This is a genomic window from Desulfosoma sp., assembly GCA_037481875.1.
Taxonomy (GTDB): Bacteria; Desulfobacterota; Syntrophobacteria; order Syntrophobacterales; family DSM-9756; genus Desulfosoma.
This window is the reverse complement of sequence record JBBFKY010000012.1, coordinates 1-107,285: the sequence shown is the minus strand read 5'-3', so window position 1 is coordinate 107,285 and position 107,285 is coordinate 1. Positions and strand designations below refer to the sequence as shown.

The 107,285-nt window shown below is 54.1% G+C and carries 76 protein-coding genes and 1 pseudogene; 43 read left to right on the top strand and 34 right to left on the bottom strand.

What is annotated here, in order from left to right; translation table 11 throughout:
- Positions 1–115: 115 nt before the first annotated feature.
- The 8 genes from WHS46_13710 to sfsA all read right to left on the bottom strand — a co-directional run bounded on the left by WHS46_13710 (position 116) and on the right by sfsA (position 8,602).
- Positions 116–2,011 (bottom strand): amino acid permease, encoded by a 1,896-nt coding sequence (locus WHS46_13710; GenBank protein MEJ5349731.1) that lies wholly within the window; start codon positions 2,009–2,011, stop codon positions 116–118.
- 79 nt (positions 2,012–2,090) lie between these two features.
- Positions 2,091–3,056 (bottom strand): acyltransferase, encoded by a 966-nt coding sequence (locus tag WHS46_13705; GenBank protein ID MEJ5349730.1) that lies wholly within the window; start codon positions 3,054–3,056, stop codon positions 2,091–2,093.
- Between the two features lie 72 nt (positions 3,057–3,128).
- Complete coding sequence (locus WHS46_13700; protein ID MEJ5349729.1) at positions 3,129–3,407, bottom strand: hypothetical protein; 279 nt, start codon at positions 3,405–3,407, stop codon at positions 3,129–3,131.
- A 21-nt stretch (positions 3,408–3,428) separates the two neighbouring features.
- The gene (locus WHS46_13695) at positions 3,429–4,133 is read right to left on the bottom strand and encodes a succinate dehydrogenase iron-sulfur subunit (GenBank protein ID MEJ5349728.1); all 705 of its coding nucleotides are present in this window, start codon (positions 4,131–4,133) and stop codon (positions 3,429–3,431) included.
- Position 4,134: 1 nt separating this feature from the next.
- Positions 4,135–5,871 (bottom strand): succinate dehydrogenase flavoprotein subunit, encoded by a 1,737-nt coding sequence (sdhA, locus tag WHS46_13690; protein ID MEJ5349727.1) that lies wholly within the window; start codon positions 5,869–5,871, stop codon positions 4,135–4,137.
- Positions 5,835–6,476: a dephospho-CoA kinase gene (coaE, locus tag WHS46_13685; GenBank protein ID MEJ5349726.1), complete on the bottom strand. Its 642-nt coding sequence runs from the start codon at positions 6,474–6,476 to the stop codon at positions 5,835–5,837. The genes sdhA and coaE overlap by 37 nt, the downstream gene beginning before the upstream one ends.
- Before the next feature lie 28 nt (positions 6,477–6,504).
- Complete coding sequence (eno, locus tag WHS46_13680) at positions 6,505–7,785, bottom strand: phosphopyruvate hydratase (GenBank protein ID MEJ5349725.1); 1,281 nt, start codon at positions 7,783–7,785, stop codon at positions 6,505–6,507.
- Between the two features lie 79 nt (positions 7,786–7,864).
- Positions 7,865–8,602 carry a DNA/RNA nuclease SfsA gene (gene sfsA / locus WHS46_13675; protein ID MEJ5349724.1) on the bottom strand — a complete coding sequence of 246 codons (738 nt, stop codon included), beginning with the start codon at positions 8,600–8,602 and terminating at the stop codon, positions 7,865–7,867.
- A 174-nt stretch (positions 8,603–8,776) separates the two neighbouring features.
- Between sfsA and WHS46_13670 the strand changes: the two genes are divergently transcribed.
- Genes WHS46_13670 through purB form a run of 3 tightly spaced genes read left to right on the top strand, consistent with a single transcriptional unit; the run spans position 8,777 to position 12,159 of the window.
- Positions 8,777–10,141 (top strand): TrkH family potassium uptake protein, encoded by a 1,365-nt coding sequence (locus WHS46_13670; GenBank protein ID MEJ5349723.1) that lies wholly within the window; start codon positions 8,777–8,779, stop codon positions 10,139–10,141.
- Positions 10,142–10,152: 11 nt separating this feature from the next.
- The gene (locus WHS46_13665; GenBank protein ID MEJ5349722.1) at positions 10,153–10,809 is read left to right on the top strand and encodes a TrkA family potassium uptake protein; all 657 of its coding nucleotides are present in this window, start codon (positions 10,153–10,155) and stop codon (positions 10,807–10,809) included.
- A gap of 51 nt (positions 10,810–10,860) precedes the next feature.
- On the top strand, positions 10,861–12,159 hold the full coding sequence (gene purB, locus WHS46_13660) for an adenylosuccinate lyase (GenBank protein MEJ5349721.1): 1,299 nt from the start codon (positions 10,861–10,863) through the stop codon (positions 12,157–12,159).
- An 80-nt stretch (positions 12,160–12,239) separates the two neighbouring features.
- Here the strand turns inward: purB and WHS46_13655 are convergent, their stop codons facing one another.
- From WHS46_13655 to WHS46_13640, 4 genes are read right to left on the bottom strand one after another with little or no spacing between them, the layout of a single operon-like run.
- A complete protein-coding gene (locus WHS46_13655; protein ID MEJ5349720.1) occupies positions 12,240–13,952 on the bottom strand; it encodes a hypothetical protein in 1,713 nt (570 codons plus the stop codon).
- Between the two features lie 41 nt (positions 13,953–13,993).
- Positions 13,994–15,106 (bottom strand): hypothetical protein, encoded by a 1,113-nt coding sequence (locus WHS46_13650; protein MEJ5349719.1) that lies wholly within the window; start codon positions 15,104–15,106, stop codon positions 13,994–13,996.
- On the bottom strand, positions 15,107–15,970 hold the full coding sequence (locus WHS46_13645) for a 1,4-dihydroxy-6-naphthoate synthase (protein ID MEJ5349718.1): 864 nt from the start codon (positions 15,968–15,970) through the stop codon (positions 15,107–15,109).
- A 10-nt stretch (positions 15,971–15,980) separates the two neighbouring features.
- Positions 15,981–16,838, bottom strand: a complete 858-nt coding sequence (locus WHS46_13640; GenBank protein MEJ5349717.1) for a hypothetical protein — start codon at positions 16,836–16,838, stop codon at positions 15,981–15,983.
- 598 nt (positions 16,839–17,436) lie between these two features.
- On the opposite strand from WHS46_13640, the gene dusB reads away from it, so the two are divergent.
- The 3 genes from dusB to WHS46_13625 are packed head-to-tail and all read left to right on the top strand — an operon-like array spanning position 17,437 to position 21,171.
- Positions 17,437–18,498: a tRNA dihydrouridine synthase DusB gene (gene dusB, locus WHS46_13635; GenBank protein MEJ5349716.1), complete on the top strand. Its 1,062-nt coding sequence runs from the start codon at positions 17,437–17,439 to the stop codon at positions 18,496–18,498.
- Positions 18,495–20,240: a 4-hydroxy-3-methylbut-2-enyl diphosphate reductase gene (gene ispH, locus WHS46_13630; protein MEJ5349715.1), complete on the top strand. Its 1,746-nt coding sequence runs from the start codon at positions 18,495–18,497 to the stop codon at positions 20,238–20,240. Before dusB ends, ispH begins: the two co-directional genes overlap by 4 nt.
- A gap of 16 nt (positions 20,241–20,256) precedes the next feature.
- The gene (locus WHS46_13625) at positions 20,257–21,171 is read left to right on the top strand and encodes a glycosyltransferase (GenBank protein MEJ5349714.1); all 915 of its coding nucleotides are present in this window, start codon (positions 20,257–20,259) and stop codon (positions 21,169–21,171) included.
- Positions 21,172–21,346: 175 nt separating this feature from the next.
- Here the strand turns inward: WHS46_13625 and WHS46_13620 are convergent, their stop codons facing one another.
- Positions 21,347–21,757, bottom strand: a complete 411-nt coding sequence (locus WHS46_13620) for an HIT family protein (GenBank protein ID MEJ5349713.1) — start codon at positions 21,755–21,757, stop codon at positions 21,347–21,349.
- A 248-nt stretch (positions 21,758–22,005) separates the two neighbouring features.
- Between WHS46_13620 and WHS46_13615 the strand changes: the two genes are divergently transcribed.
- The 11 genes and pseudogenes from WHS46_13615 (at position 22,006) to hdrA2 (ending at position 39,172) form a co-directional block, all read left to right on the top strand.
- Positions 22,006–22,350: a YkgJ family cysteine cluster protein gene (locus tag WHS46_13615; protein MEJ5349712.1), complete on the top strand. Its 345-nt coding sequence runs from the start codon at positions 22,006–22,008 to the stop codon at positions 22,348–22,350.
- A 61-nt stretch (positions 22,351–22,411) separates the two neighbouring features.
- Positions 22,412–23,767, top strand: a complete 1,356-nt coding sequence (locus WHS46_13610) for an HlyD family efflux transporter periplasmic adaptor subunit (GenBank protein ID MEJ5349711.1) — start codon at positions 22,412–22,414, stop codon at positions 23,765–23,767.
- Positions 23,764–26,994: an efflux RND transporter permease subunit gene (locus WHS46_13605; GenBank protein MEJ5349710.1), complete on the top strand. Its 3,231-nt coding sequence runs from the start codon at positions 23,764–23,766 to the stop codon at positions 26,992–26,994. The genes WHS46_13610 and WHS46_13605 overlap by 4 nt, the downstream gene beginning before the upstream one ends.
- A gap of 33 nt (positions 26,995–27,027) precedes the next feature.
- Positions 27,028–28,446, top strand: a complete 1,419-nt coding sequence (locus tag WHS46_13600) for a TolC family protein (protein MEJ5349709.1) — start codon at positions 27,028–27,030, stop codon at positions 28,444–28,446.
- A 401-nt stretch (positions 28,447–28,847) separates the two neighbouring features.
- Positions 28,848–29,144, top strand: coding sequence for a 4Fe-4S binding protein (locus WHS46_13595; GenBank protein ID MEJ5349708.1), 297 nt, complete (start codon positions 28,848–28,850; stop codon positions 29,142–29,144).
- 31 nt (positions 29,145–29,175) lie between these two features.
- A complete protein-coding gene (locus tag WHS46_13590; protein ID MEJ5349707.1) occupies positions 29,176–30,321 on the top strand; it encodes a 2-oxoacid:acceptor oxidoreductase subunit alpha in 1,146 nt (381 codons plus the stop codon).
- Positions 30,318–31,160: a 2-oxoacid:ferredoxin oxidoreductase subunit beta gene (locus tag WHS46_13585; protein ID MEJ5349706.1), complete on the top strand. Its 843-nt coding sequence runs from the start codon at positions 30,318–30,320 to the stop codon at positions 31,158–31,160. The genes WHS46_13590 and WHS46_13585 overlap by 4 nt, the downstream gene beginning before the upstream one ends.
- Before the next feature lie 16 nt (positions 31,161–31,176).
- The gene (locus WHS46_13580; protein ID MEJ5349705.1) at positions 31,177–31,779 is read left to right on the top strand and encodes a 2-oxoacid:acceptor oxidoreductase family protein; all 603 of its coding nucleotides are present in this window, start codon (positions 31,177–31,179) and stop codon (positions 31,777–31,779) included.
- Positions 31,776–35,132 carry an FAD-dependent oxidoreductase gene (locus WHS46_13575; GenBank protein MEJ5349704.1) on the top strand — a complete coding sequence of 1,119 codons (3,357 nt, stop codon included), beginning with the start codon at positions 31,776–31,778 and terminating at the stop codon, positions 35,130–35,132. The genes WHS46_13580 and WHS46_13575 overlap by 4 nt, the downstream gene beginning before the upstream one ends.
- A gap of 25 nt (positions 35,133–35,157) precedes the next feature.
- Positions 35,158–36,741 carry a hydrogenase iron-sulfur subunit gene (locus WHS46_13570; GenBank protein MEJ5349703.1) on the top strand — a complete coding sequence of 528 codons (1,584 nt, stop codon included), beginning with the start codon at positions 35,158–35,160 and terminating at the stop codon, positions 36,739–36,741.
- A 16-nt stretch (positions 36,742–36,757) separates the two neighbouring features.
- Positions 36,758–39,172, top strand: a pseudogene (gene hdrA2, locus WHS46_13565) (CoB-CoM heterodisulfide reductase HdrA2).
- 492 nt (positions 39,173–39,664) lie between these two features.
- Here hdrA2 and WHS46_13560 read toward each other — a convergent pair.
- Positions 39,665–40,819: a glycosyltransferase gene (locus WHS46_13560; GenBank protein ID MEJ5349702.1), complete on the bottom strand. Its 1,155-nt coding sequence runs from the start codon at positions 40,817–40,819 to the stop codon at positions 39,665–39,667.
- Between the two features lie 460 nt (positions 40,820–41,279).
- Entirely contained in the window at positions 41,280–41,408 is a 129-nt protein-coding gene (locus WHS46_13555) for a hypothetical protein (GenBank protein ID MEJ5349701.1), read from the bottom strand.
- Positions 41,409–41,921: 513 nt separating this feature from the next.
- Here WHS46_13555 and WHS46_13550 point away from each other — a divergent pair.
- The gene (locus WHS46_13550; protein ID MEJ5349700.1) at positions 41,922–43,217 is read left to right on the top strand and encodes an MFS transporter; all 1,296 of its coding nucleotides are present in this window, start codon (positions 41,922–41,924) and stop codon (positions 43,215–43,217) included.
- Positions 43,218–43,236: 19 nt separating this feature from the next.
- Here the strand turns inward: WHS46_13550 and WHS46_13545 are convergent, their stop codons facing one another.
- The 5 genes from WHS46_13545 to WHS46_13525 form a co-directional block, all read right to left on the bottom strand.
- Positions 43,237–43,704, bottom strand: coding sequence for a hypothetical protein (locus WHS46_13545; GenBank protein ID MEJ5349699.1), 468 nt, complete (start codon positions 43,702–43,704; stop codon positions 43,237–43,239).
- Positions 43,705–43,849: 145 nt separating this feature from the next.
- The gene (locus WHS46_13540; protein ID MEJ5349698.1) at positions 43,850–47,794 is read right to left on the bottom strand and encodes a DUF4157 domain-containing protein; all 3,945 of its coding nucleotides are present in this window, start codon (positions 47,792–47,794) and stop codon (positions 43,850–43,852) included.
- A gap of 288 nt (positions 47,795–48,082) precedes the next feature.
- On the bottom strand, positions 48,083–51,037 hold the full coding sequence (locus WHS46_13535) for a patatin-like protein (GenBank protein MEJ5349697.1): 2,955 nt from the start codon (positions 51,035–51,037) through the stop codon (positions 48,083–48,085).
- A 54-nt stretch (positions 51,038–51,091) separates the two neighbouring features.
- Positions 51,092–51,430 carry a hypothetical protein gene (locus tag WHS46_13530; GenBank protein ID MEJ5349696.1) on the bottom strand — a complete coding sequence of 113 codons (339 nt, stop codon included), beginning with the start codon at positions 51,428–51,430 and terminating at the stop codon, positions 51,092–51,094.
- A 262-nt stretch (positions 51,431–51,692) separates the two neighbouring features.
- Positions 51,693–52,943 (bottom strand): FAD-dependent oxidoreductase, encoded by a 1,251-nt coding sequence (locus WHS46_13525; protein MEJ5349695.1) that lies wholly within the window; start codon positions 52,941–52,943, stop codon positions 51,693–51,695.
- Positions 52,944–53,130: 187 nt separating this feature from the next.
- On the opposite strand from WHS46_13525, the gene WHS46_13520 reads away from it, so the two are divergent.
- The 5 genes from WHS46_13520 (at position 53,131) to WHS46_13500 (ending at position 57,202) form a co-directional block, all read left to right on the top strand.
- Positions 53,131–54,255 carry an alanine dehydrogenase gene (locus WHS46_13520; protein ID MEJ5349694.1) on the top strand — a complete coding sequence of 375 codons (1,125 nt, stop codon included), beginning with the start codon at positions 53,131–53,133 and terminating at the stop codon, positions 54,253–54,255.
- Between the two features lie 129 nt (positions 54,256–54,384).
- The gene (locus WHS46_13515; protein ID MEJ5349693.1) at positions 54,385–55,188 is read left to right on the top strand and encodes an ABC transporter substrate-binding protein; all 804 of its coding nucleotides are present in this window, start codon (positions 54,385–54,387) and stop codon (positions 55,186–55,188) included.
- Positions 55,189–55,195: 7 nt separating this feature from the next.
- Positions 55,196–55,864 carry an amino acid ABC transporter permease gene (locus WHS46_13510; GenBank protein ID MEJ5349692.1) on the top strand — a complete coding sequence of 223 codons (669 nt, stop codon included), beginning with the start codon at positions 55,196–55,198 and terminating at the stop codon, positions 55,862–55,864.
- A gap of 18 nt (positions 55,865–55,882) precedes the next feature.
- A complete protein-coding gene (locus tag WHS46_13505; protein ID MEJ5349691.1) occupies positions 55,883–56,551 on the top strand; it encodes an amino acid ABC transporter permease in 669 nt (222 codons plus the stop codon).
- A gap of 510 nt (positions 56,552–57,061) precedes the next feature.
- Complete coding sequence (locus WHS46_13500; GenBank protein MEJ5349690.1) at positions 57,062–57,202, top strand: hypothetical protein; 141 nt, start codon at positions 57,062–57,064, stop codon at positions 57,200–57,202.
- A 729-nt stretch (positions 57,203–57,931) separates the two neighbouring features.
- Here the strand turns inward: WHS46_13500 and WHS46_13495 are convergent.
- The 4 genes from WHS46_13495 to WHS46_13480 all read right to left on the bottom strand — a co-directional run bounded on the left by WHS46_13495 (position 57,932) and on the right by WHS46_13480 (position 62,642).
- Positions 57,932–59,443: a response regulator gene (locus WHS46_13495; protein MEJ5349689.1), complete on the bottom strand. Its 1,512-nt coding sequence runs from the start codon at positions 59,441–59,443 to the stop codon at positions 57,932–57,934.
- A 16-nt stretch (positions 59,444–59,459) separates the two neighbouring features.
- Positions 59,460–61,391 carry an ATP-binding protein gene (locus WHS46_13490; protein ID MEJ5349688.1) on the bottom strand — a complete coding sequence of 644 codons (1,932 nt, stop codon included), beginning with the start codon at positions 61,389–61,391 and terminating at the stop codon, positions 59,460–59,462.
- 169 nt (positions 61,392–61,560) lie between these two features.
- Positions 61,561–61,965, bottom strand: a complete 405-nt coding sequence (locus tag WHS46_13485) for a response regulator (protein ID MEJ5349687.1) — start codon at positions 61,963–61,965, stop codon at positions 61,561–61,563.
- A gap of 443 nt (positions 61,966–62,408) precedes the next feature.
- On the bottom strand, positions 62,409–62,642 hold the full coding sequence (locus tag WHS46_13480; protein ID MEJ5349686.1) for a hypothetical protein: 234 nt from the start codon (positions 62,640–62,642) through the stop codon (positions 62,409–62,411).
- 868 nt (positions 62,643–63,510) lie between these two features.
- Here WHS46_13480 and WHS46_13475 point away from each other — a divergent pair.
- The 5 genes from WHS46_13475 to WHS46_13455 all read left to right on the top strand — a co-directional run bounded on the left by WHS46_13475 (position 63,511) and on the right by WHS46_13455 (position 72,324).
- Entirely contained in the window at positions 63,511–64,878 is a 1,368-nt protein-coding gene (locus WHS46_13475; protein MEJ5349685.1) for a TolC family protein, read from the top strand.
- A 40-nt stretch (positions 64,879–64,918) separates the two neighbouring features.
- Entirely contained in the window at positions 64,919–65,194 is a 276-nt protein-coding gene (locus WHS46_13470; GenBank protein ID MEJ5349684.1) for a YHS domain-containing protein, read from the top strand.
- Positions 65,195–65,307: 113 nt separating this feature from the next.
- Positions 65,308–67,512 carry an efflux RND transporter periplasmic adaptor subunit gene (locus tag WHS46_13465; protein MEJ5349683.1) on the top strand — a complete coding sequence of 735 codons (2,205 nt, stop codon included), beginning with the start codon at positions 65,308–65,310 and terminating at the stop codon, positions 67,510–67,512.
- A 177-nt stretch (positions 67,513–67,689) separates the two neighbouring features.
- Positions 67,690–71,604, top strand: a complete 3,915-nt coding sequence (locus WHS46_13460) for an efflux RND transporter permease subunit (GenBank protein MEJ5349682.1) — start codon at positions 67,690–67,692, stop codon at positions 71,602–71,604.
- A 438-nt stretch (positions 71,605–72,042) separates the two neighbouring features.
- Positions 72,043–72,324: a hypothetical protein gene (locus tag WHS46_13455; protein ID MEJ5349681.1), complete on the top strand. Its 282-nt coding sequence runs from the start codon at positions 72,043–72,045 to the stop codon at positions 72,322–72,324.
- 141 nt (positions 72,325–72,465) lie between these two features.
- On the opposite strand, the gene hemW is transcribed toward WHS46_13455, so the two are convergent.
- The 4 genes from hemW to WHS46_13435 all read right to left on the bottom strand — a co-directional run bounded on the left by hemW (position 72,466) and on the right by WHS46_13435 (position 77,912).
- Entirely contained in the window at positions 72,466–73,578 is a 1,113-nt protein-coding gene (gene hemW, locus WHS46_13450) for a radical SAM family heme chaperone HemW (protein MEJ5349680.1), read from the bottom strand.
- 16 nt (positions 73,579–73,594) lie between these two features.
- Entirely contained in the window at positions 73,595–75,391 is a 1,797-nt protein-coding gene (gene lepA / locus WHS46_13445) for a translation elongation factor 4 (protein MEJ5349679.1), read from the bottom strand.
- 21 nt (positions 75,392–75,412) lie between these two features.
- Entirely contained in the window at positions 75,413–76,666 is a 1,254-nt protein-coding gene (locus tag WHS46_13440) for a nucleoside transporter C-terminal domain-containing protein (GenBank protein MEJ5349678.1), read from the bottom strand.
- Positions 76,667–77,237: 571 nt separating this feature from the next.
- Positions 77,238–77,912 carry a hypothetical protein gene (locus WHS46_13435; GenBank protein ID MEJ5349677.1) on the bottom strand — a complete coding sequence of 225 codons (675 nt, stop codon included), beginning with the start codon at positions 77,910–77,912 and terminating at the stop codon, positions 77,238–77,240.
- 388 nt (positions 77,913–78,300) lie between these two features.
- Here WHS46_13435 and WHS46_13430 point away from each other — a divergent pair, with 388 nt between their 5' ends.
- From WHS46_13430 to WHS46_13405, 6 genes are all read left to right on the top strand, one after another.
- Positions 78,301–79,137 (top strand): nitroreductase family protein, encoded by an 837-nt coding sequence (locus tag WHS46_13430; GenBank protein ID MEJ5349676.1) that lies wholly within the window; start codon positions 78,301–78,303, stop codon positions 79,135–79,137.
- Positions 79,138–79,556: 419 nt separating this feature from the next.
- Complete coding sequence (locus tag WHS46_13425; protein ID MEJ5349675.1) at positions 79,557–82,598, top strand: FAD-dependent oxidoreductase; 3,042 nt, start codon at positions 79,557–79,559, stop codon at positions 82,596–82,598.
- A 226-nt stretch (positions 82,599–82,824) separates the two neighbouring features.
- Positions 82,825–83,262 carry a hydrogenase iron-sulfur subunit gene (locus WHS46_13420; protein ID MEJ5349674.1) on the top strand — a complete coding sequence of 146 codons (438 nt, stop codon included), beginning with the start codon at positions 82,825–82,827 and terminating at the stop codon, positions 83,260–83,262.
- Between the two features lie 14 nt (positions 83,263–83,276).
- Positions 83,277–84,389, top strand: a complete 1,113-nt coding sequence (locus WHS46_13415; protein MEJ5349673.1) for a Coenzyme F420 hydrogenase/dehydrogenase, beta subunit C-terminal domain — start codon at positions 83,277–83,279, stop codon at positions 84,387–84,389.
- 34 nt (positions 84,390–84,423) lie between these two features.
- Complete coding sequence (locus WHS46_13410; GenBank protein MEJ5349672.1) at positions 84,424–85,362, top strand: methyl viologen-reducing hydrogenase; 939 nt, start codon at positions 84,424–84,426, stop codon at positions 85,360–85,362.
- Between the two features lie 3 nt (positions 85,363–85,365).
- Positions 85,366–86,715, top strand: coding sequence for a Ni/Fe hydrogenase subunit alpha (locus WHS46_13405; protein MEJ5349671.1), 1,350 nt, complete (start codon positions 85,366–85,368; stop codon positions 86,713–86,715).
- Positions 86,716–86,897: 182 nt separating this feature from the next.
- Here WHS46_13405 and WHS46_13400 read toward each other — a convergent pair whose 3' ends face one another.
- Positions 86,898–87,626: a tetratricopeptide repeat protein gene (locus tag WHS46_13400; GenBank protein MEJ5349670.1), complete on the bottom strand. Its 729-nt coding sequence runs from the start codon at positions 87,624–87,626 to the stop codon at positions 86,898–86,900.
- 644 nt (positions 87,627–88,270) lie between these two features.
- On the opposite strand from WHS46_13400, the gene WHS46_13395 reads away from it, so the two are divergent.
- Positions 88,271–89,458: an FprA family A-type flavoprotein gene (locus WHS46_13395; GenBank protein ID MEJ5349669.1), complete on the top strand. Its 1,188-nt coding sequence runs from the start codon at positions 88,271–88,273 to the stop codon at positions 89,456–89,458.
- 186 nt (positions 89,459–89,644) lie between these two features.
- Here the strand turns inward: WHS46_13395 and WHS46_13390 are convergent, their stop codons facing one another.
- On the bottom strand, positions 89,645–90,580 hold the full coding sequence (locus tag WHS46_13390; protein ID MEJ5349668.1) for a radical SAM protein: 936 nt from the start codon (positions 90,578–90,580) through the stop codon (positions 89,645–89,647).
- Between the two features lie 55 nt (positions 90,581–90,635).
- Between WHS46_13390 and WHS46_13385 the strand changes: the two genes are divergently transcribed.
- Complete coding sequence (locus WHS46_13385) at positions 90,636–91,130, top strand: hypothetical protein (protein ID MEJ5349667.1); 495 nt, start codon at positions 90,636–90,638, stop codon at positions 91,128–91,130.
- Here the strand turns inward: WHS46_13385 and WHS46_13380 are convergent.
- The gene (locus tag WHS46_13380; GenBank protein MEJ5349666.1) at positions 91,100–91,642 is read right to left on the bottom strand and encodes a GGDEF domain-containing protein; all 543 of its coding nucleotides are present in this window, start codon (positions 91,640–91,642) and stop codon (positions 91,100–91,102) included. The two genes, WHS46_13385 and WHS46_13380, sit on opposite strands and share 31 nt — an antisense overlap.
- Positions 91,643–92,442: 800 nt before the next feature.
- Between WHS46_13380 and WHS46_13375 the strand changes: the two genes are divergently transcribed.
- Positions 92,443–94,830, top strand: a complete 2,388-nt coding sequence (locus WHS46_13375) for a PAS domain S-box protein (GenBank protein MEJ5349665.1) — start codon at positions 92,443–92,445, stop codon at positions 94,828–94,830.
- Here WHS46_13375 and WHS46_13370 read toward each other — a convergent pair.
- Positions 94,799–95,530, bottom strand: a complete 732-nt coding sequence (locus WHS46_13370) for a DVU0298 family protein (protein MEJ5349664.1) — start codon at positions 95,528–95,530, stop codon at positions 94,799–94,801. The genes WHS46_13375 and WHS46_13370 overlap by 32 nt on opposite strands.
- 975 nt (positions 95,531–96,505) lie before the next feature.
- Between WHS46_13370 and WHS46_13365 the strand changes: the two genes are divergently transcribed.
- The 6 genes from WHS46_13365 to WHS46_13340 all read left to right on the top strand — a co-directional run bounded on the left by WHS46_13365 (position 96,506) and on the right by WHS46_13340 (position 106,448).
- Entirely contained in the window at positions 96,506–98,065 is a 1,560-nt protein-coding gene (locus WHS46_13365; protein MEJ5349663.1) for an ATP-binding protein, read from the top strand.
- 4 nt (positions 98,066–98,069) lie between these two features.
- Positions 98,070–99,524, top strand: coding sequence for a sigma-54 dependent transcriptional regulator (locus WHS46_13360; GenBank protein MEJ5349662.1), 1,455 nt, complete (start codon positions 98,070–98,072; stop codon positions 99,522–99,524).
- Between the two features lie 566 nt (positions 99,525–100,090).
- Positions 100,091–100,465 (top strand): hypothetical protein, encoded by a 375-nt coding sequence (locus tag WHS46_13355; GenBank protein ID MEJ5349661.1) that lies wholly within the window; start codon positions 100,091–100,093, stop codon positions 100,463–100,465.
- A gap of 23 nt (positions 100,466–100,488) precedes the next feature.
- On the top strand, positions 100,489–102,513 hold the full coding sequence (locus WHS46_13350) for a methyl-accepting chemotaxis protein (protein MEJ5349660.1): 2,025 nt from the start codon (positions 100,489–100,491) through the stop codon (positions 102,511–102,513).
- 95 nt (positions 102,514–102,608) lie between these two features.
- Complete coding sequence (locus WHS46_13345) at positions 102,609–103,115, top strand: chemotaxis protein CheW (GenBank protein MEJ5349659.1); 507 nt, start codon at positions 102,609–102,611, stop codon at positions 103,113–103,115.
- 240 nt (positions 103,116–103,355) lie between these two features.
- Positions 103,356–106,448: a PAS domain S-box protein gene (locus WHS46_13340; GenBank protein ID MEJ5349658.1), complete on the top strand. Its 3,093-nt coding sequence runs from the start codon at positions 103,356–103,358 to the stop codon at positions 106,446–106,448.
- Positions 106,449–106,570: 122 nt separating this feature from the next.
- Here the strand turns inward: WHS46_13340 and WHS46_13335 are convergent, their stop codons facing one another.
- Positions 106,571–106,747: a hypothetical protein gene (locus tag WHS46_13335; GenBank protein ID MEJ5349657.1), complete on the bottom strand. Its 177-nt coding sequence runs from the start codon at positions 106,745–106,747 to the stop codon at positions 106,571–106,573.
- A gap of 158 nt (positions 106,748–106,905) precedes the next feature.
- Positions 106,906–107,109 carry a ferredoxin gene (locus WHS46_13330; GenBank protein MEJ5349656.1) on the bottom strand — a complete coding sequence of 68 codons (204 nt, stop codon included), beginning with the start codon at positions 107,107–107,109 and terminating at the stop codon, positions 106,906–106,908.
- Positions 107,110–107,285: the final 176 nt, after the last annotated feature.

Below are 107,285 nucleotides of genomic sequence, written 5' to 3'. Positions count from 1 at the left end.
GACTCAATGACTCAATGACTCAATGACTCAATGACTCAATGACTCAATGACTCAAAAATAACTCCCCCATCACCGCATAGAATCCCCATCCTTCACCGAGGTATCGGCTTTGGGTTCAGGATGGCTTTTTCGGGAGACGGTCCAGTTCCCAAGGACGAGGTTCCAGGGAACAGACGCGGCGGCGATCGGTGAGAACAATCATGTCTTTGAGAGCCTGAGGGGTCCGAGCGTGCTGCCATCGGGTGTCAAACTGAGGGTCCTGGAGCACCTGGGCGAGGGCGGCCACGGCTTTCAGATGAAAATCTTCTTCATCGGCTCCAACCAGAAAAAAGAACATGGCGTGCATGGACGCGTGAGCTTCTGGAAATCTAATGCCCTGTCGGCTGCGCACGAGTATCACGTCAAAGACATCGGGTCGGGCGACAGGAACTTCCGCCACAAGAATCCCGGGAAAGATTTCCACACAGCGCGCAGCGGCCCCATCACCATTGAAGTCCTGAAGCGAAAGGGGCCGTTCCAAGCCTCGAGCCATCATCACTGGATTGAGCTGATGCAGCAGAGCTTCAGGATCACAAGGTTCCGCGATATCGATGACTTCCGCCGCCTCGATCACATGGTCAAAACGGTCTAAACAGAGCTCATCCCTTTCACGAATGATTTCCTTAAGTTCCCGTTCCAGGACGTTTCGCACCACTTTGCGCTCAGAAAGTCTTTCGAGAACGTGCATCAAGGCATATTCACGCTCCTGTTTGAGGCGACCGTAAAACCAGTAAAAAGCCAAGCCTGCCGCCACAAAAGTGAGTCCGATCAAGAGGGTCTGTAATCCGATTTCCGCAAGCAGAAGGAGAACGCCTGCCAGGCTTGCAATCTGCAACCAGGGATAAAAGGGAGCTCGAAACGTGGGTTGATAGTTATGAATGCGGCTCTCTCTGAGAATGATCACACACGCGTTGGCAAGAATCTGGGTGAGAAGGACCACCATGGAGGCCATTTTTACCAGAGGTTCCAAGGGCACAAAAAAAAGGCCAATCAAGAAGGCACCCGTGGTGAGAACAGCCGTGACAGGGGTACCTCTTTTGGAAGACACACGACCGAAGAGGGTCGGTAGCAGTTCGTCCCGGCTGAGACTCAAAAGGTACCTTGACGCTGACAAAATTCCGCCGTTGGCCGTGGTCAGGAAAGCCGTCATGGCCGCTACGGTTAAAGCCGTTTCCCCGGCTTGCCCCATGAAAATCCTTGCGGCATCACTGATGGGTGTCAAGGAATGGGCCAAAGCTTCGGGCTGCAAAAGGCCGCATGTGACAAACACCATCAGGCTATAGACAAAAATCGTGACAGAAACGGCGCTTAAAAGTCCCCAAGGGATGGTTCGGGACGGGTCTTTCACTTCCTCGGCCAAAGCTGAAATTTGCAGGAGTCCTCCATAGGACACAAACACGAAACCGGCCGTGCTCAACACCGCATTCCATCCGTACGGGACAAAGGGCACGTAGTTTTGCAGCCTAAGATAGGGGAGACCTTTGAAGACGAAAAGGGACATGAGACTCAACAAAACGAGCACGAAAACAGTTTGCAGGAGGCTGGATCCCTTTGTGCCCCAAAGATTCAGGGCTGTAAAAAAGATGGCCACACCCACCACCAGAAGACGCGTGTCAAAAGGGAAAAACTTTTCGGTAAAAGCCCAAACCCCCACCAAGGCAAAGGCGCTTTTAAGGGTTTGGGCAAACCAGCTGAGCAATCCCAGGACCGTCCCTATCGCCGGTCCCATAGATCGCGCGATAAAAAAATAATCGCCACCGGCCTTGGGCATGGCCGACACCAATTCAATGGTGCTCAAGGCCGCCGACGTCATCAGGCATCCGGCCAGAAAATAGGAAAGCACCACGGCCGGTCCCGCTTTGGCGTAGGCCACTCCAGGCAAAACGAAGATTCCGGAACTCATCATGGTCCCGACGGCAATGCAAAAGATGTCCAGGACCCCTAGGCGTTTTGCCAAACCGTTTGAGTTCACCGCGAGCTTCGTCCCTCTGACCTTAGAAGGGGGTCTTGACCGGTCCAGAAAGAACCGAGTATGGAGTGCTTCTACGGCATCATGCCCTGGTTCGATCCCAATCCTCACTCGAAGGAAAATAGACAGAACTCTCTTGAACACGAGCCATCTCGCGCCACTCCCGCTTCATGGCTTCGATCTTTCGGTCCTTGGCTTCCCAGAGTTCGTTCAACCAAGCCTGAAAGCGCTTCTGAAAGGCTTTGTCCTGAAAATAGTCGCCCAAAAGCTCTTGACGCACCGGCAGAGTTTCCACATGGACCCAAATTTCCCGGACCTTACCGCACAAAAAACGCCAAAAACTCACGGGACCTTCAGGATACACCAGCGTGACATCCACAATGCCGTGTAACCGTTCCTTCATGGTCGCCAGCACCATGGCCGCCCCCGCTGCCTTAGGGCGTAAAAGATGCGTGTAGGGAGATCCCTTTTCGAGAATCTTGGATGCCGTAGCTCGGGTGCCTTCGGCAAAGTTCATCACCGCAATGGGGACGTGCTTGAACTTTTCGCAGGCTTTAAGGGTTTCGGCGATGTCTCGAGCTCGCACATCCGGCTTTTTTTGAGCCGCCGCACCCGAAGACCTTTTCATAAAGGGGAAATCCAAAGCCCACCAAGCCAAACCCAAAAAGGGAACATAGATCAGTTCCTTTTTCAGGAAAAACTTGAGGAAGGGCAGCCTTCGATGAAAAACCTTTTGAAGCACCACAATGTCGGTCCAGCTCTGATGATTCGCCAAAACCAGGTACCAGCCTTTTTCTTTCAGATCCCGTACGCCTTGAATCTTCCAGCGAATTTTCTTGGTCAAGGCCAAACCCACGTTATTGAGCGCCACCCAGGACTGGGCGATCCTGTTCAAGACTCGATCACACCCTCGCCGCCATTGGGGCAGCGGAATGATCCACTTGAAAAAAGCCGCTATCAGCAAAGGCACAACCCAAAAAAGGGTATTCGCCGAAAGCCACGTGAGTGAAAACAGACCGTTCAACGGACCGGGAAGCCAATGCAACATCTACGTTTCCTTTAAAAGTCTGAATAGGACATGGAAAAGCCTAAGTGCAGGCAAAGGTTGCAACGCGATCCCTTAGCCTGCTTCGGCGATGCTGTAGTTTTCGTCGATGAACCTCTTGATGAACTGAGCAAGTTCCGCCGTGATCAGGGCGCAGCGGTTTCCCGCCATGCATTGCTTCACATCGTCGATGCCCAGTTTAAAAGTGGCGGTTCGTGTGTCTTTTTCCAACTGCACGGCGTAATTGGTGGCACCGATCAATTTGTCCTTTTTCACCATAACACCGATGCCAAACTTGTCGATGTCCGGATAGAGTTCCCTGATTTTCGCTTCTACATCCTTTTGCTGAAACATAACCCGTCTCCTTTCTCTCGATTAACGCAACACCTTTTCGATTTCCCGCTTGATAAAGTTGATGCTCTTGGTCACTGGAATCTCTTTAGGACATACCCTTGTGCATTCAAAATGATTTCGGCACCCCCAAGCTCCGTCATTGGTGTCCAGAGCTCGCAGGCGCTGCTCCTTGTTCTCGTCTCGACTGTCGAAAATGTAACGAAACGCCCACACCAGGGGAGCCGGCCCAAGGAATTGGTCGTTTTCCGCCGTCACAGGGCATGAAGCCACGCAACAGGCACACAGAATGCAACGAATCACATGGTCCAGTTTCTTTCTTTCTTCCGGCGCCTGCAACCTTTCCTTTTCCGGAACGTTGGAACCGCTGAAAAGATAAGGCTGCACCCAACGGACTTTTTCAAAAAAAGGTTCCAAATCCACCACCAAGTCCTTGAGTACCCGAAAAGACGGCAGAGGCTCCACGAGCACCTCGTCGGCTTCGGCCAGATCCTTGACCAGTTTTTGGCACGCCAAGGCACATCGTCCATTGATTCGCACGGCATCCGATCCACACACGCCATGCCCGCACGACATGCGAAAACTCAGGCTTCCATCCTGTTCCCATTTGATGCGGTTCAGGCAATCCAGGATCCGTTCCGTAGGATCCGCCTTCACGCGATAGGTCTGGTAGCGAGCCTCTCGATCCACGGCAGGATCAAACCGAAAAATTCTAAAAGTCAATTCCATGTTAGTAAACCCTCGGCTTGGGTTGAAATCGCGTCACAGAGACAGGTTTTGTGCTGAGACGGATCTTATCCTCGTCCCGAAAAACCAAGGTGTGGTGAAGGAAGTGTTCGTCGTCCCGCTCAGGAAAATCTTCTCGGCTGTGAGCTCCTCGGCTTTCGCGCCGAGAAGCCGCCGAAACCAGAATAACTTCCGCCAAGGTCAGTAGGGATTCCAATTCCAAGGCTTCCATGAGGTCTGAATTGTAAAGATCTCCTCGGTAATCCAGATACACACCGTTTCGGTATTCTTCCTTAAGCCCACGAATGGTCTCCAGGGCCTTTTCAAGGCCGCTTTGGTTTCGGTAGACACCGCAACGTTCCATCATTTCTTGCTGCATGCGTTCTCGAAGCACCGCAGGTCGAACACCACGTGTTCTTTCCTTGAGGCGGGTCAGGCGTTCTCGAACAGGTTCTTCAGCCCCGTTGGGTAAAGGCGAAAGGTCCATGTTCGGGACTTGAAGACACATGTCCTGACCGGCTCGCCGTCCAAAGACCACAAGATCCAACAGGGAGTTGCATCCCAATCGGTTCGCCCCATGCACCGACACACATGCGCATTCTCCGGCAGCATACAGGCCGGGAACAGGTTTCTGCTGAACATCCAACACTCGGCCATACACATCCGTCGGAATCCCTCCCATCATGTAATGGCATGTCGGTTGAACAGGAATAGGAGCTTCCGCCGGATCAATTCCTAGATAGATGCGGACAAAAGAGGAAATATCCGAAAGTCTCTCAGCAAGCCTTTCTTTTCCCAGATGCGTTAAATCCAAATGGACGAAATCACGGCCGTCGATCCCTCGCCCTTCCTGAATCTCACTCATGATGGCCCGGGACACCACATCGCGAGCGGCAAGATCCTTGATGGTCGGGGCGTACCGTTCCATGAAACGTTCCCCGTAACGGTTTCTTAAAATGCCGCCTTCGCCTCGAGCCGCTTCACTGATGAGCACACCCAGGCCGTAAATGCCTGTGGGATGAAACTGCACAAATTCCATGTCCTGCAAAGGAAAACCATGGTTAAAGACTAAAAAGACACCGTCCCCCGTGTTGGCGAAACAGTTGGACGTGGTCTTGAAAACCTTGCCGAAGCCGCCTGTGGCCAGCATAACGGCTTTGGAGCGAAACACATGGAGTTCCCCTGTGGCCCAATCCAGCGCGACGACACCGCAGACGACCCCATCTCGAACCACCAGATCCACGACGGAAAGCTCCGCATACACATGCAAACCCCTCTGAAGGCATTGGCCGTAGAGGGTATCCAGAATGACACGCCCTGTGCGATCCGCCGCATAACACGCACGTTTGACGGGAGCTTCTCCGAAGTTGCGCGTGTGCCCTCCAAAAGCCCTTTGGGCAATAGTCCCGTCAGGGTTTCGGTTGAACGGGACTCCCATGTGTTCCAATTCATAAACGGCGCGAGCTGCATCTTGGGCCAAAACTTCCGCGGCATCTTGATCCGTCAGGTAATCTCCGCCTTTGACGGTATCAAACATGTGCCATTCCCACGAATCCGGCTCTTCATTGCCCAAAGCCGCTGCAATCCCACCTTGGGCGGCACCGGAATGAGATCGTGTGGGAAAAACTTTGCTGATGAGCGCGACATTCAGGCGCCCGGCCGTTTCCACAGCCGCTCTGAGTCCGGCCAGCCCTGAGCCCACAATCACGACATCGTGGATGTGGAAGTGTGTTGCTGACATGAAAGGATCCTTTCCAGAAGGTTCTTCCAAAGCGCGTCCACCTGTCGGCGTGTGTTTTCCAAGTCTCCTGAATTGTCAATCACCACATGAGCCCGTTGCCTTTTCCGATCCATAGGCCACTGCATATTCAAGGTTTTTCGAGCTTCCTCGAGGGAGACGCCGTCACGGCGACATAAACGCCTGATCTGTGTTTCGGGATCCGCATAGACCACGATGACACAGTCAAAGGCTTCATGCATTCCCGCTTCGTAAAGCAAGGGGATGTCGAAAAAGACGAGACGATGGGGCTCTCGAGCGCACCAGTCTCTCCACTCCGCTTCCATGGTTTCCATCACTGCAGGGTGCACAGCGGCATTCACTTGGGCACGGAGATTATCGTCGCAGATAATACGTTCGCGAAGTTTTCTCCTGTGAATTTCTCCCGTGACCTCATCGAAATAGCCGGCATCGAGAAGCGCTCTGAGTTTCTTCCAGGCCGCTTGTCCCGGTTGCACCACCCGGCGGGCTGCTTCATCGGCATCCAAAACGACAGCGCCTTTTTCCCGAAGCATTTGAGCCACCGTGCTTTTACCGGAGGCGATCCCTCCCGTCAGGGCGATGCGCATGGGACAAGGGCACCCGCGGGCAGGGAACTCAGCGTCGAAAGATTTCGATTCCGGCATAACGAGCCGCGTCCCCTAAATCTTCTTGAATACGAAGCAGCTGGTTGTATTTGGCGATACGATCTGTTCGAGACAAGGAGCCCGTCTTGATTTGACCGGTGGAAGCGGCAACGGCCAGATCGGCGATGAAAGTGTCTTCGGTCTCTCCGGATCTGTGCGAGATGACGGCACGATATCCGGCTCGATACGCCATGGAAATGGCCTCAAAGGTTTCGGTCACCGTTCCGATTTGGTTGAGTTTGATCAGGATGGCGTTGGCAATCCCTTCGTCGATGCCTCGAGCGAGAATTTTTGTGTTGGTCACAAAAATATCGTCACCGACGATCTCGATACGGTCCCCGAGCCGACGGGTCATGACTTTCCAGCCGTCCCAATCACTTTCGGCCAAACCATCTTCAATGGATAAGATGGGATAACGCTCCATCCAGCTTTCATAGAGGTCAATGACTTCTTCCGACGATTTTTCCGGTTTCTTTTCAGCTTTCAAAATGTAGCGACCGTTTTCGTAAAATTCGCTGGCCGCGGCATCCAAAGCCATGAAGACATCTTCTCCGGGAGTGTACCCGGCGGCATGAATGGCTTCCATAATGAGTTCCAAGGCTTCTTCATTGGACCGAAGGTTTGGGGCAAATCCGCCTTCATCACCCACCGCTGTGGTATATCCGCGGGACTTGAGGACCTTTTTGAGGTGCTGAAAAACTTCGGCACCCATACGCAAGGCTCCTCGAAAAGTGGGGGCTCCAGCCGGAACAATCATGAACTCTTGAATATCCAAATTGTTGTCCGCATGGGCCCCGCCGTTCAACACATTCATCATGGGTACCGGCAATACGCGAGCGGAGACACCTCCAAGGTATCGGTACAGGGGTAGTTCACATTCTTCGGCGGTCGCCTTGGCAATGGCCATACTGACTGAAAGAATGGCGTTGGCGCCCAGGCGGCTTTTGTTTTCCGTGCCGTCCAAGGCGATCATGAAACGGTCCACCTCCACTTGGTCCTGAGCGTCCATGCCCAGAATTTTGGGGCCGATCTCTTCGTTCACATTCCGAACCGCATTGAGAACCCCTTTTCCCAAATACCTTTTTGGATCGCCGTCACGCAGCTCCAGGGCTTCCCGGGATCCGGTGGAAGCTCCCGACGGCACAGCCGCACGTCCAATGACACCCGACTCTAGAACCACTTCTGTTTCCACCGTGGGATTCCCACGAGAATCCAGAATCTCTCTTGCTCTTACAGAAATAATCTCGCTCATAAAACCCCCCTTTCTTCAGGCGGACACCGTCCTCTCCACGAACCCGCCTCCCTGTGGTTACCGAAACCCTCAACCCTTTTCACTCAAACGGTAAAAGCTTTTCCAAAAAGATCACTTCTGGACTCACTCTGGCACGCACAACACACACGAGAACCCCGTGAGCTCGAGCCCATCGAAATCTTTCCCCGTAGATCGGGTCGATATGATCCGCCGGAGCAAACCGCTCGGCATCCGCTCTTTGAACCACGTAGAGCATGGCAGCGCGGTGCCCTTGGTGTACCTTTTCCACAAGAACCTCAAGATGTTTGGCGCCTCGAGACGTGACAGCATCCGGGAAAAAGGCCGTGCCGTTTTCCACCAAGGTCACATTTTTCACTTCCACCCACAGGGGGCCTGCCGTGGTTTCCACAAGCAGGTCCATGCGACTGTGATTTCCGGCAAAAACTTCGCGACGTATCGAAAGAGCGTCTTGAAAAATGGGCAGGGCCCGTTTTTCGGCGGCCTTAGCCGCCAGATGGTTTGGGACCGAGGTGTTGATGCCGACCCAAACCCCGCGAATCTGGATCATCTCCCAGGTGTAAGCTGTTTTGCGGCCACGACCGGGTGTCGCTCGAGATAAGCGCGCCGCAGCCCCGACTTCCAAACACCCTTTCATAGATCCCGAATTGGGACAATGCACCATTTCCCGACGGCCGTCCTGCATCAGCATTTCCGCCACAAATCTGTTGGGCCGAGCAAGAAAAACGGCGGGGACCAAGCCTGTTTCAGGCCGGCCGTTAAAGGAAAGAGCTACGGATTGCAGAAGGCCGTCGTGCATGATGCGTCCAGGATAAAGTTTCGTACGAGTCGCCAATGACCGCCATAAAGTTTCTTGATTATAGTCACGGAGCCCTCAGAGTCAAACTGAGCGCGGCGGCACAAATGCCTTTTGGACAGCTGCAGCCCTTGTATGCTATAGATGCGCCCGACACAGCAGCTGGGAAAATATTCCATGGGGTCGTATCGAAAAAAGAATCTTCTTCCACCTCCAGTGATGCCCGTTGCGGGTTTTGGCGCCCTTATACTCGTCGGGAGCCTTACCTTGCGCGCTTTGCCCTTGACCAACGGATCCTCCCTGCCCTTTATCGATGCCCTATTTATGGCCACATCAGCCAGCTGCGTGACGGGTCTGACCCTCTACGACGTCGGAAGTCAGTTTAGCCCGTGGGCTCAAGGGACTTTGCTTTTTCTCATTCAAGTGGGCGGGCTCGGTATCATGTTATTGTCCACGGTGCTTCTTATGGCTTTAGGGCAACGAGTCTCTTTTCAGTCCCGATTCCTCATTCAGGACACTTACACCTATGGACCCAGCGCGCATCTAGGAAGTTTCATCGTTCAAGTCATTGTTTTTACCGTAACCATCGAATGCGCTGGAAGCGTTTTGCTTTTCTGCGGTTTTGTCAACCATATGCCCTGGGATCAGGCTGTTTTCCATGCGGTATTTCATAGTGTGAGCGCCTTTTGCAACGCGGGTTTTTCCTTGTTTTCCGATTCTCTGATGGGATACCGGGATTCGCCTTTGGTCATTCTTGTTGTCGCCGGTCTGATTATTCTTGGAGGCATTGGGTTCCTGGTGCTTCATGAAGTCGTTCGAGCCGTTCGCCTTCGAAGACCCTGGAGACGGCTTTCGCTGCATTCAAAGCTCGCCATTTCAAGCACGGTCTTTCTTGCGAGCGCAGGCACCTTTCTGTTTTTGGCCGGCGAATGGAACGCAACCCTGGCGGGACTTCCTTTTTCCACGAAACTTCTGGCTTCCTTTTTTCAATCCATCACGCCGCGGACAGCCGGTTTTAACTCTTTGGATTTCTCCCAAATGAAGGATTTAACCATCTTGGGAACCCTTTTCCTTATGTTTGTCGGAGCCTGTCCTGGGTCCACGGGAGGGGGTGTGAAAACCACCACGGTTGCGGTCCTCCTGGCCATCAGCCGATCACGGCTTCGAGGCAGCCCCTGTGTGTATGCATTCCATAGAAGCTTGTCCGATGAAACGCAACGTCGCGCTTTTTCCGTTTTTGTCTTATCCGCTCTGGTGGTCATTATGGGCACGGCTTTTTTGGCAGGAACAGAACTGGGGCCTTTGAGTATTGAAGAAAGCCGAGGGCGTTTTCTAGAAATTCTTTTTGAAGCCACCTCCGCTTTCGGAACCGTGGGTCTTAGCCTTGGAGCCACAGCACGTCTTACCTTCTGGGGCAAGATGACGGTGATCGGCCTCATGTTCATCGGCCGACTGGGGCCTTTGGTGCTGGCTATGGCCATTCAGCCGAGGAAGCGAGCCAGTTCCTACGAATACGCCGAAGAGCCCGTCATGATTGGATGAAAGGATGGCCCATGCAACGGATCGCCATCATCGGCTTGGGAAATTTTGGATATTACCTCGGCTGTGAACTATCCCGAAAAGGCTTTGATGTGCTGGCTCTGGATATTCGAAAGGACGCCGTCCAACATGCCAAAAATGACCTCGCTGTGGTCGTGACCGCTGACGCCACGCAAAAAGAAAACCTTTTGGATTTAGGTGTCGCCGAAGCCGATGTGGCCGTGGTCACCATCGGCACCAATATGCTGGCGAGCATCCTGACCACTTTTCTTCTGAAAGAAATCGGCGTGCGCCAAGTCTATGCCAAGGCCCTAAGTGAAGAACACGAGAAGATCCTTAAACGCGTTGGAGCCGATTATATCCTGTTCCCCGAAAAGGATATGGCGGTGAGCTTGGCCAGACGCTTGGCCCATCCCAATCTACTGGAATACTTGCCTTTCATCGGGGATCACGGCATCTTCGAAGTGGAAGCCCCGGCTGAATTTCTGGGAAAAACCTTGAAGGAGCTGGATCTGATCAATCGGTTCGGCATTCAAGTCCTGGCGGTGCGGCAAGCAGACGGAAAGAGTCTCACCTTCATTCCCAAAGCCGATTTTATCATACGCACTGGAGATATTCTGATCCTTCTCGCACCCAACCAGGCTATGGATCAGTTCTCTAAGAGAACCTAAGTCGTTGAAATGCAGAATAGCTAACATTATCAAGAAAAGGATGAAAAGCCCATGATTGATCGATACACACGGCCGGAAATGGGCCGTATCTGGACGCAAGAAAACAAATACCGCAAATGGTTGGACGTGGAACTGGCCGTGTGTGAGGCTCGGGCGCAACGCGGCGAAATCCCCGCCTGGGCCATGGAACAGATTCGAGAAAGAGCGACCTTTCGTGTGGAGCGCATTGATGAAATCGAAAAAGAGACCCAACACGATGTCATTGCGTTTCTCACCTGCGTAGCGGAGCATGTGGGACCAGCATCCCGGTTTATTCATGAAGGGCTCACCTCTTCAGATGTGCTGGACACCGCCAACGCCCTGCTCTTTCTGGAAGCTTCCGATCTCCTTCTGGAAGATATGGACCGCCTTCTAGAAGTGCTGAAGCGTCGGTCCTTTGAATTCAAGGACACGGTCATGATGGGCCGATCCCACGGCATTCATGCGGAACCTATCACTTTTGGTCTCAAGTGGGCCTTGTGGTATGCGGAGATGCAAAGAAACCGCCAACGGTTGTTTCGAGCTCGAGAAACCATACGTGTGGGAAAAATTTCCGGGGCCGTCGGCACCTTTGCCAATATCGACCCGGAAATCGAGGTCGATGTCTGCCGAAGATTGGGGTTGGAGCCGGCTTCCATCAGCACTCAGGTGATTCAGCGGGATCGCTACGCCGAATATTTTACAACCTTGGCCATCATCGGATGTTCCGTGGAAAAGATCGCCGTGGAAATCCGGCACCTGCAGCGCACCGAAGTGCGGGAAGCCGAAGAATACTTTGCCCCCGGTCAAAAAGGTTCTTCGGCCATGCCTCACAAACGCAATCCCATCGCTTCGGAAAATCTTTCGGGATTGGCTCGAGTCCTTCGCGGCAACGCCTTGGCCGCCATGGAAAACGTGGCTCTGTGGCATGAACGGGATATCAGCCATTCGTCCGTGGAACGCATTATCGGTCCCGATTCCACCATCCTTTTGGACTATATGCTCAACCGTCTCACCCGTGTCCTGGACAAGCTGGTCGTCTATCCCGAAAAAATGCGGCAAAACATGGAAATCACGGGCGGGTTGCTTTTTTCGCAGCGAGTTCTTTTGGCTCTTGTGGCTAAAGGACTTACCCGTGAAGAAGCTTATCGATTGGTCCAAAGAAATGCCATGAAGGTCTGGCAGGAAGGCGGCCACCTTAAAGACCGATTGCTGTCGGATCCCGAGGTGACAGCCCTTTTAGCGGAAGAAGAGCTGGAAGAACTGTTCGATTTGAAGTACCACCTGAAACATGTGGACACTATTTTTCAGCGCGTTTTCGGGACAAATTAACAGGCCATCACCGCAGGGGCACGGATTTCAAAGAGGGATCATCCTTGAGACTTGCGTGCCTTTGCGGTGCTTTTTGTGGTTTAGAGTTCTCGAGCCAGCATCTGAAGGGTCTGGGCCGCATCGGCCGTGATATGCAGCCTCAGCACTCGGCGTCCGGCTGCCAGTAAGGCTTCTCGATCTCCCAAAGCTTGGGCGGCGATTAAAGTACCGAAAGTGACCCGGTATGCGTCCCGCCCTGGCTCATCGGGAATGGGTATATCCTTTAAAGGTTCGTCCGTAATTTGAATAAAGATGCCTTTTCCGGCATCGCCTTTGTGCAGCTGTCCTGTGGAATGCAGGAACCTGGGCCCGTAGCCTACTGTCACCGCTTTTTTCGTCCGGTCTCGAAGAGCTTTTTGCAGCGCCTGAAGCGCTTGGTTCATCTCTGGTGACGGTGCCACATAGGCGTGCACTGCGATATAGCCTTCAGCCGGAACAGTATCCACAAAAGATTTCAGCACTTCCGTCAACGTGGATCCCTTGGTTTCCCCGATGACCATCACGTTCTGCCATTGAAACGCGACCGGAAGTTGCGGCAAGGACCCTGAAGCCTGAAAGGCGGCAAGCATTTTTTTTGCCTGCACCTTGGCCGATTCCACGTTCGGCTGATCAAAGGGTTGAATTCCGATTAGATGCCCGGCCACCACCGTGGCAAATTCCCAAAGGAAAAACAAGGCACCCACATCCCACGGATCCCGGGCTTTCAGCCGGACATGTGGGAAGACCGCCATCGGAAAGTCCGCCTCAAGAGGCGACGATGGAGCCGAGGAACCGTCAATCTCGACACCTGTGGTGATGAAAAGGCGATCCGAACCGTAAACGTCTCGGGGTCCTAGAGGCTCGTTGACTACCGGCAGAATCCCCTTGCCTTCTTTTCCCGTGCTTTCGGCGATGAGCTGCTCCACCCAATCGCCCAGATTGGCAAAAACAGAATCCATGACCAGGGTGGCTTTATCTCGGCCGTGCCGGGCTCCCACACCCAAAACAGCGCCTAAAATCAGACCTGGATTCCCGTCTAAAAGGCCGGCTTCTTCCTCTCGGCACGCTTCGGCCATGGTTTCGGCACTCCTAAGGATTTTGGCGACATCGATCCCCAAAAGAGCTGCCGGGACCATACCGAACAAGGTCAAAGCCGAATACCGCCCTCCCACATTGGGGTCGTTAAGAAAAATTTTTCGAAAGCCCAGAGATCGTGCCAAAGTTTCTAAGCCGCTCCCAGGATCCGTGATGGCGCAAAAGAGCGCACCGGCATTCCCCGTTCCTATCAATGCCGACACTTCATTGTAGAAGTATTTGAAAAGGGAAAGGGTTTCCACTGTGCCGCCGGACTTTGTAGCCACAATAAAAAGGGTCTTCTTAAAATCTAACGAAGTCCGCACGCGAAGAATCATGTCAGGATGGGTTGTGTCCAAAACGATCAAGGTGGGAAAGCCGTCTCGGGAGGCAAACATTCGGGAAAGGACCTCCGGAGCCAGACTGGATCCTCCCATGCCCAACAGCACCACTTTTTCAACGGGGCTTTGGCGTATTTCACGCACAAAGGCCTCGATCTCTTCCAGCCGGTCTTTCATGTTTCGAGGCGCCTCAAGCCACCCTAATCGGTTGGAAATTTCCTTGGGTTCCGGCTTCCAGACCGTATGATCGCCGCTCCATAGGCGCTGCACAATGCTGTGTTTCTTCATCTCATTCAAAGCATCCTGGACCGGATTGGTCAGGTCCGCCAAGCAAACATCCACAGAAATTGGACTCGGCATGCTTATTCCTCTCGCATTCGGGCTCGATTCTTCCAGTCTTCCTATTCCACATGAACCAGGATCGCGGCCTGCCGAGGTACGGAACCCGTTCCCAAAACTTCCAGGCCCGTTCGATCCAAGGAACGCCACATCTCCTGGTAGGTGACGTTTTCGGGAGCCGTCACAACCACACGGGCTCCATCGGCTCCCAAGGTTTCGTGCCTCAATTGAACCCACAGGGATTTCAAAGACTGCTCCAGCGCATGAGCCGAATCGCTTAGCTCTCGAGACAATTGGGTTTCGGTGGGAGCCATGATAAAAGCTTCAAAAGTTTTTTGAAATTGGTTCCGAGCTTCCAGACCCTGAACCGCTTCGAGCCACTCCGCAAAGGCGATGGGACTCAGAAGGTCCAATCGAGGAAGCGTAAGGATTCGTGTTTCTCCGCGATTCCAAACCTTTCCCTGGCGCTCTCTAGCCGTCTGCAGCGCATCCAAGGCATCCTCCACAACATCACGGCCCAAAGCCGCCAGCACCATGGTTTGCTGTTTCACCCCTATTCGACTGAGCAAGCGAAACCAGAAACCGATCCGTTGGCGCAACAAGTATCCGAAATGTCCCCAGTCGGGACTCAGGGGTGGGTTGGTGGTTTCCAAGGCTCTTTGTAGTTCGGCACTGTCTTCCTCGTCCGCTCCCAATGCCTTGAAGAGCTTTTCCTCCAAGTGACCCACCTGTTTCAGGTCCATGGAAAGTTCCAGCTCACGAATATCCAGTTCCTTGGCCATTTCCAGAAAAACCACGGCTTCCATGAGAAGCCCGTCGGCCGGATCAAATGGCTTCGGGCTCATGCCTCGAAGAACCGACTGAATATGACCTCGGGTCTCGGGAGCCCCTTCACCGGCCCAGTCTCGGCTCAAAACGGCCATGAGTCCGTCTTCGCCCACGCGGGATCCCAGATCCTGATAACCCTTGTAAATGTTGCGTACTCGTTCCCAAAACCCATCATCCTTCACCAACACATGGGACTCACACAGCGGCTCGGCCCATTCGGGCAGATGGACCGTCCCGATGGCTCTCAGGCAATCCAGGCGGCCCCAGAGGGTCAAGAAAGATCGTGCAGCCCCTTCGGGCAAGACACTATGAGGAAAGAGAAAGAGCTGAAACATCTTTTCCTGCATTCAAAGCACCTCGTTTTCGGGTAGGGAATCCGTCCAAAAGAGCGGGACTTTGGGAAGAGACACGCCTGCAAGACGCGCAGCTTCCTGAAGAAGCCCGCGAACGGCCTGTTCTCCTTCCACTCCGACGTCCCGCGTGAAATCGTTGACGAAGGTTTCAATATGGCGCCGTATCACATCAGGAGCCATTTCCTGGGCATGCGCCGTAATGTAAAGCCATAGCTCTTCCGAATGGGCATAAGCCCAATCCAGGGATGCCACGATGGATCGATCGACGGCTTCCGCCGTGGAACGACCAAGGCTACGCCGAATCACGATGCAACCCAAAGGCAGTGGATATCCCGTGTGGGTTTCCCACCAGGCACCAAGATCCAGCACAAGATGCAGGCCTAAGCTTTCATAGGTGAAACGACCTTCATGGATCACAAGACCTGCATCCACTTTTTCGGCCACCACCGCCGGCATAACCTTTTCAAAGGACATTTCGACCCGTTTTCCACGATGCAAACCGGTAAGTTCCAAAAGAAGATTCGCTGTCGTTAAACGACCCGGAATGGCGATAGTCGCGTTCAAGAGATCATTTGCACTCAGAGGCTTTTTGGCCACCACGATGGGGCCGCATCCTCGACCTAGAGCGCCTCCGGCGCGCAGGATCCAATAGTCTTTGAGGCAATGGATCACGGCGTTCAACGAGATTTTGGTGACGTCCAGGACGGCTTCTTTGGCTTTCCGGTTCAGAACTTCCACATCGGCAAGAAAAGGTTGGAACTGCAACCCTTGAGGTCGAACGGCACCCAGAGCAAGACCGCCAAAAATGAAAGTATCGTTCGGGCAGGTGGAATAGCCCAAAGAAAGAAGATCGGCCACAAGCTTTCTCCTACGGGGCCGTTAGCATTTTATGAAGCCAAGTTCCCACCACGGCATGGCAGTGGGCCAGAGCTTCCTCCATGCGCCAACTTCGTTTATCCCGAACGCCGGCCTGGTTGCTGATCCCTCGACATTGCACCACTGGCACGTCATAGCGGCGGCACACCTGCACCACCGCACTTCCCTCCATATCTTCCGCCCAAGCACCGTAACGGACGAAACGTTCTCCGGCAATCCATTCATCGCCGCTGGACATTCCTACCGTAACCGAAGGTCCAAAAGCCACATGAAAAACATCGGGGTTGGATCCCGCGTGAACCGCTTCCTTAAACGTTTCCATGGCATAAGGATGCAGCCTGGGGATTCCCACAGGCGTCGAAGATACAAAATACAAACCGGCTGGGGTGATGTCGGACAGGTGCTTTATAGCCGGATCCTCACTGAGGTCAAAACGCTCATAGACATGCCGCCCCTTTTCTTCAGCCACCGCATAGCCTATGGCTTGCATGGAAGGCTTCCCGTCCCGTTCCCAGACCCCCTCATCGCCCAAAACAACGGTTGTGGAAACCAACACGTCCCCTACTCGGAGTGGGCTTTCTCGGTAAGCCCCGGCACTTCCCACAATCCAGATCATGGCCGGTCGAAACCGATCCACCAAGATGGCCGATCCGGCGGCGGCATTCACTTTACCAATCCCTAGGCACGCCAACCCCAATCGAAGGCGCCCCATAAACCCAAGCCAGACGGGCGCCCACGGCGTAAGCCGTTGCTCCACGGTTTCAAACCATCCTCGTAGGGCTTCCAGTTCCCCGGAAACAGCTCCCAGAATCAAAAGATCCAACGTGTCGAAAGGCCCTTCGGTGCCCATATCCTTTTTCCCATGAACGATATCGTCGGTAAGCTATCAAGGGGTTGAAAGTTCTGTCAATGCGCAGGCAGGTCATGGGATCAATCTCTGACGATCTTCGCCCGCCCTCGGCCTCTATGGACCCAAAAACCGCAGGGATCAGAGTGCATGCTTTTCCACATGCTCATGGACATTCCCGTTTTCGTTTCTATAGGGAGGGACAGCCCCATGTGTCCGTTCGTGTCCCACTGTAGGGGCGAACCTGTGTGTTTTTTTCTACCCGGCTGCAGGAACCAACCCGTATGTCTTTTGATGTCCCACTGGATGGCGGTGCCATGCGTCTGTTCGTGTCCCGGTGGAAGGGTGGACCTGTGTCTTTTGTTATCCCACGGTAGGGGCGGAACGATGTGTCCGCCCCGAAAAGCCTCGCCCGAAGGCGTCGTGGCGCTTTGCCCAGAATCCCCCAATCATTCCAATGAGAACCTTAGGCGGTTTCACCCCTCTATGGGACTTACATTGACTTTCCCTGCCATTCTCCTTATGAAGCACTGGCATTTGGCCAAACATTCCACGAGGGCACGGTTCCTTAGAGCCATGTCCTTGATTCAAGAGAAACTCCATGCAGCATCAGAACGTTCCCCTATGCGGTGCCACGAAAATCGGGACTGTGACCGTGGACCCTCCGGTCGTGATGGCGCCCATGGCCGGGGTGACAGACGGACCATTCCTACGTGTTCTATCGCGCTTCGGAGTCGGAATGGTCACTACGGAAATGATGAGCGCCGAAGGATTTCGGCGTCAGGATCCTTCCGTTGAAAGAATCCTTGCCGTTCCGTCTCGGGTTTCTGTGCCGGTAGCTCTTCAAATTTTCGGCGCCACCCCTGAAGTCATGGCGGAGGCGGCCCGTGCCGCTCAGGATAGAGGGGCCTCCATCGTTGATATCAACGCTGGATGCCCGATAAAAAAGATTGTGCGCCAAGGGGCTGGGGCCGCGTTACTTCGAGACCCGGACCGACTTTTGCGGATCGTGGCAAGTGTCAAACGGGCGGTCTCTATCCCTGTGACGGTGAAAACACGTCTTGGGTGGGATCGAAATGAAATGAACGTGCTTCAGATCAGCAGGCGCCTTCAAGAAGCGGGGGCGGACGCCCTGACGTTGCATGCGCGCACAGCCCGCCAAATCTATACGGGAAGAGCAGACTGGAGCTGGATCGGCAGACTTAAACAGGAACTTTCCATTCCGGTCATCGGAAACGGAGATGTGACCACGCCGTCGGACTTTTTCCGTATGAAACGAGAGACAGGATGCGATGCCGTAATGATCGGTCGAGGCGCCTTGGGAAATCCTTGGCTCTTCTTTGCGATCGCTCAGGAATGCGGCTCTCACGGTATCCAAGGCTCGCGACTCGGTTGGGAAGATTTTCGTCAGACCGTCCATGACCACGTCCGCTTGTTTGCTGAAGAAAAACCCAAAGCCATTGGCGCCCTTCGAAAGCATTTGGTTTGGTATACCAGAGGATGCCCGAACGCTTCCACATGGCGTCGGCGCCTTATGAGCGCGCCTGATTTGGCGAGCCTGCTAAAGCTTTTTGACACCTATGTTTTTGAGCTGAAGGCCTCAAACGCTGATATGCTGACGTGCAAGGTAAAGAATAACGGCAAAGGACAGGAGTGTCCATGAAGGTTATTGTGGCCGAAACGGCCGGATTCTGCCAAGGGGTTCGTGCGGCTTTGGAAATGACCCTGGAAGCTGCCCGATCCCGTGAAAAAGAACCCCTGTGCACCTTCGGCCCTCTCATTCATAACCATCAAGTCCTGGCTATGCTCAAGGAACGAGGGGTGGAAGAAGCGGCATCCGAAGAAGAATGCCGAAATCGATGGGTGATCATTCGCGCCCACGGTATTCCCCCGGATCAACGTCGCCGCCTTAAGGACGTGGCTTTAGGTCTCATCGACGCCACATGCAAACGCGTCGCACGAGTTCAGGCCATCATTCGTAAATACGCGCGCAAAGGCTACCACACCATCATTGTGGGTGATGCGGATCATGCGGAAGTCATCGGGCTCATGGGCTACACCGAAGGTCGCGGCGTCGTGATTCAATCTCCCAACGATCTGGACCGTCTGCCGTCCGATTGGTCCTTGGTTCTTTTAGTGGCACAAACCACTCAAAACGAAGAGGTCTTTCAGGCGATTGAGACGCGGTTTCGAAAGAAGTTTCCTCAAGGGGTTGTGGAAAACACCATCTGCGGGGCCACTCATGAACGCCAAAACGAAGTGCGACGTCTGTGCCGAAAGGTGCAAGCCATGGTTATCGTCGGGGGCAAACACAGCGGCAACACCATTCGCTTGGTGCAGACGGCTCAAGAATGCGGTGTTCCCACGTTCCATGTTGAAACGGATAAGGATTTAGACCCACGAGAACTGTCGCGCTTTCATACGGTGGGAGTTTCGGCGGGAGCCTCCACGCCCAACTGGATGATTCGAAATGTGGTGCGTTTCTTGGAAAGCCTCGAGCCAGACCCGCGCGTCTTACAGAGGGCCGTGTGGCAACATCGCCTAGAAAAATTAGCTTACAACAACATCGCTTCAGCGGCCGCCGCAGGGCTTCTGACTGCTGCGGTTTCCGCCGTGACGAATCTACCCATCGACTTTCTTCACATTTTTATGGCGGCATCCTACGCCTTTGCCATGCACACCCTGAACCGTTACATCGATCGAGAAGCCCTTCAGCTCAATGATCCTCAAAGAGCCGCCTATTACGCCGAAAAAAGGACATTTTTTACGGCTACGGGAATTGCGGCAGCGGCAACAACTTTGGTGTGCGCCGCCGTCCATGGAGTGCTTTCGGCTTTTTTCATGGTTCTTCTCCTCGCTTTTGGGTCTTTGTATGCGGTGCCCATCTTTCAATCTCAATGGGCCCAACAGGCGACCGTGCTGAAGATCAAAGACATTCCAGGATCCAAAACTTTCACCGTGCCCCTGGCTTGGGCCAGCGTCACCGTGTGGCTGCCTCATCTTCAACATATGCGAGAAGATTTCGGACGACTTTTTTACGCTTTTGTGCTGGTCTTTCTTCTCACTCTAGCTCGAACGGCACTTTTGGACAGGCTGGATATTCAAGGGGACCGATTGGTGGGACGTGAAACCGTGGTGGTCCTATGGGGCGAAAATCGAGTCGGCCGATTCATTGTGGGGGTCTTGGTCCTCGTGGCGGCGGCGGCATTATTGGGATGGTTTTGGGGCCTGCTCACCCCTTTTGGGCTTTTTTTTGCCGGAGCCGCCGCCCTTTATGGCGCCTTTTTCCGCTCTTCTCGAGGTCGACGCATCAAGGATGCAGCCTATTTGGAAACCCTCATTGAATCGGTCCTGATCGCCCTCGGACTTTTCGGCTGTTTGTGGATCTGGCTGGGGAGCTTTTGAAATAGAGGTTTTAAGCATGGTGCCGGATTTGGTGAGCGTAATTATTCCCACACGAAATCGCTGCGCCATGGTTCGGCAAGCTGTGGATTCGGTTCTGACACAAAAAGGGGCGAATTTTGAATTGATCGTCGTGGACGATGGATCCGAAGACGAAACGCCGCGTCTTCTCGCTTCTTACGGCACAGCTATCCAGACAGTCCGCCTGGAACATTCGAGGGGCGTCAGCGCCGCCCGTAATGTGGGCATTTCCGCGTCTCAAGGGGAATGGCTGGCTTTCCTCGATTCCGACGATCTTTGGCTTCCGAAAAAACTGCGGGCCCAGTTGGATTTCTTTCGGCAAAACCCAGGTATGCGAATCTGCCAAACCGATGAAATCTGGATGCAGAACGGGCAGCGGCGCAACCCCAAAAAGTACCACGCCAAGCCTTCAGGATGGTGTTTTGAAAGGCTCTTGGAACGTTGCCTCGTAAGCCCTTCGGCGGTCATGTTGCACCGGTCCCTGTTTGACGAAGTCGGCCTTTTTGATGAATCGCTTCCCGCCTGTGAGGACTACGATCTCTGGCTCCGCATCGGGTGCCGTTATCCCATAGGGCTTGTGTCGAAGGCTTTGGTGATCAAGATGGGCGGACACCCAGACCAGCTTTCCGCCACGGTTCCCGCGCTGGATCGTTTTCGCCTTCAAGCCTTGGCAAAGCTCCTCAACACAGCGCCTCTCAACCCCACACAGAAGGCCCAGGTGCTGCATACGCTCCAACGTAAAGCCTCCATTTATGCGACAGGATGTCTGAAACGAGGCAAAACCGCCGAAGCGCACTGGGCCCTCAGCATCGTGAAGTCCTCAATCGTGAAATCGCCTGTGATAGATCATCAATCGTTAATTGAGGGCCAGGGGTCGGTTAAAGATCCTGAGGCCATGAGGCATCCGTTCTAAGCGCAATGAACTTGTAACCTCTCCTTGACAACTTCACAATTTCGCGACGTTACAACCTCACGATTTGCGATTTCCCGATTTCACGATTCTTGGGGGGGAAGGCAACCACGCGCCGACGTGGAGGGGCGGACCGGTGTGTCCGCCCCAAAACCCCCACAAGGGCACCATGTGGGGCTCAAAACGCTTGAAGGATTCTTTGCAGGACAGCTTCCATTTCGCCGGGACCATATTTCTTGGCCGGCCAAGGCACCTTGAAACCGTCCCCGGTCTTTCGCGGCATAAGGTGAAAATGGACGTGAAAGATTTCCTGTCCAGAAATTTCGTAATTGTTCTGAAGAATATTCATGCCTTCGGCATCGGTTCCCTTGAAAACGGCGGTGGCTACCTTTTGCAAAGCCGCACCACAGGCTGCAGCTTCTTGCGGATCCATGTCAAAGAGGGTCTCCGCATGTTTTTTGGGAATAAGTAGGGTGTGGCCGGGCATGAGGGGATTGATATCCAGAAAAGCGAGCACATAGTCATCCTCATAGACCTTGGCGCAGGGAATCTGTCCGGAAACAATGCGGCAAAAAATGCAGTCCGTCATGTTTTCACCTCCGTGCCTTCAACCGGCCGACAAAAACCAAGCCAGCCGGCGAACCAACAAACCAACCGTCCATGCCTCGTGGGCCTTGTTGCCTAAAGCTCTTTCCGGCTCTATAGTCCGTCATGGAAGCCAAGGCCCGTTTAACGCGGACACCATACGACGGCAAGGCTCCACTGTGCAAGCTTGAGCTGAAACCATGCTCTTGAATGGCGAAAAGTGAAAACATCGCGGTACAGAAGGGAAACACCATGACCCTGGACGACCTGTACGCTGTCATTCCCGACATGCAATGCGTTCCCGGATGCACGGATTGCTGCCGCCTTTTCGGCGTCCCTTCCCGAACTTTAGAGGAAGACACCCGAATTCGAAACTTCTTGCGAGCTCAAGGACGTGACATTCTGACGGCACAGGGAACGACCTGTCCTTATCTTTCCGATCAGGGTTGCACCATCTACCCGGTTCGGCCTTTCACTTGTCGGCTCTTTGGAACAACTTCCAACCTGCTTTGTCCTCGAGGAGCTCGCCCGGTGGAATTACTTCATGAGGATCTGGAAGCTGAAATTCAGTATCGTTACCGTCTCCTTTGGCCTTAACCTCGAGGATCCTCGTAGATGATGCTCGATTCATGAACCTGACAGACCGAAAGCTTTGACTATGGATGCTCAAAAAACCATTGTGGGAGATCGCAAAGTTTTGTTTCGAATCACGGTCTGCAGTGCGATTCTCCTGGCCGGCATCGCCGTTATGGCAGCCCTGGCTTCCCTCAAGAAGCCTCCCGCGCAAGCCGAAATTCAAGAACAAGCCTATAAGGTGGAGGTCCTTGAAGCCCATCCCGAGAATGTGCCGGTGGTATTGACCGGTTACGGGGAAGTCCATGCCGTTCGTCATGTCCATGTGGCCTCGGAAGTGGCTGGAACGGTCATTGCCGTGCATCCTCGGCTGCTGGTGGGAGAAGTCATTCCTGAGGGAGAAGTCCTGTTTCAAATCGATCCACGGGATTATCGTTCGGCTCTTGCCGAAGCCGAGGCTTTGGTGTCCCAACTGGAAAGTACGGTGCTGCGTCTGAACAAGGAATGGGGTCTGGAAAAGCGGCGTCTGAGCATTCTCCAACGCAGCCGGGACTTAGCTTGGGCAGAATATCAGAGGCTTAAACAACTTTATGAAGAAAGCCGTGTGGGGACGAAGTCCGGAGTGGAAGCGGCTGAAAAGGCCTACAATCAAGCCCAGGACCAGTTGCAGCTATTGGAACAGAGCCTGGCGGTTTACCCGGTAAGGGTCCGCGAAGCGCAAAGCAGCCTGGAAGCCGCTCGCGCTCAACGCCAAAGGGCCTTGATCCAGTTGGAAAGGTGCACAGTTCGTGCCCCTTTTACAGCACGGATCGCATCCAAATCCATAGAACCGGGACAGTTTCTGAGTCCCGGCACGCTGGCTTTGACCCTTGCCGACGATTCCATTTCGGAAATCCTTGTGCCTCTAGACAGTGATGATGCCCGTCAGTGGCTTATCTTTGATGAAAAGTCTTCCACTACGGAGCTTTCGTGGTTTCAAGGTCTAAAACAAGTGCCATGTCAGGTGCGTTGGGTTGAAGACCCTCAAGGCCACCTTTGGAAAGGGTTCCTTCATCGTGTCGTGGCGTTTGACCGCACCAGCCGAACCCTCACCGTAGCCGTTCGTGTCCCCGGGGAAGAAGCTTCCCGCAAAGGAGCTTCTATACCCTTGGTGGAGGGCATGTTTTGCGTCGTCGACATTCCGGGCCGAACCCTGAACCAGGTGGTCCGGCTCCCTCAATGGGCTGTCACCTATGACAACAAGGTGTACCTGGCCGTCAACCGGCGTCTCAAGACGGTTTCGGTCCGAGTGGCTCGAATTCAGGGGGAAGAAGCTTTTATTTCGGAAGGCATTCACGACGGAGACTGGGTGATCGTCACACGGCTCGTGAACCCTCTTGAAAACATTCTTCTTGATGTGGCCCATTTGGACAAGGAACCCGCAAAGGAATCCAAACCATGAAATCTCTGCTGGCGGCTTTCGCCAGAAACAGGGTCTTTGCCAACATTGTCCTGGTCTTGATCTTTACGGCGGGCATCATGGCCGGCTTTTTTATGCTCAAGGAAAATTTTCCTGAGTTTTCCTTGGACATGATCACCGTGAGTGTGCCTTATCCCGGAGCCGACCCGGAAGAGGTGGAAGAAGGTATCTGCCGTAAGATCGAAGAGGCCCTGGAAGGGGTGGAAGGGATCAAGCAAATCACGACGCAGGCTCAGGAAAATGTGGGAACAGCCACCATCGAGGTCATGGAAAACGCCGACTTGCGCGTGGTGTTGGATCGTGTCAGGGCAAAAATTGACGCCATTTCCACCTTTCCCGTGGATGCCGAACAACCTGTGATCACGGATGTGACCCTAAGAAGTCCCATTGCCTTGGTGTACCTTTCAGGGGACATGAGCGAAGAACGCCTCAAGGAATGGGCCGAACGGGTCAAAGACGAGCTTCAGGCCCTTCCCGAAATCTCTCAGGTGGAAACCTTCGGTATCCGCGATTACGAAATCCATATAGAAGTTTCCGAACCCACCTTACGCCGCTACGGCCTCACCTTCGCTCAGGTGGCGGATGCCGTCCGCCGCAGCAACCTCAACATGGCCGGAGGGACCATTCGCACCGAAGGGGAAGAGATTCGCGTGCGAACCATGGGACGGCGTTACCGAGGCGAAGAACTAGCTTCCCTGGTGCTTCTTGCCACCCCTGACGGCGCCATGATTCCGCTGGGCCGTGTCGCCCGCATCGTGGACGGCTTCACGGAAGATCCCTTAAGAGCCTATGTCAACGGGCAACCGGCCGTGATGCTTATTGTCTTTAAAACATCCCAGGAAGACGCCTTGGCCATTTCCAGAGCCGTGAGCCGTTACGTGGAGCATAAGGCGAAGGAACTTCCGTCTTCTCTGCACATCAAGATTCTCTACGACACCACGGACATGCTGCGAGCCCGTATCAATCTTTTACTCAGAAACGGCCTTTACGGCCTAGCTCTTGTGCTCGTCCTTCTGTGGCTCTTTTTGGATCTTCACCTGGCCTTTTGGGTCGGTTTGGGTATTCCTGTGTCCATTGCCGGGGCTTTGGGCATCATTTGGGGGCTGGGAGGCACCATCAACATGATTTCCCTCTTTGCTCTCATCATGGTCTTGGGCATCGTGGTGGATGATGCCATCGTGGTGGGAGAATCCATTTTCGCCCAGCGACATAACGGAAAGCCGCCGCTAAAAGCCGCCGTGGAAGGGACTGCGGAAGTGGCTTTTCCCATCGTGGCCGCCGTGACCACCACCATCGTGGCCTTTATTCCTCTGGCCTTTGTTGGCGGTATCATGGGAAAATTTATCGCCATTCTTCCCCAGGTGGTCGTGGCCTGCCTGACCATCTCCTTAGTGGAATGCTTAACCTTGCTGCCGGCTCATCTCAACACCCTTCGTGACCCCAATCATCGTGAATCCACCTCTGGAAAGTTTCGATCGTTTTTTGACAGGGTGCAGGAAAAGGTTCAGCGAGGAACGGACGCGTTTATCGAACGAATCTATCTTCCTTCACTGCGGTTTTTCGTTCGATGGCGATACATTGGAATGTGCTCGGCCATTGCGGTGCTTTTGATCAGCATCGGTGTCATTCAAGGGGGCATTGTCAAGTTTGTGGTCTTTACCGAAATCGACGGGTTTGTGCTCAATGCCACCATTGAATTTCCGGAAGGCACCCCGGCGGAAGTGACCCAAGAGGCTGTCACTCGCGTGGAAAACGCCCTGTTGCGCCTGAACGACCGGCTCAAGACCCGCACCGGAAAGCCCATGTTAGTGGATCGCCTGGTGCTGGTAGGCCAAACCCTTGGACAGACGCCCGCCAAAGGTCCCCATTACGGAGCGATTCAAGCCATCCTTCTGGATTCCGAAGAACGGGGTATCCATTCCAAAGACATCATGGTGGCCTGGGAAAAGGAAACAGGGCTTATTCCCGGTATCAAGTCTTTGACTTTTGAGGGGATGGAAGCGGGACCACCGGGAGCGCCTATTGAAGTGTGGATTCAGGGAGAAAACATGGCCCATATCGTGGCCGCTTCCCACGAGCTGATGGAACGGCTTCGACAATTCGATGGGGTTTACCAGATTCGATCCGATTATGCAGCGGGTAAAAGGGAACTTCGACTACGTCTGAAACCCGAAGCCCGCACCTTGGGGCTGACGGTAGACGATTTGGCCCGCCAGATCTACGCAGGCTACTACGGTCAAGAAGCCCTTCGAATTCAACGCGGCCGGGATGATATTCGCGTCAAGGTGAGATACACGGAAGATGAACGTAACGACCTGTCACGACTGGACCAAGTTCGTATCCGCACACCAAACGGAGCCCAAGTGCCGCTACGGTCTGTCGCTTCTTTTGAATATGCGCCAGGATATGCCGTGATCACACGCACCGACGGTATGCGCCGTGTGGCCGTAAGTGCCGCGGTGGACAATGACCGAGCGAATGCCAACGAAATCTTTCAGGACCTTACGGCCAACTTTTTCCCGGCTTTGGAAAAACGCTACCCGGGTCTGCGTCTTGCCCAGCAAGGTGAAAAGAAAAAAATGCGAGAATCCCTTGCCAGCCTTAAAGTGGGCTTTCCTTTGGCGTTGCTCGGCATTTTCATCATTATCGCCACTATTTTTCGATCCTACGTGCAACCCTTAATCATTATGGTGACCATTCCCTTTGGGCTTATCGGCGCCGTCGTGGGCCATCTCCTCATGGGCTTTGATATCTCCATCATGAGCCTCTTCGGCATGGTGGCCCTCACCGGTGTGGTGGTAAACGACGCCATTGTGCTTATCGAACGGGTGAATGAAAACCTTGTGGAAGGCATGCGATTCTTTGAGGCTTTGATGGAAGCGGGCAGGCGCCGTTTTCGAGCAGTCATTCTGACCACGGTAACCACCGTGGGAGGGCTCATGCCCATGATTCTGGAAACGGACTTTCAAGCGCGATTCCTTATTCCCATGGCCGTGACCCTGGCTGCGGGTGTGGCTTTTGCCACCATGCTTACCTTGGTGCTGATTCCATCTCTGCTGGCAATCCTCAATGATGTGCGTTTGTTGTTGTATCGTGCTCGAAAAGGCCGGTGGCCTCAACGTCGAGAAGATGTGGAACCGGCGAGGTTACGCCGCAATAACCACATGGAAACAACTCCTTCCAGCGTCGTGGATTCTCTGGCCGCCTGAAACTTGAAAGAATTTCAAAAAGGAAAGCAAAGCATGCGACACCCACGGATTCATCTTCGGCACAGTCTGGTCCTGCTTTGTTTCTTTCTTGTTCAGCTCCCTGTTGGAATTCCGGCCGAAACATCGGCACCCCTCAAGGAAACCTTCTCGTTTCCGGCTTCCGTTCCACTCCCCGCCGTCTTGGATCTTAAGACCGCTCAGCGTTTGGCTCTGCAGGGAAACCCGTCTCTTGAAGCCGCTCAAGCTCGAGCGGCTCAGGCCCGCGAAAAGGTTCGGCAGGCATGGTCGAGGTATCTACCACGGCTGGAAGGATCGGCCAGCGCCAGCCGTGTCAAGCCGGCCGAAAACCAAGGTCGGGATTTTCCCATTTCCGGCTTTTCTTCCATCACTTCGGGAACAATCCCTACAGCACGGGAAGATGTTTATCGCGCCGGCCTCAATGCCACCCTCACCCTTTTTGACGGCTTCCACAGAGAATTCACTCTGGCCGCGGCCCGCTTCAACGAACAAGGTTCTCAAGCGGCGTATCGGGAAGCACAGCGGGTGCTTTTGAGCGCCGTCGCCGACAGTTATTTTTTGGCCCAACTGGCCCGCCAACGCCGCATCATCGCCCAAGCCGATGAAGCCTTTAACGACCGGCAACTTAAGGACGCCCAAGCTCGAGAAGCTCTAGGAGTGGGTTCCCTAAGCGATGTTCTGAATTTTCAGGTGCAGGCCAATCTGGCTCGAGCACAAAAGATTCAAGCCGACCAAGAAGAACGTGTGGCCCTCACCGGCCTGGCCGCTCTGATGGGACTACCCGAAGGCACCTTGAACGAGCACACTTCTCTCGCTCCTTTGGAAGAACCGGATCCCGCACTGCTCCAAGTCCCATCCGTTCAGGAGGCTCTTGATGATGCCCTCAAATATCGCCCGGACCTGAAACAGGCCCGTTTCGCCCTGAAAGCCGCCCAAGCGCTTGTAAAATCGACACAATCTCGTTTCTCTCCATCACTCAACCTGTTTGGAACCGTGGAAGGATCCCGCACCAACGATGCCTCGATGGAGCAGGACGATTTCGGATCCAGTGTAGGCGTGGCGATGGTGGTGCCTCTTTTTTCCGGAGGTGAAGACTTCTTTAGAGTTCGTGAAGCACAACAATTTCAAAGGGAAGCTCAAAAGGTCTTGCATCAGGTCAGAATCGATGCAGCCAAAGAAGTGCAGGAGGCCGTGGCGCAAATTCTCGGGGCTCAAGAACAATTCCGGCTTCAAAAGGAAAACGCGGCTTTAGTTCAAAAAACACGAGACCTGGTGGAAAAGGAATACGCCGTGGGGCAAGCTTCCCTTGTGCGTCTCACGCAAGCCCAACGAGACCTGGTCCAAGCTCAAAGCCAATTGGCCCAAAGTCGTATCGCCTTGGAAAATGCATGGGTGCGACTGCGCGCCGCCACGGGTCGAATTCTTGAAGATTGAGTCCCTAGACGCGAAGGCAAAGGAAAAGACACTTTGTCACGGGATTTGTGATGAAAACTGTGGTCACCCTCCCTCGAAAGCCGAGGGGGAAATCAGCCATGGGTTCGGAACCCTAGCCTTCCAGGCGTTCAGGTTCCAAGTTTAGGACCCGATCCTCAAAGCACACCTATCGGCTCACGTCTGTCAGAAACCCCAAATCCTCTTATCCCTCCGTCAAAAACCAGGGGGGATAAGGTGTAGTTAAGAAGGATTCACAAAAAATTTCTTGACAGCATGGGCGGCTCTGTTTTCTAGTGCCTGACCTAGGCGCTTTGGGTCCAGGTTTTATCAGTATCCAGAGCCCAATAAACCATGAGGGAAAAAAAGACAGGGGCAACTCATCAGCCGTTGAGGGTCTTTTTATGAAATTCTGGCGAACCCCTTTGGACGTGGATGAGATTCAAATCTCTCGGGGTCTGGTGGTCATCATCGAGGATCGGTGCAAGGGATGCGGTTACTGCATCGCCTTTTGTCCTCGGGATGTTTTGCAGGAATCCAAGCGTTTTAACGCCAAGGGGTATCACCCTCCGGAAGTGAAGCATCCGGAAGCCTGCGTCAATTGTCATTATTGCGAAATCATTTGTCCGGATCTGGCCATTTTTTCCGTGGAAATGCCACCTGAATCTTCAAGCATGAACGGCTTTGCCGCAAATTCTTGAGCCGGGTCTTCAACGACGTGGAGGTCCAAGCATGAAACCAGCGGTCTGGACCGGCGAACATTTCATCACAGGAGATGTCGCCTGTGCCGAAGGGGCCTTGGCGGCGGGATGCCGTTTTTTTGCCGGTTATCCCATCACACCGGCCACGGAAATTGCCGAGCATATGTCCCATCGGTTGCCTGATGTGGGCGGCACCTATATTCAGATGGAAGACGAAATCGCGGCCATGGCCGCCGTGTTGGGGGCTTCCTGTGCCGGAGTCAAGAGCATGACGGCCACTTCAGGGCCTGGATTCAGTTTGATGATGGAAAACATCGGCCTGGGTATTTGTACGGAAACCCCCTGTGTGGTGGTCAATGTGCAAAGGGCCGGACCTTCCACAGGTCTTCCCACGCTCGGCGCTCAAGGGGACATGATGCAGGCACGCTGGGGTTCCCACGGGCATTACGAAATCATCGCCCTGGCTCCGGTATCCCCGCAGGAAATGTTTTACCACACCATCACGGCGTTCAATTTGAGCGAAAAATATCGGCTTCCGGTCCTCATCATGGCCGATGAGGTTGTCGGGCATTTGAGCGAAAAGGTTGTCATTCCTGAAGCTTCCGCTATTCGAACGGTGTCTCGGCGTCAGCCCAAGGGACGCAAGGACCGTTACAAGCCTTTTTGTCCAGGTCCAGACGGCGTCGCTCCCATGGCCCATGCCGGAGACGGGTACCGGATTCACGTGACGGGGCTGACCCACGATGAACGAGGCTATCCTGTAATGACGGCCGAATGCCACGCCGCCATGGTGGATCGCCTCATCGGAAAAATTCGCCGCAATCTCAAAGACATTCTCCGTACGGAATCGTATCGTTTGGATGACGCCGAGGTGGCTCTGGTTTCTTACGGCGTCTCTTGCCGAAGCAGCTTGGCGGCGGTAGATGAAGCCCGTGCCCAGGGTATCAAGGCAGGGTTGCTTCGCCTGATCACCGTCTGGCCTTTTCCCGAAGAAACGGTCGAGGAACTGTCGCGGCGCATGAAAGCTCTGGTGACGGTGGAAATCAATCTCGGGCAAATCCATCTGGAAGTGGAACGATGCGCCAAGGGTCGAGTCCCTTGCCATATGGTAGGGCATGCCGGCGGCAGCGTCATTCCTCCAGAACAGATCGTTCAGGCCATAAAGGATATTCGATGAAAAAATCCAAGGCCTCTTTGAACCATCCTTTAGATCCTTTGGTGCGCACGGATCGCGTGCCGCATATTTGGTGTCCCGGATGCGGCATCGGCACGGCCTTTTCGGCCTGCTTGATGGCACTGACCCACAGCGGTCTGAATCTGGACAAGACCGTGATGGTATCCGGAATCGGGTGTTCCGGTCGCGCGGCTGGGTACGCCAGGTTGGATTCTTATCACACCACGCATGGTCGAGCCATTCCCTTTGCCACGGGTATGAAACTGGCCAGGCCGGAACTGCAGGTCATTGTCTTTAGCGGTGATGGAGACCTGTTTGCCATCGGCGGCAATCACATCATTCATGCCGCCCGCCGTAACATCGATCTTGTGGTGCTGTGCGTGAACAATCTCAATTACGGCATGACCGGAGGCCAGGTAGCCGCCACCACGCCTCCTTTGGCCAAAACCACCACGACTCCTCGAGGCAATCCCGAACGGCCCTTCAATCTGCCTCTTCTGGTCTATGCCGCCGGAGCCACCTATGTGGCTCGCTGGACCATTTTGCACACCCGGGATCTCACCCAATCCATTCAAGAAGCTCTTCATCACAAAGGCTTTGCCTTCATTGAGGTCTTAGCCCCGTGCCCCACGGGTTACGGTCGTCGCAACAAGGAACGCCCTTTGGACACTCTGAAGATCTACCAGAACAGAACCATCGTGAAAAACGGAGCCAACCCCGCCGAAGCGACCATGGATTTTGAACGCGGCATTGTTTTGGGCAAATTTGTCGAGGAACAACGCCCCACCTGCATTGAAATGTACGATCGAACATGCCGTCTGATAGATGCGGCAACCCATTAAAAAAGGATGGCCTCTCATGAAAGCCGGTGCCGTGCAGGGCATGCACAAGGAAATTCTTTTTACCGGATTTGGCGGACAGGGCATCGTGTTGGCCGGGATGATCGTCGGGCGTGCCGCGAGTCTGGGTGATCGTCGTGAAAGCACCTTGACCCAATCTTACGGGCCTGAAGCTCGAGGCGGTGCCTGCAGCGCTCAGGTCATCATCGCCGATAAACCCATTCACTACCCTTACGTTCGACGTCCGGACATTCTCGTGTGCCTGTCCCAGGGAGGCTACGACAAATACATCGCCATGCTCAAACCCGACGGGCTTTTGCTGCTGGACCAGGACCTGGTACGCTCTCATGGGGAACGAGGCGAAAACCTTTTCGCCATTCCCGCCACACGCTTTGCCGAAGAATTGGGCCGGCGCATGATGGCCAACATTGTCATGGTGGGTTTCTTTACGGCCGTCTCCCAGGCCGTTTCACCGGAAGCTGCACGCACTACGGTGCAGGATGTGGTTCCCAAAGGGACCGAAAAGATGAACCTGGCTGCTTTTGACAAGGGCTATGAGTACGGACTGGCCGTCCTCAAAGGGCGGCGCAAGAAAGAGTCCGGGGAGAAAGACGTGGCATGAAGGAAAGCGCCAAGGACCGACTGCACAAGGTGCTGGTGATCGGAGCCAATCCGGCCGGGCTTGCCGCAGCCAACAAGTTGGGTGAAATGGGTGTGCCCGTGACGCTGGTGGATCCAGACCCGGATCTCAATGCCAAACTGGCCCGCGACGTGTGGCGACTGCCTTCAGGGCTTCCTTTAAATTTCGCTCATCGTCCCGGTTTGCTTCGTATTTTGAGAAATCCTCAGATTCGATGCCTGCTTCCAGCTCAGGTCACATCCATCAAGCACTCGTCCCAAGGATTCTCGGCACGTCTTCTTGTCCAACCTACCTACGTGAATGAGGACCGGTGCACACTGTGCGGCCGATGTCTGGAAACATGCCCTGTGACAGATGCCGACGGCAACAAACCGGTGCATCTGGACAGTCGTTACATGCTTCCTGGAAGAGCGGTCATCGACAAACGCCGGCGTCCTCTATGCCAGGAAGCCTGCCCCTTGAACGTGAACGTTCAAGGGTATCTCGCTTTGACCCGTGCAGGTCTTTATGCGGAAGCCTTGGAACTTATTCGGCGGGACAATGTGCTGCCTGCCATATGTGGTCGTGTCTGCACGCACCCGTGTGAAGCCGCCTGCCGTCGATCGGACCTGGACGGAGCTGTGGCCATCAAGGACATCAAACGTTTTCTTGCGGATGAAGCGCCATCGGTTTCCACTGCCCACACGGCCCCTCGCAGGCCCGAAAAAATCGCCGTTATCGGGTCCGGCCCGGCCGGATTGGCCGCCGCGGCGGATCTGGCTCGATGGGGCTACACCGTGACCATCTTTGAAAAAGAAGCCCAGCTGGGTGGATTGCTTCGTTACGGCATTGGGCCTCATCGCCTGCCTCGGGACGTTTTGGATCGAGAAATTCAATGGATTCAATCCCTCGGGGTGCGCATGATCACCTCCCATGCCGTGGATCTGAGCCGACTGGACACATTGTCTCAAGACTATGACGCTGTGATCGTGGCCGTAGGCACCTGGAAAGACCGTTCGCTTGGAGTTCCGGGCGAAGACCTTGACGGGGTGCATGGGTGCGTCGAGTTTTTGTCCTCGGTGCATCGAGGCGAGGTTTCCCATCTGCCGGAAGATGTGGTGGTTATCGGAGACGGGAACGCCGCCTTTGATCTGGCTCGAGTGCTGGTGCGCCTTAAGGCTCGAGTGACCCTTCTGTCCTGGTTTCCCAAAGATCTGATTCCGGCGGATCCCGAGGAAGTCAAGGAAGCTCGTCTGGAAGGTGTTCGGGTGATCGACCGCACACGGGTGACGGCTTTTCTTGGAGAAAACGGTCGATTGACGCATCTGCGCTGTGTGGAAACCATTCCCGGTCCTCCCGATGCCAAGGGAATCCCGTGGCCGGTGACCAAGCCCGGAGCCCAACCCTTCCTTAGGCCGTGCCGTCGTGCCTTTGTGGCTATCGGGCAGCAACCCGATGCCACTGTTTTCGGGGTTCCGGCTCCGGCCCTTGCCGTGAACGCCCAGGGACTTCTCATCGTCGATACCCAGGGAGGCACATCCCGTGCCGGTATCTATGCCGCAGGGGATGTGGTCTCGGGACCTTCTTCGGTGGTCCAGGCGATGGCGTCGGGACGGCGGGCTGCTTTGGCCGTTCATAGAACTTTGTCCTGCGAAGACGTGAAACCCGTCTCCATTCGCCCTGAAAATCGAGAACTTCGACCCATTCCCGAAAACCTTGTGTTTCGTGGACGACCGGCTTCCGCCCATGTGGACCCATCGCGCCGCACCTGTGATTTCAGCGAAGTCTGCTTGGGGCTTTCCGAGGTTCAGGTGCATTCGGAAGCTGAACGCTGTCTGCAATGCGGTGTCTGTGCCGAATGCCTCCAGTGCCTTGAAGTCTGTAACGGCTGTGGCGCCGTCAATCATGGGCAGGTGGTTCAGGAAGTGGTCGAACAGGCCGGTGTGGTCATCTTGGCGGACCCCAATCTGGCTCCATCCATTCGCGGTGAAGATGTGCTCAGGGCCTACAGCCCCAAGGGATTTGGCCGAGAAGACGTGTATGCCATGATGCTGCGGGGTTTCGCCGCAGCTGGAGAAGCCATGGTGCTTCTCGGAGAGAACGCCCAACGCATGAAAGGCCATGGCTTGTCTTTTGTCCCACCGGATCCTCCCTTGGCCTCGCAGGTGCGTATTGGTGTCTTTGTCTGCCGCTGCAACGATTCCCTAGGCTGGTCCGAGGCCATGACAGACTATGTGACGTCCTTGCGGGATCGGCCCGATATAGTGCACGCGGAAGTGCTCCCTTCCGCCTGCAACCCTGAAAAAACTCGATATCTTGTGCAAACCATTCGAGAAAAGGGACTGACACGTGTGGTCCTGGCCTCTTGTGTGTGTTGCCCTCTGGATTTTGTGTGCAGCGCCTGCACGGATCAGCGCAGCCGATTGAAGTCAGCTCTTTTTAACGCCACCGGAATCAGCCGAGCCATGGTGGAAACCTGTAACCTGCGCGGAGAAGCTCTTCGGTTTTTGGCCCAGGGACAAGACATCGCCTTTGAACGTTTCAAGGGGCTTCTGGAACGATCCATCGGGCGAACACGAAAATTGAAGCCCATGCCCGCGCCGGCCCGACCTTATAATTTCACCACAGCCGTTATCGGCTCATCGTCCGCGGCCTTAAAAAGTGCTTTGACTTTGACCCAATGCGGCATGGATGTTTTGCTTTTCACCGGAACTCAAGAAGAAGCCGACGAAGAAGCCATGCCGAACCATCCCAATGTTCAAGTGTTTCGGAACGCGGACATCAGGGGACTCAAAGGCACGGTCGGCTCTTTTCACATCATGGCCTTCATCGACGGTGTTCCGCAGGTGTTTCATGCCGGAGCGGTCATTTTGGGAGAAAGATCTCGTCGTCGCATCCCTTATGTCCCTTACGAAAATCTGCCGCCACGCCCCGTGGAATGGACCATGCAACGGCGGGGGGTTCCTGGAGTGCCCTTTTTCTATCCCGGAGCCACATCGGTTCCCGGACTCTTTTTGGCCAACCCGCCCGGGATTCCCATTTCCCAAAGGATTAAAGGGGCGGCAGCGGCGGTTTTGGCGGCGGCCGTGATGCCACGGCGCCCACGTCACAGCAAAGGTTATACAGTGACCATCGATGCGTCTCGATGCCGCGGATGCGGCCGATGCGCCGAAGTGTGTCCGCACCATGCCGTCAGTATTTATCAAAACGAATGGGGATACGGCACCGCCTCGGTGGATGAAGCCCTCTGTAAAGGATGCGGCAACTGCATCGCCATGTGCCCGTCCAACGCCGCCGACAGTCCGTATCGGGATCGGACCGTTTTGGAACAGATGATTCAGGAAATTCTGGCATGAGCCACTGAGGTCATGGATATCCATCATGAATAAACTCCATGTGGTCTTGTTCTTGTGTAACTGGGGACCTCACGCCGCCTTTCAGACCCTTCAGGACCGAAAGGATGCGATCCCCGAAGAAATCCGTATGGTCCGCGTGCCCTGCAGCGGTCGTGTCACTCGAGCTCTGATCCTCAAATGCTTTGAAATGGGTGCCGACGGCGTGCTTTTGGCCGGATGCGAAACCGGATCCTGCCGATACGGCATGGGAAGTTCGGCGGCCTTGTCCCGCATCAAGTATATGCGGAATGTTTTGAAGATGCTTGGTCTTGGGGAAGATCGACTGCGATGGGGCGGGTTTCTCCCCGACGACGCTTCCAATATGCTGGCTTTTTTGGAAGGATTTTGCCGAGATCTTCGTGCTTTGGGAAAAACACCGATCCTTTCTAAAACTTTGGGGCAGAAACCCCAGGTTTCAGAAACGGCCGTAGCATCGCTTTTGACAAGGCATGATATCTATGCCTGCCAGGATTGCGGCAAATGCTCTTCCGCCTGTCCTTTGACCTTAACCGGCAAAACGTTTTCACCGCGCGGCATGGCCACGCATTTGATGACCGGCGCCTTGGAGGCCCCGGAAGTGCTCAGTGGTCTTTGGAGCTGCATCACCTGTGGCCTTTGCGACGATCGTTGCCCGTCCGGAGTGCATTTTCCGGACTTTATTCGCGATCTTCGATCCCTCTATGGTTCCGGAAATGATTCGCTCCCCTTGGCGCACGGCGGATTTTTTCAGTCCTTGATGCGTACCATGACCTCCCCGGATCTTCAGCCGCAACGGTGGGATGATCTAGAAGCCGGCATTGAGGTGGATTCGGAAAGTCCGGTGTTGTTCTTTGGAGGATGCGCTCCCTATTTTGACACGTATTTCACGCGGTTTCCGGAAGTGCGTACCAATGTCGTTCTTCAGGATGCCCTGCGTCTTTTGAACTTTTTCGACATCCGTCCCCGGGTTCTTCCCCACGAACGTTGTTGTGGGCATGATCTGCTCTGGTCGGGAGATCGGGAAAACTTCTTGAAACTGGCACGCCTCAATACCGAAGCCTTTCACGCCGCCGGGATTCGGGAAATCATCACGGCTTGTCCTGAATGTTACCATACCCTGGCCCACCACTATCCAGAACACGGCCTGAATCTTCCGTGTCGCGTGAGGCACATCCTTGAAGTGGCCGAAGAACATATTGCCAAAGGGGCCATCGGATTCAAGGATTTCAACCGAAAAGTCACCTTTCAGGATCCCTGCCGGCTCAGTCGTTTGGAAAAGAAAGCGGACCTTCCACGTAAACTTCTGGAACGCCTGGCCCTCGCCGGCTTTAAGGAAATGGCGGATCAAGGGCAGTCGGCCCTGTGCTGCGGTAATTGCGCCTGGACCGGGTGCGACCGCCACACCAAGGCACTGCAGCTCAAGCGCTTACGCCAGGCTAAAGATACAGGCAGTGATCTTCTGGTGACAGCCTGCCCGAAATGCCAGATTCATCTTCGATGTGCCATGGAAGATCCCTTTCATGGAAAAGAACTCAGCATGGAAATGATGGATCTCACCTCGCTTCTGGCGAAAACGATTCAATGGGAATGACAAGGAGAAGAACCCCATGGATGCCTCCGGCTTTTTGTCCACACCGCCTCGAGTCGGCGTCTATGTATGCCATTGCGGGTTAAACATCGCGAAGGTCGTAGATTGCAGCGCCGTCGCTCGCAATGTTCAGGATATGGAAGACGTGGTGGTGGCTCGAGAAGTCCCTTACGCCTGTTCCGAACCCGGCCAACAGGTCATCAAACAGGACATCGAAAGCCTCGGGCTCAATCGTGTGGTGGTGGCTTCCTGTTCCCCTCGACTGCATGAAACCACCTTTCGTCAGATGATGCGGGATGCCGGGCTCAATCCTTTTCTGTTGGAAATGGCGAACCTTCGAGAACAGTGCAGCTGGGTGCACATGCACGACCCTCAAGCCGCCACCGCAAAAGCCACAGACCTGGCCCGTATGGCCGTCTCCCGCGTGCGTCACCTTTATCCGCTGCATCCTCAGCGTGTGCCCCTCACAAAAAAAACCCTTGTCATCGGAGGCGGTGTGGCGGGCATTCAGGCGGCCCTGGATCTTGCCGACAGCGGCTTTGACGTCGTTTTGGTGGAAAAAAGGCCGAGCATCGGCGGCATGATGGCGCAGTTGGACAAGACCTTTCCAACCATGGACTGTTCCATCTGAATTCTCGGGCCGAAAATGGCAGATGCCGGTCGGCATCCTCGCATCACCCTTTTGACCCTGAGTGAAGTCACCGATATTTCGGGTTATGTTGGAAATTTTCGAGTGAAAATTCTTAAGAAGGCCCGTTACGTGGATGAAAAGGCGTGCACAGCCTGCGGGGAATGTGCTCGAGTCTGCCCGGTGGTGCGTCCGGACGAATTCAATCAGGGCCTCTCATCCCGAAAAGCCATCTATTCCCCGTTTCCGCAGGCGGTCCCTTCAGCGTATGTGCTCAACGCTCACGAATGCCTTGGGCACAATCCGGCGGTATGCGCCAAATGTGTTGCCGTGTGCGAAAAGGGCTGCATTCATTTCGATATGTCCGACCAAGAAATCGAAGTCACCGTCGGAACCGTTGTGGTCGCCATCGGCATGGAAAGTTATGATCCCACGGAACTGGATGAATACGGATACACCCGCTTTCCCAATGTGCTTACCAGTCTGGAATTGGAACGCCTCATCAATGCGGCGGGGCCGACCAAAGGACACGTAATCCGCCTCTCGGACCGCAAGCCTCCACGTTCCATAGGCTTCGTTCAATGCGTCGGATCCCGGTCCGCTCGAAAAGGCCACGGTTATTGTTCCAACGTGTGTTGCATGAATACCATCAAGAGCACTTTGGTGCTTAAGGAACATGATCCTGCATTGGACGTTAAGGTATTTTACATCGATATTCGAGCCTTTGGAAAAGGGTTTGAAGATTTGTACACGCGCAGTCGACGCATGGGTGTCCGTTATATTCGAGGACTTCCCGGCACGGTGGAAGAACGCCCTGACGGAGGGTTACGGGTCGCCGTGGAAAATGCGGCCACCGGGCGTTTGGAATTTCATGATCTGGACATGCTCGTTTTGGCCGTCGGCATGCAACCCTCGGAAAGCACGCGAAAGATTCAAGAAATGCTCGGCTTGCAGCTCACCCCCGACGGTTTCTTTCTCGAGGCCCATCCCAAACTGCAACCGGTCGATGCCGCCACACGAGGCATCTTCTTTGCCGGGTGCGCCGAAGGTCCCAAAGACATCAAGGACAGTGTGACGCAGGCTTCCGCGGCGGCGGCTCGAGCCATGCGCCTCATGCAATGGGGGGAAATCCTTACCGATCCCATTACCGCCGAAGTGGTTACGGAACACTGTATCTCCTGCGGACGATGCGCCCAAGTGTGCCCCTACAATGCCATTGCCGTTGACAAGAAAAAGAAAACGGCGGCTGTGGTCACGGCGGCGGCCTGTGCCGGATGCGGAACATGCGCCGCGGAATGTCCCACAAACGCCATCGTCATGAACCATTTCACCGACGCTCAGATTGTGGGGCAGATCGAAACCCTGCTGGCTGAAAAACCCCACGAAAAGATTCTGACCTTTGCATGTAACTGGTGTTCCTATGCTGGAGCCGACAATGCGGGCGTGTCCCGACTACAGTATCCACCCAACGCTCGGCTCATTCGAACCATGTGTTCTGGAAGGGTAGCCGAATCCTTTATTTGGCATGCGTTCCGTCAAGGAGCCCCGGTGGTTTTGGTAAGCGGCTGCCACATCGGGGACTGCCACTACATCAACGCCAATCATTGGACGGAAAAGCGCATTGAAAAGGTAAGAAAGAAAATGGAAAAGCTGGGTCTTCGCCCGGAAAGACTGCAGTTGGCGTGGGTGAGTGCTGCGGAAGCGGTGCGCTTTGCCGGCATCATGAACGACATGGAACGGCTTCGGCAAAGCGTCACCGAGGAAGAAATCGCCGAAACCGTGCGTATTCTCACGGAAAAAAGCCAGGGAACCCAAACACAGGCAGCGCATACCGAAACGGCATCACCGTCGACGTTCGATGTTCCCCCCACTCCGTGAAGACTTTACGCGGAAAAGCGAGGAGGCTAGAAGGCTGTCCGAAAACTCGCAAGAGCAAGGTCTCTTGCCGTCTCAAGGTAGTGGCGAGGCGGCGCCTCGCCCCTGCGAGCCTGAAACTGCGTCTTTTCCCGAAAGGGCCGGCCTTCGGCCCACCGTTTGTGGGGGCGAGCCGCTGCACGCCCAAGGAGAAGTTCACGATCATTCCTGAAGGGGCGGACCGATGTGTCGGCCCTTCAGGCATTGAGGCACGTCAATCTGTTGGGGCGCAGTAAATCCCAGCTGACCGTTTCCGGATCAGATCTTTTCCATCACCCCCGTTGAGGCGGGCTTTCTCAAGCTCATTCTGCACAAGAATCACGGCGGATCATCCATGCAATTGGGGGAATTCAAAGCCTATACGCCCAAACGATGACGTCCTTCTTACATGCAGGAGGCATAAATCGAGGCAAGGCGGTCGGCGACGCTGCGAATATGAAACTGGGCCGGAAAACCCGCGGACATGCGGCAGCGAAGCGCTTTTAAAGAAGAAGGATCTCTGCACAAAGTTAAAAGGATTCCACCGAGTGCTTCCACATTCCCGGCTGGCACAAGAAAGCCGCTGGAAGCGGAGCGTACCACCCAGCCGACACCGGATTCGGGAAGGTCGCTGGCAACAACGGGAACACCGTAGCGCAGGGCCTCTAAAAGGACCACACCAAAGGCCTCTGTTTTCTCCAGAGACGGAAGGCACAGCACGTCGGCCGTGGCCAAGAGCGCCCAGAGGTCCTCATCGGCGAGAAAGCCCGCCAGAGTCACGCGCTGTTTCAGGCCCAGTGAGGCGATGAGTTGTTCAAGAACTGAACGACGCTCGCCGGTTCCTGCGATGATCACTCGGCAACCGGGGACTCTGGCAACGGCCCGGACCAGCACTTCATGTCCCTTATAGTAGCTGAGGCGGCCGATGGAAAGCACTCGAAGAAGTCTCTGCGGCCCCCAGAGCGATTGAGCCCTGTCGATGGGCAGTCGGTCAAGAGACGGCAGTCTTTCCGGATCGATTCCCAGAGGAACCACATGGCATTTGGCATGGTGGGCGCGTAAAGGATCACTGTGAGCCAGGTAGGTTGGGGACGTGGCGATGATGGCTTTAGCCCGTCGAAGCAGGCTCTGTTCCAAGGGCCGATACAAACGGTAAAGAACGACCAGACGTCGGTCGATTTGAGAAGGCACAACATCGGAATGCCAATGCACCACCCAGGGAAGATCCCGTGCCTCCTGTAAAACCAGGCACCAAAATGCGCTGGTGTTGGGAAGATGCAAATGCATAACACAGGGTTTTTCCAGACGAAGAATGTTACGAAGAGCCCAAGGAAAGCCGGGGCTTATCGGTGCATGCACGACTTCTCCAAAGGACCGCGTAAGGCGAACGAAAGGCGAAAGGTTTTCATTCGAACGGCCATGGGCCAGGACCACAGGCCGCCATTCCCCCGATGCCGCTTGGGTCTTCACCAAATCGGCCAGAAAGTTCTCCATGCCTCCCTTAAAAGGAGGAAAATACTTACCCACGTGAAGAACAGTGAACTCCTTCTTCGTCACCACCCCTTGCCCTTTCCCATTTCGGCCTTAGTCCACAAGGGTTGTTTCTACAGGCTTTTCAGAGGCCCGTAGTCCGGTTTCTGCACTTTACCCGGCTCGTCTTTTCTCAACAAGCCCGCAGCCAAGGAACAGGACAACCCTTCTCCCTTCTAGGTATGGACTGCGCTCAGAAAAATGATGATCTCGCCATCGCTAGGATATATCATCAGGAGACCCGAAAACCTCTAAAATCAAACCAACGACAAGGACGGCGTCGTTCCCCGAAATTTTGGGGCGGTTCCATGGGTCCTCCTTACAGGGATTTACCCCGTGGGCAAATACCTCGGTTCGCCCCTACAGGTTTTTGGGGTAAAATGGACACAACCTTGTGTCACCGGGGAAACACTTGGTCCAGTTTCTTAGCTTCTTGATCATGGACTACAATTCGGGACAACCTAGAGCGGGCCATTTGAAAAACCGTCGGCTAGATCACTACAGGCGTCAGTTGTTCGAGAAGATCGTCGTAGGTGGCGGCTTGAGAAGGTGCTTCCATCGAAACATCGAAGTGCTCATAGCTGGGATTATAATAACAACCGTCTTTTTTGACTTTCACTCATCCGATCTGGATCCGGCACGATACACAGGACTTGTTCGCCTCTTTGAAGCCCCTCGCGTATAAAAGATCGGGCCAGATGATCACGATCCTTTTCGCTGGCATAGCATGCGCAAAAATGCCTTGAGAGATGCTTTAGCTCAAATGGGTTTTTCATCATGGCAGGCCCTTCCTTGAGACGATCTCATTTGTGACGCATTCTATCACACTCGAAAAGAAAGTCACTATTTTTCTCTTGATACCAATGGCTTTTCGCCTAGGGCTCTGCCACAGCATGAACGCGTTGTAGCCCTCGTTCGGCCAAGGTCATGAAAAGGCCTGTTTGCCGGGTACGCAATGAATCAAGGTACCTGATAGAGGGTGTTTGAAGGAGGGTGTGGACGCCAAGCTCTTGACGGCGCCGGCGCTTGTGTTAGGCTGCAGCGTCTTTCATTTTATCCGGGCCATGCGCTGAGCGTATCCTATGGGGCGTTTGCATCATGGAACCTGCAAAGGATCGGTGGAGAAACTTTTGTGGCACAGCAAGAGTGTAAACAGCTCCTTCGGTACCGGTGGCTTATCTTCGCCACGCTCGCTTTCGCTTATCTCTTCGTGTATTTTCATCGGCTCAGCCTTTCCGTGGTCGCCGAGGAACTGGCGAAAGAATTCAGCACTTCCGCGGGAACATTGGGATTTTTAGGTTCGATTTATTTTTACTGTTATGCCTTTATGCAGTTTCCAGCAGGGCTTTTGTCCGATTCCATCGGGCCTCGCAAGGCGGTCAGCGCCTTTAGTGTCTTGGCAGCGATAGGAAGCTTTCTTTTCGGTCTCGCTCCCGATTTAAGATCAGCCTTTGCCGGTCGATTCCTTGTAGGTCTCGGCGCTGCCATGGTTTTCATCCCCACCATGAAAATTCTGTCTCAGTGGTTTCGCCCGAGAGAATTCGCTTTTGTCTCCGGTCTGCTCAACGCCGTGGGCGGTCTGGGCATTCTGGCCGCCACGTGGCTTCTGGCTCGACTCACCACCGCCTTTGGCTGGCGCTTTTCCTTCGAACTCATCGGGGCAGTGACTTTGGGGATCGCCGCTTTGGTTTGGGCTGTGGTTCGAGATCGACCGGAAGCCAAAGGATGGGCTCCTCTTGTCGCGACCTCGCAGGTTTCGAACACACCGCAAGGCTCTTCACAGGCAACGTCCCTTCGAGAAGGCATCAGCCACGTTTTGGCTTCTCCCCAGTTTTGGCTCTTTTCTCTCTGGTCCTTTGTCAATTACGGCATTTTTTTCGGTTTCGGCGCCTTGTGGAGCGGGCCGTATCTGATGCATGTCTACAGCATGAGTCGAGAACAGGCGGGCTCGGTTCTGAGCCTCATTGCATGGGGTATGATCTTTGGCAGTCCTGTTTTGGGTTTCCTTTCGGACCGTGTTTTTCGAAGCCGCAAAAAACCTCTTATAGCCTGCGCTCTGGCCATGACTCTGGAACTCGGCTTTCTGCGGCTCTTTCCGTCCGGGCTGCCCACCTGGGCCCTGATGCTGTTCTTCCTGCTTTTTTCCATCAGCTCCTCGTCCACCGTGGTCATCGCCTTTACCGCCGTCAAGGAGCTCTTCCCCATTCAAATCGCCGGTACGGCCCTAGGATCGCTTAACCTTTTCCCTTTTCTCGGGGGCGCTGTGGCGATGCCTCTTCTCGGCTGGATACTGGACCTTCAGACCGGAACGTCTAAAGGCTTCGGCTATTCCCTGGAAGCCTACTCGGTGCTTCTCTCCTGCCTTTTCTTTGCCTCTCTGCTCGTGCTCGCCTGCACTTTCTTCATGCGAGAAACCTATCAGGACTAAAGACGGCGCCACTCAGTCTTCACACACATCGCAAAAACTCCGCACGTAAGTTCGGAATTGCGGCGACTATATATATATCCATCCTGATCCCTTGAAACCCGACTTTTTCTAATGGATGCTTCAGCAACGCGACACTCCGCAAAGCGTGTAGGATGGGTACCAGCAGGCTGTTTTGAGCCTTGGCTTTGATAAGTTCGCCAAGCTTGTCCTCCTCAATATCTTGAACCCGCCCCGAAATTCTTATCTCCGCCTCCGGCAACAATCCTACATTGAGTTTCACCAGCTCAATGGAAAGACCCAGTGAATTTATGGTAGGAAGAACATCCTTAAAAGCCTCAATAAATTGGTTTAGTTTCTCTAGGAATTGGCCGATCTTCTCCAATGTGCCCTCAACTATACCTGTAGCTGACTTTGCAAGACCATTCGCCGTGCTTGCCAGAACCTCGGGGCATTCTTTCTTTGCCTTCTCTCGAATTCCTTCCAACATACCCTCCTCCTTTGACATTTATATGTTGCTATTTAAATAGTTACAACACCATTGATTTCAAACGGATGAGCCATTACTTTTCTCGCACAAACATATTGCTCTCGAAATCATTTGGGAAAAGGATCGAATGCTCTGGAAAAGAAGTTCAATGTACAGAAGGGCGGGTCATGGTGGGCGATCGTCCGGTTTCCGGCTCGGTGGTCTCTCCGCGCGGCATGATCACGTGGCGTCGAAGCACAACGGACGTAGCCCGAGCCACGTTGGCTTTTTGGGCGTTGAGCATGCGCACGGATCTTTCGACGGTTTCCAGAACACTTGTTCTGTTCATCCCTGGAACCGGACTGGCCAAGTGGTGTTCCGCGTTGGCTCGAGTGGCGCGAATCAAATCGTCGATCGCTTCATCCAGTTGTGCTTGAGCACGTTGAACCAAATGACCGGCGCGATCCACCACACCTTGGGAATCCCGGCGCGCCGCTTGCAAAAGGGACCAGGTATCTTCATAGAGAGACCTAGCCGATCGAATTCGGGCCAGGTCGGTGCCGTTGGCTCCCGCTGCTACCAGCAGGCGGTCACAGTACTTCATCAGGTCTTTTGCGGTGCCCGCTCCAAAGCCTTCCCGAGCCGCCGCGTTGGCCACATGGGACACCATGGCCAGATCATCCAGGAAAGACATGTAATTCATGGCCGGGGAAAGGGGCCTAAAGGGGCCTGAGCGAATTCCAGCCACATTGTCTCGGCGCGTCACGTGCCGTGCCGCCCCACCAGGGCTCATGTAAGCCCCCTCCCCAGCGGCATTGAGACGTGCTTGGATTCTTGCCATTTCTTCCGCCAACGCCGCTTTTCTGACCGGATCCGTTTCCAGTTCAAAGCGGCTGTGAAGATCGTCCATCTGGAGTTCCAGGCGACGCCGGAGAGTAGGATCGGAGGCAAGCCTCTGCAATTCGTCCAACCGCTCCCTGACCCGGGCGACGGGAACGTTCATCTCTTGAGCGTATCGTTCCACGCGTTCCACAGCTTCGCGCGAAGGATCTTCTCGAAGTATTCGAGCCAGGGTATTGAGTTCCGTTTCACGAACCATTCGCTGCTCTATTTCCCTGGCAGCTGTCCCAGGAAGGTCTGCAAAGAAGTGAAGCCGTCTCGGGTCAGCGAAGACGTCGGCATGGAGCAGTCTCCGCCATTGTGGCCCGTAGTGTCTTTCCAAGGTTGCCAGGGCGTAGTTGCGATAGAAGGTTGCGTCGCGTCCTAGGAAGCTCACGTCCACATCGCTTGTCATGGCTTTTGTGCCGGTGCGTTGCATCTGAGGCCGCCCCAGGGTTCTTCCCGTAAAACCAGAACCCATTTGGCTCAACGCCTGATGCATTTCCCGCTCCAGAAGATCGAACTGTCGAGTGCGCCAGGCTTGCATGCGCGTCATAAGTTGTCGACCCTGATCCCCTCCCCGCCCCAAGGCCTGGGCCACCTCCAACCATTGACCTCCATGCAGATGCACCAAAGCCCCAGCGTTTCCACCCATCTCATCCAACTGGCACGCCACACGAGCCGTGTATTCCTGCACAGCCTCCCCGCTTCCGCTCAATGCACGCCGCAAAAGACTTGTGTTTTCTAACACCTCTGCCGCCAACTCAGGCCGGACAAGAGTCGGAAAATGACGAGCCACACTATTAGGATCTCGGATCAACTCCCGCGATAAACGGTTTTGAATTTCCGGAGCGGCGTTTTCAAAGACTTCCGCGGCAGCCCGACGACCTCCCGCCCTTCCTGCCCGTTTAATGGCATCCCCCAGCAGGGGGACAAATCCTATCAAAGCCAGCACGGTCTGAAGCTTGCCATCACGTCCTCCGGTTTCCCACATGCGATAAATGCCTGCCGCCACGTCTCGGGCGTCGGCGATTTGGCCCACAATGGGAATACATCCAATGAGAATCTGACCGATGGTCGCGGAAGTGGAGGGCTCCCTGTACCAGTCCCCAAAGATGGCCCCTACAGCAAATTCCTCCGTTGCATTGAGACCCGTGGTGTATTCTTGATGACGCCATCCTTGCGTTGTATCTTCAAGCCAGGCACCATCGGAGGTGAGAATCTGATGCACCTGCACCTGGGTCCCGCGCCGCTGAATGTAGCCGTAGCGATCGTGCCGAGGACTGGTGAGGTCCCTCAAGTGCACTTCAGGATTCAGGGCATAGATATGGAGCCAATGATCGGGTGCCTCCAGAACAATGCGAGCACATCGCAGGCGAAACAAATCTCCCAGCATTTCATGACGGCCCCGCCCATCGTTGACGTAGCCTTCCCGCCGGCCAATCTCGGATCCCACCCGCACTGTAGTATTCCATAGCCGTCCTTCGATTTCGCCCACGACACGCCCTGTGGCATCGTAAAACATGCCGCCCATCTGGCGCCTAAGTTCCAGCATTTCTTCACTGATTTCTATCATGCCTTGCAGCAAGGCCCGTTGGGATTCCAGGTTAAAGTCTTGAATGGTCATAAGGTCCATGAAACGGACTCGACCGTTTTGATGAGGAATTCGCCAGCGGCTTGGCCCCCAAAGGTAAATAAGCAACGGTTGGGGCGGGTACTCGTCGGGGATCGTCAGAATCATGGGATAGGTGATAAGTCGGCGGTAAAGACGCTGCCTGAAAAGATGCACCTGTGGCGGATCGTCCCGTTCCGCCGTAACCACATCATCGGCCAGGAGCCGATCGGCGGGAACCGACAGGTATTGGTTTGCACGGACAGTGTCCCACTGCAGACGAGAGCGCTCTTCGAGCCTTTCGCGACGTCTTACATCCACGGAAAGTATGGATCCGCGAAGGGGCTCCTGGAGTCGGCTTAATCGCTCCAGTTCCCGTCGAGCATCAAGGACGGCTTGAATTTGGCGCACCTGATTGGGTGAAAGAACCGTCGTCAAGTGGGAGAAGTCGCGCTCCAGCACTTCCTGAGCGTCCAGTCTCGGCACATCGGACCGCACGCCTCGCATGCGTCCTGTATCCCTTAGAATTCTGGTCGCTTTCAACCGGCCGGAACAACAATGGTTTCCTTTCGAAAGTGGAGTCTTTCCTTCATGAGTCGGCACCGGATCGTCCAGGTTCAGGGACTGAGCCATCCGTTCGGCCTGCCGTTCAAGGGGATCTTCTCGAGGGATCAGGATCGGTTCTTCCCTTTGGGACTGGGCCGAGGTAACCCCTGATTCCGGTTGCAACGTGTGAACCACCTCGTGAGCAATTAGCCTTCGGCCTTCGGAACTTCGCGGATTGTAGGCGCCTTGACGAAAAAAGATATCGGTTCCCCAGCTAAAGGCTTTGGCTCTCAAGGACCTGGACAGCGCATGGGATGCGGCGTCTTCGTTGATCCTTATGGCGGAAAGGTCCACTCCCAGCTCTTGTTCCATTCGGGTTCGAACTTCGGCGTCCAAAAGCGAGCCCTGGCCTCGAGATCGTTCAAGATGCGCCGCCATACCAAAAACAGGTTTCTCTAGGCCGCTGCCTGGATCTTCCTTTCGTTGCACCGGCGCAAAAGACTCCGGAGACGGCGGCCCCCCGATGGCTTGAGGAGTCCCTGAACCAAAGCCCCATTCGGGTGGAAGCAGGGATCCGATGTCCAGGTGAACTCCGAACATCACACTGTTGTCACCTGTATACATCTCTACATGGAGCCAATCGAGGCCGGGAATGGGAAGAGGACGTCCGTTGAGAAGCGGAAGAATGCTTCTTCTGGCTGAAGGACTGGGGACAATGCCAGCCAAAAGGCTTGCCCCAATGACTGAAAAAGAGCTGACCAGGAGGCCGCGTTCTAAAGGTTCGGCCCGGCTCCAGACATGTCGTGCTTCGTCCCGAGCCTGTTCCTGAAGGCGCCGAAGCATTTCGGCCACCGGTTCCGTCGCGGCCAAGGCTCGTGCCACATCTCCTAAAGTAGCTTCTCGAGGAGGGGAGGGACTCCGGGTCGAAACCGAGGTGGATGCCGGTTCCGTCGACTGAGCCATCGGCTCGGAGGGAAGCCACGGGGCTGTTCCCACACGTACAGCCGCTTCCAGTATCCGGCTCTGCAAGAAGAAGGGACCAAGCGGGTTGCCAAGATCTGTTCGATCCACCATTGGATATCTGGATCCAGGCGCCACTCCAGGGGATCCAGGCCAAAGCTTAGACGGGGACCCGTGAATAGGGACGACTCTCCCAGTCTAAGGCGCGGAACGTAGGATGGGGTGGAAACAGTCTCCTGGCCGTTGTCCGGCGATCGCTGCATCGCAAGGCTCAAGGTGTCCCGAGAACTCATGCGAGTCTTTAGACGTGAGAATGTTGGCTTCTCAGCCGCTTCTTGGCTTTTCTTCTTGACCTAGATCAAGGTGATCATGCAGGCCCCTTCCTGGAATTCAAGGATCTCTTCACTTCTTTTCAGGTCTTAACCATACCGTGACGGCCATGACGGCCAAAGCCGCAACCATGGGCACCACAAACCACAGGTTTCCAGAGAAAAGCCCGGTGGCTCCACAGGCCAGTAAAGCCGCCACACTCCCCACGACCAGAATGGGAAAGGAGCCGGGCTGCCTCCTTTGGGTTCGTACCAGGTAATAGATAAAAGCGATGGGAGTCCGCAGGATCCAGCGTGGCATTCGGCGTGAAAAGAAATTGGACAAGTCCTTGTGTCCCTCCAGGGCCGTTTGGAACATGCCCCAAACCAGCAGGTACAACTGACAGGCGTATTCCGTAAGAATGTTTGCGGGCACAGCGCCTTTGGGTCCGACCACCGTCTGGGATCCCAGTGCTTTTTCTTGAAAGTCCAATCCGCAGTCTTTGACGGCGCTTCGGGCCTGGGCGCCTCTTTCTCGGGCTCGAAGTGCCACGGCTGTTTCTCCGCTTTCAGGTCCCACGCCAACATTATCAGAAATTGTTCCGAAAACGATTTCCTGGAAATACACATCCTCGTAAAGGGTCCCCAGGTCCTCGCACACGGCTTGGTATTGGGCTGCCAAGATGAACTGATCCCTAAATTCGGAAAGCTTTCCAAGCCAGTATTGCCGTTCAGGACCGTCTTGAGAGGAAGATTCTGAAGGCCGCATATCCATAAGATCGCGCCATGATCGAAGCAGGGCTTTTTTCTGGGATAAAGGACAATCGGGAAAATAGGCATCCAGGGATTCCATGGTGATCCCATCGGGCAGACTCCAACGACGATGCCACAGCCTGTCTTGAGCGTCTCGGTCCATAAGGCTTCGAACAATCTGGCAGATGCCGTCGATTCGTCCCCACAGGATGTCGTTGGTTCTCCAGTCCCTTCGGAAAAAGGCTGCGAAATGGGCCAGGTCATCTCCCGTCACTTTGAGTGCCGGCGGCAGGGCACTCAAGCCCGTCTGGGCATCTCGAGGACTGATCCGAACATACTTGATTTCGTCAAGTTCATGAATACCGGCTGCAAATTCTAGGGGAAAGAAAGCTTCATCCAGGATGATGAAGTCCTCAATGGGATTTTGTGCTTCCGCCACGGAACGCGTCAGCTGCTGAAGAACCTCATGAACCATTGACAGAATGGTCTTGGAAGAGGCTCGAGAAAGAGATCGACCTACCAGGCGATTCGGGTCAAGATCCGTGCTCCATCGCCAGGCCCGCGAGGAGGTTTCCGTAAGCACGGAAGACCGAAAAGGGCCCGTGTCGCGGTCTTGAAGTCGGTGTGGCAAGGATCCCTCCCTGGAAACTGTGGTGTTTTCGGTTAGCTTTCTTACCAACGCATCCCAAACGGTGTTTTCCGGTTCCAAAAAGGTGACCAAGGCTTCCAAGAGGAGTTCCGGAGTCAAGCCTTTGCCGCCGTCCGTGCGTTCAAAGAGGTTGTCTCGAACAAGAGCCAGACCATTTCGAATCACCTTGAGGGTTTTGATAATCCTTCCTGTGGCTTCTACGGCATTCAAGAGGTTGATTCGGTCGGAGTCTTTGGCCTTTTCCAACCGACCGTAAAGATCGTAAAGGACATGGAAGGCACATCGCCTATGCCATTCCACGTCGTAAGGGTGGAGCCAATCCATCCAGGGGTCTTGTCCTTCTAAGATTTTTTCTTTGGTCTCGGTCAGGTTCAACAGCTTTTCGCGAAGCGAATGAAAAAGAGCTTGTCTCACAGGGTCGGTGATTTCCGTCTTGGCCGAAGGGGGATCGTCGGAATCCGACACCATGAGCGTGCAAAGGCAGTCGATACGCACCCTGCGGTAAATCTGTGCGTTAGGTCCGCATCCACCGGCCTCGGCATCGGGTGTCGCACCTCCAGCCCGCATGGAAGTGAGGTAGTTTTGTTTAATGCGCTTGAGCCAACGGATTCTGGCGTTGTGCGCCTTGAGTTTTTCCAGGTCTTCGCCGATGCTTTCATGGGATGGTATGGTACTCAAGGATGCCACGGCGACCCGAAAGGGGTTTTGAAGGCGTTTGGACTCGTCGTCGGTCAAGGGTGTGAAATGTTCCGGATCCGGTTCCACGTAAAAGAGTCGCCGTTCCACCAGTTTATGGGGCATGCGGTAGAAAATGGCTTCGAGAGCGGGCCCGAAGGGTTTGTTGTCCAGCACGCCGCCGTCTACGTACACATGGTGTGCCGGTCGCGTGCCACTGGTCCTTTCCAAAGCCTCTTTGACCTTTTCCCTTCGGTCTTGGGGTAGTTGTTCCAGCGAAAAGGGTGGAAAAGCCACGGGAAAAGAGGAGGTGATTCGTGCGATAGAAGCCAGAACACATGCTTGGAGCGATCGGGTGTGCTCGGATTTGGAATCCACGTGCCCCAACCCCAGAATTTTTCGCCCCGGTCGATGTTTCAGATGAAAGACAACCCGATGGGTCTTGTCTTCAACACGGGTGCCCAAAGAATCCCAAGAACAGGTCAAAATACCTTCCAGGTTCGTTCCTGTAATGAAAACGTCTATCTCTCCGGGGGTGAAGTCCTGTGTGGAACTTGGCGTGAGAAGGCTAAGAAAGGCCTCTTCCAGACGGTCCTGATAATATCCTTCTCCGTCCAAAGGTGACACGGCAGGACGGGAGGAGGACACAGGGCGAAGAAGTTTCCCGAGGTCTCCATGTTTTCTCCACAGATCCGCCGTTTTGGTAAAATCGCCATCGGATTCAAGGGCTGCGGCAAGAAACAGCCCATTAATGCCGCCTGCCGATGTTCCAGCCACCACGTCCACCACGGCATTGGCATTCAGGATTTCCAAAAGAAGCTTAAATGGACCGTTTTCTTTCACAAGGTCATAAAAAGCTCGAGTCACCCCGTTTTCATAGACGGCCAGGGAAACGCCCCCGTAGAGCACCAAGGCGATGCGTATTTCCCTTTCGCGTTCTTTGCTGGATGGGGACGTCGTGGACTCATCCATAAATGCACCTCCTTTTCCCGAGAACATGAAAAGACGTGCGAATCGACTGAAAATTCAAGAAGCGGCAAGCAGTCCAGCCGGCATCTGCCGTCCCATTTTGGCGTATTCCAGCCTGAGGCCTTCGATCACATCCTTGCTCGGCACCCGCCGTCCTGCCTCGAGAGCGCAAACGGCCGCCGTCAGCACAGTATTTCGAATATGACCGCAACAGACGTCCGCATGGACGGCCAGAAGATTCATTTCCCCCGGCTGCAGGCCATGGTCGTCACCCAGGTGAAATTCCCACAACGCACGCCTCTCTTCCGGCCCCGGCGCGGGAAACTCCACCACCAGATCGATACGGCATCTGAAGGAAGCATCCATACGGACACGACTTTTGCCCGTAAGAAGCACGATACCTCAATCATTTTCCAAGCGCTGCAACAAGATATGCCTCGGAAATATTTTTTCTAAATCCTTCAGAATAGGTCCTAAGGTGTCGAATATAAGACCTACCGTGGAATGAGCTGATTCCATGTGCGGTTGTCGGTGGTGAAACCGATCGGTGTGTCTTCGAAAAGGTCAGTGGACTTGCACGACCCACCCAACGGATAAGGGCTACTCAACTTCGACTACGACCATCCCTGCCGTCTTCACACAAGCCGAATCCAATGATTTATCGGTCAGGATTCAGAGCCTTGAGCAGATGCGGGTCTTGTTCCGTGCCGCTCACGATATGGGCCACCATGAAGCCGGTCACAGGTCCGAGAAAGATGCCTTTGGTGGCGTGCCCCGTGGCCACCACCACATTGTGGGGCCGCTTCAGCCGTCCGATCATAGGCAAGCCGTCCGGTGTGCAAGGACGAAATCCACGCCAGACTTCCTTGACTTTGAGAGGGGCCAGTCCCGGCAAGGTTCTCAGGAAGTCGCGTTCCATGGCATCGATGCGTCGAGCCGAAAGGGCATCGTCAAGGCCGGACAATTCCAAAACTCCCGCAAGCCGCAGGGTATCGGCAAACGGGGTGACGGCCACGCGTGCCTCTTCCAAAAGAAGAGGCAAGGACAAGGTCCCTTCGGGCTTTTCGTAAGTGATACTGAACCCCTTGGCGGCTTCCACAGGAAGAGGATGCCCTACCGTGGCGGCCACACGTCCCGTCCAGGCTCCGGCCGTCAAGACAAACTGGTCGGCCTTGATAGGCCCCCTGGTGGTCTTGAGCTCCCTTACCGCCGAACCCGAAAACGACGCCCCGTAAACCTCTGTTTCTTCCAGAATGCGTCCTTGACCGTGGCGGACTTGGTTTCCTAACCAAGAGACGAAAGCCGCCGGATTCAAACGGCCGTCAGGTTCCTGCAAGACACCTCCGATAATGGATCTTCCCACGGCAGGAACCCTTTCCCGAACCTCTCGAGCCTCCAGCACACGGGCCGGGCGGCCGACTCGGGACAGTTCTTCCGCATCCCTGGCCGCCGCCATGAAGGCTTCCTGGGTTTCATAAAGGCACAAAAGCCCGTCTCGAGCGTATTCGTACGCCGATGCGGCAGATCGAGCCAAGGCGTCGTGAAGTTCCAGACTTCGGTCCGCCAGTTCCCGGTAGACTCCGACGGCATAGTGCACATGGGCTTGCGTGCTGTGACGTAAAAACCGACCGAGCCATAGCAGGCGCCGGGGATTCGGAGAGAGGCTGATGGAAAAAGGGCCAGTGGGATGGAGCAGGTGACGTAAACCTTCCTTGACGTTTCCCGGAGAACACAGGGGTTGAAGATGGCTTGGAACAATCAGGCCCGCATTGCCGTAAGAACTTCCCGCGGGCAACCGCCCCTTTTCGAGTACCGTCACGCTCGCACCCTCCCTTACGAGATAGTAGGCGGTCATAAGACCCATCACACCACCCCCCACAATCACCACATCAGATTTTTGCGTCGCCATATTTTCAACCTCTTCCAGTCACGGCCCAATGCCTTCATCCTTTCCTTGAAAAATGTATAGTGCCAGTATGATAAGAGCTTGTCGATCTTATCTTGCCTCAAAAACGCACCACAGAGACACGAAGGCCACGGAGTTCTCTGTAGACTCTGCGCCTCTGTGGTGAAAACAGTGAAAAAAGGAGAGCGCCATGCATCTGGGAATTCCTAAGGAAGTCAAGCCACAGGAGTATCGGGTGGCGGTGGTGCCGGAAAACGTTTCGGAACTGGTCCAAGCCGGCCATCAGGTGACGGTCCAGTGCGGCGCCGGCGAGGGCGCCGGGTTCTCGGACGAAACCTACCGAAAAGCCGGAGCGCACCTGGTGGAAACGGCGGCGGAGGTAAGTCAAGCGGCGGATCTTGTGGTCAAGGTCAAGGAGCCGGTGGAAGAAGAGTTCGGCATCTTTCGAACCGGGCAAATCCTTTTTTGCTTTCTTCACAGCGAAACACGACCTAAGCTCGTGGATATGCTTCTGGAAAAGCGACTGACGGCCATTGCCTTTGAAAACGTGCGGGAACCGGACGGGTCCTTTCCGCTGCTTCGTCCCATGAGCATTATCGCCGGGCAGCAGGCGGTCTTGCAGGGCATGCAGTTTCTGTGGAACCATCGAGGCGGTGTGGGCAAAAGCCTTGTGGCTTATCCCGGCCTGGAAACACCCGTGGTCGTGGTTTTAGGGGCCGGCGAAGCAGGCCGACAGGCGGCTCGAGTAGCTTCGGCTTTGGGATGCCGCGTGCATGTCTTTGAGATCAACCAACGGAGCATCCGATTCTTTTCGGAAAATGCTCCTTCAAATGTTCATCTTCACAATCCGAACGTGGTGGACCTGGCCCCCTATGTCATGACAGCGGACATGGTTATCAACACGGCCACCGTCCCTCCTCAAAGTGATCGTCATCTCATTGACCGAAATCTGCTGCGGCGCATGAAAAAGGGCAGCATCATCGTGGATGTGACGGCCAATCTTCGAGGAGCGGTGGAAACTATCGATCGTTACACCACTCACACCGATCCTGTCTGGGAAGTGGACGGAATCCTTCATTATGCGGTGACCAATATTCCGGGAACGGTGGCTCAGACGGCTTCCCAGGCTTTGGCGTTGGAGGTTTTTCCGTACTTGAGGGTCCTTGCGGATCATGGTATTCCTGAAGCGTTTCGGCGCCACCCGTCCTTATTAGAAGGCGTTACTGCCATAAACGGGCTGCTCACCTGGCACGAGGCAGGCACGTTTCAGAAGCGTCCTTGGATGCCTCCGCAAGAGGCCTTGAATCGGCTCTAGACTCGAGCGTCCTAAACCCGTTCGCGTCTGGAAACGGGCTCGGTTCAAGTGCAGAAACGATCTTGCCAAAGGAGGCCGGTGCCTGAAGCCGGCCGGATCATGACCTAAAACCATAATAAGGAGGCAATCATGAAACGATGGGCGACAGGGCTGTGGACCTTGGGCTTGGTGGCGGCGTTTTTTTGCGGACTGATCCCCTCCGCGGCGGCCGACACTCTTCAAGAGATCATTCAACGTGGTGAGCTTCGCGTCGCGGTCCAGACACAAGGACCTCCTTTCAGTTTCGTGGATAAAAACGGTGTCCGCACAGGCAGTTCCGTGGAATTCTGCAAGCTTATGGCCCAGGAAATGGGAGTTAAGGTGACTTTCCTGGACTATGACTGGGACGGCCTTATTCCAGCGCTGCTTTCTAAAAAGGCCGATCTTTTGGCCGCCGACATGACGGCCACCCTGAAGCGGGCTCTCAAGGTCTCCTTTACCGATCCTTTCTACTACACCGGAGCGGTGGTGTTTGCCAAAAAAGGAAGCGCTTTCAAAAGCATCGAAGATTGTAACAAGGAAAACGTGACCATCGCGGTGCTTTTGGGAAGCACGGGGGAAGCGGAAGCCAAACGCTTCTTTCCCAAAGCCAACATTAAATCTTACAAGGGCGGAGGCCCGCTGCTCATCAATGCCGTTCTGGCAGGACATGCCGATATCGGCGTGAACGACGAAACCGCCGTGGTGGGTCAGATGCAGGAATTTCCTCCCGACAGCATCGAAATCCTTCCCATTCGACTTTCCAAGGAACCCTTGGCCTTTGCAGTACGCCCGGAAGACACCCACCTGCTGCAATGGATTAACCTCTTCTTTCAGTGGATTCGAGAAGACGGCCGCTATGACGCCAATATCAACTACTGGGTGAAATCCTTGGATTGGAAGAAGGACCACTGAGGCGCATATGCTGGAAGCCTTTAACTTTCGAGTGCTGCTTGATTATATGCCGCTCTTTTTGAAGGGACTGTGGGCCACGGCGTGGCTTTCGGTCCTTTCCCTTGTGGGTGCCTTGTTGGTAGGCATTCTGGCCTGCGGCGCTCGATTGTCACGGCTTCGCCTTCTTTCGATGGCAGTGGGAGCCTACATCGAAACCATTCGTGCCACACCTCTTTTGGCACAACTTTACTTCTTCTATTTCGGGCTGCCGAGCCTCGGGATTCGGCTGCCCGAACACCAAACAGGCATTCTGGCCCTTTCGCTCAACAGTGGAGCGTATATGGCTGAAATCATTCGAGCTGGAGTGCTTTCGGTGTCTTGGGGACAAATCGAAGCCGGGATGGCCTATGGGCTCACCTATCTGCAACGCATGCGCTATATCGTGCTACCTCAGGCTCTGGGTATCACGATTCCGCCGCTTCTCGGCCAGGCGATTGTGCTTGTCAAAGACAGCGCTCTTTTGTCTCTCATCTCCGTTTTTGAACTCACTCGAGCCGGCCAGATCATCACCTCCGAGCGGTTTATGCCCGCCGAAGGCTTTTTTACCACGGCCCTGCTGTATCTGCTGATTTACTATGCACTTAAAACCTTTTCGACTTGGTGGCAAAAGAGGCTCATCTTCGTTCAACCGGCATAGGGGCGATCATCCACGACCATGTGGCTCTACTACCTCAAGCAGCTTATGGAGAGCTTTCCCTTTTTCCTAAAGGGCCTTTGGATGACCGTGGCTGTTTCCGGCCTGAGCCTTCTCATGGGCACGGTCATCGGAGGGGCGGCGGGTGTGGTTCGAGCCTCGCGAGTGCCGGTTTTAGGAAAATTCCTGTTCGCCTACGTTGATTTCATGCGAGGCACCCCCTTTCTGGTGCAGGTTTTTATCATCTTTTTTATCTTGCCCGAATGGGGGCTTCACCTGGACGCCTTTACGGCTGCTGTGGTGAGCCTGACCCTTTACGCAGGGGCTTATATTTGCGAGATCGTAGCCGGTGGCATCACCGCCGTGCCTTCAGGTCAGTCGGAAGCGGCCAAAGCTTCGGGGTTGAACTGGTTTCAACGCATGCGCTACGTGATTTTGCCTCAGGCCATGAAAACCATTTTACCGCCTTTGGTGGGCCAATACGTGCTGCTTATCAAGGATTCATCGGTGGTTTCCGTGATCGGGGTCACCGATGTCACCCGTGTTGGCTGGTTCACTGTCCAACGTATTCCGGAAGGGCTCATGGTCTTTGGTTTGGTAGGGCTTTTGTATTTCGCTGTCTGTTACCCATTGATTCATCTGGCCAACCATCTGGAAAAAAAGCTTCGATCTGACTTCGGAGGGCTCTAAAGCTTTTCGAGAGGCGGACACGGACTTTTAGACGCGCGGTTTCCTTAGGCACAGCCACCATTTGTTAACCCATCTGTTTCATCATTGCCCCAAGATTCGAGTGGGAACCAATCCAAAACCACAACTGATCTTGGAGGCCCTTATCTTATAATGCCCAAATAATCCATTGCTGGAGTTTTCTGCTCGGCCGCCAACTTGCTTTCGCAAAGCGACAAAACTTGACAGTCCACATCGGCAGCAGGCTTCGGTCCGCCTTTACGAAACCTCTCTGTTGACGCGGGCTTGGGGCGGACACATGGCTCCGCCCCGACAAGGCCTTATACTCTCCGTTTCACATTTTTAGCCATTACGCCATAGGCTGTTCAACCTGTGCATCAGCAGCGCCTCATGCGCGCAGCCCGTCGCTTTTTCTGAGCCTGATTGATCGGTCCTTAAAGGGACCGAAAACCAGCGCGGTCCTGGCCCTACACGGACGCCAAGCCCGATTTTGACAAGGAACATCCAAGCTTCGTGTACACCATAGCCGACGACTACGAAGCCATCATCTACTTCTGCCATGATCCCTTGGTAACCAACCCCAGCGGTGCCGACGTTCCAGCCGGCGTCAAAAAGTATCTGGCCGCGGGCATTCCATCCATGTTCGGTTTCTGAGGATTTCCTTCCTTCAACTTCATAAGACAGAAAACCTCAAGGAGATGTGTCTTCATCGAAATCGGCTTTGGTCAGGTTTACCTCTACAAACATAAGGTTTGTTTCAGCACACTCGATATGGAGGGGATTCTGAACAGCAGGGCCAACTTAAAAGTCATGAAGGATGAGGCCACAGCAATCGTCCCCTTGAAGGCCGTGCACAAATCCATAGCCCCCACGGCATTCTGGTCAGGTCAGGAAAACCAGCCGAATTCTTCAGGGGAAACGTTGTTGAAGAGCCCAGACGGATGAGCGAGAGTGAGATTCAGGACATCCCTTATTGGATTCAACGGATTCCATGGATCCCCGGTCTTGGACCTGGACCGGGTGAGCACCAAGGTTGGTGCTGAGCCCACGGTAGAGTCCTTCACCCATCACCCCAAGATTGCCAACGAAGCCGAGGTTTCTTTTCCTTGAATCGAAACCAGGGCCTTCAAAAATGCCAAAGGCTCGAATGGTGCTGCAAAGACGGAATAGTTTTTCAAACAAATCGAGAAAATGGGCTCAAATTCGAGATTTTTTCCCTTCGATCAGAGAGATCCGCTCCTCCTCTTGAGTAATGGGCCGTACTCGCAAAAAGGATCGTGTGCCAGGCTTTTCACCTCCAGGGAACTGCCGCGGCGGTTCTGCGATCGTCATTTCTCTAGACACACCGGAGCACTGGGCAGGGAAGGGCCTAGGTACTTATGTTTATTCCCCTGTGGGAAGAGGAAAACGCAAGTTAAAGGTGGTGCCATGACCCGGCGTGGTATGAAAATCCACCACGCCTCCCAGTTCGTGAACGATCTTCTGCACGATAGCCAGCCCTAAGCCTGTGCCTCGAGCCCCCTTGGTCGTGAACAGAGGGCGAAAAATTTTTTCCTGCACCTCGATGGGAATTCCTCGTCCCGTATCCTCCACCTCCACACAAATCCAACGGTTCTCTTGAATAAGAGTTCTCACGGTGACGCGCTTTTCGACACTCTCTTCACCAAAGGATTCCAGGGCATTGGTGATGAGGTTCAACACACAGGAATGAAAGGCCTCCGAATCCCCAAAAATGAAAGGAAGCTCACGGGCAAGCTCCCGCTGCAAAAGAATGCCTTCCCCCTGCGCCTGCTTTTCGAGGGATTGCAGCACATCTTTGATTATATCATTGATCGATATGGCTTCCCGGCGCCGGCTTTTCCCACGCGCATAATCCAGCATTTCCAGGCTCAGGCGTGCGATGCGCTCTATGTTCTTTCGCACCATGTGCCAGCCCTTTTCCAACCGCTCCCGTTCGCCATGACTCAGAGCCTTCTCTACCATGTAGGCGCCAAGCTTCATGCCATAAAGAATGTTTTTCACACCGTGAGCCACTTCCGCCATGGCTTCGCCCATGGCCGCCAGCCGGGTTTGTTCAAGCAAACGGGCTTGAAGCTCTTTGACCTCAGTCAAGTCCTTGAAATAACCGACGGTCCCTACTTCTTCGCCGTCTTCATAAAGAAGCGCCGCCGAAAGAAGAATGGGCACAAGACGCCCGTCCTTGGTTCTTGCCGTGGTTTCATAATTAACCAGATAACCCGGTCCTCCGTATTCTTGAGAATAAATCAATTTTTTGACACGGCGCGCCTCGCCTTCGGGATAGAGAGATGTGACTTTGAGTCCGCAGATCGCCTCTTCTCGACTGTACCCGTAGATGCGCGACGCCCCCTCATTGAAAAGAATGATGTTGCCTTCCCGGTCGTTGGCAATGATGCCGTCCATGGATGTATGAATAAGACGGTGTTCAAAGTCGTAGCGTTTGCGAATCTCATCGGTGGCTTGTTTAAGCATGCATTCCAAGTTTTCCGTGTATTCTCGAAGTTTTTCTCGCATCCAAATCTTTTGCTTTGCACGCCGCAACGCAACACTCAAGGCCTGATCGCTGATGGGCTTGTTGATGAAATCCGAGGCATCCAGCTGCAGTGCTTGGATAGCCAACTCCAGCTGGCCGTGTCCTGTGATCATGATGACTTCAATGTCGGGATTCAGGTGTTTGATGCGCCGCAAGAGCTCAATACCATCCATCCCCGGCATCTTGATGTCGGTGAGGACGATATGGGGCGAATGGTTTTTGCAGATCTCCATGGCGCTGAAGCCGTCTTCCGCGCACACAACTTCATAGCCGTCGCTTTGCAGCGTCAATGACAGCAAATCCCGCGTGCTTTCCTCATCGTCCACCACCAAAATCCTCTGCATCGACCACTCCGCCCTTTCACGAAGAAACGGCCCGCCATCCCGCCCAAGCTCCCGCTTCTCGGTATGCAGGAAAGATCAGACGAAAGGTTGTTCCTCGTCCCTCTTCACTCTCCACTTCGATGCTGCCTCCGCATTCCTTGACAATGCCGTAACTGATGGAAAGCCCAAGACCCGTACCTCGGCCGACTTCCTTGGTGGTAAAGAAAGGCTCAAAGATACGATCTCGAATTGTTTCTGGAATGCCTATGCCCGTATCCCGAATCGTCACGATCACATGATCTCCTTCTAGAGCACTTCGTATGTGCAGAACCATTTCCTCGTTCTTCACTTCACTTCTTTCTCTTTTTTCTTCCATGGCGTCCCGAGCGTTCATCACCAGATTAAGAAACACCTGTTCCAAACGGTTGGAGACACCCAAGACAGGAGGAAGCCCTTCCGCCAAATCCAACTCCACGTGGATCTGGCGCAAACGAAGTTGTTGCCCAAGCACCGTGAAGACGTCTTGAATAGGACGGTTGATATCCACGGGTTCCATTTCAAAGGCATCGGTTTTGCGACCGAATTCCCGCAAATGATTGATAATTCCAGAAGCCCGCTCCACTTGTTCCACCATCTGCGCAGCGACTCTGGCCATGGTTTCCCCGTCGATGGGCTCCGAACGGCGCACTTTCTTGAGGAAAAACTCACACCCGATGCGAATGGCGTTCAAGGGCTGGTTCAGCTCATGAGCCACACCCGCGGACATTTCACCCAGGGTGGCCATCTTGGCGGCCTGAATCAGCTGGGCTTCGGTTTGCACGCGATCCGTAATATCAGCGATATTGGCGATAATAACATCCCGGCCGAGATGTAACCGAGGGCAGGAATGAATGTTCACATATAGATGATCCCCGCTCTTTCGTCGGTGCCGCACTCGAGGAAGAAAGATACAAGCTCGAGTCGCCAATTCTCGAATCTTTTGAGCATCCTTTTCATCGGCCAAATCCAAAAAAGACATGGCCAGGAACTCTTCCTGCGTGTACCCGTATGTTTCCACGGCTCGAATGTTCACATCCAAAATACGAAAGCTTTCCAGGTCCAACACGAAAATCGGATTGGGATCATTTTCAAACAGGGAACGGTACTTGGCCTCTGAATCCCGTAGCTCTCTTTCAGAAACCCGCAGTCGTTCCGTCATGATGTTGAAAGCCTTGGCCAAGGCCCCGATTTCATCGTTGGAATGGACCACGATGGGCGTGGAGAGGTCCCCCGAGCCTACGCGCTCGATCCCTTGCAAAAGGTGGTGCAAGGGACGGTTGAGAAAGCGGTGAATGAGCACCACAATAACGGCGGCAATGGCTACGACGGCGCAACAGGCCAGAAGAAGCATGTGGGTGCGCATACGTTCTAGGGCTCGGTCCATGCCCTCCAAACTCACGTCGATATCCAAAACCCCAAGCACTTTTTGATCCGGAGGATGCACGTGGCAGGATCCACTGAAACAATCTGGCTCATTGTAAATGGGATTGATCATGCCCAGCACACGATAGCCGGCTTCGGATTGAAAAATACGGATCCTTTTGGAAGTGTCCAGCCGCTCAAAAGGCTCCTCTCTCGTGTGGCACGCATAGCATTGTTCCGCTGACTTGTCCAAATAGGTGCCCATTTCCGCCTTGTCCGAAGAGTAGATGATTTGACCCATGGCATTGAAGATGCGCACTTTTTCAATCCTCTCGTGCCCTCCAATGGTATCGATGGCACGATGCAATCGCTCTGGCTGATACTGCAGCATGTCGTAGCGCAAAGACCGACTCACGAGTTCGCTGGCCAAATGGACGCTTCGCACCATTTCGTCGAGAGTTTCACGGCTTTGTGTTTGCAGCGTTCCGAAGAAAAACACCACCAACACAACCGCCGTGACGGCTCCAACAACAAAGATAAGTTTGAAGCCAAGGGATCGGTACCACATGGGTCGTCACCTTTGAGGCTCAAAACCATGCTGTCGACAAGGGACACAAGGACTCGAAAGCTCACGCGAAAGAAACAGCGGGACAAAGAAGCAGCCTATCTCAGGGGGAAACGAGGCTCCTGGGAATGAACCGCAGCGTCATGAACCCATTCACGAAGTCCTCAATTCTTTAGGCTTTTCGACGTGACACGAGACTTTCCACGTTCCGCAACAAGTCTTCGGGATCCACAGGCTTTTCCATAAAGACATCCGCCGCGATCCAGTCGAGGTCCTCTTCTACCGAACGTTGGTATCCCTTTTCCGAAGCCGGTCTGCCGGAAACAATGAGAATCGGAAGGCCGTAAGGTCCTTCTTTTTTCTTTATTTTTGCGGCAAAATCCAAACCTTCCTGCATGGTGGCCATCATGATATCCAGGATAAGGAGATCCGGCTTGCTTTCTTGCAAAAGGGCCTCGCCCCGAACCGTGTCCGTGGCCGTCAGCACCTCGTAGCCGTTGTCCGTGAGTATGGCTTCCATAGCCTGACAAATTTCAGGATCATCGTCAATGACCAGGATTCTTTTGGCGCTGCCCATGTCGCCCTCCTTTGTTCTCTCTCCCCCGTATGTCAGTATGACGCCCTCGGCCGAAGAAGCTCTTACGGATTATTTTCATCATATCCATGTCCTTCAGGCAAGAGCGGCCGCAAAAAAGATCCCTGTGCCGGGGACGGTCTAATCTTTTAAGCTTCGTTTCTTTTCTTCCAGTTCCCGATGGATGGCTTTCAAAGCCCTCAGTGGCCTGCCAGGGCGCATTTTCCACCCATATGCCTCTCCCATCCTGCATTTCCTAAAAGACGGAAACCCCTTGAGCCCAACGATTCAGGGTCTCTTCAGGAATCCAAGGCTCTTGAGCCCCCTCTTCTTGCATGGCTGGAAGATAATCAGGCTTGCCATTTCGAAACTCCAGCGCCACTGTTTCCAGGGGAACCGCTCCCTCATGGCCTCGTTCCTAGGACAAGGCCTCTTTCAGGGATGATTCAAAAAGGTTCATGGCCTCTTGAAAGGCTTTTTTGTATTCGGGGGCTTTGAAACAGGATGTGCTTCTTTTCCTTTTCTTCCATGATCAACAACTGTTCCACCATAACCTTGGCAATGTCCAAAAGTCGGTGATGTTTATTGACGATTTCGTTCGAAATCTCCATGAGCCGCAGTGTGTTGTCATAAAGAAGTCCGATGGTAGCGAGGAAATGGCCACTAAGAAAAGCTGCCACACAAGGATCTTTCCCAAAATGCCCCGACTTCTGTCCACTTTCACCCTCCTACAATTGGATATTCACCACAATGGCATGAAAAGATTTTCCAGGCAATGGCTTCATAGGGCTCCGAGCTTGCCCTAGCTTAGAACACGAAAAGGAATAACCTGTAGCACGCAATCTATGGACCGTAAAGGGTCACCGAGCATGGATCACCGAGAGACTGTGGTCAAAAGGTCTAGACCATGAGTGTCCGAAAGGAGAACCTGCTCGAACAGGAGCACAGGTCTTGAAGCGTGACGGTGTAATTCGTACGACCAAGCTTTCCGAGGATTCACGTTCTTGGAATCTGACGCAAGGTGTCATTGGTGCGATGTGTTGCCAAAGACCAGAACAATATTGTTGCCTGTGGCCCAGTGGCGACAGCTTTGAGCAGCCTTTTTGATTCTTGTAGGATCTTGCAATTGTAGGCTCACGCCCTATGCTATAGGTTCATGGGTAGAATGATTTGCGAATGGAGGTCACTGGCCGGCCCACTGAAAGCCGCACCACATTTATAGAGACCCATCAGCTGGCCACAATCATCGATTTCGACAAAATCTTGGTTTTGTCGAACGGGCTGGTAGTGGAATCGGGTCGGCATGAACACCTGATTCGAACCGTAGGAGCTTACCGGCGCTCGGGAAAGTGCAACAGGTATTCGAGGACATTTCTCGGATTTTCGGGATGAGGTGATCCAGTGCTCCCGGGGGATTCCTTACCAGACCCCCCCGGTTCATGGTACGAAACCACACGGCATCAAGTGAGGACGTGCATGAAGGGACCTGAACGAAACCAGCGTCAAGTCCGATTGTGGCTTATAGGCGCAATATGGGGCTTCGCCCTCGTGACAATAACACTTGCCGGTTGCACGGGGTCCGGACGTGGGCCTAAGCTTACCGGCGGTTGGAGCGACATCATCCAACTGGAAGCCGGCCAGACCCAGGAATTGGGTCTTTCGGAAGAAGAAAAGCCCCTTCCGGACCAACCCACGCTTCAAGACTACCTTGTCTACGCCGCGCTCCATAACCCAGGTTTACGATCCGCCTTTGAAGACTGGAAGGCGGCGCTGTGGAAGATTCCACAGGTGCGAAGTCTGCCCGATCCCCACTTTACCTATGCCTATATGGTGGAAAGGGTGGAAACACAAGTGGAGCCTCAAAGCCAGAAATTTGCTCTGGCCCAGACTTTTCCATGGCTGAGCAAATTGGAACTCCAAGAAGATATGGCCACTCGAGAGGCCGAGGCCAAGAGGGCTCTCTATGAGGCAGCTAAATGGGAATTGTTTGAAAGGGTGAAAAAAACCTATTTCGAATATGCCTATCTCCGCCAGGCCGTGGTGGTCATGCAGGAAAATATTCGGCTACTAAAGCAGTTGGAGCGGGTCGTCCAAACCCAGTATGCTGCCTCTCTCACTCCTTACGGAACGCTTGTGCGACTCCAGGCTGAGTTGGCTCGCTTGGAGGATCGTCTGAAAACGCTCGAGGATATGCGCCATCCCACGTCTGAAGAACTCAACGCGGCTATCAGTCGTCCCAAAGACCTTGTGCTTCCCTGGCCGGATCCAGTGCGATTGGGCCCTGTTTCTTTCACGGACGCAGAGATCCGTGGCTGGCTTCTGAAAGACAACCCGGAGCTGAAAGCGCTCAAACATCTTGTGGGTAAAGAATTATCCGGCGAGGCTCTGGCCCGCACGAACTACTATCCGGACGTAACCGTCAGCCTGGAGCTGGAGGCGCTGAATAAGGACGAAGGCATGAACGGAGCGGACAGCGGTAAGTACCCGGTCACTGTAGAGGTTTCCATCAACCTGCCCATCTGGTGGAACAAGTACGACGCGAGCGTGCGGGAGGCTCGACACCGAAGATTAGCTGTCGCAAAAACCATGGAAGAAAAACAAAACGAATTGAACGCCCGACTCGCCATGGTGCTCTACCAGCTGCGGGATGCACAACGGCGTGTCGACCTCTACAAAAACAGTCTGATTCCCAAAGCGCAACAGGCGCTTCGGGTGAGTCTGCAGGATTTCGAGGCGGGTTTGGGAGGGTATCTGGATCTCATTGATGCGCAAAGAACCCTTTTGGAATTTGAGCTGGCCTATGAGCGGGCGGAAGCGGACAAGGCGCAGCGACTTGCGGAAGTGGAAAGGCTCATCGGCCGCTTTTTAGGGGAGACTTCTGCAAGGTCCCACGAAAAGGAAATTGCAGGGAACTGACGAAAAACAGGAAAAACGAAAAAGATCCAAGGAGGATAAGATGACGAGAAGAAAGTGGATCCTGACGGCGATGGCCCTCATGTTCCTTCTGGGCACTCTGCCGGCCGGCATGGTGAGCGCCGGAGACCGCCCCCAAGAAAAATGTCCAGTAATGGGTGGTGCCATCAGGAAAGACATTTACGTGGATTACAAGGGAAAGAGGATCTACTTCTGCTGCCCGGCCTGCCCGGATGAATTCAAGAAGAATCCGGACAAGTACATGAAGAAGCTGGAGGCGGAGGGCGTGGAACTGGAAAATGCTCCGTCTGGAACCTGATGCGACAACCCCATCGGAGCGCCTTAAGGGACGATCCCTAGGAAAACCCTGCGTGGAGAAAAAGGGGTTCGAGGCGTGACGGATATAGCGGAAGAAAGGCGAATGATGGAACGATGGCTGGCGTAAAATTTAAGAAACACGGGAGGAGAATCCTGGCGGTCGTGGCCGTGGCGATCGTCATCCTTGTAGACCCTCATGGTCCTGAGCAAGGACGACGTAAGAGAACCTATGAGGCACCCGCCATGGTCAGTACGGTTTATGCCCAGCACGATCACGGCGGGGAAAGGAAAGATCAAATCTGGACCTGTTCCATGCACCCTCAGATTCGGCTTCCCAATCCAGGAAAATGCCCCATATGCGCCATGGATCTTATACCGGTTGGAGACGAAGGAGGTTCTGCCGCAACCGAAAAGGTTTCCATGAGGCGGCTGGTGCTCTCCGAAACCGCCCAAAAGCTCGCCCAAATTCAGGTGAGTCCCGTGGAACGAAAGCCGGTGGAAGTTACACGTCGTCTGGTAGGTAAACTTACCTATGACGAACGGCGTGTGGCCTACATTACCGCATGGATTTCCGGACGTCTTGATCGCCTCTACGTGAATTTTACAGGGACCATGGTGGACAAAGGACAACCCATGGTCTACCTCTACAGCCCGGAACTCCTGGCGGCTCAATCGGAATTCCTTCACGCGGTGCGTGCCGTGGAAGATCTGCGAAAGAGCGGCTCGGAACCTCTTCGCTCTACAGCCGTCCAGACCGTTCAATCTTCCAAGGAAAAGCTTCGCCGATGGGGCCTCACCGACGCTCAGATAAATGAAATCCTGCAGCGGGGCACCCCTTCCGATCACGTGACCATTCTCTCCCCTATGTCCGGCACCGTGGTGTTCAAGGACGGCTTTGAAGGGATGTACGTCAACACCGGAACCCGCATCTACACTATCGCAGACCTGTCATCCCTTTGGCTCAAGTTGGATGCCTATGAATCAGATCTTTCCTGGATTCGAGTGGGGAACCGGGTGCGCTTTGAAACGGAGTCCTATCCCGGCGAGGAGTTTACCGGAACCGTGTCTTTCATGGATCCCTTCCTGGACGAGGAAACACGGACAATCAAAGTGCGGGTGGATGTCGCCAACCCCGATGGACGTCTTCGACCTGGCATGTTCGTCCGGGCTGTGCTGCATGCCCCCTTGGGCGCAGATGAGCTCCCTTTGGTCATTCCCGATACCGCGCCCCTTCTCACCGGGAAACGGGCGGTGGTTTACGTGGCTGTTCCGGATATGCCGGGAACCTATGAAGGGCGTGAAGTGGTCCTGGGACCTAGGGCCGGTGCCTTTTACGTAGTCCGCCACGGTTTAAAAGAAGGCGAGATGGTGGTGACTCATGGGAACTTTAAGATCGACAGCGCCGTGCAGCTCCTCGCCAAACCCAGCATGATGGCGCCGGAAGCCGGTGGGATCGGCATGCACCACCATGGACAGACGGCCCCAACTGTCTCAGAAGCCAGAATCCCCACGGAACCCGTGAAAGTTCCGGACACCTTTCGCCGGCAGCTGATCCCCGTTATGGAATCTTTTGAAGCGGTGCGGCGTGCCGTGGCGGCTCAAGACTGGGCATCGGCCCGCCGAGCCTACAGAAACCTCCAATCGGCTTTGGACCAGGTGGACGGCGACCTCTTGAGCGGTCATCCTTGGAGGATCTGGAACGACCTTTCCATGCAGCTCAAAAACGACGTCATTCTGGGTGGGAATGCCAAAAAGGAAGGGGAACGCCTAGATGCGTTGACAAGTTTGGAAAAACACATGCAACAGCTCATGACTCATTTCGCTCTGGATCACCCGAACGCGGTCAAGGGCTTGGAGCCGCCGAAGGTACCGGAAGCCTTTCGAAAGCAACTTTTTGGAATAATCCGCACATACCTTGAGATGCACAATGCCCTGGCTGCGGACAAAACCGACGAGGCTTTTGCGACAGTGGCAAAGATCCGCGCAGCCTCGAGTCGTGTGGATATGTCGCTTATGAAGGGTGACATTCACATGACGTGGATGCACGCACAGGAAAACATTCAAAATACTCTGGCACTTATGGAAACCTCCCAGGATGTAGACCATCTTCGAAAAGGCTTTGCCACACTGTCGATTGTCATGGCAAATCTGGCCAAAACTTTCGGCTTAGGGTCCGAGAACCCGCTGTATCTCATTCGATGCCCCATGGCTTTTGAAGGACAAGGGGCCACCTGGCTCCAGCCTGACAAGGAGGTCCGAAATCCCTACTTCGGTGCGCAAATGCTTAGGTGCGGCGAAGTCCTGGAAGTCATTCGATAAGGGGGGTTAGAATGGTCAAGTTCCCGGTGTTATCCGTTCATAAATAGAGCCCATACCATTAGAGGCTATACGGAATGCTTGTTTCGTTCAAGGTCGGCAGGACATCCATGACAAGGGTCCATGAGTTGGAAAGGGCCTGTGTTGAATCTGAGTCGGCTGTGAAGTGAGATGATGACCATGGAACATGAGAACGTCAGGAGAAAGGACGAGGGATCTTGGCTCGCCCGGCTCATTCGGTTCTGCCTGGAAATGAAGATCGTGGTCTTCCTCTTTGTCCTGCTGGTGCTGGTCTGGGGTGTCATGGTGGCGCCTTTTGACTGGAACCTTCCGTGGCTGCCTCGGGACCCACTCCCAGTGGACGCGATTCCGGACATCGGGGAAAATCAACAGATCGTTTTTACTGAGTGGATGGGGAGATCGCCTCAGGACGTGGAGGATCAGATCACCTACCCCTTGACCGTATCTCTGCTCGGCATTCCGGGCGTGAAAACCATTCGAAGCTATTCCATGTTCGGCTTTTCCACTATCTACATCATCTTCAAGGATAACGTAGATTTCTATTGGTCTCGGTCCCGTGTGTTGGAAAAGCTTAACAGCCTTGCTTCCGGCCTTCTACCTCCAGGGGTTCAGCCAGCTCTCGGCCCGGATGCCACGCCTTTGGGCCAAGTTTTCTGGTACACACTGGAAGGGCGTGATTCAGAGGGGAATCCCACGGGAGGATGGGATCTGGACGAGCTCCGCAGTATCCAGGATTGGTACGTGCGTTATGCACTCCTTTCCGCCGACGGAGTAAGCGAAGTGGCATCTGTGGGTGGTTTCGTCAAGGAATACCAGATCGACGTGGATCCCGATGCCATGCGGGCCCACCGTGTTAGTCTGCCTGAGGTCTTTCAGGCTGTCCAGGCGTCCAATGTGGACGTGGGAGCCCAAACCATTGAAATGAACAAGGTGGAGTACGTGATTCGAGGTCTGGGCTTCTTGCGCGGTCTGAAGGACCTTGAGGAAACGGTGGTGACCGTACGGAACCGGGTGCCCATTCGTATTAGGGACGTGGCCCACGTAACTCTGGGGCCGGCTGTACGCCGGGGTGCTCTGGACAAGGAAGGAGCTGAAGTTGTCGGTGGTGTGGTGGTGGTCCGTTATGGAGAAAATCCTTTGGCAACCATCAAGAACGTGAAGGAAAAAATCGCCGAAATTTCTCCTGGATTACCCAAAAAAGTCCTGCCCGACGGGACGGTGAGTCAGGTCGCCATCGTGCCGTTCTACGATCGCACGGGACTCATCTACGAAACCTTGGGGACGCTCAACCGAGCCTTATACCAAGAAATCCTCGTGACCGTGATCGTCATTCTGGTCACGGTCATGCATCTTCGAAGTTCTTTGCTCATTTCCGGATTGCTTCCCTTGGCCGTGCTTATGTGTTTCATCGCCATGAAGCTTTTTCGAGTGGACGCCAATATTGTGGCTCTTTCCGGCATCGCCATTGCCATCGGCACCATGGTGGATATGGGAATCGTGATTTGTGAAAACATTTTGCGCCGAATGGAAGAGGCGCCACCGGGAAGCAGTCGTCTGGAAGTGGTTTATAAAGCTACGGTGGAGGTGGGAAGCGCCGTGTTAACGGCCGTGGCCACAACGGTGGTGAGCTTTCTTCCGGTTTTCACTTTGGAAGCTGCGGAAGGAAAGCTGTTCAAACCCCTAGCTTTTACGAAAACCTTTGCCCTCATCGCCTCCATCATAGTGGCTCTCACTGTGCTTCCACCTTTAGCTCACCTTCTGTTTCGGGCAAAGACTCCCGGAAAACCCAGTATCAGCCTTCTTCAGAAGGTTCTCTACGGTCTTCTCATTGCGGCAGGCATGGTAGCTTTCTGGTTTTTTCCTTGGTGGGCCGCCTTACTCCTCGTGGTTACAGGTGCTTCCAATGTGTCAAAATCGCTTTTACCACCGGTTGTAAGCCAGTGGCTGTCTCGGTCCATGAACTTCATCCTCGTGCTGACGATAGCTTTGCTTTTGGCGGAAGAGTGGCTTCCCTTGGGCCCGGGAAAAGGTGTTTTTCTCAACTTGGCTTTCGTGGCTGTTCTGATAGGAGGTCTTCTGGGGTTTTTCGGCTTGTTTCGCTGGACTTATGAACCGATCTTGAGTTGGAGTCTTCGTCATAAGGCCGTCTTTCTTTGCTTTCCTCTTCTGATCACCGGAACAGGGTTCATGGTCTGGCTGGGTTTCGACACCCTCTTCAATTGGCTGCCCCAAGGCATCCGAAATAAGGCTCTCATCCAGGATCTGGCAGAAACCTTTCCCGGAATGGGCAAGGAATTTATGCCGCCCCTGGACGAGGGGTCCTATCTCTACATGCCTACTACCATGCCCCACGCATCCATTGGTGAAGCTATGGATGTGCTGCAAAAGCAGGACATGGCCATCCGCGCGATTCCGGAAATTGAGTCAGTGGTGGGCAAGATCGGCCGGGCAGAATCCCCTTTGGACCCCGCACCTATTTCCATGATCGAAACAGTCATCAACTACAAGCCCGAATATCTTGTGGATAAAGAAGGGCACCGCCTTCGATTCCGCTATTCTTTCACGGAAAAGGATCTCTTTCGAGACGAAAACGGCAGACCAGTTTCAGCTCCCGATGGCAAGCCGTACAACGTGCTCGGCAAGTTCCACCGGGACGATCAAGGCCGACTGATTCCCGACGAAAACGGGATGCCCTTTCGGCTGTGGCGTCCAGCCCTGGACCCTGAACTTAATCCGGGGCGAGATCCCTGGCCGGGGGTGAAGAAACCCGATGACATTTGGAAACTGATTATCGATGAAGCTCAGATACCCGGAACGACATCGGCCCCTAAACTTCAGCCCATCGCCGCCCGCATTGTCATGCTTCAAAGCGGCATGCGGGCGGCTATGGGGGTGAAGGTTAAAGGGCCCGACCTGGAGAGCATTGAAAAGGTAGGGTTGCAGATAGAACGTTTTCTTAGAGAGGTGCCATCTGTGGAACCTTCGACGGTCATCGCCGATCGGATCGTGGGCAAGCCTTATCTGGAAATCCATATCGATCGAAACGCCATCGCCCGTTATGGTATTTCCATACGACAGGTTCAAGACGTCATCGAAGTGGCCATTGGGGGCACGACCTTGACCACCACGGTGGAAGGTCGGGAGCGTTACCCTGTGCGCGTGCGGTATATGCGGGAACTCAGAGACAGCCTTGAATCCCTTTCGCGTATTCTGGTGCCCGCTCCCGACGGAACCCAGATTCCGCTCGAGGAGCTGGCAGAAATTCGATACGTGCGGGGTCCCCAAGAGATTAAAAGCGAGGACACTTTTCTTGTGGGGTACGTGCTTTTTGACAAGAAGCCGGGATATGCGGAAGTAGACGTGGTGGAGCAGGCCCAAGCCTATCTTCGGCAGAAAATCGACTCTGGGGAACTGGAGCTACCAGCAGGGGTGAGTTACACTTTTGCAGGGAATTACGAAAACCAGATTAGGGTCCAAAAGAAGCTGTCCGTGGTGCTGCCGCTGGCGCTCTTTTCGATTATCCTGATTCTTTACCTGCAGTTCCGTTCCGTGCTGACCACGTTTATTATCTTTTCCGGTGTGTTTTTGGCCTGGTCAGGCGGTTTTCTGATGCTGTGGCTTTATGGGCAATCCTGGTTTTTGGATTTTTCTGTCTTTGGAACTTCCATGCGAGATCTCTTTTCCATCCGTCCCATCAATCTTAGCGTTGCCGTATGGGTGGGATTTTTGGCTTTGTTTGGCATTGCCACCGATGACGGCGTACTGGTGAGCACCTACCTGGACGACAGCTTTCGGGAGCGAAAACCCCAAACCGTGGAACAAATAAGGCGGGCCGTGCTGGAAGGAGCCAAGAGACGTCTACGGCCGGCCCTGATGACCTCGGCAACAACGATCCTGGCCCTTTTGCCTGTGCTGACCTCCTCGGGAAGAGGCTCTGACCTCATGATCCCCATGGCCATCCCCTCCTTCGGCGGCATGCTCCTGGCTCTGATTACCGTGCAAACAGTGCCGGTCCTTTACTGCGCCAAGGAAGAACTTAAGCTTCGCTGGAAACACCACCTGAGCCGCACTTAAAAGCATGGGGTGCGAAACCTGAAAAAGACAAAAAATAAAGGAACCGCCCTTTGTTATGAGAAAAAGATTTACACTTCAGTTTTGCCCCCATCAAGGCTGGCCTTTACCTAAAAATGAGAAAAAGACATGGGCTCCAAGAAATGAAGAGGGGTGACGTGGCGGTGCGGGAGTTAAGCATTGTCTTGAAACTATCTGGCCGCATATGTGAACCCACCACAGAGCGCTTCAGGCAGGTCAAATCCTTCGTGAAATGAGTCGTGGGACGGGCGTGGACCATGGATGTTTCTCATGAAGGGTTGATACGACCGGGTTGTTTTGTGGGAGTGCTTGGGGTGATGGCGGCTTTAAGGCCGCCTTTCCGCAAAGGCCTCGCGAAGCCATCCAAGGACGTGCCGGTGGGTGGCAAACCTGGCCACGGCCATGGTGTAAATGCTTTTGATGCGGAAAATACCGCCCTTGGTGCCCGTTCAGGCCCCCGTGCTGGCGGCGCACAAAAGGCTGGGGACTTTTGAACACAATCTGGATATACCACCGATCATAGCCTGGGTTGCCGCCGTCATCATCCTCGACGGTGTAATCCACCTGCACCATGTGCAGACCCACGCCGTGCCCTCTCTGTGGCGGCTTCACGTGGTGCACCACGCGGATCTGGATATCCCGGCCCCCGCTTTCATCCGATGGAAATCTTGCTCTCCGCGAGACTCAAGACCGCCGCCTTGACGACCTTGGGACCACCCGTCGGTGCGCTCCAGTGCTTCGTGCCCCCTCTCTTGAAACCGTTTGCGATCCGGTCTCTAAACGGGGGACATGGTGCGCTTTTCGTGAAAAACGTTCGATGGGCTTGGAAAAGAATTTCCTGATTCAGACAAAAAGCAGGGGAAGCTGATCGGCCACCAGCCAACCTTTTCGAGTCGGAACCAGAGCGCCGTCTCGAATCTGCATCAAACCTTCAGCCTGAGCTTTTTGCGCGGGCAAAAGCCCCTTTTCTTCGGTACCCAAGACGTCCATAGGAACGCCTTCACGTGTTCGAAAACCGAGAAGAAGTTGTTCCAGACGCTCCTGTTCAAGGGAAAGTTCCTCCTCAAAGGACGTACAGGGGCTGCCATTGTGAAGCCGTGTTACGTAAATAGGAACAGATCGAACATTGGCCCAACGCTTTCGGCCGTCGAAAGAATGGGCTCCCGGCCCCAGCCCAAGATAGGGAACACGCCGCCAGTACTTGCCGTTATGACGGGAAACCCATGCTTGACAGCGAGCATAATTGGAAATTTCGTAATGAAGATAGCCATGGCTCTGCAAGAAGTCGGAAGTCCTTTCAAAAAACAGGCATAGAACCTCTTCGCTTGGCATGCGAAGCCGGCCTTGGCGCACCGAGACGGCCAGAGGTGTTCTCTTTTCTACGGTAAGCTCGTAGCAGGAAAGATGTTCCGGCTTAAACGCTAAAATTTCTCTCAATGTTCCCAACCAACGGCGCAGGCTCTGGCCCGGTATGGCGTACATGATGTCCACACTCAGATGAAAACAGTCGAATCGACGAAGAATCTCCAAGGCCTCACGCGCCCGGCGCGCCGTGTGGCGTCTTCCCAGCCACGTCAAAAAGACGTCGTCCAAAGTCTGCACGCCGACACTGATGCGAGTGATCCCTTCATCCCTCCATAAAGCCGCCGTATCCGAGGACACGTCTTCGGGATTCACTTCCAGGGTCACTTCACAATCCTCGGCGTAGACAAACCGTGAACGTAAACCTCGAAGCATGCGACGGAAAAGGGGAGCGGACATCAGACTGGGCGTACCACCTCCCACATAGAGGGTGTCAAAAACAGTGAAGCGGTCTCGAAACAAATGCGCTTCCCGCAACAATGCCTCCACGTAAGCGGGAAGCCAATCTTCCTGGACCGTGGAATAAAACCCACAATAGCGGCATTTGCCTCGACAAAAAGGCACATGAACATACAACCCGGCGCCTTCGGTCATGCCTTTTCGCCTTTCATTATTCCTTGTCCGTTTTCAGTACGGCCACAAAAGCGCTCTGAGGAATGGAAACGGAACCCACCATTTTCATGCGTTTTTTCCCTTTCTTTTGCTTTTCCAAAAGTTTTCGCTTTCGTGTGATGTCTCCTCCGTAGCACTTGGCCGTCACATCCTTGCGAAAAGGGGAAATGGTGGAACGGGCGATAATCTTTCCTCCCACAGCTCCTTGAATGGCAATCTTGAACTGATGCCTTGGAATTTCTTCTTTGAGCCGTTCACAAACCTGCACGGCCCAGGTTCGAGCACGATCCCTATGGACAATAAGAGATAAGGCATCCACCTTTTCACCGTTGACCAAAATATCCAGCTTCACCAAATCGCTCGGCCGATAGCCGATCCATTCATAGTCAAAGGATCCGTATCCTTGGGTGACGGTTTTCAGCCGATCATAAAAATCATAAATAACTTCCGCCAAAGGCATATCGAAAACGATTTCCACACGACCGGGACCGGGCACACTGAATCTGGGATTTTCCCCACGTCGCTCCGTACAGAGCTTTATCACCGAGCCCATGTAACGATCCGGACAAAGAATCGAAGCTCGAATATAGGGTTCTTCTGCGGCCTTGATATGCACGGGATCCGGGTAATACTGAGGATTTTCCACGGTCATCACATCGCCCGTATCCAGCAGAAACCGATACTGGACACTGGGAATAGTCATAATGATGGATTGATCGTATTCACGTTCCAATCGTTCCTGAACGATTTCCAGATGAAGCAACCCGAGAAAACCACACCGAAAGCCTTGACCCAAAGCTGCGGAGGAATCCTTTTGGTACACCAAAGCCGCATCGTTGAGCTTGTATTTTTCCAAAGCATCCTGAAGGGATGGGTAGTCGTCGGAGGAGACAGGATAAATGGAAGAAAAAACGACGGGTTTGACTTCCCGGAATCCGGGCAGAGGATTGGAGACGGGATTTTCGTCTAAGGTGACCGTATCTCCAATGCGCACATCGCTTACCGTCTTGATACCGGCAATGATGTAGCCCACTTGCCCGGCTTCCAGCACGTCTCGAGGTTCCCGTTTCAGGCGAAAAAAACCCACTTCTTCCACTTTGTACACGGCACCGTTGGATAGAAAGCGGAGACGATCCCCTGTTCGAACTCGTCCGTCAAAGACTCGGCACGCCACCACCGCCCCTCGAAACGGGTCATACTGAGCATCAAAAACCAAGGCGGCCAAGGGCTTTGATGGGTCGCCGTGCGGCGCCGGAATGCGTTCCACGATTGCTTCAAAGACTTGCTGAATCCCCGTCCCTTCCTTGGCGGAACACAAGACGGCGTGATCCGCGTCAAGGCCGAGCTCGTTTTCGATCTCTTCGCGAACCCGATCCACGTCGGCCGACGGAAGATCGATCTTGTTAATAACAGGCACGATCACCAGATCATGTTCCATGGCTGCGTAGAGGTTCGCCAAGGTCTGGGCTTCCACACCCTGCGAAGCGTCCACCAAAAGGAGCACCCCCTCACATGATGCCAGAGCCCTAGAAACCTCATAGGAAAAATCCACATGCCCGGGAGTGTCGATAAGGTTCAATTGATAGCTCCGGCCGTTCATGCCTATGTAGGGAAGCGTCACCGTGTTGCTCTTGATGGTGATGCCTCGCTCTCTTTCCAGATCTAGAGTATCCAAAATCTGGTCGCGAAATTCCCGCTCTTCCACAAGTCCCGCCGCCTGAATGAGCCGGTCGGCCAAGGTGGATTTGCCATGATCGATGTGAGCAATAATGCTGAAATTTCGAATGTGTTCCATGAAAACGTCTTTCCTTGTGTTTCAGTAGAAAATGCCGATGACCGCTCCGGTCATGCAGGTTGCCAGTGTTCCGGCTACAATGGATCGAAGGCCCAAAGCGACGATTTCTGAACGACGCGCCGGGACCATGGCCCCAAGCCCTCCAATCATAATCCCTAAAGATCCCATGTTGGCGAAACCACACAAAGCATAGGTAACCATAAGCCTGGCTCGAGGGCTCAAGGCCTCATCGGCCACAGCAGCCAGATCCAAATAGGCCAGAAACTCGTTGAGGACCGTCTTGACCCCCATAAGACGCCCGGCCACGAGCGCTTCATCCCAGGACATGCCCATAAGCCACGTGACAGGCGCCATCACTCCACCCAAGATTCTTTGAATGGTCCAAGGACTACCTCCCCAGGCCGGAAACACACTGAGGACCGCGTTAGCCAGATGCACCAAGGAAACAAAGACAATCAACATGGCCACAATGTTCAAAAAAAGAGCCAAGCCCGAGACGGTGCCCTGGGTGAGTGCATCCATGGCACTCCGAGCCTCCCTGGGCATTTCCCCGGACCATGGTTCCGTTGCTTTTTCTTCTACGTCGGGAGGAACCATGAGCTTGCTCACCACCACGGCCGCGGGAGCACTCATGATGGAGGCAATGAGGAGGTGCCCCATGACCCCTGGAATGGTCCGTTCCAACAGGTTCGCGTAAAGAACCATGACCGTTCCGGCAATGGTGGCCATGCCGGCTGTCATCAGGGTAAAGAGGCCGCTTCGGGACATGCTTTCCAAATAGGGTCGAACCAGTACAGGCGCCTCGACCATTCCAACGAAAATGTTGGCGCAGGTCCCCAAGGCCTCCGCGCCGCCAAGCCCCGTGGTTCTTTGCAGACACCAGGCCAGCGCTTTGACCACCGCCGGAATCACACCCCAATAAAAAAACAGCGCCGACAGCGCACTCATGACGATCACCAACGGGAGACCACGAAAAGCCAGAATATAAGCCGTCCCTGCAGAAGACGGTTCAAAGGGAAGAGGCGCTCCGCCAAGGTAACCGAACACCAAAGCGGTACCGGCTTCCGTGGCTCGAGAAAGAGCTTCCACCATACGGTGTAGCAAGAAAAACAGGTGCTGCGACGCCGGCACGTTGAGCATCACCAAAGAGATGACAAACTGCAGAGCCAAACCTCCCCCAACCGCCCGCCATGGAACATGCCTTCGATTTTCAGAAAGCGCCCACGCCATGAAGGTCAAAACCATGAGGCCGACGGCGCTTTGCAGTCGTAGCATCTCCCTTCCTCCTTATCCATGGAACACGAAAATTTCGCCAAGACACATCCACACAGGGATCAAGGTCGTCAAGATCGCCCAAGAACGCCCCATGGGCGTTCGATGGTATGCCGTTTCAAAGAAGGGGCGAGGCGCGCCTTCCACCGAGAAGCGTGAAACCACGTTTTTCCTGAAACCACGGGCCTCTGGTGCGCTTAGTCCGAGGACGGGACCGCGGTGCGTGTCCAACCGCCACCGGCCCTTGAGGATGCCCTGTCCAGCCGTGCGGACCTTACCAGGAGGCGTTACCATCGGTCAACGCATCCCTTAGTCTTTGTTATGGCTTGCAGATGCCTGTGGTAGGAGCCCAAAACCTGGGTCTATGGGGAAAGAACGGTTCCCTTGTTCCATGGAAGAGATGAAGGGTTGGATTCACGAGGATTTGGAAAAATGGCAGCTCACAATTCCCTGGGTCTTACCAGCAGAGCGGACGTTGAAGCGTTTCAGCCCATGCGCCGAAGACTCATTGGGAACGGAGACTGGAGCGAGTCTCAGACAGAAAAAGGCAAGCTCGCAGGTTTGAGGATGCCGCTCAGCCGAAAATGCGCAGGGTGCCCATAAGCGTGACGATAAGCGTGAAACCTATACCGATCATCCATTGTAACTGGATAAAGCGTTTGTCCATAGCTTCAAAGCGTATATGCATAGCTTCAAGGCGTTTGTCTATGGCATCAAAGCGTTTATCCATGGCCTCAAAACGTTTGCCCATAACTTCAAAACGCTCATCTATGGCTTCAAAGCGCCTCACCATGGCTTCAAAACGCTTATCCATGGCTTCAAAGCGCCTCTCCATGGCTTCAAAACGCTTATCCATGGCTTCAAAGCGCTTGTCGACCGCTTCAGAGCGAACCACTATCTCACGCTGCAAGGCCTCAAACCGGGCGTTCATTTCACGCTGCAAGGCCTCAGAGCGCGAGTTCAATTCACGCTGAATCGCTTCAAAGCGTTTGTCCATGGCTTCGAAGCGCTTTTCCGTTGCGTTGAAGTGAGCGATCTGGATTTCCCTAAGGGCTCGCAGCTCTTCCTCGACGCGCACAACCCTTTCCATAAGGGAAAGTTCTCGGGCGCGTTGTTCGTTTTCTTTGACAAAAGCAGCAACCCTTTGAGCCAGAATTTCATCGACTTTCTCTCGAAAGACTTGCTCGACGCTTTGGGCGATCCAATCCTTGACTTCCTTTTCACTCACAGAGGAACCGGAAAGGCTCATCGGGATGGCTCCTTCATTAGATTTGTTTGTGCAAAAATTTACCCTTTATTCGGCCGACTGACAAGGTCAGCCGAAAATAGAACCGGACCCGAAGATGTTTGTTGGCCCATTCAGGCACCCTCCTGTTGTCTTGGCGCACTGTATGCGTCTTACCGAGCTTTTCCTCGGGAGCACGGCCTTAAGGCTCGGTCTTTGTGCGGGCGGGACCACGGCGTTTCCAGCCGTTACCGGCCCTCAGGATGTCCTGTACGGCCTGCGGACCTTACCGGAACGCATTGCCTTGGGTCAACGAATCCCTTAGTCTTTGTCATGGCTTACAGATGCCTGTGGAAGGCTTCCAAAACCTGGGTTTATGGCCAAACAACGGTTCCCTTGTTTCATGGAGGACATGATGGCTTGGATTCGCGTGGACTTGGAAAAATGTCAGCGGGACGGACTATGTGTTCGTGTATGCCCTGTAGGCATTCTGGCTTTGGAGCCAACCTTAGGCCCTGTCATGCACCGCAGCATGGCTTCCCTGTGCATCGCCTGCGGCCATTGCGTGGCGGTATGCCCTAAGGAGGCTCTAGATCATGCCAAAGCTTCCCTTAAAGACCAAAAAGAACTGCCTCGCTTTCCCGTTCTGGACCCGGAAACGGCTCTGCTTTTCCTGCGCTCTCGACGCTCCATTCGCTGCTACCGCCCGGAGCCCGTCCCACAGCCTCTTTTGGAAAAGCTTCTGCAAGCGGCACGCTACGCCCCCTCCGGCCACAATTCCCAAGGACTCTCCTTCAGCGTGCTCACCTCTTCCGACGCCATGAACACCGTGCGTCTTCTTGTGGCAGCCTGGATGCGGCGCTTGGTGGACCAAAGATCGCCTCTCGCCGCCCAATGGCACATGAAAGGCATCCTTCGCGCCCTAGACCAAGGCCATGATCCCATTCTTCGAAAGGCACCACACCTCATCGTCGCCTCAGCTCCTCAAAGTCTCAAAGCCGCTCGTATCACCACCTATCTGGCTTTGGAATATGTGGAACTGTACGCCACCAGTCTGGGCCTGGGCACCTGCTGGGCCGGATACGTGCAGGCTTTTGCCATGGAATCTTCGGAATTGGCTAAAAGCTTGAAGCTTCCCGAAGATCACCGCATCACGGGCTGCCTTATGGCCGGCTTTCCCGACGTGACCTATCGGCGCCTTCCGGAACGCGATCCCTTACGGGTGCAGTGGGTCCAGGCCTTGGACTAAATTGTGCATTTTGTGCAAATTGTGCTTGCACAATCCACACATCTGCTGTAGGGTGCCTCACGCATCCTTACTGGAAAGTCCAAGCTCGTCTTCCTAAGGATGCGTGCAGGACAGGTTCGGGCGCGAGTTTTTCCTCTCCTTCGGTTTTCTGTGCATCTTCTTGTGCGTTCTCGTGTTCCGGGAAAAGTTGTCCGACGATGAGCAAGGCCGATCGTTTTCCTGGGCGTCGGGATCTTCGGCTCGCTGAAGATGCGAACGGAGCGCCCGCGCTCCCTGAGAAAAACCCGCTCTCGGACAAGCTTCGTAGGGGCGTTTTCGCCTTTTCATGACGAACTTTTGACCCGTATCGGTTCATGGAACAAGGGCCGTGAACTTTTTCCGAGATCTGTAAAAATTGAGGCAAACAGGGAGGACGACGCATGCAGGCACAGCCCATGGGATCCGTCATGGTGGTGGGAGGCGGTATCGCCGGCATTCAAGCCACGCTGGATTTGGCCGATTCCGGCTTTAAGGTGATTTTGGTGGAAAAATCATCGGGCATCGGGGGTGTGATGGCCCAATTGGACAAGACCTTTCCCACCAATGACTGCGCCATGTGAATCCTGGCCCCGAAGCTGGTCGAGGTCGGCCGCCATCTGAATGTGGAACTCCTTACCCTTTCCGAAATCGTCGACGTATCCGGATCTCTCGGGCATTTTCGTGTCACCGTGCATCAAAAGCCCCGGTATGTAGACATGGACAAATGCATTGCCTGCGGGCTGTGTGCCGAAAAGTGTCCGAAGAAAGTGGACGATCCTTTCAACATGGGCCGAGGTAAGCGCAAAGCCGCTTACATCAAGTATGGCCAAGCGGTCCCTTTGAAATACGCCATTGACGCGGACCACTGCCTTTATCTGACTCGAGGAAAGTGTCGAGCGTGCGAGAAATTCTGCCCTACTGGCGCCATCGATTTCCAAGACACCGCCAAAACCTTTACGCTGGATGTGGGGGCGGTCATTGTGGCTCCGGGATTTGAAGGTTTTGATCCCTCCCGCTTGGACATGTACGGCTACGGTCACATTCGCGATGTGGTCACCAGTTTGGAATATGAACGCCTTTTAGCTTCCAACGGACCGCACATGGGCCATCTGGTGCGTCCATCCGACGAAACGGAACCGCGGCGTATTGCGTGGATTCAGTGTGTGGGATCGCGCAACATTCATCACTGCAGCAACGCCTTTTGCTCCAGCGTCTGTTGCATGTATGCCATCAAGCAGGCTCTGGTTACTGCCGAACATTGCCATGGGTCGGATTTGCAGCAGACCATTTTTTTCATGGACATGCGCACCCACGGCAAAGACTTCGAGCGCTACCTCATGAACGCTCAATCACGCGGCGTGCGTTTTGTGCGGGCCCGCCCACACACCTTGGAATCCGGTCCGGACAACAAAGGCGCTTGGATTCAGTATTTGGACGATCAGGGAAGAGCTGTTACGGAATTCTTTGATCTTGTAGTCCTCTCCATTGGCCTAGAAGCCCCTCGAGACGCAGCTTCTCTGGCAAAAGCCTTAGGCATTGAACTGACGGATCATCGTTTCGCGAAAACTTCCGGATTCCAACCCGTGACCACCACACGAGCCGGCATTTACGCCACGGGTGCGTTTCAAGGTCCCAAAGCCATTCCTCATGCCGTCACGCAAGCCTCTACGGCGGCGGCGGAAGTCGCTCGTGCCCTTCACGCGGCTCGCGGTAGCCTCACGCAATCCAAAACTTACCCGGCGGAACACAACATTGACTGTGAAGCTCCCAAGGTGGGGGTTTTTGTATGTTCCTGCGGTATCAACATCGCCAACACGGTGGATGTCAAAGCGGTGGTAGAATACGCCAAGACTCTGCCTTATGTGGTCCATGTGGAAAACAACCTGTTCTCCTGTTCTGCGGACACACAAGCCTTGATCGCTCAAAAAATCAAGGAACTGGGTCTGAATCGTATCGTGGTGGCCGCGTGCACGCCCCGCACTCATGAACCCCTTTTTCAGGACACACTTCGGGAAGCGGGCCTCAATCCATTCCTTGTGGAAATGGCCAACATTCGGAATCAAAACGCCTGGGTTCACCAGCAAGAAGCCGAAAAAGCTACGGAAAAAGCTAAGGATCAGGTGCGTATGGCCGTCGCTAAAGCTGTGTTGAATGTGCCTGTGACCCGCCTCAAGGTGAACGTCATTCAAAAGGCTTTAGTCATCGGCGGCGGTGTTGCCGGCATGAACGCGGCGCTTTACCTGGCAGATCAGGGATTTGAAGTGATTTTGCTGGAAAGAGACCGGCGCCTTGGCGGCCATGCTTGGTATCTTTTGGAAAACGACCAGGGCGAGCCTGTTCGAGGCATGCTGAAAGAGCTTATCGAACGCGTGGAAACACACCCAAAACTCCAGGTCTTAAAGTCGGCTCGACTCAAGACCGTGCAAGGTTCCGTGGGAAGTTTTCGCAGCCTCGTGGAAGTCAACGGCCAGGAACAGGAGATCTTTTATGGTGCTGCCGTACTCGCTTTGGGCGGTCGCCCGGCTGAACCGGACGAGTATCTCTACGGCCAGGATCCTCGTGTGATGACTCACCTGCAGTGTGACCTTCTTCTGGATCAAGAGCCTTATAAAATCCGATCGGCTCACACGGTGGTGTTCATTCAGTGTGTGGGATCCAGGGAGCCGCGTCGCCCCTATTGTTCCCGCATCTGCTGCACGCACACGGTCAAGAGCGCCTTACGCATGAAGGCGCTGCATCCGGATCTGGATGTGTACGTCTTGTATCGGGACATGCGCACCTATGGATTGCGTGAGGAACTCTACCAAAAGGCTCGTTCTCAAGGCGTGCTTTTTGTTCGCTACTCCCTGGACGCTAAACCTCAGGTTTCGGCCACTCAGGAAGCCCTGCAGGTTGAGGTGCTTGACCCCATTTTAGAGAGAAAACTTCGTATAAAAGCCGACTACGTCGTTCTGGCCACCGCCGTGGAACCCAATACCGACACGGATGTGGTGGAACTTTTCAAGTGCAGCCTCAATGCCGATGGTTTTCTGAACGAGGCCCATCCCAAATTGCGGCCGGTGGATCTTTCCGTGGATGGTCTTTTTGTGGCTGGCTTATGCCATTATCCCAAGCCGTTGGATGAGACCATCGCCCAGGCGCGAGCCGCCGCCTCTAGAGCTGCCGTGGTGCTTTGCAAGGAAGAAATGGAGCTGGACGCCATCAAATCCTACGTGACGGATCGATGTGACGGCTGTGCTTTGTGCTTGGACGTGTGTCCTTATCGAGCCATTGTGCTGGAGGAGTTTGTGGAAGGATCCTCGAGACGCAAAAGAATCCGTACGGATCCTGCGTTGTGCAAGGGATGCGGGCTTTGTGAAGCCACCTGCCCCAAAGGCGGTGTCATGGTTCACGGATTCACCTTGGAACAACTGGAAGCCCAAATCGAGGCCCTGCTGGCCTGACACAAAGGCAAAACCTTGGAGGTGCGGACCATGTGTGCGCCCCTAAATCAACATGCTCTAGGGACGGACCGGTGTGTCCGCCCCTAGAGCAACCCTCTGTCGAGGTACACCGCGGTATTTGCCCATGGAGCAAATCCCTGGAGGGGCGGCCCCATGTGTCCGTCCAAATCACGGGACGGTCGACATGCCGTCTCTTTGGGCCCGTAAGCTCGAAAGGAGTCTAGCCATGAACGATTTTGAGCCTGTCATTGTTGGTTTTCTGTGCAATTGGTGCGCTTATGCAGGAGGGGATCTGGCGGGTGTGTCGCGTCTTCAATACCCGGCCAACATGCGCCCCATCCGCGTCATGTGTTCCGGCATGGTCCATCCGGAACTCATCACCAAAGCCCTCCTCAAAGGAGCGGACGGCGTTCTTGTCATGGGCTGACACCTGGGCGAATGTCATTACCTGGATGGTAATCACAAAGCCTTGGCCCGAAGCCACGCGGTTCGCATCGCTTTGGAAAACCTCGGAATCGACCCCGAACGTTTCGCCATCGAATGGGTCTCATCGGCCGAAGCCCCGCGCTTTGCGCAGCTGGTCACGCAGTTTACGGAAAAGATTCGAGTTCTTGGTCCCAACCCACTCAAAGGGCGCGAAGCCCTCTCTGCCCGGTCGGCCTGAGGGGAGGAACAAGCATGAAGACTTTTTTTCATTTGCTTCAGGAAGTCATAGAGCCGGGATTGTGTCATCGCTGCGGTGGCTGCGTCTCCGTCTGCACATCGGTCAATTACGGGGCCTTGGAAATCGGCCAAGACGGCCGTCCTCGCTACAAGGACGCGGACAAGTGTATTGAATGCGGCCTGTGCCATGCTGTCTGTCCGGAAATTGTGGAACTGGACCAGGAAACGCGCCACCGTTTGAGCTGGAGTGCTCCCATGGGCCGAGTGCTCAGCGCCGGCGTCGCACGGGCTATGGATCCGGAAGTGAGAAGGCATGCCACGGATGGCGGCTTGGTAACGGCTCTTTTGCTGCACTTGTTCCACACAGGCCATATCGACGGAGCCATCGTCACCCGATCGGTCGGGCGTTTTCAACGAAAGCCTTTTCTGGCCACAACACCGCAGGAAATTCTGGAAAGTGCCGGATTTTTCTTTGACACCAGCCACGGAATCGTTGGTCTGGGCGACGCCTACATGGCCAGATCCAGCATGGAAGCTTTAAGACCCCTTATGAGCAAAGGGCTTCGCCGAGTGGCGCTCGTGGGTACCCCTTGTCAGATTCAGGCTTTTAGGCGCATGGAAACTCTAGGGGTCATGCCTTCGGAATCGGTCGCCATTTGTCTGGGGCTTTATTGTTCCGGCAATTTCCTTTTCGATGAACCCCATCGAGAAGAACTGGCTCAGGCTGGCCAGTTTTCCTGGGACGAAGTCATTAAAATCAATGTGAAGGATACTTTTCGAGTCCACTTGAAGGACGGTTCCATACGCCGCTTGGATTTGCATGTCCTGGACCGCCTCAAACGCCATGCATGTCGGTACTGTGAAGACTACAGCGCTGAATTGGCGGACATTTCCTTTGGAGGTCTGGGGGCTCCAGAAGGGTGGACATCGTATCTAGCGCGAACGCCCAAAGGGAGAGCGGCCGAGCTGGACGCGAGAAGTCGAACTGTGGAAGAAATGGATCGGCGCCACGATTCGGCCTTGCCCGAAAAGGTTCTGGAGGCGGTGATGCGGGCTTCGTTGGAAAAGCGTACTCAGGCCAAAGAGCATCGCCGGGAATTGGGCACGCGCTCAGGAATCTCTCAGTAAGATTCCGGATCTTGACCTTCAAGGAGGACTATTCATGCCTGTGACTGTCGCCAGCGAATGGCTTAACTCTTGTTCAGGGTGTGAAATCGCCCTGGTAGATCTGGGAGAACGGCTCCTGGACGTGCTCAATCTTGTGGAATTCGTTCACATTCCCGTGCTGTTGGACCACAAGTATTTCGGACAGACGGGAGAAAAAAAGCATGTGGACATCCCTGAAGCCCAGGTGGGGATCATCAGCGGGGGTATCCGTAACGAAGAACATAAAGAAATCGCTCTGCACATGCGATCTCGGTGTCAGATCATCATCGCTCTGGGTACCTGCGCCACACACGGAGGCATTCCGGCTCTGGCCAACAGTTTTCTCGTCTCGGAAATAGTGGAAAGATGCTTTACTACCGAAACCACCGACGACAATCCTCGAACCTTTGAAGCCCCTGTACCACCGCTCCTGGATGCCTGCTACGCTCTGGATGAACATATTCCGGTAGATGTGTACCTTCCGGGATGCCCCCCACACCCGGACCAGTTCTATGAGGCCCTGACGGCTCTTTTGCAAGGAGCAACTCCGGAACTTCCCACAAAAAGCGTCTGTGACACGTGCCCGACGGTGCGCGAAGGCAAAGGAAAGCTCAGCAAGCTTCGACGCTTTCTTCATAACCCTCATTACCGCAGCCCCGACGAACCTTTGGACAAAATGCGTTGCCTGCTGGAACAGGGTTTCTTGTGTATGGGACCCGTGACACGAGCCGGCTGTGGTGGAGACGCCAAGACTCCGCGGTGTCTGGCGGCTCGAGTGCCGTGTCGAGGCTGTTACGGGCCTGTGCGCCATGATGGAAATCCTATGCTGGAAATGCTCAATGCTCTGGCATCCAACGGCATCGATGTGAAATCACTTCCGGAATTCACTTCTCTTTTGCGCTTTGCCGGAGCGCACCGCCTGCTGAGGCCTTCACGGCAACGAAAGGAGAGCTAGGTCATGAGTCGTGAAATTCATATTCAGCCCATCACGCGCATCGAGGGGCATGCTTCCATACAGATTCAGTTGGATGATGCGGGAGAAGTGCAAAACGCCCGTGTCAATATCATGTCCTTGCGCGGCTTTGAAAAGTTCATCGAAGGTAAACCTGCAGAGGAAGTTCCTCGAATTGTGAGCCGCATCTGCGGCATCTGCCCCTGGATGCATCATTTAGCATCCAACAAGGCGGTGGACCGATGCTTTGGTGTCACACCGCCCCCGGCAGCCCAAAAGCTGCGGGAACTCATGCAGACCGTCGCCCATGCGGAAGATAAGCTCCTGCACTTTTTCTTTCTGGCGGCGGCGGACTTCGTGATCGGTCCCGATGCCGATTATTCGGTGCGAAACGTCATCGGTATCGCCAAAGCCCATCCGGAACTGGCACAGAAAGTGGTCCGCATGCGGCATCGAGCCAAAATGATTCTGGAAAAGTTTGCCGGCAAGGCCATTCATCCCATCGCTGGAGTGGTCGGGGGCTTTTCCAAGCCCATGCAGGAAAAGGATCGCCAGGAAATTCTTTCGGAAATGCGGGAACTTTTAGACTTTGCTTTGTTCACCCTGGATTTTGCCAAAACCAAGGTCTTTCCACCTTATCTGGAAACCATTCAGTCCTTGGGAGTCATTCGCACAGGGTTCATCGGAACCGTGGATGAAAATGGCGCTTTGAATCTCTACGACGGCCGTATCCGGCTCATGAAGCCTGAAGGCGATTTCGTGGACTTTGATGTTCAAGACTACGCCAATTATCTTGGCGAACATGTGGAACCTTACTCTTACGCCAAAATGCCCTACGCCAAAATATGGGGCGAAGGATTTTCATTGGACGAGACCAATCCTCGAGGCATCTATCGAGCCAATACGCTGGCTCGCATCAATGTGGCGGATCGGATCACCACGCCACGCGCCCAAGCGGAATTGGAAGAATTTCGAGAAAAATTCGGTCGTCCCGCCCAAGCCACGCTGCTTTACCACTGGGCTCGACTCATCGAGGAAGTTTACGCCTGCGAGCATGCCATTGAGTTGCTGGAAGACGAGAGCATCTGTGATCCGCATGTGCGGGCCGAAGTGGAACCTCGAGCCGGCCGCGGTGTGGGCAGTGTGGAGGCTCCCCGCGGAACACTGATCCACGATTATTCCACCGATGAAAACGGCAGAATCACTCGAGCGAACCTTATCGTCGGCACCACGCACAACATCGCCCCCATGAATCTGAGTGTCAAGCAGGCGGCTAAATCGCTCATTCACAAAGGTGTCGTGGATCAGGGACTACTGAATCGTGTGGAAATGGCTGTGCGCGCATACGACCCCTGAATTTCCTGCGCCACTCATCGCCTGGACGGCGATTCGGCAATCCAGATCACCATCCTTGATGCCGGCGGCAACCCCATCATCCGCCGGCCGGAGTCCATGCCCTTCTAAACCCTGAAAACGTAAGCCGCGGGGAAAGCCATGCCTTCATGGCTTCCCGCGGTTCGCTTTTTCAAAAAGGATCGTCAGCGGGGCGGGTCTTTGCGCTTGGGCTTGGGAAGTGCGATTCGAAAGATAAGAAAGGCCGGCAGCACAATCAGCCCCAAAAGCCCGATACGGCTTACCTGTTCCGGACTCAGGATATCCCCCCAGGTGCGAAGCACCCCCAAGGTCGGATCCAAGGTGGACGCTTGTCGGAAAGCTTCCCGCGCCGACAGCACATGACCGCGGTCGGCATAAATGTTCCCACGGACTGCAAGAACGCGGGCCATGGCCGCGGGATCGTCATGAAGAGCGAGCACCGCCTTCACATCCTGCTCCGCCTCCGCAAAGCGCCCCAATTCGTAGAACACTTCCGCTCTAAGGCTGAGCACATCGCTTCGATCGGCCTCCCACGCAACGGCTTGATTCAAATCGGCCAGAGCCTTTTCCCACTGCTGTCGCTTGATGGACACAAGAGCCCGAAAAAGCAATCCGCGAACATCGCGTCCTCCTTTTTCCAAGTAGGCGGTGAGGTCGGCGTCCGCTTCGTCAAACTTTCCCTGATAGTAGTAAATGGTACCGCGTTCCCGGAGGGCTTCCACCAAGCCGGAATCCAAGGCCAAAGCTTCGGTGTATAAAGCCACTCGACGGTACATGATGGAATCCTTGCGAGCTTTCTCGAAAAGATCCGTTGCCGTTTGCACGGCGTGACCGGCACTCAAACCAATGCAGAGGATAAGGGTTGCCGTGGTGATCCAGATGACGGGGCGCATGATAAGGTCCTTTCCAACATTCGTTAGGCGAGCGTGCATGTCCCGCTTCAACCTTGAGATCGGCATATCGCTTTCAAAACTTAAACCTTGTTGTTCCTGAAAGCAAGTTCCATGCCCAACATTCGCCGTGTTGCCGGTCGCTTCCGGAGCAGGCGCTCCGCCGAGGGACCGTTTCATGCCGCATCGCCCCCCACGGCTTGTCCCAGGGTGGGCTTGATCTGAAGGTTGGCCCCAGGAACTTCTCCGAGAAGTTAAAAGGAGCCAGGCCAAGACGTGTGGGCGAGGCGGCGCCTCGCCCCTACCTTGAAACGGCGAGAAAGCTTGCTATTGCCAGTTTTCGGACGGGCTTCTCGAGTTTGTTAAGAAAATTTGAGTGAGCTCTTTCGGGCCGGAGCGTAAGGGCACGGCGGCGCCCCTATTCTGGGCAGGAAAAACCATGGTGTCGCCGGTTCACAGACATACTCCAGGCCCCTTTTTTGAACCGCAATTGCCTGAAATGGCTCCTTTTGATTTCCCAGACTGGCTCACACACTCCGTTTTTTGTGCGTGCAAACGCCGTATCGGTGCTTTCTTCCCCATGGTCCATGTGTTATGAGGACGTGAAGCCGCCATGAGACCTGCACCTGAACGGAAAGGAGCTCCCCATGATTGGATCATCCACCGTAGCTCGCGACATTTATTGGGTCGGGGTCAACGACCGCGAAACCGATCTCTTCGAAGCCCTGTGGCCGCTTCCTTACGGGGTTTCCTACAACGCTTACCTCATCGTGGATGAAAAGATCGCCTTGATCGATGCGGTCAAAGGCCATTTTCTGGCCGAACACCTGCACAAGATTCGCGACCTTTTGCCTTCGGGAAGGACTCTGGACTACCTGGTCATCAACCACATGGAACCGGATCATACCGGAGCCATCGATATTCTTCGATCCGTTTTTCCCCAGATGACTGTTGTGGGAAACAAGAAAACCCTGGACATGCTTCAAGCCTTTTACGGATCCGCAAACACCTGCCTTCAGGTGGGCAACGGAGACATTTTGGACTTGGGAACCCACAAGCTCCAGTTCCATTTAACCCCCATGGTGCATTGGCCTGAAACCATGATGACCTTTGACACGACCACGGGTGTGCTTTTTTCCGGGGACGCCTTCGGTGGTTTCGGCACCGTGGATCAAGGCCTTTTTGACGACGAAGTGGACCTGGAGCTCATGAAAGGGGAAATGCTTCGCTATTTCACCAACATCGTCGCCCGATACGGCCAGATGGTGCTCAAGGCCATCGACAAGCTGGAAGCCTTGCCTCTGACCGTGGTGGCACCCACACACGGCACCGTGTGGCGCCGTAACCCTTCCCTACCTGTTAGCCTTTACGCCCGCTGGAGCGCTCAGGAATGCGACCCGGCCGTGGTGGTGGCCTATGGGTCCATGTACGGCAACACTTACCGACTTGCGCAAGCGGCGGCCCTGGCTTTGACCGAACGCGGTGTCACCCCTACGGTGCACGATATCGCTCGCACTCACGCTTCTTATGTGGTGGCAGACATCTGGACCAGCAAGGGATTGATCCTGGCTTGCCCAACCTACAATACGGGCCTGTTTCCTCCCATGGAATCCCTCTTGGCTTTCTTGGAAAACAAGCTTCTAAAGGATCGTCTCGTGGGGTTCATCGCCAGTTACGCCTGGGCAGGCGGGGCCAGAAAAGCCCTGGAAGCTTTCGCCCAGAGGTTGTCTCTGGAAGTGGTACCTCCCGTCGTGGAGGTCAAAGGGGCGGGAACGGCACAAGATCTGGAACAATGCGTCCTGTTGGCGTCCAACATGGCCGAGCGTTTGGCATAGACGACAGGTCTGGAAGCTAGCCGAGAACGACAAAGGCCCATCTATCGAAGGGCAATTCCCAGGAGGAGCCAGGCGGCGCCATGCCCCTAAGTCTCGGCCCGGAACGGCTCACTCTAAATTCCCAAGACTAGCCCCTAAGCATGGGGCAAAACGAGGCGATGGCGCTGGATGCAGTGTTGGAGCCCTTTACCCGCCGCAGGGACAAGTTTCCTGCGTAAAGCCGAAACGTAAACCCAGTTTCCAGGCGGCCTTCAAGGCGGCGTCCATTTCTTCGGCCGTGGGTTTTCGATCCAAGGGAGGTTGTTGAAGAGCCTTATGGGCTGGAAAATACTGGTCCATGAGGCTCACCCAAACATTCTTTCCCAAGGCTCGCCTCAAAAAGGCCAAACACTGAGCTGTTCCCGAAAGATCTTCAGGCAACACCAAATGCCGAACCAAAAGCCCTCGCCTCGCCACTCCTTCATCATCACACTGCAAGGGCCCCACCTGCCGCCACATGGCCAAAAGGGCTCTTCGGTTCTGCACCACATAGTCACCACGACCGCAACACCATGCCGCCACAGTCCTGGAAGCAAACTTGATATCCGGCAAATAAATATCCACGATGCCCTCCAGTTCACGGATAAGGAAAACCCTTTCGTAACCGCTGGAATTGTAAACCAAAGGAAGCCGCAAGCCCTTTTCTACGGCAATGATCAAAGCTTCCAGAAACTGAGGCACCTGATGGGTCGGGGTCACAAGATTGATGTTATGAACCCCTCTTTCTTGAAGCCGAAGCATTTTTTCGGCCAAGATTTCAGGCTCCATCACGCGACCGACACCCATTTGACTGATGGGATAATTTTGGCAAAAAAGACAATGCAGCGTGCAGCCGGAAAAAAAGATGGTGCCGGACCCTTTGATGCCGGCAATGGGAGGTTCCTCCCAAGGATGCACACTTACGGCAGCCACTTTGAGACGGGCATCGGTACGGCAAAAGCCCAATTGGCCGGACACCCGATCGACACCGCAACGACGCGGACACAAATCACAAGCTCGAAGTCGTTCCTTGAGAGCCGCCGCTTTTCTCTGCAGGGAGCCTGCGCGAAACGCTTGAACATAAGCCGGAGTGAAATGAGGCATTCTTTTACCTGACTTGTCGTGATTGTCGTCGTTTTCTCGACGGAGGAAAGAGTTCATGGAAAGAAAAAACACTACGGCCCTGGAAATGACCATTCGCCATTTTCAAAGGATCGCCCAAGAAAACCGATTCGCCGAAAACGCCGCCATCGCTCATGACACAGACCAATGCTTGGTATGTCATCCGGAGCGATGCGACGACGATCCCTTCAAAATCTATGTGGACATTATCGCCCACTGTATTCCGGTGCGGCGCCCTCGTGTGGATTCCGATCTTGTAGCGGCCATCGCTGAGGATCTGGAATGGAGCGGCGAAAACATCTCTTGCACCGTTCAAGACCTTCTTGAACGTCGGCCTCAGGCTCTCAAAGCTTTTCGCCTGTGGATTCGAAACGCCTTGGAAACGGGTTTGGAACTGCTTTCCGTTCACAGCTCGACCAGTTTGTCTTTTTCCTTGGATGATGCTGAGGGGGTAACGGACCGAGGAGCTTTCGTGGAAAACTGCATCGAACGTGTCATGAATCAAATCTTTGAAGGAAATCCATCTTGGTGAATTTCTATGCGGTTTCGGCCGTTTTCCTTGGCACGATAAAGAGCGGCGTCGGCGGCGGCCACAAGGGTTTCGAGGCTCACGGTATCCACCATGCCTGCCGGCACACCGGCCACGCCGAAACTCGCCGTCATACGCACCGGGCCTTTGGAACTCTCCACGGAGCTATGCGCCGTCAAAAGCCGCAACCGTTCGGCGACCACCACCGCCGCATTCGAATCTGTTTCCGGAAGGACCACCACAAATTCTTCACCGCCAAAACGGGCGACCCAATCCCCACTTCGCAGAGAACCTCTTAAAAGAGCTGCAAAATGCTGAAGCACGGCATCGCCTGTTTGGTGACCGTAAGTGTCGTTGATTTTCTTGAAGTGGTCAATATCGGTCATGATGAGGGACAGAGGGCGTCCGTGACGGCGACCGGCCTGCAGAAGTTTTGGAAGCTGTTCGTTGAAATAGCGCCGGTTATACACCTGGGTCAAAGGATCGGTGACGGACAAGCGTTCCACTTCCTCCATACATTTCTTGAGCTAAATACTTCGTGCTGAATAACTTTGGCCTATGGTTACTAGTACGCGATAAGATGCCATAACAAACATCCGTCGAGGTTTCTTAGCATCGCGAACAAAATCTTGAACCCTCGACGCTTGGTCGTTGGGGATAATTTCGAGGCGGTCGATCCGGAAATCGGGCAAAGGAGTAAGTTGCGTCATTTTTGGGCGTTCCGAGACAATTTTGACAGCGAGGCAAAGACGGTTTAGATGCGAAGATGATTAGATTCGTGGCTGATTGCTCAGGCGCCGAATAGTCTCGATGAAGACCTTTACGGGCAGGATTATCCTGGATCTTAACGAAAAGTGAAAAGCTTAAGGAGAGCATATGGAAATCATTGACAATTCTCCTATGAGGCTGGATCCAAACACCAAAGGATTGACCGTTGCTTCCCTAGCGAGGCATTCTCGAGCCGCTAAAGGAAAAATTAAAAAAACCCTGGATTTTGGTAACGCAGGGCAGTGTGTGAGACTTCCGAAATGTTCGGTTTTTCAGTGAAAATAGACCTCTGATCCGCCATCCGTGCATGTGGTAAGCCCCTACCTCTCAAGGGAAAAAATCCGTTTTAGAGCGGGTAGTAAAACGGACACACCGGTAGGCCCCTCCACATTCATGCCCGTACAGGCGGACGGGGCAGCAGGATTTGGACCATTCACGGCTTATATCGACATCTTTTAAGCCAAACTTGAGTCATGCCGATAAAACAAATGCATGGATCCCTTAGAGGCGGTCTTGCTAATTTCCTCTCCACGGGAGGGCAAAGGTGATGGCACGCATTCTAGTTGTGGACGATGATGCCGCCATTCGACACCTGGTTTCCTCAGCACTCTCAGGTTTCGGGCATCGATGCGTCACGGCAGCCGATGCCGCCAAAGCACGTTCGCTTTTAAGGGAACAGAATTTCGAACTGGTCATTTCCGATGTAGATTTGCCGGGAGAAGACGGGCTGGATTTCATGGCCCACGTGGTTCAGACGTATCCGAATACCGGCACGCTTATCCTGTCCGTTCTGGACGATGCAAAGACGACGCAAAGAGCTCTGGACATCGGCGTGTACGGATATGCCATGAAACCCTTTGATCTATCCGGTTTACGCATCGCCGTGGAAAGTGCCCTAAGAAGGCGGGAACTGGAAATCGCCAATCGTGAATACCTCGAGGATCTCGAAAGACTTGTCGAACAAAAAACTCGAGAACTCCGTCAGCAAAAGGAAGATTATGCCGCCTTGGTTCATAATCTGCCCTGTGTCGTGTATAAGGGTTTAAAGGACTGGTCGGTCGTTTTTGTCTCCGAACAGATTCGTGACGTCACCGGCTATGACCCTGAATTATTCGTTTCTGGAAAGAAGCGCTGGAACGAGTGCGTTCTCGAGGAAGATCTACCCCTTTTGTCACAGGCCGTGAAGGAAGCCATGGCCGGGGACGGGGCTTTCGTCAGAGAATACCGAATCGTGGATGCCTTTGGGCAAATCCGATGGATTCAAGATCGAGGTCGTACTGTTTTAACGGAAGAACGAAAAGTGGACCACGTTTCCGGAGTTCTTTTCGACATCACGGAACGTAAGAAAGCTCGAGAAGCCCTTCTTCAAGCCAAAGAAGAATGGGAGCGCACCTTTGATGCCGTCCCCGCCCTGATCGAAGTGTCGGACAAGGATCTACGCATTCTCAAGGTCAATGCGGCTTTGTCCCGCCGATTACAAATGCCTCGGGAAGAAATCGTCGGTCGTTATTGTTACGAAATACTTCACGGACGGTCGGGAAAATGCCCTCGGTGCCCGTGGGAAAACATGGATCCTTTCCAGCTTCCTGTGGAACGCGAAGTGTACAATGACTATCTGGACGCCTATTTTCATGTGGTAAGCGCACCCTATTTCAACAGCGACGGTTCTTTGGCAGGCTGTATTTCCGTCTTCCACGACATTACCCCTCTCAAAAAAGCCGAACAAGAAGTCCGTAAGGCTCACACGGAACTGGAACAATTCGTCTCGGCCATCACTTCCGTTCTCATCGGACTGGATTCCCAAGGACGTATCACACGGTGGAACAGGACCGCGGAAAGTGTTTTCGGACTGGCAACGGTTCAGGTGCTCGGCAAAACCTTGCAGGAACTGCCCATCGAATGGCAATGGAAGCGTCTGGAAGCGGCCTTGAAGGTCAGTTGCAATAAGAAGAAAACCCAGCACGTGGATGACCTTCGATACACACGCCCGGACGGGCAGCCTGGTTTCCTCGGCCTGAGCATTAACCCCATTCGCTTGAATGACTTGGAAGCCCCTGGGCTTCTCATCATGGGAGCTGAAATCACTCAAAGAAAACTTCTGGAAGCACAACTGGCTCAGGCTCAAAAGTTGGAATCCATCGGTCAACTTGCAGCGGGGATCGCTCATGAAATCAATACACCCGTGCAATTCATAGGGGATAATATCCGTTTCCTCGGGGATGCCTTTAGAGACCTGCAAGGGTTGTTGGACAAGTATCGGCAACTTCTGGAAGGAGCCCGGAACACCGAACAGCTCGCCGAAACGGTTCAAGCCGTGGAAGAAATGACGGAAGCCATTGATCTGGACTACCTTAAAGAGGAAATACCTCGAGCCCTGGAACAAACATTAGAAGGGATTCAAAGGGTCGCCAAGATCGTCTTGGCCATGAAAGAATTCTCGCATCCCGGCCAAGGGCGAAAAACTCCCACAGATATCAATAAGGCGCTGGAAAACACCATGACCGTGACTCGAAACGAGTGGAAGTATGTGGCCGATGTCATCACCGATCTGGACCCAAACCTTCCCCTGGTGCCGTGCATTCCCGAGGAAATGAACCAGGTCTTCCTTAACATTTTGGTCAATGCCGCTCACGCGGTCAAAGACGCGGTGCAGAATCAGCCGAATACCAAAGGAACCATCACCATCTCAACCCGTGCCGTGGAAGACGTGTGCGAAGTGCGCATCTCGGACACCGGCACCGGTATTCCTGAAAAGATTCGGCATCGCATCTTCGATCCCTTCTTTACCACCAAGGAAGTAGGGCGCGGGACAGGCCAAGGCTTGGCCATCGCTCATCACGTGGTGGTGGAAAAGCACAAGGGACAATTGCTGTTTGAAACAGAGGAAGGCCGAGGCACAACCTTTATCGTTCGTCTGCCTCTGGACAATGAGTAAGTCTCTCTCGCGCCTGAACGGCCGAAATGGCTTCTTGAGCCATTCGGCCCACGGTCATGTCCTGAAAAGATTCGTGGCGATACAAGCGCACCCTTGCCGTATCTGAAGTCAAGGTGGCGACGACGGGAAGACAGGAGACGTCCCCCACAGCCCGCAAGCCCCACAAGGCCAAGGCTCGAAAAAGAGCCCCGTCGTGGCGGGCATAACGGATCAGATCGATCCGGCTTTCCTCAAGGAGTTTCGGTTGGGCTTGGAGAAGACGTGCCAAAGCCCATAAAGCCCCCGCCAGCAGGGGTTCATGTTCCAAGTAGTTTTCATCTTCCCGCACAAAGGACAAGACCAGCCGGCCATATTCCTTGGCAAGAACAGGACTGCGAGCCAAGGCTTCCCCCATCGCTTCCGGAATCCCCCAGCCGATGCCTCCTGATTCGTCGTTAAGCTGCCAAAGAAAACGGCGCAGGATCACACGAGCCGATTCCATGTCCCTGTCCGCCAAGGCCGCCGTCACAATCCCCGCCGCCGTCACCGCATGCCATCGAAGCTTCTCGTCTGTGGAACACAGAAAGCTCAAGAGCGGATTGATCACCTTTCGGGCATCAAAGGAACGCCATAGATCCAGATTCCTTGCAAAATCAGGAGACGCCAAAAGACTCTGCACCTCCTTTTTGCCTATCCGCTTCAAGCCCTGCTGCCCATTCACAATACGGGTTCCTCACCGTGTTCTCAAGATACATGGCAATGGACACATTCGCGTCGCCTCGTCCATTAGCAGCTTAACATACGCACCCCGTGTTTGCACGCAATCGTCAAAGCCTTGGGGCCCATGAAACTCGCCCACACGCCCATCGAATGAGACTCACGGCCCTTCCACCACAAGACATTGATCTTTTATCCACCTTCCACGGACGGCCTCCGTTTTCTTGTGGATCTTCATCTACGGTGGAATCTCAGGGCCCCTTTGTTGCTTTTGAACCCTAGGTTGCAGCTTTCGAACATGGAGAAGACCGTCCCAGAATGGCCAATCGGCCCGGCTTTGGCACGTGAAGTCCATGAAATTTAAAGACCCAGAATTCGGAATTTCAAGTTCTTGAACACGCTTTGAAAATTGTGCCAAAAGAGCCACCTTGGCCGTTTTGACTAGGCTAAGGTACTTAAACATGCACGTGACTCTCTCTTGCTTGGGTTTTCGAGAGGAAACCATTGCTTTGTTGGAAAAATCGCATCATGACCTCCGTCCTTCCTTTTGTCGGAAAACGGCTCGACCAGCTCCGGTGAAAATTTGTTAATGGCGCATTCCGGCTTCGCCTTCATGGACTAAAAGGCAGAACTAAACATGAATGCGACTATCCCCAGTTGTTAATGGCGCATTCCGGCTTCGCCTTCATGCGCCCTACGATGAAAAGGTATTCCATTCAAGAGTGATGGCGCATTTTCCATGCCTCGAGGATCGAACCGTTCACGCCGTAGGTTAGGGCATCTTGCCCCAGCTTACACCTCTTCGAGGAAGTCGAGGCCTGGAGCATGTGACGGCACGCACAACATGTCCTGACAATTGCTTTTTTGTCTACAATTGATTTAAGTTTAGATTTAAATGTCTCCTTAGGGAATATATACCTCAATAAACCCTCAAAGAGGGTCTGCATGCTTCGTGTTCACCGTAACGAGGGAGGGGAGCATGGATACCGAGACACATTTTTACGGGGACAGCGCTCGCGAAATTTTCGACCATATCGCCACAGGCATCGCCGTGTACGAAGCGGTGGACGATGGGGCCGATTTTGTATTCAAAGACATCAACCCGGCAGGAGTCGCCATTGGAAAAACGCCTAGGGAAGCTCACCTGGGACGACGGGTGACCGAGGTGTATCCCGGTGTCAGGGCCATGGGGCTTTTGGAAATTTTTCGCAAGGTGTGGCAAACAGGGGTGTCTCAGCGTTTTCCTCTGAGGCAGTATAAAGATGATCGAATCGAGCTTTGGGTCGAAAACTATGTGTTCCGATTGCCTTCCGGACACATTGTGGCCGTTTACGAGGACAAAACGGCGCAGAAAAAAGCCGAAGAGGAAAAGAACGAACTTATCAAACATATTCACCGGATACAAAAGATGGAGTCCCTTGCCACCTTGGCGGCGGGGATTGCCCATGATTTCAATAATCTTCTCATGCCCATCTTGGGCTATGCTCAAATGGGCATCGATCATACCCCTGCCGATCAGCCCGCATGCCGGTATTTTCAACGTGTCCTGGACGCCGCGAAACGGGCGAAAGACTTGGTGAATCAGATCCTCCTTTTAAGCCGAGACAGTGCCCCTGCGGGAACGGGAACGGATCTCGTGCCTATTCTCAAGGAATGTGTAAAACTTCTTCGAGCCGGCGTGCCGAAAAACGTGGACATCTCTTACGGAATCCTTCCCGAGAGAGCACCGGTTCAAGCCGATCCCTCGGATCTTCACCAAATCCTTATGAACCTAGCCGTGAACGCCTACCAAGCTGTTAAAGATAAAGCCGGCAAGGTGTGTCTGAGCTTGGAATGCCCATGTCGCAACCAAGAGGTGCTGAAACGTGTTGCTCACCCCGAAGGTCACTGGGTGCACCTTTCAGTCAGCGATAACGGTCCCGGCGTTCCGGTCCCCTTACGGGAAAAGATTTTCGATCCCTACTTCACCACCAAGGGACCCGAGCAAGGCACCGGGCTGGGGCTTTTCATCACTGCCGGCGTGGTTCGTCGTCTTGGAGGAACGGTGTGGGTGGAGGACGCTTCGGAGGGAGGGGCGGCCTTTCATGTGCTCCTGCCTGGAGCCACCCAGGTCTCTCCTGTGAAGCAAGAAGAGGAAGAGGTACCGGCTCGACGTTGGAATGTTCATGTGCTGGCCATCGATGATGAGCCTGATGTGCGAAGCGTTCTTCAAGCCTTTCTCGGACCCATGGTGCAACGCCTGACCCTGGTGGAATCCCCTGAGAAAGCCATTACGGTTTTTCACCGTAATCCTTCCGACGTGGATTTGGTCTTTACAGATTACTCCATGCCTGGCATGACGGGTTTTGATGTGGCCAAAGCCTTCAAAGCCCTTCGTCCGAACCTTCCCGTGGTGCTCTTGACGGGATACCGATCTCTTGAGGAATTAGCGTCCGAACAAATGCATCTGGTCGAGCGAGTGGTCTACAAACCCGTGACCCGAAGGGAATTGTTCCGCGTTCTGGATGAGGTGCTGCCATCGTCTCAAAGGAGGTGTTGAGAGGATGGAGGGACGAATCCTCGTGGTGGATGACGATCTCCATGTGCGTGAGTTTTTGTTGGAGGCTCTTCAAGCTCACGCTGCTTTCATGTGCTCGGCCGAGACCTTGCAGGACGGTCTGGAGCTCGCTTCCTTGCACACTTTCGATGTCGTTTTGCTCGATGTTGTCCTTCCCGATGGATCGGGTTTGAAAGCCATTGAGACCTTCCGTCGAGCTCCTGGACATCCAGAAGTGGTCATCATGACCGGTCAGGGAGACCCTCACGGGGCCGCTCTAGCCCTGAAGCATGGAGCCTGGGACTACCTCTGCAAGCCGCTGAGCGCGCATGAAGTGCGTTTGGCGGTGACACGCGCGATGGATTTTCGACGTTCTGCGGAAGCCACCACCCTCACCTTTTTTACCACCCCGAATTTTGTGACCACATCGACGGCCATGGGGGACTGCATGAAAGCTGCAGCCCGGGCGGCGACCTCCGACATTGCCGTGCTCATCAGCGGCGAAACAGGAACCGGCAAAGAACTTCTGGCCCGCGGTATTCACCAAAACAGCCGTAGAGCCCCCCATGCTTTCGTGGTGGTGGATTGCACAGCCATTCCTGAACCGCTCATTGAAAGTCACCTTTTCGGCCATGAAAAGGGAGCCTTTACGGGAGCCGACCGACGCCGCATAGGCCTCGTGCAACTGGCCCATCAAGGGACCCTGTTTCTGGATGAGGTAGGGGATCTTCCCTTGAGCCTTCAAGCCAAGTTCCTTCGCCTTTTACAAGAAAAGACGTTTCGGCCTGTGGGGGCCAAAGAAGAGATCTATTCAGACTTTCGACTTTTGGCCGCCACCCATCGAAATCTGGAAGCCATGGTCAAGGAAGGGCGTTTTCGAGAAGATCTTTATTACCGTATGGCCGGCATGAAAATTGGGATTCCGCCTCTTCGGGACCGCAAAGAAGACATCCTTCCCATCGTCCAAGACCTTCTTCGGCGCGAAAACCAACGAAGCGGCAAGGAACTCAAGGGCCTTTCGCCGGATTTTGTTGAAACCCTGCTCCAGTATTCGTGGCCCGGCAACGTGCGGGAACTTGTCCATGCCGTTCAGTATGCCCTGGCCGTTTCAGGGGAAAATCAAATCCTCTTCGCCGTCCATCTACCGGAACACGTGCGGGTGCATGTGACGGCAGCACGCATTCCGTCCAAAGAACCTTTGTCTCCATTACAGCCTCACAAAAGCCCGGACAAAATCGACGAAGAAGTCCAAATGTCCGTCTTCATCAATGAGGCTCTTCCAACGTTCAAAGAATACCGCGAAAAGATCATGAATCGAGCCGCTCAAATCTATCTTCTGGAATTGAAGAAACGGTGCGGCAAGGATCTTCAGAAAGCCTGCGCCGTAAGCGGCCTGTCTCGATCCCGCCTCTACGCCCTGATCAAGGAAACAGGCTTGCAGGAAAAAGAGGAAGATTCCTGAACCGCTCGAGAACGCGGGCATCCCGCCCCGATCATGAGTGTGACAGGAATCGAGCTTCCAGGAAAACCATGGTCTTTCTTCATTGTCGGAAAGGTTCATAGCTTCTCGCCGCTAAGCGATCTGTCTCGATGTCGGGTTCGATCGCAGGTCTCCGCCGCTCCCCATCTGTAGCGACGAACCTGTGTGTCCACCCTGAAGGATTCTCGTGCCGGAACGGCCTAGGGGCGGACACTTGGACCCGCCCTCAGGAGGTTCGACGAGAATTTATCCTTAAGAGGGCAGGCATTCCGCCGTGCCTTTGGACACCTGAAAAGATGCCCCGTCTCGTTTTCCTGGAAAACAGGACACGCGTCCCCAAAAAGAGGATCCTTGATCTTCCCTCGACGTTTTCTTTGCTCAGCCGGAATATTCAGGCTTTCTTCAAACAAAAAGAAAAAAACTCTCATTTCAATAAGATACCCGCCATCATCAAAAGCCGGATCATGATCGCTAGATTGGCATACTTTTTGACCTCATCTTTGGGCTAACGCATGCGTCACGCAACGAGCCCAAAGGAGGGACACACGATGGTTCTGGTCACACCGTTGCCTGAAATTTCTGGATCGAGCCATCGAGAACGTCGGCTCTGGGTTGTCCTCTCGGAGTGGATGACCCGCCAGGGATGCACCTGGGTGCGTTTGGAGAAACCGGTGCATTCGAAAGTGACGATATTCTCAGGAATCGCCGTGGGTCTTGTGGTGGTCAGGGGCATGAAGGATCTGGAAAAGGCGGTCGTCTTTCGGGAACAGTTCCCACACGGGCGATTGGTTACTGTGGTTCTGTCTCCTGATCCCCAACTCTTGATGGCCCTTCAGAAGTTTTCCCCGTGTTTTATCGCTTTGGATGAAAGGGATGACGCGGCGGTTCCGCAGGTGTTGGAACGATTGGGGGAATCTGCGTGAAACAAGAAAAGGAGGGAGAAAAAATGATTAAGAAATGGACGGTTGGGAAAAGGCTGGGGTTGAGCTTCGCTGTGCTTTGTGTTGTTCTGGCGGCTCTTGGAGGCGTAGGGTACTTTACGGCTATTCGGGCTGTCAGCGCTTTAAATGAGGTGGGCCAGGTGAGACTGCCCAGTGTGGAAGCGACCTTGCATATGGCCGAAAAGCTGCAAGATATTCGCGGAAGTCTTCGAACCTTGGCGATTCCGGGACTGGATCCTGCGGTTCGGCAGCGCCAGTATGAAAACATCACCAAAGCTCGAGAGAGCTATCAAGGCGCCGTGAAAATCTATGAGCCGTTACCGCAGACTCCGGAAGAAGCTGAAGTGTGGAAACAGTTCACGGTGGCCCTTGAAGCTTGGAGGGCGGAAAACAACAAGGCGCTGGAAATGTCCAAGCGCTTTGACGCCTTGGGAATCAAGGATCCTGACGAGCTCAAATCAAAAATTTCGATGTTCACCGCAGATCACCTGAATCTGGAAGCCCGAGTTTTGGACATGATCCTTACGGGCAAATCCTTCGAAGGCGGTGAAGACCATACAACCTGTCGTTTCGGCAAATGGCTTACCCAGTTTTCCACGCAAAATCCTGAACTCAAAAACCTGATGGCTTCCGTTGCGGAACCTCATCGTCGGTTCCACGAAACCCTTGATGAAATTAAGGAATTGGTTCGTTCAGGAAGGAACGAAGAAGCGCGCGTGCTTGCCGAAAACCGTTTTCGACTGGCTCGTGAAGAGGTCTTCAAACACTTTGAAGAGATTAACAAGATAGCCGATGACGCGCATGCAACCATGGCAGCCCTTGAAGAACAATTGCTTGGGCCTGTGCTCGAGAAACAACGCATCGCCTTGCCTCTCTTGGAAAAAGTGGTGGCCATCAACCGAGACGTGGGGAAAAGCGTCTCCGAGCACTCCATCACCTTTGCCGAACGCATGAAAGTCTTCATGACTTCTGCGGCGCTGATCGGCCTTGGGTTCGCCATTCTCCTCGGGGCCGTCATCACTCGCGGCATCAACGCGGTGCTGAGAAAGACTTCGGAGGAACTGGGGGAAAGCGCCGAACAGGTGGTTTCGGCGGCCGGTCAGGTGGCTTCGGCAAGCCAGCAGTTGGCTGAAGGGGCTTCTCAGCAGGCCGCAGGTATTGAAGAAACCTCTTCCGCCGTGGAAGAGATGGCTTCCATGACCCGGCAAAACGCAGACAATGCGGCTCAGGCCGACGGACTCATGAAACAGGCCGCCAAAGCCGCAGAAAAAGCTAAGGTCAGCATGGTCGAGCTCTTGGAATCCATGGAAGAAATTACACGATCAAGTGAACAAACCCAAAAGATCATTAAAACCATTGATGAAATCGCGTTTCAGACGAATCTTTTGGCTCTGAACGCCGCCGTGGAAGCGGCTCGAGCGGGGGAAGCCGGGGCCGGTTTTGCGGTGGTGGCCGATGAAGTCCGAAACCTTGCCATGCGTGCGGCGGAAGCGGCCAAGAACACGGCGCAGCTCATCGAAGGCACGGTGGTGCGGGTGAAACAAGGGGCGGATCTTACGGAAGCCACCAATCAGGCTTTTTCCCAAGTCCATGAAAGTGTGATCAAGGTGGCGGAACTGGTGAACGAGATCGCTGCGGCTTCCCATGAACAAAGTGAAGGGATCACGCAGGTGAACACGGCCATCTCGGAGATGGACAAAGTGGTGCAACAAACGGCGGCCAATGCTGAAGAATCCGCCTCCGCCGCGGAAGAACTGAATGCTCAGGCGGCTCAATTGCAGTCTCTGGTGGAAGAACTTCAGGCCCTCGTGGGACGTCGAAGCGATGGCGTAAGTCTCAAGGGGATCATAAAGAAAAAAGAGAAAAGGGCTTCTTCCAAGGAAGCCATAAGGCATTTGCCGCAACCTCGAGAGGCTGCCGCCAGGTCGGGAAACGGCAAAGCACGTTCGAGCGTGACGGGGCCCAAGAGGCCGGGCTCTGTAAAGCCAGAGGAAATCATCCCGTTCGATGAGGATATCAAAGATTTTTAGAAGCGAGCGAAGGGATGGTGGTTCGAAGCGCCGCCATCCCCACCGCGTCGTTTCTTGTTCGGGAAGATGGCTTAAAAGCATGGGGGGAACGGCTGATGAGTGCCATATCACCACACAATGAAGACCAAAGCAAAAGTCGTGAGGGCAAGTACCTCACTTTTTCTCTCTGTGGTGAAGACTACGGCCTGGGGATTCTCAAGGTTCGAGAGATCATCGGCATGATGCCGATCACCCCGGTGCCGCAGACACCCGGGTTTGTCAAAGGAGTAATCAATCTTCGCGGCAAGGTGATTCCGGTGATTGACTTGAGGCTGAAGTTCGACATGGAATCGACGGAATACAACGATCGAACGTGCATCATTGTTGTGGAAACAGCGGGCTTGTCCGCCGGGCGGCTTCTGGTAGGGCTTGTGGTGGATACGGTCTCGGAAGTGGTGAACATCAAGGAAAGCGAGATCGAAGACAGTCCGAGTTTTGGAGTGAATATATCGACACACTACATTCTTGGGATGGCCAAGTCCGGCAATTCGGTCAAGATCCTTTTAGACATCGATCGCGTGCTGACGAGTCAGGAAATGGGGCTTCTTGAAAAAGCAGCGTGATATGAAAAGATTTCATTAACGAAGAGTTCCATGATAAGAACGAAATGGCTTCGAGGAAAAGAAGCGACATGAACGTCCGCAAAGGAAGGCCCGAACCGGACGGGGCCTCGCCCCTAGGGAGTTTTGGTGGAAGTGCGGGTCTCCCACCCCTGTCTTAGGCGGGCTAAACGGAAGAATCCCAAAAAAAAGAGCTTTTGGGGGCGAGGCGGGGCCTTGCCCCTACTTTTGTGAGGATTCCTCATGAAGCTGAAGCTTCAATCCAAAAACCCGTTATTTCGAGAATTCTACACACGTCTTTGGATGACTTTAGGCATAGCTTTTCTCCTTTCTTTCATTGTTTTAGTGATGCCACTCACCATACATTTCCAAAAGGATAAGGAAAAGTGCTTTTTGAATGAGCTCAAGCTTCAGGCTGTTTTTATTGAACATATTCTGTCCACTTACGTTTCTATGGCGGAATCTCTCGGAAGCCGAACAGTCATTCGGCAAAAGCTTTTCGACTATCATCAAGGAAAAACAAGTCTCGAAGAACTGTCGGTTTTCACGGCACCCAAATTTGCCGACGGCGCTTCTGCTCTGAAAGGCCTGATGGGCGCAGCCCGGTACTTACCTGACGGAACGCCCGTTGCCACCTGGGGTGACCCAAGTGCCCAAGCGCGACTTGAAGAAACACATCCGGGCTTGTTCTTGATCAAGGACAATGAAACCCTTTTGGCCATTGTTGTGGCGCCGATCACAGAGAAAAATATTCCCATCGGTTATGATGTTTGTGTATTCAATGCAAACATTTTGTTGGAAAGCCGATCTGATTATGTCAAGTCTTTAGATATAGTAAATAAAGACGATACGCTCGGTCTGCAAGACAGTTATTATGTCCCCGTATTTTCGAACATGTATTTCCTTGCCGGAAAGCCGGCAAAGAATATAGCGACTGAATCTGCTATCAAAGGTTTTCTTTATGCCTTTATATATACTGTTATATACAGTTGTATGATCTGCGGCGTTTCCTATTTCATCGTGTTCAAACTTGTGAAGTCGGAAAAGTTCTGGAAAGACGTTTTGGAAAGCCTTCAGGATCCCCTGATTGTTCTGGACCGGGATAGGCGGGTGCAGCTCTTGAACCCGGCAGCCGCTTTGCTGGCGAATGTAAAACCGGAAGAGGCGCAGGGACGCTTCTGTAGGGATGTTTTTTCGCCTTGGCATGAGCGTTCAGGCGCGTGCGAACAGTGTGCAGCTCAGGAAGTTCTCGAAACAGAGGCACCTTGTTCCAGGCAGTTGGAAATTCAGCTCAGAGATGGATCCAGCCGTGTTTTTCACGTTCAGGTGAGCCCCCTGAAAGAAAACGGTGCCGGTGTTAGGGGTGTGATTGAATCCTTTCGAGACATCACCCAAGAAGTCCAAGTCCGTCGAGAACTGACCGAACATCACCGGGAACTTTCCCTTCTTTTTGATCACATGCAGGGAGGGTTCGCCCTGCACGAAATCCTGACCGACGATCAAGGGCTTCCGGTGGATTATCGTTTCCTCAAAGTCAATCGCGCCTTTGAGGAACTGACTGGACTCAAAGCGGAACACATTGTTGGTAAAACCCTTCGAGAGGTGCTTCCCGCGGCGTCTTCAGGGTGTGTGGAACGTTATGGACGTACTGTCCTTGGAGGAGAACCTCAAGAGTTTGAGGACTTTGAGCCCTCGTTTGGGCGGTATTTCTCTGTACGAACCTATCAGCCCGAGCCGAAAAAATTGGCCGTTCTCTTTTTTGACGTCTCGCACCGAAAGCAGGCGGAAGAGGCCCTACGGCAAAGTGAAATGTTCTTTCGCGAACTTTTCGAAAAATCCGCCGAACCCCAACTCCTTATTAATCCTACAGACGGCATCATTCTGGATGTCAACGAAGCGGCCGTGCGTTTCTACGGGTGGAGCCGCGAAGAGATAATAGGAAGGCTCTACCAAGATCTTTCCACGAACTCACCGGATCTTATTAGGGAAAGAATGACGGAGGCCCTCGAGAAAGGGGGAAAGATTTTTTTGGCAAAGCACCGAACGGCTTCCGACGACATCAAGACCGTGGAAGTCGCGTTCGGTCCGGTCACTCTAAACGGGGATACACGTCTTTTATTGTTCATCCATGATGTCACGGAACGAGAAAAGCTTCAGGAACAACTCCGTCACGCCCAGAAAATGCAAACCGTGGGGCAACTTGCCGGTGGAGTGGCCCATGAGTTCAACAACCTTCTTCAGGTCATCAACGGCTTTGTGGAGATGATGCTTTCGGAAACGCCTGAGGACAGCCCCAACCATGAGCGCCTTCAAAAGGTCATGGATAGCGGGCTCAAAGGGGCCAGGCTTGTGCAGCAGCTTTTGGCTTTCAGCCGAAAGCAGGTCCTTCGTCTGGAACCCGTAAATCTCGACGATCTTCTTGGGGAGTTCAGGAAACTTGCCCAAAAGCTTGTGGGAGAAAACATTCAAGTGCATCACGTTCCGTCCCAAAAGGCAGCTTGGGTGCTTATCGACCGGCAGCTCATGGAGCAAGTCTTTTGGAATCTGGTTGTCAACGCACGAGACGCCATGCCCGATGGGGGTGAGATCCTTATCGAGACATCCCGTGTGGAATTGGGTGAGGATTATGTCAAAAAGCATCCCTTGGCCGGCCCCGGTCCCTATGTCATGGTGACCGTTACGGATACGGGTTGCGGCATGACGGAGGAGGTACGCCAACGGGTGTTCGAGCCTTTCTTCACCACTAAAGAAGTGGGGAAAGGCACGGGGCTTGGTTTATCCGTGGCCTTTGGCATTGTCCAGCAACACGGTGGAATGATCAACGTCTACAGTGAACCTGGAAAGGGAACCACCTTTCGAATCTATCTCAAACCTTACGGTGAACCGCAGGAAACATCGACGAAGCTCAAAGAGGTTCAAGAAGAAGCACCTTTCGGAACGGAAACCATCCTTTTGGCGGAAGACGATTCGGCGGTTCGAGAATACTTGGCCAACGCTCTTCGAGAAGCGGGCTACAAAGTGTTGGAAGCCGCAAACGGACTGGACGCCGTGGAGCTCTTTGCCACCACTTGGGAATCTGTGGATCTGCTCATTTTTGACATGGTCATGCCGGGTATGGGAGGCGAAGAGGCGGTTCACCTGATTCGAAAAGGGGGCTGGAACATTCCCGCCTTGTTGCTGAGCGGCTACCCCGGTCGGGCCAACGGTCTTTCCACTCCTTTCGTATCCCAGGTCCTTTTTTTGGAAAAACCCGTATCCCGTGTGACCTTGCTTCAAACGGTGCGAAAGCTTCTGGACGGGTACACGGAAGGCCGGCAAGATTCCCCCGCGGCCTAGAGGTGAAAGCCACGGCCCTGTGTCCGGTTGTCCGACGTTGACAATCATGGCCAGGAGGTCGCCTTAAGAACCGGTAAGACGTATGCCATGCGTCACTTGAAACCGCGTGTAAGGATCGTGTTTCACTTCAACGCTTTTGCCGACTCATCGACCGTTGCTCTCGCCCCTTCCGAAAGACTCCTCTTTAACCCACCTTCGATAACAGGCCACCATTTTCCTCTCTGGATCTTCGTCTGCCTTGAAATCTCGTAGGGATTTTGCAGCTTTGAATCTTCCTTCAGGAATTCTCGAAGATCCATAGCTGCACCTTTTCTTCGGCCTTTCGTGTATCGTAAACGTCATCCAGATGAAACCGCTCGTCTTTCCTACGGGTATCGGTTCGTGCACAATCCGCCTACTCTGCGGGCCATCGGGCAGGCTATCAAGTCGGTCTGGATCCCGCAAACCTAGCCAATCATCATGGCAACTCCTCATCTTCTTCCCAGAAGATACACTGCGACGGGCACATCATCATGGCTTCCTCGACCAGTGCTTCGGGATAGGTGGCGCATTCCTGCACTTGGATGCAGCCGGCTTCGTTTCGCACAAAAACCTGCGGGCACACACTGATGCAACCCTCGCAGTCCACACATTCGCTCAAATCCACCACAGGTCGCCGCATGTTTTCCTCATGAACTCCTGAATCGTGAAATCGCGAAGTCGGAAAGCTGTCAAGCACGGTGATGGGGAAAGACTTGGTGTTGGCGATCCTTCAAACCTGGGCAATTTCGTCGTTATGCGCCAATCCCTTTACCAACATCCCAAAGGAGGCCCTTCCACCTCAATGACTTAATGACT

Coding starts and splice junctions, on each gene's coding strand:
- WHS46_13705 (MEJ5349730.1), bottom strand. CDS start 3,056: ATGTTGCATTGGCTTCCCGGTCCGTTGAACGGTCTGTTTTCACTCACG.
- WHS46_13700 (MEJ5349729.1), bottom strand. CDS start 3,407: ATGTTTCAGCAAAAGGATGTAGAAGCGAAAATCAGGGAACTCTATCCG.
- WHS46_13695 (MEJ5349728.1), bottom strand. CDS start 4,133: ATGGAATTGACTTTTAGAATTTTTCGGTTTGATCCTGCCGTGGATCGA.
- sdhA (MEJ5349727.1), bottom strand. CDS start 5,871: ATGTCAGCAACACACTTCCACATCCACGATGTCGTGATTGTGGGCTCA.
- coaE (MEJ5349726.1), bottom strand. CDS start 6,476: ATGCGCATCGCCCTGACGGGAGGGATCGCCTCCGGTAAAAGCACGGTG.
- eno (MEJ5349725.1), bottom strand. CDS start 7,785: ATGAGCGAGATTATTTCTGTAAGAGCAAGAGAGATTCTGGATTCTCGT.
- sfsA (MEJ5349724.1), bottom strand. CDS start 8,602: ATGCACGACGGCCTTCTGCAATCCGTAGCTCTTTCCTTTAACGGCCGG.
- WHS46_13670 (MEJ5349723.1), top strand. CDS start 8,777: ATGGGGTCGTATCGAAAAAAGAATCTTCTTCCACCTCCAGTGATGCCC.
- WHS46_13665 (MEJ5349722.1), top strand. CDS start 10,153: ATGCAACGGATCGCCATCATCGGCTTGGGAAATTTTGGATATTACCTC.
- purB (MEJ5349721.1), top strand. CDS start 10,861: ATGATTGATCGATACACACGGCCGGAAATGGGCCGTATCTGGACGCAA.
- WHS46_13655 (MEJ5349720.1), bottom strand. CDS start 13,952: ATGCCGAGTCCAATTTCTGTGGATGTTTGCTTGGCGGACCTGACCAAT.
- WHS46_13650 (MEJ5349719.1), bottom strand. CDS start 15,106: ATGCAGGAAAAGATGTTTCAGCTCTTTCTCTTTCCTCATAGTGTCTTG.
- WHS46_13640 (MEJ5349717.1), bottom strand. CDS start 16,838: ATGGGCACCGAAGGGCCTTTCGACACGTTGGATCTTTTGATTCTGGGA.
- dusB (MEJ5349716.1), top strand. CDS start 17,437: ATGCAGCATCAGAACGTTCCCCTATGCGGTGCCACGAAAATCGGGACT.
- ispH (MEJ5349715.1), top strand. CDS start 18,495: ATGAAGGTTATTGTGGCCGAAACGGCCGGATTCTGCCAAGGGGTTCGT.
- WHS46_13625 (MEJ5349714.1), top strand. CDS start 20,257: ATGGTGCCGGATTTGGTGAGCGTAATTATTCCCACACGAAATCGCTGC.
- WHS46_13620 (MEJ5349713.1), bottom strand. CDS start 21,757: ATGACGGACTGCATTTTTTGCCGCATTGTTTCCGGACAGATTCCCTGC.
- WHS46_13615 (MEJ5349712.1), top strand. CDS start 22,006: ATGACCCTGGACGACCTGTACGCTGTCATTCCCGACATGCAATGCGTT.
- WHS46_13610 (MEJ5349711.1), top strand. CDS start 22,412: ATGGATGCTCAAAAAACCATTGTGGGAGATCGCAAAGTTTTGTTTCGA.
- WHS46_13605 (MEJ5349710.1), top strand. CDS start 23,764: ATGAAATCTCTGCTGGCGGCTTTCGCCAGAAACAGGGTCTTTGCCAAC.
- WHS46_13600 (MEJ5349709.1), top strand. CDS start 27,028: ATGCGACACCCACGGATTCATCTTCGGCACAGTCTGGTCCTGCTTTGT.
- WHS46_13595 (MEJ5349708.1), top strand. CDS start 28,848: ATGAAATTCTGGCGAACCCCTTTGGACGTGGATGAGATTCAAATCTCT.
- WHS46_13590 (MEJ5349707.1), top strand. CDS start 29,176: ATGAAACCAGCGGTCTGGACCGGCGAACATTTCATCACAGGAGATGTC.
- WHS46_13585 (MEJ5349706.1), top strand. CDS start 30,318: ATGAAAAAATCCAAGGCCTCTTTGAACCATCCTTTAGATCCTTTGGTG.
- WHS46_13580 (MEJ5349705.1), top strand. CDS start 31,177: ATGAAAGCCGGTGCCGTGCAGGGCATGCACAAGGAAATTCTTTTTACC.
- WHS46_13575 (MEJ5349704.1), top strand. CDS start 31,776: ATGAAGGAAAGCGCCAAGGACCGACTGCACAAGGTGCTGGTGATCGGA.
- WHS46_13570 (MEJ5349703.1), top strand. CDS start 35,158: ATGAATAAACTCCATGTGGTCTTGTTCTTGTGTAACTGGGGACCTCAC.
- WHS46_13545 (MEJ5349699.1), bottom strand. CDS start 43,704: ATGTTGGAAGGAATTCGAGAGAAGGCAAAGAAAGAATGCCCCGAGGTT.
- WHS46_13540 (MEJ5349698.1), bottom strand. CDS start 47,794: ATGGTGGATCGAACAGATCTTGGCAACCCGCTTGGTCCCTTCTTCTTG.
- WHS46_13535 (MEJ5349697.1), bottom strand. CDS start 51,037: ATGGATGAGTCCACGACGTCCCCATCCAGCAAAGAACGCGAAAGGGAA.
- WHS46_13525 (MEJ5349695.1), bottom strand. CDS start 52,943: ATGGCGACGCAAAAATCTGATGTGGTGATTGTGGGGGGTGGTGTGATG.
- WHS46_13520 (MEJ5349694.1), top strand. CDS start 53,131: ATGCATCTGGGAATTCCTAAGGAAGTCAAGCCACAGGAGTATCGGGTG.
- WHS46_13515 (MEJ5349693.1), top strand. CDS start 54,385: ATGAAACGATGGGCGACAGGGCTGTGGACCTTGGGCTTGGTGGCGGCG.
- WHS46_13510 (MEJ5349692.1), top strand. CDS start 55,196: ATGCTGGAAGCCTTTAACTTTCGAGTGCTGCTTGATTATATGCCGCTC.
- WHS46_13505 (MEJ5349691.1), top strand. CDS start 55,883: ATGTGGCTCTACTACCTCAAGCAGCTTATGGAGAGCTTTCCCTTTTTC.
- WHS46_13495 (MEJ5349689.1), bottom strand. CDS start 59,443: ATGCAGAGGATTTTGGTGGTGGACGATGAGGAAAGCACGCGGGATTTG.
- WHS46_13490 (MEJ5349688.1), bottom strand. CDS start 61,391: ATGTGGTACCGATCCCTTGGCTTCAAACTTATCTTTGTTGTTGGAGCC.
- WHS46_13485 (MEJ5349687.1), bottom strand. CDS start 61,965: ATGGGCAGCGCCAAAAGAATCCTGGTCATTGACGATGATCCTGAAATT.
- WHS46_13470 (MEJ5349684.1), top strand. CDS start 64,919: ATGACGAGAAGAAAGTGGATCCTGACGGCGATGGCCCTCATGTTCCTT.
- WHS46_13465 (MEJ5349683.1), top strand. CDS start 65,308: ATGGCTGGCGTAAAATTTAAGAAACACGGGAGGAGAATCCTGGCGGTC.
- WHS46_13460 (MEJ5349682.1), top strand. CDS start 67,690: ATGGAACATGAGAACGTCAGGAGAAAGGACGAGGGATCTTGGCTCGCC.
- WHS46_13455 (MEJ5349681.1), top strand. CDS start 72,043: ATGCGGAAAATACCGCCCTTGGTGCCCGTTCAGGCCCCCGTGCTGGCG.
- hemW (MEJ5349680.1), bottom strand. CDS start 73,578: ATGACCGAAGGCGCCGGGTTGTATGTTCATGTGCCTTTTTGTCGAGGC.
- lepA (MEJ5349679.1), bottom strand. CDS start 75,391: ATGGAACACATTCGAAATTTCAGCATTATTGCTCACATCGATCATGGC.
- WHS46_13440 (MEJ5349678.1), bottom strand. CDS start 76,666: ATGCTACGACTGCAAAGCGCCGTCGGCCTCATGGTTTTGACCTTCATG.
- WHS46_13435 (MEJ5349677.1), bottom strand. CDS start 77,912: ATGAGCCTTTCCGGTTCCTCTGTGAGTGAAAAGGAAGTCAAGGATTGG.
- WHS46_13430 (MEJ5349676.1), top strand. CDS start 78,301: ATGATGGCTTGGATTCGCGTGGACTTGGAAAAATGTCAGCGGGACGGA.
- WHS46_13415 (MEJ5349673.1), top strand. CDS start 83,277: ATGAAGACTTTTTTTCATTTGCTTCAGGAAGTCATAGAGCCGGGATTG.
- WHS46_13410 (MEJ5349672.1), top strand. CDS start 84,424: ATGCCTGTGACTGTCGCCAGCGAATGGCTTAACTCTTGTTCAGGGTGT.
- WHS46_13405 (MEJ5349671.1), top strand. CDS start 85,366: ATGAGTCGTGAAATTCATATTCAGCCCATCACGCGCATCGAGGGGCAT.
- WHS46_13400 (MEJ5349670.1), bottom strand. CDS start 87,626: ATGCGCCCCGTCATCTGGATCACCACGGCAACCCTTATCCTCTGCATT.
- WHS46_13395 (MEJ5349669.1), top strand. CDS start 88,271: ATGATTGGATCATCCACCGTAGCTCGCGACATTTATTGGGTCGGGGTC.
- WHS46_13390 (MEJ5349668.1), bottom strand. CDS start 90,580: ATGCCTCATTTCACTCCGGCTTATGTTCAAGCGTTTCGCGCAGGCTCC.
- WHS46_13385 (MEJ5349667.1), top strand. CDS start 90,636: ATGGAAAGAAAAAACACTACGGCCCTGGAAATGACCATTCGCCATTTT.
- WHS46_13380 (MEJ5349666.1), bottom strand. CDS start 91,642: ATGGAGGAAGTGGAACGCTTGTCCGTCACCGATCCTTTGACCCAGGTG.
- WHS46_13375 (MEJ5349665.1), top strand. CDS start 92,443: ATGGCACGCATTCTAGTTGTGGACGATGATGCCGCCATTCGACACCTG.
- WHS46_13365 (MEJ5349663.1), top strand. CDS start 96,506: ATGGATACCGAGACACATTTTTACGGGGACAGCGCTCGCGAAATTTTC.
- WHS46_13360 (MEJ5349662.1), top strand. CDS start 98,070: ATGGAGGGACGAATCCTCGTGGTGGATGACGATCTCCATGTGCGTGAG.
- WHS46_13355 (MEJ5349661.1), top strand. CDS start 100,091: ATGGTTCTGGTCACACCGTTGCCTGAAATTTCTGGATCGAGCCATCGA.
- WHS46_13350 (MEJ5349660.1), top strand. CDS start 100,489: ATGATTAAGAAATGGACGGTTGGGAAAAGGCTGGGGTTGAGCTTCGCT.
- WHS46_13345 (MEJ5349659.1), top strand. CDS start 102,609: ATGAGTGCCATATCACCACACAATGAAGACCAAAGCAAAAGTCGTGAG.
- WHS46_13340 (MEJ5349658.1), top strand. CDS start 103,356: ATGAAGCTGAAGCTTCAATCCAAAAACCCGTTATTTCGAGAATTCTAC.
- WHS46_13335 (MEJ5349657.1), bottom strand. CDS start 106,747: ATGGATCTTCGAGAATTCCTGAAGGAAGATTCAAAGCTGCAAAATCCC.
- WHS46_13330 (MEJ5349656.1), bottom strand. CDS start 107,109: ATGCGGCGACCTGTGGTGGATTTGAGCGAATGTGTGGACTGCGAGGGT.